General features: G+C 54.9%; 113 protein-coding genes (2 of these 113 cut by a window edge). 67 read left to right on the top strand and 46 right to left on the bottom strand.

Annotated features, from left to right (window positions below; genetic code table 11):
- The 3 genes from LA756_RS17855 to LA756_RS17845 all read left to right on the top strand — a co-directional run.
- On the top strand, nt 1–935 hold the 3' portion of the coding sequence (locus LA756_RS17855) for a hypothetical protein (RefSeq protein ID WP_224436083.1). It extends 748 nt beyond the left edge of the window; the window shows 935 of its 1,683 coding nt (coding positions 749–1,683); its start codon lies beyond the left edge, outside the window; it ends in the stop codon at nt 933–935.
- Between the two features lie 149 nt (nt 936–1,084).
- Nucleotides 1,085–2,347 carry a diaminopimelate decarboxylase gene (lysA, locus tag LA756_RS17850; protein WP_224436082.1) on the top strand — a complete coding sequence of 421 codons (1,263 nt, stop codon included), beginning with the start codon at nt 1,085–1,087 and terminating at the stop codon, nt 2,345–2,347.
- A 17-nt stretch (nt 2,348–2,364) separates the two neighbouring features.
- Nucleotides 2,365–2,874: a class IV adenylate cyclase gene (locus tag LA756_RS17845; protein ID WP_224436081.1), complete on the top strand. Its 510-nt coding sequence runs from the start codon at nt 2,365–2,367 to the stop codon at nt 2,872–2,874.
- Here the strand turns inward: LA756_RS17845 and LA756_RS17840 are convergent.
- The 6 genes from LA756_RS17840 to LA756_RS17815 all read right to left on the bottom strand — a co-directional run bounded on the left by LA756_RS17840 (nt 2,867) and on the right by LA756_RS17815 (nt 7,848).
- Nucleotides 2,867–4,168, bottom strand: coding sequence for a PP2C family protein-serine/threonine phosphatase (locus LA756_RS17840; RefSeq protein WP_224436080.1), 1,302 nt, complete (start codon nt 4,166–4,168; stop codon nt 2,867–2,869). The genes LA756_RS17845 and LA756_RS17840 overlap by 8 nt on opposite strands.
- The gene (locus LA756_RS17835; protein ID WP_224436079.1) at nt 4,165–4,755 is read right to left on the bottom strand and encodes a SpoIIE family protein phosphatase; all 591 of its coding nucleotides are present in this window, start codon (nt 4,753–4,755) and stop codon (nt 4,165–4,167) included. The genes LA756_RS17840 and LA756_RS17835 overlap by 4 nt, the downstream gene beginning before the upstream one ends.
- On the bottom strand, nt 4,755–5,096 hold the full coding sequence (locus LA756_RS17830) for an ATP-binding protein (RefSeq protein ID WP_261362045.1): 342 nt from the start codon (nt 5,094–5,096) through the stop codon (nt 4,755–4,757). Before LA756_RS17830 ends, LA756_RS17835 begins: the two co-directional genes overlap by 1 nt.
- A 56-nt stretch (nt 5,097–5,152) precedes the next feature.
- Nucleotides 5,153–5,560, bottom strand: coding sequence for an STAS domain-containing protein (locus tag LA756_RS17825; RefSeq protein WP_224436077.1), 408 nt, complete (start codon nt 5,558–5,560; stop codon nt 5,153–5,155).
- On the bottom strand, nt 5,557–6,468 hold the full coding sequence (locus LA756_RS17820; protein WP_224436076.1) for a protoglobin domain-containing protein: 912 nt from the start codon (nt 6,466–6,468) through the stop codon (nt 5,557–5,559). The genes LA756_RS17825 and LA756_RS17820 overlap by 4 nt, the downstream gene beginning before the upstream one ends.
- 156 nt (nt 6,469–6,624) lie before the next feature.
- Complete coding sequence (locus LA756_RS17815) at nt 6,625–7,848, bottom strand: DUF1444 family protein (RefSeq protein WP_224436075.1); 1,224 nt, start codon at nt 7,846–7,848, stop codon at nt 6,625–6,627.
- 246 nt (nt 7,849–8,094) lie between these two features.
- Here LA756_RS17815 and LA756_RS17810 point away from each other — a divergent pair, with 246 nt between their 5' ends.
- From LA756_RS17810 to LA756_RS17765, 10 genes are all read left to right on the top strand, one after another.
- On the top strand, nt 8,095–10,137 hold the full coding sequence (locus tag LA756_RS17810; protein WP_224436074.1) for an adenylate/guanylate cyclase domain-containing protein: 2,043 nt from the start codon (nt 8,095–8,097) through the stop codon (nt 10,135–10,137).
- Nucleotides 10,138–10,327: 190 nt separating this feature from the next.
- Nucleotides 10,328–11,218 (top strand): LysR family transcriptional regulator, encoded by an 891-nt coding sequence (locus LA756_RS17805; RefSeq protein ID WP_224436073.1) that lies wholly within the window; start codon nt 10,328–10,330, stop codon nt 11,216–11,218.
- Between the two features lie 131 nt (nt 11,219–11,349).
- Nucleotides 11,350–13,650 carry a hypothetical protein gene (locus tag LA756_RS17800; protein ID WP_224436072.1) on the top strand — a complete coding sequence of 767 codons (2,301 nt, stop codon included), beginning with the start codon at nt 11,350–11,352 and terminating at the stop codon, nt 13,648–13,650.
- 113 nt (nt 13,651–13,763) lie between these two features.
- The gene (locus LA756_RS17795) at nt 13,764–14,681 is read left to right on the top strand and encodes a hypothetical protein (RefSeq protein WP_224436071.1); all 918 of its coding nucleotides are present in this window, start codon (nt 13,764–13,766) and stop codon (nt 14,679–14,681) included.
- Nucleotides 14,682–14,801: 120 nt separating this feature from the next.
- Complete coding sequence (locus LA756_RS17790; RefSeq protein ID WP_224436070.1) at nt 14,802–15,401, top strand: aminodeoxychorismate/anthranilate synthase component II; 600 nt, start codon at nt 14,802–14,804, stop codon at nt 15,399–15,401.
- A 13-nt stretch (nt 15,402–15,414) separates the two neighbouring features.
- Nucleotides 15,415–16,626 carry a gephyrin-like molybdotransferase Glp gene (gene glp / locus LA756_RS17785; RefSeq protein ID WP_224436069.1) on the top strand — a complete coding sequence of 404 codons (1,212 nt, stop codon included), beginning with the start codon at nt 15,415–15,417 and terminating at the stop codon, nt 16,624–16,626.
- Between the two features lie 119 nt (nt 16,627–16,745).
- On the top strand, nt 16,746–17,189 hold the full coding sequence (locus LA756_RS17780; RefSeq protein ID WP_224436068.1) for an ester cyclase: 444 nt from the start codon (nt 16,746–16,748) through the stop codon (nt 17,187–17,189).
- 158 nt (nt 17,190–17,347) lie between these two features.
- Nucleotides 17,348–19,057, top strand: a complete 1,710-nt coding sequence (lnt, locus tag LA756_RS17775; RefSeq protein WP_224436067.1) for an apolipoprotein N-acyltransferase — start codon at nt 17,348–17,350, stop codon at nt 19,055–19,057.
- Nucleotides 19,058–19,500: 443 nt separating this feature from the next.
- Nucleotides 19,501–20,343 carry a hypothetical protein gene (locus LA756_RS17770; RefSeq protein WP_224436066.1) on the top strand — a complete coding sequence of 281 codons (843 nt, stop codon included), beginning with the start codon at nt 19,501–19,503 and terminating at the stop codon, nt 20,341–20,343.
- Nucleotides 20,321–20,476: a hypothetical protein gene (locus tag LA756_RS17765; protein WP_224436065.1), complete on the top strand. Its 156-nt coding sequence runs from the start codon at nt 20,321–20,323 to the stop codon at nt 20,474–20,476. Before LA756_RS17770 ends, LA756_RS17765 begins: the two co-directional genes overlap by 23 nt.
- Nucleotides 20,477–20,555: 79 nt before the next feature.
- On the opposite strand, the gene LA756_RS17760 is transcribed toward LA756_RS17765, so the two are convergent.
- The 3 genes from LA756_RS17760 to LA756_RS17750 all read right to left on the bottom strand — a co-directional run bounded on the left by LA756_RS17760 (nt 20,556) and on the right by LA756_RS17750 (nt 24,761).
- Complete coding sequence (locus LA756_RS17760; protein ID WP_224436064.1) at nt 20,556–20,996, bottom strand: hypothetical protein; 441 nt, start codon at nt 20,994–20,996, stop codon at nt 20,556–20,558.
- Nucleotides 20,997–21,067: 71 nt separating this feature from the next.
- A complete protein-coding gene (locus LA756_RS17755) occupies nt 21,068–21,727 on the bottom strand; it encodes a response regulator transcription factor (protein ID WP_224436063.1) in 660 nt (219 codons plus the stop codon).
- Nucleotides 21,728–22,493: 766 nt separating this feature from the next.
- Entirely contained in the window at nt 22,494–24,761 is a 2,268-nt protein-coding gene (locus tag LA756_RS17750) for a hypothetical protein (RefSeq protein ID WP_224436062.1), read from the bottom strand.
- A gap of 526 nt (nt 24,762–25,287) precedes the next feature.
- On the opposite strand from LA756_RS17750, the gene LA756_RS17745 reads away from it, so the two are divergent.
- The 3 genes from LA756_RS17745 to LA756_RS17735 all read left to right on the top strand — a co-directional run bounded on the left by LA756_RS17745 (nt 25,288) and on the right by LA756_RS17735 (nt 27,700).
- Complete coding sequence (locus LA756_RS17745; protein WP_224436061.1) at nt 25,288–25,746, top strand: hypothetical protein; 459 nt, start codon at nt 25,288–25,290, stop codon at nt 25,744–25,746.
- Between the two features lie 201 nt (nt 25,747–25,947).
- Nucleotides 25,948–26,778 carry a DUF1080 domain-containing protein gene (locus LA756_RS17740; protein WP_224436060.1) on the top strand — a complete coding sequence of 277 codons (831 nt, stop codon included), beginning with the start codon at nt 25,948–25,950 and terminating at the stop codon, nt 26,776–26,778.
- 22 nt (nt 26,779–26,800) lie between these two features.
- A complete protein-coding gene (locus LA756_RS17735; protein ID WP_224436059.1) occupies nt 26,801–27,700 on the top strand; it encodes a diacylglycerol kinase family protein in 900 nt (299 codons plus the stop codon).
- An 82-nt stretch (nt 27,701–27,782) separates the two neighbouring features.
- On the opposite strand, the gene LA756_RS17730 is transcribed toward LA756_RS17735, so the two are convergent.
- Nucleotides 27,783–28,529 (bottom strand): dienelactone hydrolase family protein, encoded by a 747-nt coding sequence (locus LA756_RS17730; RefSeq protein ID WP_224436058.1) that lies wholly within the window; start codon nt 28,527–28,529, stop codon nt 27,783–27,785.
- A gap of 147 nt (nt 28,530–28,676) precedes the next feature.
- Between LA756_RS17730 and LA756_RS17725 the strand changes: the two genes are divergently transcribed.
- Together LA756_RS17725 and LA756_RS17720 are read left to right on the top strand one after the other, a co-directional pair.
- Entirely contained in the window at nt 28,677–29,408 is a 732-nt protein-coding gene (locus LA756_RS17725; protein WP_224436057.1) for a hypothetical protein, read from the top strand.
- A 68-nt stretch (nt 29,409–29,476) separates the two neighbouring features.
- Entirely contained in the window at nt 29,477–30,592 is a 1,116-nt protein-coding gene (locus LA756_RS17720; protein ID WP_224436056.1) for a hypothetical protein, read from the top strand.
- 112 nt (nt 30,593–30,704) lie between these two features.
- Here the strand turns inward: LA756_RS17720 and LA756_RS17715 are convergent, their stop codons facing one another.
- The 13 genes from LA756_RS17715 to LA756_RS17655 all read right to left on the bottom strand — a co-directional run bounded on the left by LA756_RS17715 (nt 30,705) and on the right by LA756_RS17655 (nt 43,475).
- Nucleotides 30,705–31,037: an RNA-binding protein gene (locus LA756_RS17715; protein ID WP_224436055.1), complete on the bottom strand. Its 333-nt coding sequence runs from the start codon at nt 31,035–31,037 to the stop codon at nt 30,705–30,707.
- 435 nt (nt 31,038–31,472) lie between these two features.
- On the bottom strand, nt 31,473–34,379 hold the full coding sequence (locus LA756_RS17710; protein ID WP_224436054.1) for a hypothetical protein: 2,907 nt from the start codon (nt 34,377–34,379) through the stop codon (nt 31,473–31,475).
- 139 nt (nt 34,380–34,518) lie between these two features.
- Nucleotides 34,519–35,625, bottom strand: a complete 1,107-nt coding sequence (locus tag LA756_RS17705) for a hypothetical protein (protein ID WP_224436053.1) — start codon at nt 35,623–35,625, stop codon at nt 34,519–34,521.
- Nucleotides 35,626–35,755: 130 nt separating this feature from the next.
- Nucleotides 35,756–37,381 carry a hypothetical protein gene (locus LA756_RS17700; protein ID WP_224436052.1) on the bottom strand — a complete coding sequence of 542 codons (1,626 nt, stop codon included), beginning with the start codon at nt 37,379–37,381 and terminating at the stop codon, nt 35,756–35,758.
- Nucleotides 37,362–37,544 carry a hypothetical protein gene (locus LA756_RS17695; RefSeq protein ID WP_224436051.1) on the bottom strand — a complete coding sequence of 61 codons (183 nt, stop codon included), beginning with the start codon at nt 37,542–37,544 and terminating at the stop codon, nt 37,362–37,364. Before LA756_RS17695 ends, LA756_RS17700 begins: the two co-directional genes overlap by 20 nt.
- A gap of 17 nt (nt 37,545–37,561) precedes the next feature.
- The gene (locus LA756_RS17690; RefSeq protein ID WP_224436050.1) at nt 37,562–38,092 is read right to left on the bottom strand and encodes a hypothetical protein; all 531 of its coding nucleotides are present in this window, start codon (nt 38,090–38,092) and stop codon (nt 37,562–37,564) included.
- An 11-nt stretch (nt 38,093–38,103) separates the two neighbouring features.
- The gene (locus tag LA756_RS17685) at nt 38,104–38,619 is read right to left on the bottom strand and encodes a hypothetical protein (RefSeq protein ID WP_224436049.1); all 516 of its coding nucleotides are present in this window, start codon (nt 38,617–38,619) and stop codon (nt 38,104–38,106) included.
- Nucleotides 38,620–38,707: 88 nt separating this feature from the next.
- The gene (locus tag LA756_RS17680) at nt 38,708–39,148 is read right to left on the bottom strand and encodes a phage protein Gp36 family protein (RefSeq protein WP_224436048.1); all 441 of its coding nucleotides are present in this window, start codon (nt 39,146–39,148) and stop codon (nt 38,708–38,710) included.
- A gap of 196 nt (nt 39,149–39,344) precedes the next feature.
- Entirely contained in the window at nt 39,345–40,466 is a 1,122-nt protein-coding gene (locus LA756_RS17675) for a major capsid protein (protein ID WP_224436047.1), read from the bottom strand.
- Between the two features lie 177 nt (nt 40,467–40,643).
- Nucleotides 40,644–41,411, bottom strand: coding sequence for a head decoration protein (locus LA756_RS17670; RefSeq protein WP_224436046.1), 768 nt, complete (start codon nt 41,409–41,411; stop codon nt 40,644–40,646).
- A 155-nt stretch (nt 41,412–41,566) separates the two neighbouring features.
- Nucleotides 41,567–42,367: a hypothetical protein gene (locus LA756_RS17665; RefSeq protein ID WP_224436045.1), complete on the bottom strand. Its 801-nt coding sequence runs from the start codon at nt 42,365–42,367 to the stop codon at nt 41,567–41,569.
- Nucleotides 42,368–42,555: 188 nt separating this feature from the next.
- On the bottom strand, nt 42,556–42,981 hold the full coding sequence (locus tag LA756_RS17660) for a flagellar basal body-associated FliL family protein (RefSeq protein ID WP_224436044.1): 426 nt from the start codon (nt 42,979–42,981) through the stop codon (nt 42,556–42,558).
- Nucleotides 42,981–43,475 carry a hypothetical protein gene (locus tag LA756_RS17655; protein ID WP_224436043.1) on the bottom strand — a complete coding sequence of 165 codons (495 nt, stop codon included), beginning with the start codon at nt 43,473–43,475 and terminating at the stop codon, nt 42,981–42,983. Before LA756_RS17655 ends, LA756_RS17660 begins: the two co-directional genes overlap by 1 nt.
- Before the next feature lie 242 nt (nt 43,476–43,717).
- Between LA756_RS17655 and LA756_RS17650 the strand changes: the two genes are divergently transcribed.
- Nucleotides 43,718–44,197, top strand: a complete 480-nt coding sequence (locus LA756_RS17650) for a hypothetical protein (RefSeq protein WP_224436042.1) — start codon at nt 43,718–43,720, stop codon at nt 44,195–44,197.
- Nucleotides 44,198–44,284: 87 nt separating this feature from the next.
- Here the strand turns inward: LA756_RS17650 and scpB are convergent, their stop codons facing one another.
- Entirely contained in the window at nt 44,285–45,250 is a 966-nt protein-coding gene (gene scpB / locus LA756_RS17645; protein WP_224436041.1) for an SMC-Scp complex subunit ScpB, read from the bottom strand.
- A gap of 341 nt (nt 45,251–45,591) precedes the next feature.
- Here scpB and LA756_RS17640 point away from each other — a divergent pair, with 341 nt between their 5' ends.
- The gene (locus tag LA756_RS17640) at nt 45,592–46,827 is read left to right on the top strand and encodes a hypothetical protein (RefSeq protein WP_224436040.1); all 1,236 of its coding nucleotides are present in this window, start codon (nt 45,592–45,594) and stop codon (nt 46,825–46,827) included.
- Nucleotides 46,828–47,312: 485 nt separating this feature from the next.
- On the top strand, nt 47,313–47,912 hold the full coding sequence (locus LA756_RS17635) for a hypothetical protein (RefSeq protein ID WP_224436039.1): 600 nt from the start codon (nt 47,313–47,315) through the stop codon (nt 47,910–47,912).
- An 85-nt stretch (nt 47,913–47,997) separates the two neighbouring features.
- On the opposite strand, the gene LA756_RS17630 is transcribed toward LA756_RS17635, so the two are convergent.
- From LA756_RS17630 to LA756_RS17615, 4 genes are all read right to left on the bottom strand, one after another.
- A complete protein-coding gene (locus LA756_RS17630; RefSeq protein WP_224436038.1) occupies nt 47,998–48,462 on the bottom strand; it encodes a hypothetical protein in 465 nt (154 codons plus the stop codon).
- Nucleotides 48,463–48,721: 259 nt separating this feature from the next.
- Nucleotides 48,722–50,137 (bottom strand): hemolysin family protein, encoded by a 1,416-nt coding sequence (locus tag LA756_RS17625; protein WP_224436037.1) that lies wholly within the window; start codon nt 50,135–50,137, stop codon nt 48,722–48,724.
- Between the two features lie 52 nt (nt 50,138–50,189).
- Nucleotides 50,190–50,609, bottom strand: a complete 420-nt coding sequence (locus LA756_RS17620) for a carboxypeptidase-like regulatory domain-containing protein (RefSeq protein WP_224436036.1) — start codon at nt 50,607–50,609, stop codon at nt 50,190–50,192.
- Between the two features lie 113 nt (nt 50,610–50,722).
- A complete protein-coding gene (locus LA756_RS17615; protein ID WP_224436035.1) occupies nt 50,723–51,655 on the bottom strand; it encodes a DUF1559 domain-containing protein in 933 nt (310 codons plus the stop codon).
- Between the two features lie 306 nt (nt 51,656–51,961).
- On the opposite strand from LA756_RS17615, the gene LA756_RS17610 reads away from it, so the two are divergent.
- From LA756_RS17610 to LA756_RS17595, 4 genes are all read left to right on the top strand, one after another.
- Complete coding sequence (locus LA756_RS17610; protein ID WP_224436034.1) at nt 51,962–52,909, top strand: ABC transporter ATP-binding protein; 948 nt, start codon at nt 51,962–51,964, stop codon at nt 52,907–52,909.
- Between the two features lies 1 nt (nt 52,910).
- Nucleotides 52,911–53,951: an ABC transporter permease gene (locus LA756_RS17605; RefSeq protein WP_224436033.1), complete on the top strand. Its 1,041-nt coding sequence runs from the start codon at nt 52,911–52,913 to the stop codon at nt 53,949–53,951.
- A 218-nt stretch (nt 53,952–54,169) separates the two neighbouring features.
- Entirely contained in the window at nt 54,170–54,406 is a 237-nt protein-coding gene (locus tag LA756_RS27355; RefSeq protein ID WP_369123632.1) for a transposase, read from the top strand.
- A gap of 63 nt (nt 54,407–54,469) precedes the next feature.
- Nucleotides 54,470–54,727, top strand: coding sequence for a hypothetical protein (locus tag LA756_RS17595; RefSeq protein ID WP_224436032.1), 258 nt, complete (start codon nt 54,470–54,472; stop codon nt 54,725–54,727).
- Between the two features lie 148 nt (nt 54,728–54,875).
- Here the strand turns inward: LA756_RS17595 and LA756_RS17590 are convergent, their stop codons facing one another.
- Nucleotides 54,876–55,745 (bottom strand): late promoter transcription accessory protein, encoded by an 870-nt coding sequence (locus tag LA756_RS17590; protein ID WP_224436031.1) that lies wholly within the window; start codon nt 55,743–55,745, stop codon nt 54,876–54,878.
- A 226-nt stretch (nt 55,746–55,971) separates the two neighbouring features.
- On the opposite strand from LA756_RS17590, the gene LA756_RS17585 reads away from it, so the two are divergent.
- From LA756_RS17585 to LA756_RS17555, 7 genes are all read left to right on the top strand, one after another.
- Entirely contained in the window at nt 55,972–57,060 is a 1,089-nt protein-coding gene (locus LA756_RS17585; protein ID WP_224436030.1) for a hypothetical protein, read from the top strand.
- A 167-nt stretch (nt 57,061–57,227) separates the two neighbouring features.
- On the top strand, nt 57,228–58,631 hold the full coding sequence (locus tag LA756_RS17580) for a leucine-rich repeat domain-containing protein (protein WP_224436029.1): 1,404 nt from the start codon (nt 57,228–57,230) through the stop codon (nt 58,629–58,631).
- Nucleotides 58,628–59,908 (top strand): hypothetical protein, encoded by a 1,281-nt coding sequence (locus tag LA756_RS17575; RefSeq protein WP_224436028.1) that lies wholly within the window; start codon nt 58,628–58,630, stop codon nt 59,906–59,908. Before LA756_RS17580 ends, LA756_RS17575 begins: the two co-directional genes overlap by 4 nt.
- Entirely contained in the window at nt 59,901–60,950 is a 1,050-nt protein-coding gene (locus tag LA756_RS17570; RefSeq protein ID WP_224436027.1) for a hypothetical protein, read from the top strand. Before LA756_RS17575 ends, LA756_RS17570 begins: the two co-directional genes overlap by 8 nt.
- A 209-nt stretch (nt 60,951–61,159) precedes the next feature.
- The gene (locus tag LA756_RS17565) at nt 61,160–62,170 is read left to right on the top strand and encodes an SPFH domain-containing protein (protein ID WP_224436026.1); all 1,011 of its coding nucleotides are present in this window, start codon (nt 61,160–61,162) and stop codon (nt 62,168–62,170) included.
- Nucleotides 62,171–62,286: 116 nt separating this feature from the next.
- Complete coding sequence (locus LA756_RS17560; RefSeq protein ID WP_224436025.1) at nt 62,287–63,195, top strand: SPFH domain-containing protein; 909 nt, start codon at nt 62,287–62,289, stop codon at nt 63,193–63,195.
- A gap of 12 nt (nt 63,196–63,207) precedes the next feature.
- The gene (locus LA756_RS17555; protein ID WP_224436024.1) at nt 63,208–63,627 is read left to right on the top strand and encodes a hypothetical protein; all 420 of its coding nucleotides are present in this window, start codon (nt 63,208–63,210) and stop codon (nt 63,625–63,627) included.
- Nucleotides 63,628–63,635: 8 nt separating this feature from the next.
- Here LA756_RS17555 and LA756_RS17550 read toward each other — a convergent pair whose 3' ends face one another.
- The gene (locus LA756_RS17550; RefSeq protein ID WP_224436023.1) at nt 63,636–64,316 is read right to left on the bottom strand and encodes a hypothetical protein; all 681 of its coding nucleotides are present in this window, start codon (nt 64,314–64,316) and stop codon (nt 63,636–63,638) included.
- Between the two features lie 185 nt (nt 64,317–64,501).
- Here LA756_RS17550 and LA756_RS17545 point away from each other — a divergent pair, with 185 nt between their 5' ends.
- Nucleotides 64,502–66,073: a glycosyltransferase family 39 protein gene (locus tag LA756_RS17545; RefSeq protein ID WP_224436022.1), complete on the top strand. Its 1,572-nt coding sequence runs from the start codon at nt 64,502–64,504 to the stop codon at nt 66,071–66,073.
- Here LA756_RS17545 and LA756_RS17540 read toward each other — a convergent pair.
- Nucleotides 66,070–67,371 carry an enolase C-terminal domain-like protein gene (locus LA756_RS17540; protein WP_224436021.1) on the bottom strand — a complete coding sequence of 434 codons (1,302 nt, stop codon included), beginning with the start codon at nt 67,369–67,371 and terminating at the stop codon, nt 66,070–66,072. The two genes, LA756_RS17545 and LA756_RS17540, sit on opposite strands and share 4 nt — an antisense overlap.
- A gap of 495 nt (nt 67,372–67,866) precedes the next feature.
- On the opposite strand from LA756_RS17540, the gene LA756_RS17535 reads away from it, so the two are divergent.
- The 5 genes from LA756_RS17535 (at nt 67,867) to LA756_RS17515 (ending at nt 71,921) form a co-directional block, all read left to right on the top strand.
- Nucleotides 67,867–68,874, top strand: coding sequence for a DUF1559 domain-containing protein (locus tag LA756_RS17535; RefSeq protein WP_224436020.1), 1,008 nt, complete (start codon nt 67,867–67,869; stop codon nt 68,872–68,874).
- A complete protein-coding gene (locus LA756_RS17530) occupies nt 68,871–69,317 on the top strand; it encodes a hypothetical protein (RefSeq protein WP_224436019.1) in 447 nt (148 codons plus the stop codon). The genes LA756_RS17535 and LA756_RS17530 overlap by 4 nt, the downstream gene beginning before the upstream one ends.
- A gap of 212 nt (nt 69,318–69,529) precedes the next feature.
- On the top strand, nt 69,530–70,060 hold the full coding sequence (locus LA756_RS17525) for a DUF2569 domain-containing protein (protein WP_224436018.1): 531 nt from the start codon (nt 69,530–69,532) through the stop codon (nt 70,058–70,060).
- A gap of 422 nt (nt 70,061–70,482) precedes the next feature.
- Complete coding sequence (locus LA756_RS17520; protein ID WP_224436017.1) at nt 70,483–71,445, top strand: DUF1559 domain-containing protein; 963 nt, start codon at nt 70,483–70,485, stop codon at nt 71,443–71,445.
- 86 nt (nt 71,446–71,531) lie between these two features.
- A complete protein-coding gene (locus LA756_RS17515) occupies nt 71,532–71,921 on the top strand; it encodes a hypothetical protein (RefSeq protein ID WP_224436016.1) in 390 nt (129 codons plus the stop codon).
- A 56-nt stretch (nt 71,922–71,977) separates the two neighbouring features.
- Here the strand turns inward: LA756_RS17515 and LA756_RS17510 are convergent, their stop codons facing one another.
- The 6 genes from LA756_RS17510 to LA756_RS17485 all read right to left on the bottom strand — a co-directional run bounded on the left by LA756_RS17510 (nt 71,978) and on the right by LA756_RS17485 (nt 76,814).
- On the bottom strand, nt 71,978–72,679 hold the full coding sequence (locus LA756_RS17510) for a hypothetical protein (RefSeq protein ID WP_224436015.1): 702 nt from the start codon (nt 72,677–72,679) through the stop codon (nt 71,978–71,980).
- A gap of 203 nt (nt 72,680–72,882) precedes the next feature.
- Nucleotides 72,883–73,755, bottom strand: a complete 873-nt coding sequence (locus LA756_RS17505) for an EF-hand domain-containing protein (RefSeq protein ID WP_224436014.1) — start codon at nt 73,753–73,755, stop codon at nt 72,883–72,885.
- 84 nt (nt 73,756–73,839) lie between these two features.
- Complete coding sequence (locus LA756_RS17500; RefSeq protein WP_224440402.1) at nt 73,840–74,550, bottom strand: protocatechuate 3,4-dioxygenase; 711 nt, start codon at nt 74,548–74,550, stop codon at nt 73,840–73,842.
- A 235-nt stretch (nt 74,551–74,785) separates the two neighbouring features.
- Nucleotides 74,786–75,679 (bottom strand): hypothetical protein, encoded by an 894-nt coding sequence (locus LA756_RS17495; protein ID WP_224436013.1) that lies wholly within the window; start codon nt 75,677–75,679, stop codon nt 74,786–74,788.
- A gap of 198 nt (nt 75,680–75,877) precedes the next feature.
- Nucleotides 75,878–76,309: a DoxX family protein gene (locus LA756_RS17490; protein WP_224436012.1), complete on the bottom strand. Its 432-nt coding sequence runs from the start codon at nt 76,307–76,309 to the stop codon at nt 75,878–75,880.
- 76 nt (nt 76,310–76,385) lie between these two features.
- On the bottom strand, nt 76,386–76,814 hold the full coding sequence (locus tag LA756_RS17485) for a cupin domain-containing protein (protein WP_224436011.1): 429 nt from the start codon (nt 76,812–76,814) through the stop codon (nt 76,386–76,388).
- A gap of 202 nt (nt 76,815–77,016) precedes the next feature.
- Between LA756_RS17485 and LA756_RS17480 the strand changes: the two genes are divergently transcribed.
- From LA756_RS17480 to LA756_RS17465, 4 genes are read left to right on the top strand one after another with little or no spacing between them, the layout of a single operon-like run.
- On the top strand, nt 77,017–77,676 hold the full coding sequence (locus tag LA756_RS17480) for a hypothetical protein (RefSeq protein ID WP_224436010.1): 660 nt from the start codon (nt 77,017–77,019) through the stop codon (nt 77,674–77,676).
- Complete coding sequence (locus tag LA756_RS17475) at nt 77,664–78,341, top strand: hypothetical protein (protein WP_224436009.1); 678 nt, start codon at nt 77,664–77,666, stop codon at nt 78,339–78,341. The genes LA756_RS17480 and LA756_RS17475 overlap by 13 nt, the downstream gene beginning before the upstream one ends.
- A gap of 22 nt (nt 78,342–78,363) precedes the next feature.
- Nucleotides 78,364–79,446 (top strand): Gfo/Idh/MocA family protein, encoded by a 1,083-nt coding sequence (locus tag LA756_RS17470; RefSeq protein WP_224436008.1) that lies wholly within the window; start codon nt 78,364–78,366, stop codon nt 79,444–79,446.
- A 6-nt stretch (nt 79,447–79,452) separates the two neighbouring features.
- Nucleotides 79,453–80,274 carry a hypothetical protein gene (locus LA756_RS17465; protein ID WP_224436007.1) on the top strand — a complete coding sequence of 274 codons (822 nt, stop codon included), beginning with the start codon at nt 79,453–79,455 and terminating at the stop codon, nt 80,272–80,274.
- Between the two features lie 9 nt (nt 80,275–80,283).
- On the opposite strand, the gene LA756_RS17460 is transcribed toward LA756_RS17465, so the two are convergent.
- The 5 genes from LA756_RS17460 to LA756_RS17440 form a co-directional block, all read right to left on the bottom strand.
- A complete protein-coding gene (locus tag LA756_RS17460; RefSeq protein ID WP_224436006.1) occupies nt 80,284–80,712 on the bottom strand; it encodes a hypothetical protein in 429 nt (142 codons plus the stop codon).
- A gap of 60 nt (nt 80,713–80,772) precedes the next feature.
- Nucleotides 80,773–81,654: a DUF1559 domain-containing protein gene (locus tag LA756_RS17455; protein WP_224436005.1), complete on the bottom strand. Its 882-nt coding sequence runs from the start codon at nt 81,652–81,654 to the stop codon at nt 80,773–80,775.
- Between the two features lie 206 nt (nt 81,655–81,860).
- The gene (locus LA756_RS17450) at nt 81,861–83,390 is read right to left on the bottom strand and encodes a TolC family protein (RefSeq protein ID WP_224436004.1); all 1,530 of its coding nucleotides are present in this window, start codon (nt 83,388–83,390) and stop codon (nt 81,861–81,863) included.
- Between the two features lie 171 nt (nt 83,391–83,561).
- The gene (locus tag LA756_RS17445; RefSeq protein WP_224436003.1) at nt 83,562–84,080 is read right to left on the bottom strand and encodes a dihydrofolate reductase family protein; all 519 of its coding nucleotides are present in this window, start codon (nt 84,078–84,080) and stop codon (nt 83,562–83,564) included.
- 116 nt (nt 84,081–84,196) lie between these two features.
- The gene (locus LA756_RS17440) at nt 84,197–85,972 is read right to left on the bottom strand and encodes a hypothetical protein (RefSeq protein WP_224436002.1); all 1,776 of its coding nucleotides are present in this window, start codon (nt 85,970–85,972) and stop codon (nt 84,197–84,199) included.
- Between the two features lie 236 nt (nt 85,973–86,208).
- Here LA756_RS17440 and LA756_RS17435 point away from each other — a divergent pair, with 236 nt between their 5' ends.
- The 21 genes from LA756_RS17435 to LA756_RS17335 all read left to right on the top strand — a co-directional run bounded on the left by LA756_RS17435 (nt 86,209) and on the right by LA756_RS17335 (nt 105,142).
- Nucleotides 86,209–86,409, top strand: a complete 201-nt coding sequence (locus LA756_RS17435; protein ID WP_224436001.1) for a hypothetical protein — start codon at nt 86,209–86,211, stop codon at nt 86,407–86,409.
- Between the two features lie 533 nt (nt 86,410–86,942).
- Nucleotides 86,943–87,467 (top strand): DUF3592 domain-containing protein, encoded by a 525-nt coding sequence (locus LA756_RS17430; RefSeq protein WP_224436000.1) that lies wholly within the window; start codon nt 86,943–86,945, stop codon nt 87,465–87,467.
- A gap of 17 nt (nt 87,468–87,484) precedes the next feature.
- Nucleotides 87,485–87,997, top strand: a complete 513-nt coding sequence (locus LA756_RS17425) for a DUF3592 domain-containing protein (protein ID WP_224435999.1) — start codon at nt 87,485–87,487, stop codon at nt 87,995–87,997.
- A 173-nt stretch (nt 87,998–88,170) separates the two neighbouring features.
- Nucleotides 88,171–89,034, top strand: a complete 864-nt coding sequence (locus LA756_RS17420) for a universal stress protein (protein WP_224435998.1) — start codon at nt 88,171–88,173, stop codon at nt 89,032–89,034.
- A 107-nt stretch (nt 89,035–89,141) separates the two neighbouring features.
- Nucleotides 89,142–90,101 carry a serine protease gene (locus tag LA756_RS17415; protein ID WP_224435997.1) on the top strand — a complete coding sequence of 320 codons (960 nt, stop codon included), beginning with the start codon at nt 89,142–89,144 and terminating at the stop codon, nt 90,099–90,101.
- Nucleotides 90,102–90,302: 201 nt separating this feature from the next.
- On the top strand, nt 90,303–90,530 hold the full coding sequence (locus LA756_RS17410; protein ID WP_224435996.1) for a hypothetical protein: 228 nt from the start codon (nt 90,303–90,305) through the stop codon (nt 90,528–90,530).
- 152 nt (nt 90,531–90,682) lie between these two features.
- Entirely contained in the window at nt 90,683–91,033 is a 351-nt protein-coding gene (locus tag LA756_RS17405) for a hypothetical protein (RefSeq protein ID WP_224435995.1), read from the top strand.
- Nucleotides 90,996–91,325 (top strand): hypothetical protein, encoded by a 330-nt coding sequence (locus tag LA756_RS17400; protein WP_224435994.1) that lies wholly within the window; start codon nt 90,996–90,998, stop codon nt 91,323–91,325. Before LA756_RS17405 ends, LA756_RS17400 begins: the two co-directional genes overlap by 38 nt.
- Entirely contained in the window at nt 91,325–91,540 is a 216-nt protein-coding gene (locus LA756_RS17395; RefSeq protein ID WP_224435993.1) for a hypothetical protein, read from the top strand. Before LA756_RS17400 ends, LA756_RS17395 begins: the two co-directional genes overlap by 1 nt.
- Entirely contained in the window at nt 91,537–91,740 is a 204-nt protein-coding gene (locus LA756_RS17390; RefSeq protein ID WP_224435992.1) for a hypothetical protein, read from the top strand. Before LA756_RS17395 ends, LA756_RS17390 begins: the two co-directional genes overlap by 4 nt.
- A gap of 116 nt (nt 91,741–91,856) precedes the next feature.
- Nucleotides 91,857–92,066: a hypothetical protein gene (locus LA756_RS17385; protein ID WP_224435991.1), complete on the top strand. Its 210-nt coding sequence runs from the start codon at nt 91,857–91,859 to the stop codon at nt 92,064–92,066.
- A gap of 277 nt (nt 92,067–92,343) precedes the next feature.
- Nucleotides 92,344–93,381 (top strand): GNAT family N-acetyltransferase, encoded by a 1,038-nt coding sequence (locus tag LA756_RS17380; protein ID WP_224435990.1) that lies wholly within the window; start codon nt 92,344–92,346, stop codon nt 93,379–93,381.
- Between the two features lie 123 nt (nt 93,382–93,504).
- Nucleotides 93,505–94,029 (top strand): hypothetical protein, encoded by a 525-nt coding sequence (locus tag LA756_RS17375; protein ID WP_224435989.1) that lies wholly within the window; start codon nt 93,505–93,507, stop codon nt 94,027–94,029.
- A 109-nt stretch (nt 94,030–94,138) separates the two neighbouring features.
- A complete protein-coding gene (locus LA756_RS17370) occupies nt 94,139–95,377 on the top strand; it encodes a terminase family protein (RefSeq protein ID WP_261362118.1) in 1,239 nt (412 codons plus the stop codon).
- Between the two features lie 260 nt (nt 95,378–95,637).
- Nucleotides 95,638–96,483, top strand: coding sequence for a hypothetical protein (locus LA756_RS17365; protein ID WP_224435988.1), 846 nt, complete (start codon nt 95,638–95,640; stop codon nt 96,481–96,483).
- Complete coding sequence (locus LA756_RS17360) at nt 96,480–97,628, top strand: cysteine desulfurase family protein (RefSeq protein WP_224435987.1); 1,149 nt, start codon at nt 96,480–96,482, stop codon at nt 97,626–97,628. The genes LA756_RS17365 and LA756_RS17360 overlap by 4 nt, the downstream gene beginning before the upstream one ends.
- Nucleotides 97,629–98,174: 546 nt before the next feature.
- Nucleotides 98,175–99,134: a DnaA/Hda family protein gene (locus LA756_RS17355; protein ID WP_261362044.1), complete on the top strand. Its 960-nt coding sequence runs from the start codon at nt 98,175–98,177 to the stop codon at nt 99,132–99,134.
- Nucleotides 99,135–99,616: 482 nt separating this feature from the next.
- The gene (gene dnaN, locus LA756_RS17350; protein WP_224435985.1) at nt 99,617–100,732 is read left to right on the top strand and encodes a DNA polymerase III subunit beta; all 1,116 of its coding nucleotides are present in this window, start codon (nt 99,617–99,619) and stop codon (nt 100,730–100,732) included.
- Between the two features lie 140 nt (nt 100,733–100,872).
- Nucleotides 100,873–101,187, top strand: coding sequence for a DUF721 domain-containing protein (locus tag LA756_RS17345; protein ID WP_224435984.1), 315 nt, complete (start codon nt 100,873–100,875; stop codon nt 101,185–101,187).
- A gap of 218 nt (nt 101,188–101,405) precedes the next feature.
- Nucleotides 101,406–103,979, top strand: coding sequence for a DNA gyrase subunit B (locus LA756_RS17340; protein WP_224435983.1), 2,574 nt, complete (start codon nt 101,406–101,408; stop codon nt 103,977–103,979).
- A 167-nt stretch (nt 103,980–104,146) separates the two neighbouring features.
- Nucleotides 104,147–105,142, top strand: coding sequence for a nucleoside hydrolase (locus LA756_RS17335; protein WP_224435982.1), 996 nt, complete (start codon nt 104,147–104,149; stop codon nt 105,140–105,142).
- A gap of 34 nt (nt 105,143–105,176) precedes the next feature.
- On the opposite strand, the gene LA756_RS17330 is transcribed toward LA756_RS17335, so the two are convergent.
- The 3 genes from LA756_RS17330 to LA756_RS17320 all read right to left on the bottom strand — a co-directional run bounded on the left by LA756_RS17330 (nt 105,177) and on the right by LA756_RS17320 (nt 110,643).
- Nucleotides 105,177–107,570, bottom strand: a complete 2,394-nt coding sequence (locus tag LA756_RS17330; RefSeq protein WP_224435981.1) for an ATP-binding protein — start codon at nt 107,568–107,570, stop codon at nt 105,177–105,179.
- A gap of 240 nt (nt 107,571–107,810) precedes the next feature.
- A complete protein-coding gene (locus LA756_RS17325) occupies nt 107,811–109,232 on the bottom strand; it encodes a hypothetical protein (protein WP_224435980.1) in 1,422 nt (473 codons plus the stop codon).
- A gap of 481 nt (nt 109,233–109,713) precedes the next feature.
- On the bottom strand, nt 109,714–110,643 hold the full coding sequence (locus tag LA756_RS17320; RefSeq protein WP_224435979.1) for an NAD(P)H-binding protein: 930 nt from the start codon (nt 110,641–110,643) through the stop codon (nt 109,714–109,716).
- 102 nt (nt 110,644–110,745) lie between these two features.
- Between LA756_RS17320 and LA756_RS17315 the strand changes: the two genes are divergently transcribed.
- Together LA756_RS17315 and LA756_RS17310 are read left to right on the top strand one after the other, a co-directional pair.
- Nucleotides 110,746–111,336 carry a DUF1990 family protein gene (locus tag LA756_RS17315; RefSeq protein ID WP_224435978.1) on the top strand — a complete coding sequence of 197 codons (591 nt, stop codon included), beginning with the start codon at nt 110,746–110,748 and terminating at the stop codon, nt 111,334–111,336.
- 198 nt (nt 111,337–111,534) lie between these two features.
- Nucleotides 111,535–112,107, top strand: a complete 573-nt coding sequence (locus LA756_RS17310) for a superoxide dismutase family protein (protein ID WP_224435977.1) — start codon at nt 111,535–111,537, stop codon at nt 112,105–112,107.
- A 241-nt stretch (nt 112,108–112,348) separates the two neighbouring features.
- Here LA756_RS17310 and aroE read toward each other — a convergent pair whose 3' ends face one another.
- The gene (gene aroE / locus LA756_RS17305; protein WP_224435976.1) at nt 112,349–113,302 is read right to left on the bottom strand and encodes a shikimate dehydrogenase; all 954 of its coding nucleotides are present in this window, start codon (nt 113,300–113,302) and stop codon (nt 112,349–112,351) included.
- A gap of 19 nt (nt 113,303–113,321) precedes the next feature.
- On the opposite strand from aroE, the gene LA756_RS17300 reads away from it, so the two are divergent.
- Together LA756_RS17300 and LA756_RS17295 are read left to right on the top strand one after the other, a co-directional pair.
- Nucleotides 113,322–114,113 (top strand): hypothetical protein, encoded by a 792-nt coding sequence (locus LA756_RS17300; protein WP_224435975.1) that lies wholly within the window; start codon nt 113,322–113,324, stop codon nt 114,111–114,113.
- A gap of 103 nt (nt 114,114–114,216) precedes the next feature.
- A protein-coding gene (locus LA756_RS17295; protein ID WP_224435974.1) for a hypothetical protein crosses the window boundary here: on the top strand, nt 114,217–114,804 show its 5' portion. 159 nt of this gene lie beyond the right edge of the window; 588 of the gene's 747 nt are visible here — the first part of the coding sequence; its start codon is at nt 114,217–114,219; its stop codon lies beyond the right edge, outside the window.

Raw genomic sequence — 114,804 nt, 5'->3', positions numbered from 1 at the left:
GCACCTACCTCGACTTGGCCTATACTGCAACCGAAGGCAGCGAAATTGCCAAGACGATCGCTTTGAACTCTGACCTGTCGACCGAGTTCGCAGGCTTCAGCAGTAAAGATGCTGCCGTTAATCTTCAGATCACCGAAAAGCTTTCCGAAGTCGACGTCGCTCGAATGGAAAAGCAAATGAACGACCTTCGCGACCAAGGCATTCGCCAGTTGGAATCGGAAGGCGAACTAGAAGGTGAAGACCTTGAGTCGGCCAAGAAGGTCATCGACCTGGCCATCGATACACTGATCGAAACGGCTCGAACTGGCTCACTGGATGGTGCCATGATGGTTGACCTGGCCGACAACAAAGCAACCTTCCTGGCTGCCGCTCACGTTGCCGACGGTCGACGAGTGGAAGATGGCTTCAAGGAAATGGTCAAGCTGGCCGCCGACGAAGGCGTGCCTCCTGTGAAGTGGGACGCCGACACCTATCAAGCCATCCGTCTGCACGTGATGCAGATCCCAATGGATGACGCACCTCCAGAAGCGAAGGAAATCCTCGGCGATTCGCCTGAGTTCATCCTGGGCATCGGTGAAAAGAGCGTCTACATGGCTGGTGGTAACGATGCGATGGCCCGCCTGAAGAAGGCTATCGACGCATCGATCGCTGGTACCGACGCCAAAGTCGAACTGATGGAAATGCACATTGCCGCATTGCCAATCTTGCAGATGATTCAGAAGAACAGCCCGCAGCCGGTCCCTGGCGTTGACGCTGCAGCCGATGCCCTTACCGGCGGAAGCGACAAGTTCCTGATGACTGTTAACATTCAGGAACGTTACCTGCGTGTTCGCCTGATGCTGCAGGAAGGTGTCATCAAAGCCATCGGTGCTGGGGTTGCCGCTCAGAATGCCGCCGGTGCCAATGCCGAATTTGAAGAAGCTCCGGCCTTCTAATTCCCGGCAAACGCAACATTTGCTGAATTCACGAAAAGAGGCCTTTCCCTGCGAGAGGCCTCTTTTTTTTGCGCCCGGTGGGCGAATTCGCGTGTCTCACTACAATAAAGATTACGGTTTCAGCCCTTTTTTACGGTTTGGTGCAAGACATGCCACAAGTCCCCACGTTCTCTACTTCCCGTCAGGAAATTGCCGGAGTTCCCGTTAAGCAGATCGCTACTGAATTTGGCACGCCAACCTATGTTTACGACGCCGCCAAAATTGTGGAACGGATCCAAGATCTCGCCGCTTTCGATGTCGTCCGCTATGCCCAAAAGGCTTGCTCGAATTTGGCGATCTTGAAACTGGCTCGAGAGAACAACGTCGTTGTCGACGCCGTGAGTGCCTGGGAAATTCGCCGAGCCCTGGCCGCCGGATACGACGTGCATGGCGATCCGCCTCCGATCGTCTATACGGCGGATATCTTCGACCGTGAAGCATTGGAACTGTGCGTCGAACATGGCCTGCATGTGAACTGTGGTTCGCCAGACATGATTCGCCAACTAGGCGAATTGGCTCCTGGTCGCGAAATCACCCTGCGAATCAATCCTGGATTCGGACATGGGCACAGCCAGAAAACCAACACCGGCGGACAACAGTCGAAGCATGGCATCTGGCATGAACAACTGAACGACTGTTTGCTGCTGGCCGATGCCAATGGCCTGCAAATCACCGGTTTGCACATGCACATTGGAAGTGGAACCGACTTGCACCATCTTTCACAGGTTTGCGATTCGATGGAGAAAGCGGCACTGGAAGTGGGCCGCAGCATCAAGACCATCAGCGCCGGCGGCGGACTGCCGATTCCTTACAACAGCGAGCAAACCTACGTCGATCTCGACAAGTACTTCGAGCTGTGGGATGCAACGCGTAAGAACTTGGAGAAGGCCTTCGATCACAGCATCTCGCTAGAGATCGAACCTGGTCGCTACCTCTCCGCGGAGGCAGGTTACCTGGTTACCGAAATTCGTGCGGTCAAGCAGATGGGAGACAATCTCTTCTACGTGGCCGATGCTGGTTTCAATAATCTGGCTCGACCGATCATGTATGGTGCCTATCATCCGATCTCGGTCGCTCGGCTCGATGGGCAAACCGTTGGTGAAGAACATGACGTGATTGTGGGTGGCCCGCTTTGTGAATCTGGCGACATCTTCACGCAGGAAGAAGGAGGCTTTGTCAGCGCTCGAAAGTTACCACCGGCAACGGTGGGCGACCTTCTGATCATCGAATGTGCCGGAGCTTACGGCTATTGCATGAGCTCCAACTACAATTCGAAGCCGATGGCAGCGGAGGTGATGATCGAAGACGGCAACGCTCGTGTCATCCGACGTCGACAAACGTTTGAAGGCTTCATCGCAGACGAAATGGTCTAAACGACGAGGAGCGACGATTGCCTCGGAATATCGAAATCAAAGCCCGAATTTCTCAGCGAAGCGAGATCGAAGACCGCATCGTCTCGCTCGCTGATTCCGGGCCAATCGTTCTCCAGCAAACCGATCACTTCTATCGCGTCCCTGCTGGACGTCTCAAGTTACGAGAGATCAACGGCGAACATGCCGAGCTGATTTTCTATCAACGTGGCGACACGGCCGGCCCCAAGACTTCCAACTATTCACGCGTGCCCGTTTCTCACCCAACCGAATTAGGCAGCTTACTGACCGACGCATTGGAAGTCGTGGGAACCGTCAAGAAGACTCGCACGCTCTATTTGATTGGCCAAACGAGGATTCACTTGGACGAAGTCGAAGACCTCGGCACGTATCTTGAACTCGAAGTGGTTCTCGAAGACTCTCAGTCAGAAGCCGAGGGCGAAGCGGTTGCTCATCATTTGATGCAACAGTTGGCGATCTCTGATGACGACTTAGTTGAAGGAGCCTATCTCGATCATCTCCTCAAATAGCTGCTCCGGCATCCCCGATAACAACGCCATGTTCGTGCGGCAAATTGAATCGGATTTCGAGGATCGAGAAGTCGTCGGCCAGTTGTTCACATCCGCACAACTCACGGACGTAGCGGAATAAGTCGTCCATCTTCGTATCGCCCTTAGGAATCGGTGCGTTCATGAACTGGACGAATTCCTCGAATGTCCATTCCATGCCATCCTCTTTGTGGATCTCGAAGACACCGTCGCTGTACAGATACAGACTGGACGGAGACTGAATGACCATCGACTGAGTTTCGAAATGAGGCCAATCGATCATTCCCATCAAAGGACCGCCTGACGAAAGACGAATCGGCTCGCTCGATCCCTTTTCATAAAGCAGCGCATCAGGATGCCCACCACCGCCCCAAGTGAGCGTCCTCGACGGACGATGAAAGACTCCGTACCACATGGTGTAAAGCTTGTTGTCATGTCGCTCCATGGTGAACGACTGGTTCAATCGCTTGAGAACTTCGCTCGGATTGCGAAAGTCGGCCCCAGGCAGCGACGCTCCGCGAATCACATTGATGATGCTGACAGCAAGCAGCGCCGAATCAATTCCATGCCCTGTCACGTCCAGCAAGTAGATGGCCATGTGATCAGGATCGATCCAGTGATAACCCATCGCGTCACCACCCAGCTCTTCGGAAGGAACGTAGCGCCAATCGATGGAAATCGGTCCGGTAATCGGTTCGGGAATCAAGCGAGCGACGTAGGCAGCGCCGGCGTCCAAGTCACGTTGCATTCGCTGATTGGTCAGTTCCAGTTCGTTGGTCCGCTCACGAACCAACTCTTCCAGATGAGCGTTGTACTTCTCTAGTTGCTGGTTCTTCTCACGAAGCTCTTCCAATAACGCGGCACGCGACTTAAGACAAATACGATTGCGTTGCCGATCAAGAAACTCTGGGGTAAGCGAGCCTGGCAGGTTACGAATCGTTTTTCGCAACTTGATCTCTTTCACCGCACTTCCGTTGGTGGACTGCCAGACGTCGTCGAAAACTTCGCGTATGCCACTGGAAAGCAAGACACCTTCCGAGGTCAAAAAGCGTAGATCCAAAACGAGATGTCCTTGAGCGTCTTCCAAGTCGACATAGAGCGCGCCAGGATCTTGGTTGTCGAGCAGCTGTCGCACTAAATCGGAGAGCGTCGAAGCCATTCGCGTTGCCATGGACGAGCCGAAACCAAAAGCCGATGCGAGTCCGTAAACCTTCGTACGTACTTCGACGACCGCCGATTGATCAAATATCCGAACGTCTCCAAGGTGCGTTTTCATGCGAACCTCACCGCAATGCACGAAGCGTCGTCATGGCTTCGACCAAACGCTTCGACGACATACCTGGCCACTCGGTCAATCGGTTCAAAGAAAAGCTGAAAACGATCTTCCACATCAAAATGACTGGTGACTCCGTCGCTGTACAACAACAGCACGTCATGAGGCGTCAGCTTATGGATCTCCAGCGAGGGCGTTCGCAATGTTTGCCCCACGACACCTTCTCGCGTCAGCATGTGATGAGGGGCTTCGCCCAGCGTACGGCAAGTCGCATTGCCAATTCCGACGTATCGTACCTGACCTGATCGCGGTTCGACGGTTGCCAAGCCGATGGCCGCGCCTCGACCATTTTGCTGATGACGATGCAGTGACTTCATGAGCGAAAGCAGGTCGAACTTGTCGGCCCAGTTTTCAATCTCTTCTTCCAACTGCAGTGCCGTTGAATAGGCCTGAGGTCCATGTCCCAAAACATCGACCAGAGCAATAAAACAAAACTCGGAGTGAGACTGAACGATGGCCAGGTCGCCCCCGACAAAATGTCCGGCCGCGGAACGAACAAAGCGACCAGCTTCCAGCTTGCGAGGTGTCATTACTTCCATTTCCTCACCGTAATCCTGGTTCCTTTGTCGACTTCCGACTCGATTTCAAAGTCATCCATGAGGCGTTTAACACCGGGCAATCCAAGTCCCAGCGTTCCTCCCGTGCTGTGATGATCGCACATGGCGGAATCGATGCATTCAATCCCCGGCCCATGATCCCAAGCGACCACCTCGACTCCTTGCTTTGTTCCTCGAACAACCGTGCGAAGTATGACTTCGCCATGGTTGGCATACTTCATTATGTTGCGAGCCAACTCGGAAACAGCGGTTGCGACCAGTGCCACTTGGTTCCCTTGTAGTCCAGACGACTCGGCCATCTTGCGAGATGCCATGATCACTCTGGCTACGCTGGCCTCGGTATTGATCCAGATCCTGATCTCCGGAAGGTTCATCGGTTCGACGCGTTGTGGCCTCCACTTTTGGCTCCTCGATTTTCCAATCGCTGAAACGCTTGATCGAGCGTCAGCGTCGATTCAAGTCCGCGTAAGTCGAGATCAAAATCCATCAACGAGCATGCGATCTCGGCTTTCATGCCAACCAAAATGGCATGAGCTCCCATCAGTCGCGCCATCTGCATGATTTGTCGCACCGACTCGAACTCGACGCGATCTAAGATGTCGACTCCCGAAACATCCAACAGAACGGCTCGGGTTTGTGTCTGGCGAATCTTTTCCAGAAGGTCCCTTTTGAAACGAAACAATACTTCATCGTTCAAGTCGACCTGAATCGAAGCGACCAGGCAGCCTGCGGTTAGCTGCATTGGAATTCTCGGCACTTCTGTTCGGTCGTAATTCATGAAGGAGTTCCGTTGTTGTGCATGACCGTTTTCATATCACCAAAGGCATCTCGAAGCGCGTCTTTTAGCGTTGCCGTGGTGCGAATGTCTCCGACATTGATTCCCAGTTCGACAATCGTCTGAGCGATTGCCGGAGAGACACCTGAAATGGTGCACGTGCATCCCATCAGTCGCGTCGCTTTAGTAATTTTGATTAAGTGATTCGCGACCGCCGTATCAACAACCGCGACGCCACTAATGTCGAGAATCAACGAGCGCGAGTGCGTATCGGCGATCTTATGCAGCACCGCGGTCATGATGTCTTGGGCACGTTTCGAGTCGATGATTCCCACAATGGGCAGCATCAGAATATCGTCCCAGACTTCCGTCACCGGCGTCGACATTTGCATTAAGGAATCGTGCTGCTCCGCAATAATGCAATTGGTTTGCCGCATGTAAGTATCAACGACAATCGCCGTGTCGAGCATGATCTGCTTTGTCACCGCTTTGAGCGATCGTGCATAGCGTTCGTGCGTCAACGTTTGGTCGTACAGCACGTCGGTCCAGATTCGGAGCGAGCGATACATCGAGGAAACGTATGTCGGCAGCGGCAAGCCGATCCGCGCATGATTCGCACCAACCGACTTGCGTTTGTGAACGTAAGACTCGTCGATCTGCGCGGAGAAAAAATCTTGCCAGTAGCGTCGCTGCTGACCTTGCACTCGGTGCATCGTCGCGCTGTCGGAGAAGTAAAGTTCAAATTCTGGCTGGGTACGAAGCCACTCGTAGAACTCTTCGATAAAAGCTTCGAGCTGCGGTAAGACAATCTGGCCGTATTCCAGAATCAGTTCGAGGTCCTCTTCCGTCACGTGGTAGAGTTCTCGAAGTTCGTTCGCCGATAAATTCCCGAGATCACGATGTGAATTCATGGGTCTGGCTATTGGGGTTGGGTGGCTTTACGGTTGGGAATCCAGATGCGTCAAAATCAACGAAGCCATGCGAGAAGAGGTGAACTCATCGTAGTTCGCCCCTTTCGCAAAGTCGAGCATTCTGGCCGTTATCCTCTTCCTGCGATCCTCCTTAATTCATAGTCGGAAACGTGGAATTGAACCGATTTGCCTCAACTCTTCAGCCGTCGGAAAACCGAGTACGCGATAGCGTGGCGGGAAGGTATTCAAGTCCTCCATCTTCGAGCCCAATTGCGCTTCGACCGCATCCCATGAACCACTTGCCAATGGTTTCATATGCGTTGAATCCATGAACACCACAACGTCTGCTTTCGGCAGAAGCGCATGCGGACAATCTGGCCAAACACAATAGGAATGAAGCTCGCGTGTCTTGAGATCTCGGTACAAGTAATAGTTCGCGATGAACCCTTCTTGTCCTGACTGAGCAAAACCCGCTTCGATCGCTTCATGCTGTTCGCGATACTCGTTCGACACGCCATGCAAATGCAATTCAGTCAGCGATGCATGCTGGGAATGATGACGGGGTGGTAACCAAGTCTCCCATTCGTCTTCGACCAATCGACAAGGAGTCAAACTGATCGGTCTTGGATCTTGAAGCGAACGACGCGCCAGCTCGCCTAGCAATTCCAGGCCAATCGCATCTTCATCGCCGGTTACAATTAGGCAGTCGCGCGTTGGAATTAATGCGACGGGAAGTCCCCGGACATCCAGCTGGCGAATTCGTTCGGTCAACAAAATGCGCGAAGCGTCGTAATGATCGCCGTTTTGAAATACGCAAACACGATCGTCTATTGTCGTGAACGAAGCATTCAAGTCGCGGAGGTTGTTGAGGGCCAGCTCCATCAACTCGTAGGTCGTTCGTCCCCACTGTTCCATACGTGCCGAATCGATCGTTCGCATGGCTTCTGGAAGGTCGAAGATCGGCATCGCCAAGAGGTGATCTCCCACGGCGATCGAGCTTACTTCCCAGGAGTCCTCCCCTCGTAGTCGCTGCTCTAAGCTACCGATTTCCAAGTAGGCTCGATTGCGGACAATCGGCAATATGTCGGGGGCTGCGTCAGGGAATTCATCAGGAATCGACTTGTGATGAGCAAGAATGGCTCGGGTAATCTGGCCGAGATAAGCTTCGCGTTTATCCTGCGGAAGTTGGTCGTATTCGCTAAAAATATTTCCCAAATTCGCTACGCCGGCCAATTCCCCCTGATCAAAGAAAGTGAATTGATAGGCATCACGCTCGTAGCGGATTTCGCGACTCTCGCCCGCATCCTTCACCCGACGCATCAGCTGCTGGGCAAACTGATCCCGTTTTGAGTTGCCGAAAAGGTAGCCGAGTAAATCCATGGCACATGCGGTAAAAATTTAGGAGGTAAATCGGTGCGATGGCCACTAGGTGTCATTCTATCGGTTTGCAAGTTAAGAACCAACGAAAATCACCTTTTGGAGGTAGCAACACTTTGATTCCCCCCTCGGTAAACACGTGCCGGGGCGTTGGTACGCTAGGTAACTTTGAGTTATTCTTGAGGAACTCAGGTGTTCTTGGCGTACGACCTAGATTCACTACGATGATAAGTTCACCTGACGATTGAAATGGCCAGGGGCGGATCCATCGATCGACACTTTGAGAAGCTTCGTCTGCCGGTAATGCAAGATCCTCAATCCAAACCAAACGATTCTCAAACGCCACCAGGTGTTTTGCTGAGTATCTTCGTCGGCGGTAAGCAGCAGCCGATCTTCGACGATCAATTGGGACAAGAGGTATTTGAGCTGCCCATCAAAGATCGGCTGATCATTGGGCGGCAAGATGTCACCAAGGGCGATCCCACCCCGTTCCGCATGGTTTCGTACACCGACCATCGGAAGCTGATTGTCACGCGTTACCAACAGCGCGAAGTGTCGCGTCGTTCTCTCGATTTGATGCCTGACACAAGCGGACACTATCTGCGTGTGGCGAACATTGGTACGCATGAAGTTCAACTTTCTCCATCCGCCGAAGGGGGCATAGCCCATCAGCAAGTTCGCACACTTGTTACCGACCAACTAACCCAGCAGCCGATTCGATTGTTGATTGGGCATAACGTTGCCGTACAGCTCAGCGGAGTTGGTGGACCCTCTCAACACGAATTTCCAGAAGAGAACCCCAACAAGATCTCCCAAAGCGTGGCTGATGTCGCGCTGATGATGCGACAAAGTCGCATGGCAGACGGTTACGCAACGCCGATCGGACCGTCGAGTGCGGATGTCGAACGCATTCTCAGCGCCGTAAGTACCGTGTTGGAAAAAGCAGCCAGCTCGCCTGACTTCTTTTCGTCGGCTGCCGAGAATGTTTGCAAACTGGGAAACTTCGATTCTTGTTCTTACTTGGGCCTCGACGCAATGGCCAACCAATGGCAATGCGAAGCGACATGGCCTTCAGCTGAAGTGAAAGAGCCTCAAACACCCAACTTCAATAGCCAGGCATTGGAATACATCTGGACCAATCGCAAAACCTGGTCGACACCGCCGACCGTTGGCGAATCGAAACTTCCCGAACGTGTCGTCGTTACTCCGGTCGTCTCCCATGACAGCGTTGTGGGTGCGTTGTATGCCTCGAAACGACCGGGGCGTTTGGGTGATGACGCCATGGCGGAATGCGAAGTCAAGTTTGTCGAGGTCATCCGCGACTGCTTAACGGTCGGACTAGAACGACTCAAAAAAGAACAAGAGGCGGCGAAGCATCAAGTTTGCCTGGCTCAGTTCTTTCCACCAGGCATTGCCGAGCGGATCATTTATGATGAAACGCTATTGGAAACGCGTGAAGAGAACATCACGGTCTTGTTCTGCGACATTCGCGGTTTTAGCACGATTAGTTCCGCACTTGGTTCGGTGCAAACATTGAAATGGCTCCGCGAAGTCCTTGGCGAACTGTCGGAAAGTGTTATTCGTCATCATGGTGTTCTGCTGGAGTATGTCGGCGACGAGTTGGTCGCCATGTGGGGCGCACCCGACGAGCAGCCAGACCATGCCGATCTGGCCTGCCTGGCGGCGATTGATATGGTGGGCAAGCTCGACCGTCTCAATCAAGCCTGGTCCGATCGCATCCCCGACCATCTTATGCCGTTCGGTGTGACCATCGGCATCAACACCGGCGATTGTGTCGTGGGCAAAAAAGGAACCGAGTACAAATACATGTGGGGGCCACTCGGTCCCACGGTCAACGTGGCCAGCCGCGTTCAAGGAGCGACCAAACAATTTTGTCCGAAAGGGGATGACCGCGAATCGGATGGTGTCTTCTATCCGCCAGAAATTTTGATCACGGAAGAAACCCGATTGGCACTCGGCACAAGCATGGCCATGCGTTTCCTTGGATCGATCAAAGTCGTCAACATTCTGGAACCGATCAAAGTCCACGAACTCGCAGCCCGGCGGTCGAATACATGGAACCAACTACGGCAGAACTACGAGAAGGCCTATCAACAGTTCGAGCAGCGAAACTTCTTAGATGCTCTTAACACGCTGGATGTTATTGCCAAAGTCGAAGACTGCCACACCGATGGACCGTCGAAATGCCTTCGCGATCGGGCATTGCGTCTACTGCAGAACCCAAGCCTGGTCGGAACCGAGCATCCTGTCTGGCTACTCGATCAGAAGTAGGTTATCTCCGGCCTCTAAGAAACGAAGCGAAGAACGCGTCGACCGAACTTTAGTCACCGTTCCCACACATCGACAATGCCGGGCGACGCGTCCTTCCAGGGCAAAAACCCTGCTTTCGTTGCTTCCAGAATAACGCCCCTCTAGGTATAACGGAAATTCGCTCTTCCTATTCCGTTGATAAGTGCTACCTATGGAAATCCACCAGCTGCGATACTTCGTTGCCGTTGCCGAATTAGAGAACTTTACTCGCGCCGCCGAGCAGTGCCACGTTACGCAACCATCGCTCAGTCAACAGATCGCGAAGCTGGAACGCGAACTAGGTACCCGTTTGCTCGATCGCCTAGGTCGCACCGTGGTACTGACAGATTCTGGCAAAGAACTTCTGCCGCGTGCTCGACGAATTCTGAAGGAAGTCGATTCCGCCGAAGGTTGGTTCAAGAAACCGGAAGGACCGGAAGCGGTCAGCTTACGCGTGGGCGCACTGCCGACAATTGCTCCCTTTCAGCTGCCGCACATCATCCAGCATTTCCGCCAAGAGATGCCCCAAGTCACTCTGACACTGGTCGAAGACTACACCGACCATTTGCTGGACCGGCTTTTTAAAGGAACGCTTGATGTCGCGATATTGGCGTTGCCGATCGAAGACACTCGCCTGCAAGTCGAACCATTGTTTCGCGAAGCGTTGATGGTTGCATTGCCACCAGATCATCCGCTGGCCGATAAGCCATCGCTCTCCTTCAACCAGGTTCGCCAGGAACCATTTGTCCTGCTGCATGAAGTCCATTGTCTGGGTGAACAGATCATTGGTTTTTGCCGGCAGCAAGAGTTTCAGCCGCACGTGGTTTGCGAAAGTGCTCAGATCTCGACGATTCAGGAGTTGATCCGACTGGGAGTCGGTATTTCGCTGATTCCAGAAATGGCGATCGACCCTAACGACGACCAGTGTGTCTATCTGCCGATTCGAAAGATTCAGCCCTATCGGACAATCGCAGCCGCTTGGAATCGCCACCGCACGATTACCCCACCACAGAATCTATTGATGGACATTCTTCGCCGCGAAGATGCATCTAATACGGCTTAATTCTAAAATCACGCCTCGTGCTAGCATAAATTGATCTTGGATCGATTCGGTGCATCGCTATACTCTCGCCCGCCTGAAACTGTCACAAACGGCAAGGAAGCACGGGACAGAGTGGCCTGGCCGAGGGAATCATGCGTATTTCAACGATCCAAAATCTGATACTTTTCACGATCTGTGTCGTCGCCACTAGCCGCGAGACAACAGCCGAGCCGATTCGTTTGATGTTGGACGAGTCGGATCAGCCGGTCGCTGAAAGACAAGTTCAACCGGCTCAGTACGTATTGCCGGCCGAGCGATCGCTCCAGCGTCCCTTGACGCTATCGCTTACCGCCGATGGCGAGCCGCTGGAAAATCCAGCCATCCGCCAAGTCTCGGCCGAAGAACCGCCAGCTCCCAACAAAGAAACAAGCGTTTCTGTCCGCGCTCCGGAAGGGGCCCGAGTCGCTCCGCCGACCGCCAATGGTCCTCTTCGTATTTATCGCATCCACGAGCAAAAGATCGACAATCCCGCGGCAGAGCAAGGGACGTCGAAGTTCAGCGAGTCAGTCCCACCGACGATGGCGACGCAGCCGTTACAAGTCGAACCGGAGGCTCCTGCCCAGCAGCCTCGTTCGCGATTCTCGATCACACCTCAAGTACAAATCGCGGAACCACCTCCAACTCAGACGCCCAGCCAGACTCCCGTCGAAACGCCGGCGGCGCCAGTTCAACCATCGCCTCAGCCGAAGATTGAACTGGAAGCTGCACCATTCACGGCCTGGCAGATAACCCCCGGCAAGACGCCTCTTGGGCAGGTCGAAGCTGAGTGGGGCGAACCGATCAAGCGTCGTCGGGTCGATCAGGACAAGCATGTTCGCCTATATCGAAACCAAGGTGAGTTCGCTCAGCTGGAAATCGCGGTCGACAACGATCAAATCATTTCCGTTTTTCTCATTCCACAAACACCTATTTCGCGCGATGTGGTTGAGGCAAAATTCGAGCTGACCCAAATCGCACCGGCAACGGTTCGTGATACGACTGGTCGTCACTTGGGCGTCATCTATCCCGAGCGTGGCATCATGTTGCCTCAGTCCGAAGATGGCAACCCTCAGCAGGTAGATCGCATCATTGTTCAGGCCCCTTCGGCCGAAGCATTCATGATTCGCGCCGCTAGCCGACCGGCCTTGGAGTTCCGCGATCGTCTGAACGATTATCAAATGGCCCTCGAGCATGAACCGCATCATGCCGTGGCGTGGCACGAGATGTCCTTAGTCCTCCATCGCCTAGGCCGAGATACCGAAGCGTTTGAGGCCGCACGCAAGGCGACCGCTGGTGTTGGTTCTTCTGCCGAACATCGTTTGCACCGAACGCTGCTTAATGTCGTGCAAGGCAATTTGGCCACAGGTATTCGTAGCACTCAAGAGATTGCGGAAGATACCAATGTCGCCGATCATGTTCGTGCGAAGGCTCATTGCCAGTGGGGTGATCTACTGCAAATGGCAGGACCGCAAAAGAATCGTGACGCGGTGAACCATCACGTGAAAGCGATCGAACTTGCTTCGCCTTTGGTGAACGACACCAACCAACAAGTTCGTCGAGCCGCCAAGCGAGTCCTTGTCGATGCTCATCTGGCGTTGGCGATCGATATTGCGACCGGCGACTGGGAGAAAAAAGAAGAGACCGTCACCCAGTGGCTTCAGCGCGGCAAGATCTACATTGACGACATGGTGACCAACGAAGAAGCAACCGGCGAACTGCGGATGGCCTGGCTCACGAAATCGTTGATGGCCCACAGCTTCTATAATGCTCCGTTCGATCCTGGCGATTCGGTCGACCAAATCCTGGGACAGTATCGAGAGCTTGTCAGCCAAACGGACGATGCATTCTTTCATCGGGCATTGGAATGGGAAACGGGCCAAGCGTTATCGCAGGCCGTTTTCATCCAGCACTCTCGCGACAAACATGATGCAGCGCTAAAGCTTGCCGATCAGGCACATACGTTCCTGAAAGGGGGCGTTGTCGGCCGAGAGGTCAGTATTGCCGATCATCTGTTGCTGGGGAATCTTTACTTTCGGGCAGGAGCAATCTGTGCGGTTCAAAAGCAGGATCATACGGCAGCCGTGCGTTGGTATGAACTTGCCAACACGCATTTGACTGAGCCTTCGCTGCAAAGCGTGATGCTCGACCGCCGTGGCGAATCGCTCGTCAGCATGGGCGTTTCCTACTGGTCCACCGGCCAGCGAGAAAAAGGAATCCAACTGACCGAAACAGGGAAGTCACTCATCGAGTCGGCGGTCGCACAGAATCAGGCCATCAAGCCGAAGCTGATCGTTCCGCTGGACAACCTGGCCGAGATGTATCGCGAATTGGGAGACGCTCAAAAGAGTGCCCAGTTCACCGCTTCCGCCCAAAAATTACGTCAAACACTGGGTGACGGATCGGTTTCTCGATAACCGAAAACGGGGCAACGGTTCACTTTCCGCGGCAGATGGCTTTCCGTATGATGGACAGAGCAGTAATTCTGCCAGCCTATGTCTATTGAATAAAGCCGCAGCCTGAGCCGCGTATGGTCTTCGAACACATCGAGAAGCTCAAACGAGAGTATACCGACAAGTACGTCGCCATTGCGCACATGGTTCCGGAACTGAAGCGTTTTGCAGGACGCACGGGTATCGTTCGGACAGTGAACATGAGTGGTCGTGCCCTGGTCGAATTCCTGGGGACATCGGACATCTCGTGGTACGACATCGATATCGACTATCTCAAAATCGTTGAGAAGCCGCCGGAACCCGTCGCTGAAAAGCAATCCGCTAAAAAAGCTCCCCCTGGCAACGATGCCCCCAAAAAGCCAGCCACCGCTAAGAAGCCTCAACCCAAGACCGGCAGCAGCACCGCAGACATTCTAGCGATGGCGCGGGGTAAGAAGCCGGCCGAGTCAAAGCCCAAAAAGCAAAGCACGTCTGATATCCTCGCGGCGGCACGTGGTGAAAAGAAGTCGGACAAGCCAAAGTCTGATTCCAAAAAACCAAGTACTTCCGATATCTTGGCCATGGCGCGGGGCAAGTCAGAAGCCAAGGAAGAGAAAAAGGACGAGAAGTCGCTTTCAACCGCCGACAAATTGGCCATGCTTCGTGGCGAAAAGAAAGCCGATACTCCGGCTAATCCACCAGCCCAGCCGACGGAGAAGAAGAAGCCCAGTACGGCCGATATTTTGGCGATGGCTCGCGGAAAGAAGACGACCGAAACAAAAAAGGAAGAGTCTTCTTCGGCGAAAGATAAAGAGTTGACCACGGCTGAGAAGCTGGCCCTCCTGCGTGGGGAAAAGAAGACAGAAGCGGCAGCAGTCGATAAGTCCAGCGACGAACCAACCCCTAAAAAGCCAAGTACGGCGGACATTCTGGCGATGGCACGTGGCCAGAAGAAGAAGTCAGTCGACGATTCCAGCAGCGGGAATGCTTCTACAGAAGACAAATCGGAGCCGTAGCGGCATTCCGTTCTTAAGGGAAGTGCGAACTCTTTCCCGACCGATGTTGTCCCCCAGGGCGGATTGAGGGAAGATAGCAATAACCCCTTCGCATCACGACTAGCCCCGCTGAATTGCCGCATGATTCTGCTGATCGACAACTACGACTCGTTCACGTACAACCTGGTTCAGCGACTCGGCGAGATCGATCCGACCCTTGATCTCCAAGTTTATCGCAACGACCAGATCGACTGTGCGACGATCGAAAAGCTGGCGCCGACGCATCTGATCGTGTCGCCTGGCCCTTGTACGCCCAACGAGGCCGGCATCTCGGTCGAAGCGATCAGTCACTTTGCTGAGAAGCTGCCGATTCTGGGGGTTTGCCTTGGCCATCAATCGATGGGTCAGGCCTTCGGAGGAACAATCGTTCGTGCCGAACGACTCATGCATGGCAAAACGGACGAAATCCATCACGACGGCAAAGGGCTGTTCGAAGGGATGCCGAATCCTTTCATCGCAACGCGATACCACAGCCTGGTGATTAAGCCTGATACTTTGCCGGATGGTTTTGAAGTCGCTGCGTGGAGTGTGATGCCCAATGGGGAAAAAGAGATCATGTCGATCCGGCACAAATCGTTGCCGCTTCTGGGACTGCAGTTCCATCCCGAAAGTTTTCTCAGCGAAACGGGAACCGACATGCTCCGCCGCTTTCTGGAGATTCAACCCGCTACGAGTTCGTAAAGGAATCTGAACGATGCTTTCCGTCACTGAGGCACTCGCAGAAGTCGCTCGCCACGCGTTTCAACTTCCCACCCACGAATGCCCCGCGATGGAAGCCCTTGGTGCGGCCCTCGCCGAGGATTTGATCAGCCCCGTCGAATCTCCCGCCTTCGATAAAGCCATGATGGATGGCTTTGCCCTAATCGCCGCTGATACAGCAGGGGGCAACACAAATCTCGAGATTGTCGAAGAAATCACCGCCGGCAACACTTCGAAGGAAGCCATTCAATCGGGAATGGCGGCCCGCATTATGACTGGCGCCCCCATGCCGGACGGTGCCGATAGCGTGGTGATGGTCGAAGAGACGCAGATCGACTCGGAAAATGTCGACCGCGTACATGTGCTTCAATCGGTCAAGCAAGGAAGTCATGTTCTCAAGCGAGGCGGACTTCTTTCCAAAGGGCAAGTCGTCATCCCGGCCGGATCGATTATTCGCCCGATTGAAGTGGGTATCTTGGCGGATCTTGCTGGCGGAAAAGCCAAAGTTCGTCGTCGACCGACCGTAGCGATCATCTCGACTGGAGATGAGCTTGTCGAAGCGCACGAAGAACCTGGCCCTGGCCAAATCCGCAACACAAATGGTCCCATGCTGGCTGCCATGGTTGAAGAAGCAGGCGGCAAAGCAATTCGACTTGGCATCGTCCGCGACAACCGAGAAGCGCTGACCGAAGCCATCACCGAAGGTCTGAAAGCAGACATCCTGCTAATCTCCGGCGGAATGTCGGTCGGCGTGAAGGACTTTGGCCCTACGTTGCTGGCAGAGCAGGGGGTCGAGAAGGTCTTTCATAAAGTCCAATTGAAGCCTGGAAAGCCGCTTTGGTTCGGCAAGCAGGCAAGTGGCGAGAGCCCGACACTCGTGTTTGGTCTTCCAGGCAATCCGGTCAGTAGTCTGGTCTGTTTTCACTTGTTTGTCCGCAGTGCGATGAGCGCGTTGGTTGGCCGAACGAGCGACTCTCCATTTGTTCCTGGATTCCTGCTGACGCGGGATTTCGTAAATCCAGGCAACCGACCGGTCTTCTTTCCGGCGTTCGCTTGCCGAAAAGAAGGCGCCGGAGCAACAATTGCTCCACTCGATTGGAAGGGCTCCGCCGACTTGGCGACGTTAGCTAAAGCCAATGCACTGGCCTGTTTCGATGCCAATAGCCAGTACGAAGCTGGACAATTCATCTCGGCTGTGATGGTGTAATTAGCCCTTTTAGGGCGTTGGGAAACGTCCGCTGTTGGGTTACACTCCTGCGAACCGGACGAGGTACCAAAAGGGGGTTCCTCGATCGGATCAAAGGGCATTCACAGTCGGAACACAACGTGAGTCAACTGACCGAATTGGCTGCGACCTGGTTCGAAGAGGTATGGAACCAGCGAAACGATGCCGCCATTTACGATCTCTCAGGCAAGAACGCGCGAGGCTATGCTGAGTCGGACGTCCGCTATTTCAGCATGGATGCATTCAAGCAGTTTCGCGACAACGTCCTCGCCGCGATGCCCGACCTTCAAATCGAAGTTGAAGGGATCATCGAGCAGCATCCCGATGTTGCCGTGCGGTGGTTTCTAACCGGTACGCATACCGGCGATGGCTTTGGCTTTCCGCCGACACGCTCTCGCGTTTCCATTCGTGGCATGACTTGGCTGCGTGTCGACGAGAACAACAAGTTTGTCGAAGGCTGGGACTGCTGGAACCAAGGGCGAATGATGCAGATCTTCGTTGGTGCTGCCCAAGGGGCTCCTGGTCCTGACGAAGAGGATGCCTAGCGAGAAGTCGACCTAGGACGTAGATACAAAACCACGTAAATTATGGGCTCACTATCGCCCAACGATTGACGTGAGTTTTCGACGTGCACGCTTCCCAGTCCTCGCCAGAGACGCCCGCAGCTGAAACATCCCAGCAACCCACAATTACTCGGCGAGCCGTGCTGGGATATTCTGTTACCAGTGCCCTGTTACTCGCGCTGGCGTTTCCCCCGTTCAATCTTTCGCTGCTCGGCTGGATCGCCCCCATTGGCTGGCTGTTGCTTGTACGGACTCCGTTGCTTCCGCAACGATCGTATAGGATTATCTACCTGTCTGGGTTCATGTTCTGGCTGACCGTCCTTTTCGGCGTCGGCAATGCTCACTGGGCGACGCGCTTATTCGGTTGGCCGGTGCTGTGCGGATACCTGGCTTGTTATACGCCGCTGTTCGTGGCGATCAGTCGAACAATCGTCCATCGTGCCAACGTGCCCCTGCCGATTGTCGCGCCGATTGTCTGGACGGCACTCGAATATGTTCGCGCTTACTTCGCCACCGGCTTTTCAATGGCCATGCTGGGTCATACCCAAGTGGAGCTCATCGGGTTTATTCAGATCTCCGAAATCGTCGGTGCGTACGGGGTATCCTTCGTGGTGATGGTTTCGGCATCGTGCGGCGCCATGTTGGTCGCAGAAAAGAATTGGCACACCACCGCATCAAGTCAGACAAGTCGAAAAGTCCGGTTAACTTGGCTTCTCGTTGGTCTTGCGGTCGTAACGGCAGCGAATTTCTACGGCGTTTACTTGTATGGCAATACAAACATCGCTGAGAAACTAGAACGAGAAGATTCCGCAGAGGGTGGAAAAGTCGCTCGCATTGGTCTCGTCCAAGGTTCCATCGACACCGTCTTCGGCGATCCGACTCAGTCGTCGCGAACCTTCGAGCAATACTCGGCCATTACCGATCAACTAGTGAAAGATCATCCCAATCTCGATTTGATCATTTGGCCCGAAACCACCATGGGCGATCACATGGTCTTCGAGCTTGGGAGCGACTACGCACCGCCGGCCGACTTGCCGATCGATGCGAACGAGCATCGTAAGCGAATCACCGATCGTTCCAGCGGCTTCCAACGATTCTTGAAAGACCTGGCCGTGAATCGATGGCAGGCCCCATTGCTGTTGGGTACCTCGACGCTGCGTTTCGGCAACCAGCGATTGGATCACTTCAACACAGCCATCTACGTCGGACCAGAAGGAACGATCGAGACCAAGTACGACAAAATGCACCCGGTGATGTTCGGCGAATACGTCCCGCTGGGCGACTATTTTCCATTCGTCTACGATTGGCTGCCGATCGGTGGTGGATTGACGCCAGGTCAGGGGCCAATTGCTGTCGATGTCAAAGGAGTCTCGCTGGTTCCCTGCATCTGTTTTGAGAACACCGTTCCGCAGTTGGTCGCCGCCCAAGTACGCGAACTTCACGAACAAGGTCAGAAAGTCGATGCCCTTGTCACGTTGACCAACGATGGCTGGTTCTGGGGTTCGAGCATCTTAGATTTGCACTTAACATGTGCCCGCTTTCGCGCGGTGGAAAACCGCCGGCCGATGTTAGTCGCAGCCAACACCGGCATTACGGCCCAGATTGATTCCACAGGTCAGCTCGTCCAATTCGCGCCGGTTCGACAGACAAGCTTCGTCGTGACGGATATGTTTCCTACCAAGCGATCTTTGTCACTGTACACGCGATACGGCGATTGGTTCGCCGCCGCGTGTCTGGTTTTAACGATTATCGGGGCGTCAATTGGCGTCGCGATTCGTTACACCAGACGCCGACCCCCTCTGCAAGGAGGCAATCAATCTCAAAGCAAGGGGGACGTAAGCGATGTTTGATGCACCGGGTATCCGCAGAAACGGAACTTAGCTCCCCCGCTGGACGTATAGGCCGAAGAACCCTGGCAAAAATCTTCGTGTGAATCCGTCGTAAAGCGTTATTGTCGTTTATATTAGATCAGGGGCTGGGCAAGCTGCGGAGCAAGTTCCGGTTATGCAGCCACATTTCCCAGAACCCCCAAACTAATTTGTCCGTTTTGTTGACACTGTCGAAAGCCCAGAATTATACTGGCCGTAAATACTCACACATCTTGTCCCTTAACTAGCACCCGGTTTGCTTCGAGCGTGGTCTGAGGCGAACCCCTTTTCGGTTGTTGGATCCGTCAATCTGCATGGACGCGGCTTGCCATCAATGCGTGATCGTTCTGTCACGTTAGTCGCAAGCGACGAGAAACCGACCCCCAGGCAAGGCCTTGGCGAAAGCCATTGAAGGAGTCACATCCATGACATTGATCGGAAAGATCTTTACCGTCCTCATTCTCATCATGAGCTTGGTCTTTATGACCGTGGCGATGATGGTTTATGCCACGCACAAAAATTGGCGTGATGTCGTGAAAGGGGATGGCAGCAACCAAGGCATGGAAGCAACCATCCAAGAGCAAAAACAAACCGCCTCGTCGCTGGAAGACGACATCAGCAATCTGAAGATGAAGCTCGAGCAGGAACGTGCGGCTCGCGTTTACGCTTTGGCCGCTCTGCAAGCTCGCACCAAGTTGCAAGAAGCAGAACTGACGCGTTTGGATCAAGAGAACGAACGCTTGGTCAAGTCCGAAGCCGACATGAAGGTTCTGCTGGAACTTGCCGAAACGAACTCGAAAAACCTGAAGCAAGAAGTCTCGCAGCTGCGGACCGATATCAAGACGGCTCAGTCCGATCGTGATACCAACTTCCAGGAAGTGGTTCAGCTGACCGACAAGCTACAACAGTTGAAAGTCGAGAAAGATCGCCTGAGTGAACGCGAACAGCAATTGGCGACACAGATCGCTCGCCAGAAGCGCGTTCTGACGGCACACGGAATGGATGAGTTCACCCCTGTCGATGGCATCCCGCCAGCTTTGGAAGCGGTTGTCACCGCGGTCAACGACAACAACATGGTGGAAATCTCGGTCGGTGCTGACGACGGCATCAGTCGAGGGAACACGCTAGATGTGTTCCGCGGCGACACTTACCTCGGCCGCATCATCATCAAAGAAACCGCTCCAGATCGTGCGGTTGGGGAAATCATTCGGGAATATCGCCGCGGCCTGATTAAGAAGGGTGACTATGTCTCCACAAAGCTCGGATAAATCGGGACGTAAGTCCAACCTCAACGTTTATACCATGATGCTGATTCTGTCGTTCATCGCCCTGACGACTGGCGCAATCTTGCTGTTCATGGAACTACAACGCTTCGGTAGCTGGCCTCAGTGGAACACCTAACGGCTGCTACCTGCCAACCAGATCAACGCAAAGGCGAAGCCCACACGGCTTCGCCTTTTTTTATGAGGTCAATCTATTTTCACGAGTTCTCTTTGGCCGCATCGGCGAGAACGTCGGGATGTACGGCGCCGAGATCGGTCGCCAATTGAGTCGCTTCCCGTTGGCTGCTGTAGTAAACCCTCGTCGGTAAGATCATGTTGATCTGATACTCAATGTTTACCCGCCGCTGCGGGACATCCATTCGCACAACAATTCGTTGTCGGGCACGTCGCTCCGGTCCCAGCAGTGTCGACCACCAATTGCCCCGCCAGAACGTAAGCGGGTCTCGAGAGACAACACGCGCATTACGTGTTTCATAAAACGCGATCGCCTGCGGCATGACTTCCGCGATCTCGGGAACGAAGAATTCGTACCGATCGACAAACCATGAGAGCGTTGTGCCGCGGAAGATTTCGCTGCGAAGGTAAACCGCTGCCGGCGATTGAGATACCGGCGAGCGATAAGGGTTAAGCGTGTCCATGACGTTCTCGTGCACAGGTATCAGCCCCTCTTATTATAGAAGGGCTGAGAATTTAATGCACGAAACGTGACTTACTCGCTCTGCCGTCCTGCTTCTTGAGGACGAGGAATTTCCGATTTGGGACTCCAGCCGGCATCGAATAGCATGTCGAACAATCGGGCCTTCGAGTTGACGTTCGTCTTGCGGAAAATGCTGGAGCGTCGGAACTGCACCGTTCGGAGGCTCAATTGCAAGCGATCGGCAATCTCTTGATTGGTACGACCGAGGAACATCAGTTCCAACACCTTCGTCTCTTCCGCCGAAAGCTCGCTGAGAAGTTGATCCGCTTCTTGTCGCTTGACGTGCTTGCGGAACGTCTGCTGGTTCTTTTCGATCGCCTGACGAATGGCGTCGATCAAACGGCTTGTGTTGCACGGCTTCTGGAATAGTTCGAACGCACCCAGCTTCATCGCTTGAACCGTTGTTGGTACATCGGCATGCGCTGATAGATAGATGGTGATCAGCGGCAAGTTCGCCTGATTCACGCGACGATGTACTTCCAGCCCAGAAATACCTGGCAAACGGATATCGAGCACAGCACAGCCAGGCTGATCCGGTGGTACTTGGTCGAGGAACTCTTCGCCGGAGGCATAGGCGTAGGCAGTCAGCCCGACCGACCTTGCCAGTTGCAGGAGCGATTCGCGCGCGGCGGGATCATCGTCGACAAAATAAACAATCGATTCTGAGGTCATGGGATGCAAACTGTCTACCCAGGAAAACGGTCATGCCTGTTTTACCCCTAGTCATGTTGCTGCCCTTGATCCAGTTCGTTGCCAAGATGGTGGGTCTCGCTGCCCCATGAAGTGCCACCTTCGCGACAACTTCCAGCGAGATCTTGGTCAGAACTTCTTACGGCACGTTAATGCTGTGAACCGGGAAGAACCAAACGAGCGATTTTAGAACGGTCGTTAGTTTTTGCCAGTGTCACTAAAACCTTAACGATTGTTGAGCCAGATCGTACTTCCAGAACTGTCATCGGTCACGAGCGAAATCGCCTCAAATAAAAGCAATCTCATTCCTGTTTTGACAGGAAAAGCTGCACAAAACAGGCAAACTAAGCCTCGTTCTGCGCTTGGCCCGCAACCATTAAAGTCTTCCCACTGGAGATTTCCGGCCCATCGTAAATATAGGTTCCATTTCTACTTCGTCTTGGACGTAATCCTTTCCAGGTCCAATTTTTTCCAGAATGGCTTGCTGAATCAGCATGTTGCGCTTACGCAACTTATCGCGGACTAAGATGAGAATCGAGTAGGCGAGTTGCTGTATTCAATCTTAATTTTTGAGGAATATTGCTGACGAACCCAAGCAAAAAATGCGGGAGTCCGCTGCTTTTCTGCAAACTTTCTTTCTCGAAACCGACGAAACAATGTCTCGTTTTTACGCGAAACGCGCATAAAAAAACTCCTGGGTCAAAGACCCAGGAGCTCGTTTGCTACGATTCGTAACCTTATCGTTAGGTTACAAATTGCCAGTTTCGGTTACTTCGTCTTCGGGAAGACGAACCAGCATCCACGTCTCGTCGCGATCGGTACCGTAGTGCACCAGCACCGAGGCAGCTTCCTGCGACAAGTTATAGATACCCGTTTCCATGACCGTGGCCGAACGTTCGCCGATGAGCCAAGCCGCACGTTGCGACTGCGGATCGACTTTACCCCAAACCGGCAGCGACGTTTCGGTCGTAGCGTTGAAGTACGTTCCTGCGATCAAGCCTTCCTTATCGACAGCCAGCTGCAGATAGATATCTCCTTCGCCTGACTCGGTATCGGTCAGCACGAAGACACCCATTGGCAACCAATCCTCTGGGTTACCGTTGCCTTCCACAGGTGGACGACTCTGCAAGATCTTGCGACCTTCATTGGCTAGTGCAATCGCTTCGAGTGCGTATTGCTCACGCGTCGCGATCGGTTCTTCCTCGACATACACGTACTGGGTGTCGTACACGATCGTCGAACCGTAGTCGTAATAGACAGGGTACGTCGGATAGGTTCCCCAGAAGCTCCAAGTGCTTAGGCGATACGGGGTCGCCCACGACCACCAATAACCAGGGCGTGGTCGATAGCGATGGAAGTACCAGTTACCTAAGTACTGATGTCGTGGATACCAACGATCGTTCCACCCATATCGGAAATGGTTGTGTCCATGGCGGCGAACGTCGTGTGCATGGCGATACCAGTTATCCGGCACGTGGCGACGATGGCGGTCGTCCCAACGTCCGTCCCAGTCACGGTCACGATCCCAATCACCTCGGCGTCGATCGCCATCACGATCTCGGTCTCGGTTTCCGTCACGGTCGCGATCTCCATCAGGGCCTCGATCACCACGATTCGGTCCACGATCACGATCGCCGTCGCCATCGCGGAAACGGTTCTCAACGTTCGCAAGTCGATCTCGGATCGAGTCACGATCTAACGAACCTCGTTGACGTACGTCTTCCAGGCGTTCACGGAACTGAGGATCACGGTTCACGCGGTCTCGCCAGTCGAAGTCTGGTCGGACTTCTGGGCGATTCACAACACGGTCACGATCTCCTCGGTTTTGATCTCCACGATCTCGGTCACCACGATCAGGACGGTTTCGATCGGCATCGTTAGGCGTTCCGGGACGTGGCCCTGGTCGGTCGGCACCTGGGCGGTCTCGATCGGGACGATTCATGTCAGGGCGATTTCCGTTGGGGCGTTCCCCGTCAGGACGATCGCGTCCTGGTCGATCGATCTCCGGTCGGGCAATTTCTGGACGGTTCACGTCAGGGCGACTAGCACCTGGATTTAATCGGTCTCGAATCGAATCTCGGTCGATACCAGGACGACGGTCGCGCTGACTCGGATCAGGACGGTCTTGGTCGCCACGGCCAGGAATCGATGGACGAGCATCGGTGTTTCCGCGATTCATGTCTCGCAATCGATCACGAATGTCGCTTGCATCGCCGGGACGGAATCGGTCTCGGATCGACGAGCCAGGCGTACGATCTGGAGTTGCTCCTGGGCCACGTTCGGTCGAAGGCGTCCCTGGTCGCGCGTTTGGATTGGTATCAGGTCGATTCATGCGATTGAACATGTCGCGGAAGTCACGACTCGGTTGGGCACCATCAGGTCGACGCGAACCAGGATTGGCATCGGGTCGTGTCGACGGTCGGTTCTCTCGATTCAAGTCAGGTCGATTGACTTCCGTTCGGTTGGCCGGCGAACGACCGTTGATCAGATCACGAATCGAACTCGACGAGCCACGATTGCCATCTCGGTTGGCCGGAGGCGTGCGGTCGTTAGAACGCTGAGCCGTGTCGGCTGGTCGAGACTGCTGTAAGCGATTACGCAGCGATTCGAGCGAGGAAGGAGTACGACCGCGATCAATCGACGGAGTGCGATTTGACGACGGCGAGCTGGGTCGCGCACTATCGATTCGACCTGGTCGAGTCATTTCTGGTGTTTTTCGATCGGGAATGATCGATGGCGTGCTTCGCGACGACGAAGGGGTCGGGGCAGACCGCGTCGGTCGCTGTAGGTTTCGGCTACTGGACGATGGCGTACGGCTTGGCGACGGCCGTGCTTCAGGCGAACGTCCTCGACTGCGATTCACACTTGGTGTGGGTCGAGAACGTTCTGATCGAGCACTGCTGCGGCCTTCGGACCCTTTCGACTTGCCGTTGCCCTTGTCTTGGGCTTGGCCGAGTTCGGGGAGTCCGATCAGGCAGATCATCAGACCTGCGAGCCAGACTGAGCGGGTGTACATATCAAAACTCCTTGGGTGTCTTGCAACCATGATCGGAGAATGGCAGGGGGGGATCACCGCACTGGATCTCGCTGCGGTGCATGGCGTCAGTGCCATTATCGATGGCACCTTCCGATCGTTGCGTACGTTTAATGGACGAAGCGCAAATACTGAATGAGCACCCGACATGCCAACCAACAGCAAACTGCCTGAATCGCCCAAAGATCAAAGCCCAAGGGAAGTTATAGCGATTACAACGATTCAGCCTGTGACGGCTCATGAAGTTTGGAGATCAAATTGATAACAATTGTTTCATTTTGACGTCCCAGCCCAGAAAATTAGGGACGTTGGCTCAAAAGGACTGCATTCGTGCGATCAATCTGACGGGTTTGCGACCAACCGTGTCCTAAACTGGTGAAGAATCATTCCACGTTCAGGCATTGGCATCCGTTTTGCCTTGTCTGTAACACGAGCCGCGGAACAATACGTTTGTGTTGTTCCCTGATGCAATCACCGACACAACTTTCCATACCCTAAGGGGATCGTCATGTTTCGCACACTTCTATTTGCGGGGGCCGTCGCCCTTGCTCCGCTGTTTGCAGTAAGCGCTGTAGAAGCGCAGACGTACACCACGGTTTCGCCACCAACTGCGGTGGGTTACATCCCCGTACGTCGCGGCCTGTTTGGACTTCGGTCGGAACTACAGCCGGTTGTCGTTCCGGGAGCGGCCACAACGGTAGTGAATCGTCCTGTGGTGACGACTAACTACGCGCCGACGACCACCTACTACGCTCCTCCGACGACGACTTATTACACGCCGGAAGTGACCACGTCGTACTACGCTCCTCCAGCGACTACGACCTATTACGCACCGACTTCCAATGTGGTTCCCGCTACGGTAACAACTCCTGTTCCCACGACGGTGAATTACTATCCCAAGACGTACTGGTACAGCACCCCCGCGCCTGTTCCACGATCGGTCGGGATGCCTATCATCGGCTACTAGTCCTCGTGCAAGCACAAAAAACTTCGAACTGCCCTCCATTTTTTGGTGGGCAGTTTTTCGTGGTTGGAAAAGCGATAGCCGACTTTAGATGCGTTTTGCCGTCGACTACACTGGAAGGACTCCATTCAACGCCCCACGTCGGGCATCCATCGCCGCGAGTGCCGTTCCGAGTCGGCTCCGAGATTTCCAAGAGGTTCCCCCATGAAATTGCATCGCTTGTTTGGTCTGTCGTTGTTGCTCTTGCTGACGTGCGTGGTCGCATTGCCTGCTGAGGAAAAAGAAGCAACTGAGAAGAAGGGGGAATGGATTCAGCTGTTCAACGGCAAAGACCTGACCGGATGGATTCCTAAAATCCGCTATCAGGAAGCTGGTGAAGATCCGGCCAAGACGTTCCGCGTGGAAGATGGTCTGCTGACCGTCTCCTACGCCGATGGCTATGAAGATGGTTTCAACGAAACGTTCGGCCACTTGTTCTACGAAAAGCCGTTCAGCAACTACCGCCTGCGTCTCGAATACCGCTTCATTGGCGATCAATGCAAAGATGGCCCCGGCTGGGCATTCCGTAACAGCGGCGTAATGATCCATGGCGAGTCGGCCGAAGACATGGGCAAAGACCAGAACTTCCCCGCTTCCATCGAAGTGCAACTGCTCGGCGGCCGCGAACAAGGATCGCGTCCTACGGCAAACCTCTGCACGCCAGGCACGCACGTCGTGATGAACGACAAGCTGTTCAAGCCTCACTGCATCAACAGCTCGTCGGAAACCTACCGTGGCGATCAATGGGTGACCTGCGAGATCGAAGTTCACGGCAACGGTACGATTAAGCACATCATGGATGGCAAGACCGTTTTAGAATACGAGAAAGCTCAGCTCGACCCGGGCAACGGTTCGATCTCGGAAGAAGCTCACACCAAGGCGCTGATCGAAAAGAATGGCGGCGACGTGATGCTCTCCGGCGGGACGATCTCGCTGCAATCGGAAAGCCATCCGGTTCAATTCCGTAAAGTGGAAATCATGCTGCTGGACGAATAGTCTCCGGGAGTGAATGGAATCGATGAAAATTTGCACGCTCTTCAACGGCCGATCTGGCGGAGCCCAAGCGATCGGCCCTCAAGTAAAGCAACTTGCCGAACGGGATGCGGCGTGCTGGATTCCCATCGACCAACTCCCCAGCGATCAGGGGTTGGTCGATATCGTTCAGGCCGAAAAGCCTGATCGTGTTATTCTTGTCGGTGGCGACGGAACCGTTTCGCGTTCTCTCGCCACGCTCGACTCGCCGAGCGATCTTCAGTTTGGCATCGTTCCGACAGGCACCGGAAACGATTTGGCCCGTTCCCTGGACATACCGCTAGGCGACGTGGAAGCCGCATGGAATCTGGCCATCGATGGCGAAGCCAAACCGATGGACTTAGTCCAAACGTCTGTCGACGAACCGAAGCTGTTGATGAACGCCGTAACAGCAGGAATCGGGGGAGTCGTCGCCGAAGAGATTCAATCGGAAACCAAGCAAACGTACGGGGCACTCGCCTACTGGATGTCGGCATTGTCGGTGCTTTCCGACCCTCCTGTCTTTCGCGTGCAGTTGAAGCTGGACGAGCAGGAGATCATTGAAAAAGAAGTCTACGCATTCTGTGTCGCCAATGGCCGATGCGCCGGCGGTGGATTTGTGATCGCTCCGGAAGCAAAGCTCGACGATGGCAAGATCCACGTCACCTTGTTGCCGGCCATTTCAACCATCGAGATGTTCGAGTCGGGACTCAACTTCGTCTTGACCAACGAAGACGCCGAACGCCGTATTGTGACTTACAATGCCAAAGAAGTCGCGTTCGAGTCGTCGCCAGAAATTCCCTGCAGTCTCGATGGCGAGAAAGCCACGTTCGATTCAATGAAGTTCAAGATCTTGCCAGCGGCTCGCTGGGTCGTTGGCGGGCCGAACGCCGCGTTCAGCACGTAACTCTTGCAGCAAATCGCCTGACCAGGGTGGTCACTTCAGAACTTGGACCACCCTTTGTCGTTCAGAAAACTGTTGATAGCGATTACTCGCTCGACTTCTTCAGTTCATGCGAGAGGAGCCATTCGTACAGCTCTTCGTTGTCGTAAGTTTCGGTCCAGCTGTCATGCTTTGCTTCGGGATAGATGGTGAACTTGGCTTCGTTCCCCTTATCCTTCAACAGCTTGACCATCTCTTCGGAGTGCGAGATCTTCACGACAGGATCCTTCGCACCATGAAAAACCCAGATCGGCAGCAACGCAATCTTCTCGAGGCCTTCCTTATGCGACGGTCCACAAACCGGGGCGATTGCTGCCAGTTCGTCTCCCATCGCACCAGCGACTTGCCAGGTACCTCGGCCTCCCATGCTTAGTCCGGTGACGTAAACGCGGTTCTTGTCGACATTGTGGATTTGCATAATGTGTCGCATCAATGCCACGACATCTTCCGTGATCCACCAGGTATCCTTCGGACACTGCGGCGAAACGACGATGAAGGGAAACTCTTTTCCATTCTCGATCAGCTTCGGTGGACCATGCTTCTTGACCAAGGAAAGATCGTCACCTCGTTCGCCGGCACCATGCATGAACAACACCAGCGGCCATTTCTCTTGCTTTTCGTAACCTTTGGGCAAGTACAGCAGGAAGTCCATTTCTTTGCCGTTAGGCAGGTCAAACGTCTCTTCCGATTGAGCGGCAGGCTTCTCTTCGGTTTCTTTCTCGGCGGCCGGCAAAGTGGCTCCCAGCATCAACATCATCAGTAAAGCAGAACAAGACAGTTGCAGAAGTTTCATCGGAAGGGATCCTCGTAAGCGGAAAGGAATGTCGCTTTCATTCTAGTTCGATCTCCGCCTCGTTCGCCACATGGTGCAGAAAGCTTTGCCCAATTCGCCGAACGCTGGTACAACGAACCAGTCCAGTCTCTGCGTCCAGGAACCTTCATGCCCGATACTTACGCCATTCTTCGCGAAGCTGACTGCCGACTCGATCTCGACCGAGCCTCCGCAATCATGGGGGCTTCGCTGGGAATCGTGAAAGCGGAAATGCTGCAAACGCTGCACGACCGGCCAGGCCTGTTGGCTGAGAACGTCTCTTACGATGCTGCCCGGGAAACGGCTAAAGCCCTCATATCCGCCGGCATGCCATGTCGCGTCGTGCATGAAGATCACCTGGTCGTCGTGCCAGACATGCCACGCTCGACGATTCGCTCGATGGCGTTCGAGCAGACGCAACTTGTCTTTCGCAGCACCGAGTGGGAAGGGTATGTCCCTTGGGAAAACATTCGCCTGTTGGACATCGTGCAAGACGTTCAAGAGAAAGTCGAGATCATCGCCGTGACAGAAAGCGACGGCGAGTCACACCGTAAGAAGACCGAACGCAAAGCCCACTTCGACGTCAGCGTCTTTCTGGAAATCGTCTGTTCCAATCCGGTCTTGCGGATGCGAATCGATCGCAACCTTTTTCGCTATAAATCGACCGGACTGAAGATGCACACCAACCGCGAGATGAACTTCCGTGCCCTTTGCATCGCACTGCACATGCGGAGCCCCAACGCCCTGATCGGCCCCGGCTTCGCATGGCTCTCTAAAGGCAACAACACCCACCACCAAAACGGCCACACACTCAAAAAGTTCGAGAACTTCGCCACGTGGCTATTAACGGTCGAGGCGTAAGCACCATGTCCAACCGGCTCGGCCCTGTGTCTCTCTTCAAACGTCTGCACAAGGCAACCTGGTGCGCGATGCTGCTGATGGCGGTACCGTTGGTGCTGATCATCGTCCCGGGGGAATGGTTTTTTGACAGTCCCCGAGAAGATTCGGCAAATTGGATCAATACTTGTTTCGCGCTAGAAAGCGAAACCGATCAGCGGCTCGGCATCATGAGGCAGGCTTTCCTTTTGCCTCCCAATAAGAGACAACATGTTCGGACATACGAGCATGGCTGGCCCCATGTTTATCTTGCGCGCGTTCAAGTGGAAAAACTGACGCCGCCGGCTTCAAACTGGCCAGAGACACTCAATTATATCTCGTGGTGTCACTACAATAGCTGGCCGCTTGGTGCCGAGCGATGGCTCTTCTACCCCTGGGCGCTGATGTTCGATCTATGCGTGGCGGCGACACTGATCGGTGGTGCCGGCGGACTTGTCGAGTGGCGAATCTATCGTCGCGGAAAACTATGGAAGTTCAACCTGGCCGATCTTTTGGTTGGGCTGACAATCGTTGGTGTTGTTCTCGGCTATGTGACGTACCATTGGCGCGTTTCGCAACGCGAAGATCAGTTGATGTACCAAGAATTCTTCTTACCGCCTAATCATTCCGTGATTGGCTCCTACCTCCCAAGTGAACCTCGCCCGTTGCAACGTTACTGTGGTCCGGTTTGGCTGCGATGCTTGCTAGGTGGCGATACCTATCTAGAGATCTTCCGACATAACACGCAAGCCACCGTAAGGCTGAATGATAACTGGCGAGCCATGTATGGTTTATTGCCAACGTTTCCTTATCTTCAAACGCTCGATATACGTGATGGCCTTCCACTTGAAGCGCTTGAGCAAATTAGGAACTGCCCCCGTTTGAAAACGGTTTTATTACCAAGATTGCGGCTCATTGACCCGGCCATAATTGCTGGTACGGACGATCCTTTATTTCGGGTCGAACACTTGTCAAAGCTGCGAGATCTAGCTTTAAAGAGAATCGGCCTTCGTGGTGAGGCCATTGAAGCAAAGGATGTTGAGATCGTCGCAACGTTTCCCGGCATAGAGCAAGTTACTATCTTCGATTCGTCGGTATCCTACGAGCAACAGCAAGAGCTGAACCAGCGTTACCCAGATGTGGTGATTATGTTCGTTGAGTCATACTAGAAAGCGGTAAGAGACCGTAGACAAAAAAAGCGGCCCGAGAGAAAACTCTCTCGGGCCGCTTCGTTGTTTTGGTTGCTCGTTTGGGGTGGCCCCCAATCGAAGCCGCTATGGTTTAGCGACCGCCGCGGTATCCACCGCCGCCGCCACCGCCACGGTGACCACCGCCGCCGCCACCACGTGGGCCGCCGGGACGTTGTTCACGTTCGCGAGCTTCGTTGACGACCAGCTTACGACCGTCGACGTCGAAACCGTTCAGGGCGTCGATGGCAGCCGAAGCGTCTTGGTCGTTGTCCATTTCAACGAAACCAAAACCGCGCGAACGGCCGGTTTCGCGATCGGAGATAACGCTCACGTAAGCGACTGGGCCATACTCACCGAAGAGGTTTTCCAAATCGGTACCGGTGTAGCTGTAAGGGAGATTCCCTACGTACAATTTCTTCTTCACAGATCTTAACCTACTAGCAAGAGAGACAGAAAATCGGAAATGATCGATTCGCTCGATCGGGCGTCACACCGTCACCCTGAGGCTTGGTGCGCCATTCACATCATCTATGCAGTGGCGTCTGGGCCCACCGCGTCTTTCCGTTGCCAAAATCGTCAACTAGTAGGTGGCTCGAGCGATGCTAATACAGCATCCGAACAAACGGACGAACCAGGGCGAGAAGGCCCCATCCGCCATTACGTCTCTCAAAAAACACATCTAACAGGTCGAACTTTGCAGGCAGGCTGACGGCCGTGCTTAGATTCAATTGTGAATGTATCGACCCCCGAGAAGTGGCGTCAATGGGAAAACGTTCGGTTTGGCCCTGTTTGTTCGAAACAGTTAAAAATTCACTCTCGCATAACCTTTGCAGACGACTTTCAGCGATCATTCGCTGATCTATTCCGAGCACAAGTACCCACGCGAGGCCATTCCCAGGTCGGCTTCTACCTCGCCTTCCGCTTCTGGAGGGTTCAGCTTGTCGGTCCCGCCGGCCGTTTCCCACTTCACGCAAATGCCAGCCTCGAATTCCAGCGTATCGCCGACGGAAACCGATTCGCTTCCGCTGATCCCTGACTTGGAAAAGCGGAGTTTCCCAACACCGACCGTCCCGCCCAGCTCGTCGCAGGTCCCGCCGCTTGAATTCCAATCGGTGATATACATGACCCGGCCGGCCGCATCCGGAAGTTCATCTGGTAGAAGCAGTAGATACTTGCCGGCCGGGCTATCAGGTCCTGCCAGGCCAGCGTTTCCATCGAAAGCGATTGCCCCTGGCTGTTCTGTCGCACCTAAGGCAAGCAGCCGAGCCAGCTTTACCGTATCGGTCCATTGAGGTGATTTCGCGGTCGTTTCCGCTTGCCAAAGTCGATCGTTCGCGCCGCCAATGATCGATACAGCGACACTTTGCGCACCAGCTAAGCCTGGGCCGACGCGAAACCCGACACGCTGATCGAACTGCACACGTTCCGGGCCATTGATACCGCCGCCACTCGGTTCCGTCGTCAGGCATGCGTCTTCGACCCGTGGCCCAGCTGAATAGTCGGCTTGGATCACATAGCTTCCGTCGGCCGCTTCTTCAAACGCGACGACCTGACCGGCCTTCAGCGAATGGCCGAACAGTTCCCGCCGCGGCAGATAGACCGTCACCGGAAGCGAGTTCGGATCGGCCACCGCACCCGATCGATCGAGCGTCGGCTGCACCACGACCTCGTCCGTTGCCGCGCCGCCTTCTTGCGAATCACTAACGCAGACGCCCCAGCGTGGTCCACTCTCGCCGAAACTGATCGTATAGTCGCTGACGATGACATGCTCCGGTGCCCCCAGCTCCTCTGCCGGGGCAGGGATGAATGCAATCACGTCTCCCGGCACCAGGTAAGGAACCCGGCCAGGCACCTTGGGCAGAAGTACTTCGTAGCTGATCGGTCCGCCAGGCAGCGCGGTACCGGCACAGTCGGCCACACGAATCACCTCCACTGAAGTGCAGCCGGCGCCGTTCCAATCGCCGATTCCTTCTACGACTTTACCCCATAGTGCCGCGAACGACTCGCTGCCGGGGCTTTTGGTATAGTCGCTCACGCAAACGTAGCCGGCCGGCTGACCTTCGGTATCTTTCGCTTCGCTAAACGCGATCACATCGCCGGCGTGCAAATTCGGTAAAACATCGGCAATCCTTGGCAGCACCACTTCTACGACGCCTCCTTCCAGCGTCGCCACAGCATGACACCCGTCGACAGGCTCGACGTTGACCTTCGTGCAGTCGCTGGGGTCCCACACGGTTTTGTCGGCCAGACAGGCACCCCACAAGACTTCCCCTGCCGGTCGTGGCTGATCCGACTGCACCAGGTAAAGCGGCTTCGTTTCGCCGGTCGAAGTTTCAATCCCAGACAGCCGCGCGATGAACCGGTCGGCGTTTCGTAGCGAAAGAATCTGTTCCGGGTCGTCCGAGGTCGTCGGCAACGAGAAGGGCCGCAGCCAGCATGCTTCCAGCGTTACTAATTGCCCCGCCACCCAGCGAACGACGCGGCCTGGGATCAGCCCGTCGTCGTTTGGCGAAATCGATTCGCCTGGCGGGACACCCTCGACCCATACCTGGACGCCGTTGATCAAACTCGGAAATCCTGGCGTCGATCGTCGAGCCACGTCGGGCGACCGAAAGTTCTCATCCTTCGAAGCATCGTTCCCGTCCCCCATGTCATCCATCACGCGGCGCTGGAACACAAGCTCGGTCGTCGTTCCTTCGCGGCCAGGTCCCGAGGCACTCCACGTGACCGAGGCGACTTCGCTACCTGGCATAACCGATAAAATGCCAGGATAGATTCGCCGGCGCGTCGTGCCGCTGGAATGTTCCGCCAACCATCGAGCCGCTCTCGCCGCGGCCTTGGAGGTCAGCGCGGCATCGTTCACCAGAAGGTTGTCTTCGTCGAGCACCTGAGGCAAGTCGTCCCACAAGCTCAACACCGTACCCGGCACCGCGTCCGCAACATTCGTGGGCACTTCGCGATAAGCGGAATGAGCCCCTTCCACAAAGTTGGCGTTCAGCTGCGTATCACGCTGCTGCCCATGGCTTTTGTAATGCGTATGAAAGTAAACGCGGATCGTTTCGGGTACCATCTCCGGCGACTGCGGTTCGTCGTCGAACAGTACGTTGGTAGCGGTCGGCAGGCCTGTTTGCGCCGCGGACAGGTTCACAATTTGAACGGCATCGTTGATCGGATCGTAGACCGTATCGCAACCGATCTGCTGCAACAGCGTATGCAGCGCATCCCAGGCACTCGTTCCCAGAAAGTGCAAGTTCTCCGGGGCCGACGCTGGCGCGACGCCGGCAGGCAGTCCTGGAAAACTACCCAGCAGCGAACCCATACTTTGCCAAACCGTTCCGATCGCGGAAGACCAACTATGTCCGGCCGTTTCCGGCAGAAAGTCCTCTTCCTGGGCGAAACTGCGGAGGTTGAATCGCAGCTTCCCGGTATCGCTGAAGCGAGAAAGCAAATGCCGCCGATCGGTCAAACGCACAACGTAAGCCGCTTCCGCGTCGTTCGGCTTCCCCGGATGTAGCCGCTTCGCTGAAAGCCAGATCAGCCCCGGCAGCGTGACCGAGTTGGTAACGTCTCCGGTTGTGCTCAAGCTGAGGGAATGAAACGTTTCCCCTTCACTCAAAATCGCATCGACATCCGCGCGACTGAGCAGGACCGTCGCCATCCCTGGCCGCTTCCCGCGCGGGCAAACGACCCGACTCGTCACCCCACCAGTCGGCAGTAAAGCAGGGCGACCATCCAAGGTGATCTGCGTCGTAAAGTTCGTAACCATGAAGCTAATTCCTGTCGATAACGGCTTACGGACCAATGCGGATGAAATACGTTGAGCTAGAAAAGGTTCCCGGTTCCGCCGTCCCCAACCGGGTAGCCCAGGTTGCTTGCAACCTTGGGGAGGCGAAGCCAAACCGAGGTCAGTTCATCTCGGAAAACAGTTCCACGAACGACGCCGGCTGTACGTCGTATTTCACGTTGCCGAAGTTCCACTGAGCGATTGGGCGAAGGATGTCTCGATCAACACAGGCCAGCAGTTCATTGAACTCCGCTTGCACCGCACCCAGCGCGATCGTCAACGGAATCCATCGTCCGGAATAACCGCTGCCGCTCGTCGACGCTTCAATCACTTCCGGCGGCATCTCCAGGGCTTTCCAAATTTCGTGATCGACATCTTGCTTCCATGCGAAGATCTGCGTGCCTCCTTTCACTTCTTGCGGCGGCGTGTAGTCGACCAGCTTTCGCCCTTGATCGTCGAACATCATCGGCAGTGTCATCGCGCTGCCGGTCATGCGATGATCGAGAATCTCTTTGGCCACTTGGCGCCAACTCACCTCGCGACCGTCGGCGTAATGAATCGTTCGCCCGGCCGGATACCACAAGATGTCGCCGATGTAGGCATCTTTCATCATGCGCAGTCGCAGCGCCTTCTTCGCTCCACCGTCGGTCCATTTCTCGAACCAGGCCGGGTAGGCCCGTTCCAAAAGCGAACAGCCATACGGATTGCCAAACTCCGCATCAAACGTGCACACTAAAGCCTTCGGGGCAAGCACTTTCACCGGTTTGTCTTTGGCGGCCGTTTTCGTCTCGAAACCAACAACACGTCCGTCCGCCGTCAGCAGATTGACGCTCCGAGGATGTTGATCGCGGAGGCTCGCCACTTCGATCGTCCCCTTGGCATCCGTTTCCTCGTACATCACTTCCAACGGAAGATAGCCGTACAGCTTCGCTTTGATCAGCTGATGTCCATGCTGCGACCACAAGCGTTGCCATTGACGCTGCAGCCAAACTTGTACCTCGGGTCGCTCGGCGGTGAAGTTGACTTTGCCTTGCAACAGCATCCCGTTGCGTGCCCCGAGACCAATCCGCACCTGAGGATCAAACCGCATCAAGTCGGCCGTAGGCAGCGAGAACGGTGGAATCTCATCAACGCGAGCCGCCACGCTGCTAGAATGAGGCGGCGTGTTCTCCGCCGTCAAAGGGGTCTTGCCCAGCAGCATCTCGCGAAGCTTATCAAGCATTTTCATTTCAAATTCCTTGCGTTGGAAATGGCGATCGAAGTTTGAGTGCGTTGATAAAAATTTCGCCTGCCTTGGTCGTTAAAAAGCAGGCAGCGTAACCCACGGGGGCGAGGGGACCGGAGAAGGTCGCCCAGGCCTATTCAATCTCGGTCAACTCCGCGGGAATCGGAGGCGGGTCGTGTTGTTCGATGTACCCGGCCGCGTCGTAGGTGATTGTCCACTCGGTGCGGTAGAGTGGCTGGCCGCAAAGGGTACTGAGTTGTTGCCGCGACTCTTTCCGCTCGCGTTCCAGCAGCGGTTGATTGCCGACGCTTACCAAGCTCGGCACGCTGGGGACGAATCCGATCCGCTCCGCGTGTCCGCTGAACTTGACGACATGCTTTGGTTCGCCATGTCGTTCTCGTAAAGCGGGATGCGCCACCGTGTAAGAAGTGCCAACGCCGCTGGTCACTTCGCCATCGGTCACCGCTTGGGCCGGGTAATGCATCGTGGTCTGTTCTTCGCGAACCACTTCCAGTTTCGCCGCATAGTCTCGCCAGCTGGTCGTCTCGGTCACCGTGGGGATTAACGCCGGCAGCTCCCACGTTTCGACCGGCGAACTGATCGAACCACCACTGGAACCAATTTCCAGCGCGCTGTGCGGATGCTCGACCAGATCGACAATCACTCCGTCGGCCAATCGGCTGGCCAGGTTCGCCGTGCCCCGATTGCCCCACAACGCTTCGACCGAAGGCTTCCATGTCGCGTAGCTGGTTCCTTCCAGCGGATCCCATACGCCACTGGTCGCAAGCACGTCCCACAAACAACCCAGCCGTTCCCACTGGCAGATGACAAACGCCTTCCGCTTGAACATTGGCTGTCGGACTTCGATGCGTGTCGGCCACACCAAACCACTCGCGGCGGCGTTGAGCTTCGCGGCGCGATCGGCGGCGATCAACAGCAATCGCTCGGCGGCGTGATGATGCGGATACTCGGGCGACGCTTCGAGCCAACCTTCGAGCCGCGCCACCGCTTTTGTTTGGGGAATGGTCTGCTGCTGGGTCGTGACGTCGACTTCGCCATCGACAATGCCAACAGGGAAGGGGAGGTGGTCCAGTTCGCGGTCGACCATTTCAAACTCGAGCCGCGTTTTGCTTTCGTCTTCGGTCCACGTGCTTCGTTCGCGGCGGAAGCCAGTCGGCAGGGCCATGGTGATCGCATCGCGAACCGAATCGGCGGTCGTTTCGATTCCACCGAGCCCGTCCCGCTTGCTGACAATCTGCACATGTCCACGAATGGTTCGTGTGGTGAAACCGCGCTGGTCGATCGTGTATTGGCTGCGAAAGTTGATCGCCAGCCAATCGCCGGATGCCGTTTCTGCCCCTTCAATCACCGTGAAAGCGACCTTCCACCGCAGCTGCCAACTGGTGGTCCCTGCGATCGGGACGAGCTGTACGCTTTGTGGTTTCGGGCCAAATTGCGTGTCGCCATCGATCTGCAAATCGCCGAACCCCAGCCCAGTGATCTGTAGCGATTGCCCTGGGCGTTGAAGTTGCTGCCGAAGCGTTTCCAGGCGGTCGGCCGTGGCGGTTTCGGTTATGTCGACGATGATCGCTTCGACCTCTAACAGATACTCAATGCCGATCACAACTCTGGCCGCTTCGTCGTAGCGAACCGTTGACGAAACACTAAGCTGCGGAGGCGTTGTGCCGTCGGGGCCGAAGGTAAAGTCGCCGTAGCTCAACGTGCCAGGCAGGGGAGTGTTAACCAGCAGATCGTTCACGCTTCATTCCTTCCAGCTTGCGGCGGAGTTTGGCTTGCAGACGGGCTTCCATCGCTTCGACGCGGCTTTCGATGTCGCTCAGCCACTGGCTGATGGAACGACCTTGCCGCGAGGGCGTTGCCTCTTCGACCGGTGGTCCGGTTTGAATCACTTCGTTACGCATCGCAGCGGTTCCTTATGCTAAGTGGTCTCGAACCAGCGCCACGCGTCGCTGGTATCTTGATAGGGAAGGCATTGCAGCGTGACTTCGATATCGCGCGGCGAAGGCCCCAGCGGAATGTCGATCGGCATGTCCGGGGCAACGCAAACTTTGCCGAAGCGGATCGTCGTTGGGCCGTTGTCGGCGGCGAGGGTTCCTTCTTTCGCGGTTAATAGCAGTTCGCCGGCATAGCGGCCCATCCGTTGCCCCAGCGGTCCGACAAGTCCCAAGTCTTCCGACCAGGGAAACAGCATCGCTTTGACCGCGGGGCTCCATTCCTTGAGCGTGAAGCGGCAATAGAACTCAGCCCCGCTCAGCACGCCATCGAGCGTCGCGCTGCCATACAGCGAGCTGACAACTTTGTCCGCTTTCAGCGTGCGTCGCCAATGAATGACATCTTCGACGACGCCCAAGCTGCGCGGTCCGAGGCCTTTACCGACGGCGGCGGCTTCGGCTCCGTCGGCGTTGTAACTGGCCAGGTAGATTCCCGTGGCGAAAGTTGCGTGCGGCATCGATCGGTTCCTTATCGCATCACGTCGAGTGGTTGAACCCGCGTCAGGCCGGTGAAGTGCAATCGCCGGCCGAGCCAAGGGCGGGAAAGCTCCGTTCCTTTGCGGCCGGTATAAAAGAGCGGTAGTTGAAAGCGATCCCCCGCCGAGCCGCTACCCAGCCCCAGCGATTGGTTTAGTGCCTGAGAAATGGCGATGTCGTTGCCATGCAGCGCCGCAATCGTCAGGCGTTCCAGCTGGTCAATCGTCGCCACGTCTGGCAGGACGGCGTCGTCACCGTACAACGCGTCGGCGGAAACATCGTCCGGCAGGTCGGTCGCACGCCGCCAAAGGCTGATCTCCAGTTGGTGTTCTTCTCGCAAAAACGAGCGGCCATCGCTCTTCACGCCGAGCTCGCGAATCGCCACGTAAGGCGAAGCGGCCGTCGCTGGCGGTAGCCCGGCGTAACGAATGTCGACCTGGTCGTCCGGCAGGTCCAACGCTTGCCGCAAATGATCCCGCACACGCGTAAGAATGGCTCCGACAATCATCGGTAAGGCTCCTTGGGAAAGCTGGAAAATCTCTTACATCGGGGCGGTCCGGATTTACAAACCGGGACCACCCCCTTGAAACCACCATTCAACGGCGGACGATCTTGGGGGGCTTACTGGTCAGGTCGGTGTCGAAGCTGGTGACTTCGGGTATGGCTGGGTCGCGTTGGCCCGCTTGCGGAACTTTCAGACGACCATGGCGAATCTCGCTCAAGTCATTCATTAAGTCCTCGTACTGTTCCTGAATCTGATCAGGCGCCGGATTGCCGCGGCGCGTCGCCAACAGATACACCGCGATCATCGCGTTGCCGTCGCGGCACCAACCGTTGTGGGCCAGGTCGCTCAGCGTGTACTGCATCTCGAGCGAAGCGTTCAGCTTGTTCGCGGCTCGCTCGATGGCATGTAGCACGATCGCTTCTTCCGCCGGGCCCAGCGACCCGCTCCCCGTATCGTCCACCGCCCGAAGAACGGCAGGAGCCGACCAAATTGCCTCGAGGTCCGCACGGTCGCAATAAGTTTGGATAGACATAAAGATTCTATGCGAGTTTTCAGTGTTCAGTTTTCAGTAAGAGGGATTGAAGTGGCATGGTCCGTCCCGAGGGTCGTGCCTCGGGACAAGGGCCACGCCTAGTGCTCAGTCTCGGTGTTCAGAAAGCAGATCGAAGCACCATCCCGGCTCTTCGTTCTTACTGAAAACCGAACACTGAAAACTGAACACTCTCTCCTTACGCGTACATTCCGCCGCTGATCTGCCCGTAGGCCACGGCTTCTGGAATCGTCAAAGCGGGAATGCCGTTCATCACCGCCATCAGGTTCCATCCGCTTGGGTCGTGCGTGGCGTAGCTGGTCGCGTAGAATCCGTACTGCTCGGCGCGATTGCCGCCGGGACCATCGGTAACGATTTCGCTTCCTTCCAGATAATGTGTCCAGCGAGGCGAGATCTCTGGCAGGAACGCCGCGTGGTCGTCTTCCACCAGCTTGGTGAAGACTTCCTCGCTGCCGTCGAACACTTCCAGGCCGTAGTCGACCACATGGAAAGTGACCCATGGCAAAGCTCGCAGCGTCGCACGGAACTCGCCTGCCGAGGCCCGCTCGAGCGAAGCGTAGACCTGGTTGGTCGAGCCTCCCATGTCTTGCACCACTTCGTTGTTGACGACATGCTGCCAACCGATGCCGGTCAGCACGACATGCGAAAGCCCCATGCCGCATCGCTGCACCAGCGCCGCGTTGATGTCTTGCAGATGGCCAGGAATGTCGGTCTGCGGATCGGCCCAATCGGCATCCAGCAGATTGCCTTCACCCAGCATGTCGAGCTGGCCGCGATGCGAATCAGGAATTTGGAAATCAACGGTAACATCACCGTTGCCAAAACCATGAATCAGATCATCACCCAGCGCCGTATAGCCATACTTGCCCCGCAACATGGCCGCCGTTTGCAGTTCGACCAGGTTCACAAACCGCTGGGCCAAATAGGCTTCCTGACGCGTGACGTAGCTTTGCCCCATCGCGTCGAGCGTATTGCCACTTTCGCCCAACGCACGACGGTTGAGCAGGTCTTCATCCAGCAGCGAGATCGTTTCCGCCGCACGTGGAAACGCGCCGGTGATCTTGCCGATCGATTGCGGCGATGTGCGGGCCGAGGCCTGACCAGGTCCGCGAGCGGTGGCAACTTTCCGTGTGTGATTGAAAATATCGTAGGCGAATTCGCGACCGCGATGCTTCTGTTTGTTCGTGCCGGAAAGTCCCCAGCCGAACAATTTCTGCAGCGAGCTGCCCGGCAGATCCAATTGCGAAATCGCTGCGACGACCGTCGAAGGAGCCAGCAAATCTTGAATCGTCGTTTCCATATTTGAGTAACCTCGAAAGGGAAGAGATGAAAGATTGAAAACGGTATCGATCGGCCAATTACGCCAGGTCTTGTTGCTTTCGGCCCCCTCTCCCTTCCTAAGGGGCGAGGGGACCGGATAGACGAAAGGAGACTGGAGCGGAGGGAGTTATCCTTGGCCGTTATCCGATTGCTTCGCTTAGGCTGTCGAGTAGTTCGTGCCGCCCAAGTTGCTGACCAGCCAGACCATCGATCCGCCGTCACGGATGATGCATTCGACCATCACGTTGGTGCCGAGCTGCTGACCGGCCGTCGAGAATTCGATCATGTTGGCACTGATCGAACCTTTGCTCAGCATGGGCGTCGCGCTGGTGATTGAAAGCACCGCGTCGGCCGTTTGCACCAAGCGAAACATCAAACCCGGCTCGGCCGCCGGCAACGTCACCGCACCGGTGCCAGTGGCGACAAACGTACCGCCGTGGTCTTCTTTGGCGAGTGTCAGGCTGCCGGTGAATCGTTTGAATTTGCTGCTGGCCGCCGAACGATCGTTCGGTGCGAAGGGAACTTCATCCCAATGAAACGAACCACCCAACGCGTCGCGACTGCGGACGTCGAGATTCGGCACGTAGCGTTGCCGTACGGCTCCACCGATCAGCATTCGTGCGACACGATCGGTGGCGGCTCCGGACGCGAGCATGTCGATCGTTTCGGCCAAGATACCGATCGCGTTCTGCGTTCCGTCGTTGGCAGTGGCGTTGTAAGGATGGTACTTGCCGGTCGCATCGTTCCGCGCCATCACTAACCCGGCCCTTAGCAAAGTGCTGGGTGAGTGGTCGGCATCTTCGCTGGCCGCGTCGATGGTGATCATGCGAGTTCGTTGACCTTCGCCGCTCCAAATCAACGGCGTCAGCGAAGCAGAAGTCGAAGCCTGAAACCCAGGCGGGCTACCAGATCCAAGGGAACTCATAGTCGGTTTCCTTAAGAGAACAGTGAAAGTAATCGAAGTACGTTGCGAGTTCGTTTTGATCCCGCGCATCAAGTCCGGTCCCCTCTCTCTTCCCAAGGGAGAGGGCAAGGGCAAGGGGACCGGACGAGGAAGAATGTGGCTGCGTAACGAGCGTGTTACGCCTTCAAGAACCCAGCATGCGAGAGTTGCTGCCGAGCCAAGTCGCGCGAGCGTTGGCCACTCTCTTCGCCGTAGAATGCATCGCCAGAAGGATGCGACGCCACCGTCGCTGGGGCCGTGACCGCCGCCGGCAACGTTTCTTCCAGCATTTGCAGTAGTCCGCCGAGCGAAAGAACCGGCTCCGCTTCTTGCGAAAGCTGAACCGTGCCCACGGCATCGTGAAGACGCTCGCGCAATGCCAGCGGAAGATACCGCGCGGTGTCGATTCGTTCGCGGAGATTGTCGCGAACGCGGACCTCTTGATCGACCAGCGTTTCGACGAGGTTCGTCATCGAAAACTGCACCGCATCAGGAATCGCTTCCAGCGGCTGCTGATCGGTGTTGGTCGGAGCATCTGTCAACGCGACGTGCGCGATCACCGGACCGACTTCCGAACCATCCGGCAGCACAAACCGTCGGCGGATCTCAGGCGATGTGAACTCCGGCAGCTCGGCTTCGTCGTCGTACACGTTCAAACGGAACTCGAGCCCGCCATCTTCGTTCTGCCAGACGTCTTCCAAACGGCCGAGGATGGGGTAAGCGTCCGACGCATCTGGAAGCGGGAATTCAAGCTTCGGCGAGCCAGCGTCACTGCCAGGCTCGGGATGCCCTAAGAGCACCGGAATCTGATAGCCACGAGCTTGAATGTCGAGCGTATTGCTGACAATCTTTCGCAGCTCTTGAGCGGTAAAAACGTGGCGACGACCGGAAGCGAGTTCGTAGGTTCCAGGGGCAAGAAAGACCTGCTGCTTTTCCATCGCGTGCTCCTCAACATTGGTGATGAATTGTTGAGGACTAATTTATGCAAATAGTGTACATGCGCCCACTATTTTATCGCGCGAAATAAGTCGCCTGGCGATGGTGCAACAAGGCGATTCTAACATGATGGAATCATGCAGGTTTATTGACGAAGTCTACATGAAGTGTGTACAAGAATCGGGTCAAATCAGCGCGTTTTAACCCTGAAATGACTGACATAAATGTCGTCGAGTTGCCCATCTTCGATCAGTCGATTGACTTCCTTCAAAAGTCGCCGTCGAAACATGACTAAATCAGGATCTTCGAGCTCTTCGATCGTCGATTCGCGAGAGACGATCATGACGCGATCGCGGATGCGAATCTTCTTTTTGGCCAGCTCTTTCTCGAGCCCGGACAACTGGTTAGGGTCGACGAGTCCGGCCAGCGAAAAGTCGAATCGCGTCTGCGTATTGCCAGCCGGATCGTAGGCCCGGAACGCGTAGTCGCCGATGGCGATTTCTTGCGGCGGAAGCTCTTGTGCGGCTTCACCTTGCGCGGAAGCGTCCGTTGGCTCCGCCGCGCATCCGCAGAGCAGCAATGCACACAATGTGGCGAGAATCGTAAGTCGTAACATTAGAACCGCTCCAGGGTTACGTTCGAGAAGACAAACCGCTTAATAACCCCGCGGCCGATCGATTCCTCGGTATAGTCACGCAATTGCGAGCGAATCAGCTGCAGTTCCGGATCGGCCAAATCGATGAGATTGGCGTGCCGGCAAGTGCGGATGATTTCGTCCGATAGTTCACCCTTACGCTCATCTAGGTAGTCTCTAACGCGCTGTTCATTTTCCTTAGCAACAAGGCAATGCAGCTGATAATGCAGCGCCACGCTCTCTTGATAAGTCGTCAAATCAGGCAGCCGGGTCGGATCGTCGGCGATCAAAACACTGATGGTGAACTGCCCCAAGTCGATCTCGACCCAGTCCCGTTTTTCCAGGGAAAACAGCAGTTCTTCGTCGGCGGAAGCAGACTTTTCGCAGCCGAAAATGGCCACACTGCCCAGCAAAATCAGCAGAGCAATCCAAGCCTTTTCGTCGATCGCTTTCGTCCAATTCAGAGCGGTGTGCATGGAAGCGTAACTCGTTACCAGGAAATAAGTTTCGTGCACCTTCGTAAACATAGGTCACACAGCGTGGTCGTCGAGCCGATTTCGATCGTTTCGCACGGAACCGCAGAGGATGAGTTACGGGTTCTATCAACACACGCGTAACCCTTTATCCAGAAGGGACTTAGAAAAGACGCACACCAGCCGCAATCGCGTCCTAAACTTGCTTGGTAAAGAACCAAGAAACCGACCTGACCAATCTACCTATGGCCCACGAAACGCCCGCAATACGACGAACGCTAACCCGATGGTACACAACCATTTGGGTACGCATCGCTGCGCTGTCAGTGGTCACGCTAACCATCGGCTGCGGCACACCTTACGCTCAGCCCGAGCGGGCGGCGAAAGACATGCCGGATGCGTTAATTCCCGTAGAAGTCGATCTGGGGAAGTTTGAATGCACGGTTCCGAATGACAAGACAAACAGCACCATTCAGATAGATTTTCACGCGTTTGCGAAGATGCCTCGGTACAAATCGCAAGAGCTCGAACCGCTTCTCGAGTCGCATCATAACCGCTTTCGCCACAACGTGTTACTGCACGTCCGAAAGTTCGACCGGCCCACGCTCAACGACCCCGATCTGACCCAACTTCGCGAGGCTTTATCGGGTGCAATTCGCGAGGTTTTACCTGAAAATAAGGTCGAAATGATCGGTTTTTACCATTTTCAGTTCCTCGAAGAGTGATGTACTCGTGCGCAACGAAAAAGGGACTCGCTATGGAGTCCCTTTGCGTTTCGATTAACTCGAACGATCGTATGACAGAGTGAGGGTTTATTCCTCTTCGTCGTCGCCCCAATCGTCGTCGTCGTCTTCTTCATCATCGTCGTCGAAGTCGTCGTCTTCTTCGTCGTCCCAGTCGTCCTCGACTTCTTCCCACTCGCTCTCTTCTTCGTCGTCCTCGTCGAGCTCTTCTTCGTCTTCGAACTCGTCGTCTTCGTAGTCCTCGTCCCAGTCTTCGTCGTAATCATCATCATCGTCGTCGTCTTCGTCGGCATCCTCGTCTGGGATCTCGTCGTCGTAGCCGTCGTCGTCTTCGTACAGTTCGTCCTCTTCGTCTTCGATCGGCGGAGCTTGTGCCAGCGGTTGGTCCGCGCTCCAGGCAGTTGCAGCAGCACTTTCGGCGACCACGTCGTCGTTATCGATGGCAGGGCTATGTGGGGCAAGTGTGATCGTCACCGATGTCTCCTTTGGATCGTCAACCTGACTGGCCGCAGACGCGTCGGTCTCGGCTTCGAATCGTCGAAACTCGTCTTTACGGGGCAAATCTTCCAGCGATCGAAACCCGAACATTCGCAGGAAGGAGGGCGATGTCGCATACAGGAACGGTCGCCCCAGCTCTTCGCTTCTTCCCTTGATCTGAACCAGATCCCGATCCATCAATTGGCGAATGATCTCGCCGCAATTCACGCCGCGAATCGCCTCGACATCGGCCCGCAGGACCGGTTGCCGATACGCGATGATTGCTAGCGTTTCCATGGCTGGCGTCGATAACCGTGTCGGATCGTCGCCCCCAACCACGCGCCGAACCCAATCGGCGAACTTTCCCCGAGTCACCAGCTGATAGCCGCCGGCAAGCTCTTCCACACGGAAAGCTCGGCTCGCCGCGTCGTAAAGCTTATTCAGGGAACGCACTAGTGTACGGGCTTCGGTTCCGTCCGCCAAGTTGGCAAGTTGGGCCAATTTGCGAGAAGTTAACGGTTGCTTGGCGAGAAACAAAATCGCCTCCAACCGCTGCATTCGACGGTTCCGTACAACCGGACCTTTGGCCTTTTTCGGCTGTCGTCGCCGTTTTCTTCGGTAAACTAAGGTAAGAAACTTGCGAGCATTTCCAGAACTGCTTGCGCAAGTTGCGATCTGCCCCCAACGTCGGGCGGTAAGTCGGTTCACAAAATGGGAATTCAGACGCCGCAAGTGGGGATGCCCCGCCAAGAAAGAAAGTGCCAAGTCCTACTTTCTAGCGGAACGCCAAGAAACGTCAAATGGTGATAGCATCTCCGCGCCAGCCCTAACGTCAGATCGTTCCAAGAAGCCGTGTCACGCCGTCGGTTCCCTGTTTCGATAACCTTCAAGAGTTTTCCATGTATCGAATGCGTCGAATCCATGTTCCGGTAATCGCCCTTCTTGCCGCCGTCTCTCTGCTGCTGCTTGGGCCTGTGTCCGCGGCCATGGCGGATGACGATCGCGACATCGCGCTATGGCGGCAGGAACAGCCGATCGTCGAGAAGCTGGAAGCGAATGGCGTTCGACCGGTCTACGACTTTCAACTGGTCGAAGGGTGGGGTATTGGCTACATGGAACCACCAGGCGATTCCGAAGCACAACGGGAGTTCAGCCCTTACGTGCATTCGCGGGTCATCGGTGCCCAGTTTGACCAGTGGAATCCGCTTGGCCCACTCTTTCGGGAAATCGCCACGCTGCCGGCGTTTTACTATCTTCATTTGGAAGGTGTCACACTCACCGAAGAAGACATACAAATGCTGGTCAAAATTCCCAACTTGCGATGGCTGCGACTGGTCAATGTTTCAATCTCTCCTGAAGGTGTGCAGCAACTCGCCGAATCGAAAACGCTCGATACTTTGGGCCTGATCGATATCGAGGGAGGTCTCACCGACGAACACCTTCGGTCGCTCGACGAAATCGAGAGCCTTCGAACGCTGTATCTTACCGATGCACACTTCACTTCCGATTTTAAGTTGAAGCCGAGCCGTGTCACCAACCAAGGGCTCGCCGTATTGGGCGAGATGCCTAAGCTCACGCATCTCATGCTCGGGCTGCCTGACATCACGGACGAAGGGTTTCAGGTCGTCGAAAAATTGCAGCAGCTGAAAACCCTTAAAGTCGTCGGCGTCGACATCACCGATCGATCGCTCGCCGTCATCGGCAAGCTCCGGAATCTGCGTCACTTGACCCTTAGTCGCAATCAAAACCTCGATTCGTTCAGCGATCGTGGTTTCCAGTCCCTGGAAAACCTGACCGACTTGGAAGAGGTTTTATTGCTGAACGTAAACGCTGGCGACCAGACCATGAAGGTCTTAGGTCAGCTAACGAAGCTGAAACTGATTCGTCTCCACGATCACCACGCGACCAACGAAGGACTCAGCCACCTCGCCAATCTGCACGCGCTCGAGTTCCTCTATCTTTCAAGCTATGAACCGAAATATGACCGGGAAGGGCTCGATTTCCTGGGTGGTTTGAAATCGCTGCAAACCGTTCACGTCGATCTCTTCGACGAACAGCTGCCCCAAAAAATGGCTTCGCTCGGCTACCAGCAAGATCCTGAAATCCGAAGTGAATTTCATCGAAAGCGGAAGTGAGAAAGACGGGTCCGTGCTGCTCTGGCTTCTGGAGATTGTTTACGAGTTTCCAGGTACCGAAAGGACTTTTTGGTTGACGATTTGCGCACTGATTTACGTCATTTTCTTGCGAGACTTGGTCCTGTTCCTGCGTACCCCACGCGTATACGTACGACGAACTTGCTAAATACTTCTCGCAGACTGTACGCATATTTGTTTATAATTCAATTCTCACGGACGACTTCCCACTTCTTTCAGACATATTCATCAACACCCGCTGAGTTTCTTTCCAGTAGGGTCCGCTGTGCGGACGCCGAAAACAGGTCGAACCTGAACACCAGCGCCGCGTTGATGCGTTCAGGCCGAATCCTTGACCAACGCTTTCTTTCGATGATAGCACTTTGCCGCGTCCGGACAGCGGGCCGTACCGTTGGCGTTTCGTGATCGGCGGTGGTAGAACATCGGTTGTGGTACTTCTGTTGGTTTCTTTGGGCGGAGTTCTCGGTATGCGGAATTCAATTTCAACTAAGCTGTTTTGGTCGTTCGTCGTCGGGCTGTTGGTCACGCTGGGGATGTCGAAAGGGGCGATGGCTCAGTATATTCCGCGATCGACTGCGACGATCGAGCGCGAGAAGCAAGAGCGGGAAGAACGCGAGCGTGCCAGGGCCGAGGAAATGGAAAAGATCCGTGCTGACGCGGCCGAGTTGCGCGAAGGAATGGAACGGATGCGGAACGAACTGCGCGTGAAGGAAGAGATTATTCAAAACCAACGACGCGAGTTGGAGGCGATGCTCGGTCAATTACGCGAACATCGACAGGTAGCAGAAACGCATCGCGAGACAGAGATGAATGGAAGTCGTTTGGCGAGAATTCATACGATGGGCAAGATGGCGGACGATACCAATCTATCGGCTGCGTTCGCGTTGGATCAATTGATTCGGATTGTGCCTGACGTGGAAGCAAGGCGAGAAGTTCTCGGCGATTTGCTGGACGGTTCCCGAAACTTGGGCGTACAACGACTGATTCGAATGCACCTGATCTCTCTTCCATTGCCAGATGATGGCCAGGAAGAAGCGGTCGAAATTCTGCAAGGCTTATTGCCGTAGTATTCGCCCGGAAATGGTACCGCGCAAAAAACTGGCCGGCGCGTCGTTGGAATCGCGTCGGCCAGTGACTTATCCAGATTAGGGATTAGTCAATGTCTAAATCCATGTCGACCGGCGGGTGCAATGGATAGGGTGCCGGAGGACTGTAGATGGGTGGATCGTACAGCGGCGTCGGGTAGACGTAATTGGTGTGAACGCGAATCGTCGAACGTTCGCGTAGCGGAAAACGATACCGCGTGACAGGTTCGGCGAAGTCGGCCGTCTTCCAATAGTTGCCGGTGCGGTAAGCTCCACCGACAGTCCAATCGGAATCGGTCGGCGACTCGCCAAACCATGGCGCGTTCAATTGATTATGTCGCGGGGTATAGCCGCTGTAGCGTGTATTGGCGGTTTGCTGACGGTTGTCGTCGTAGACGTTCGCGTCGTAGGGTTCGTCAGCGAACGACTCGTTAGGAGTCGAAAAGTTGCTCCAGTTCTGCGCTTCGGCCGAACTGCCGGCGGCAATCCAAAATGGCACGACCAATAAGGCCGCTGCGAGTCCGTATTTCATCGGACGATCCTTTCCTGTGCGAGGAATCTTGCGTCATCCAGTGCCGAAAGGAGTCCGGTGTGCAAACGATGTCGCACGTCGGAAAAGTGTGGTGTGGCTGTTCGCTCACGGCACCAACTTGCCGAAGCTAAGTTGCAACCGTCATGCCGAGATGGTGAATGCCGGACGGTCGATTTCTCGAAACTGCCTGCGGTTTAAGCGTTTATCGTCAATCGATCAAAATCTGCTGTGGCACGAAGTTGTCCGCGCTGGTCGCATGTCATTCAGCGGCGTCGCTCTCTGCTTCGCTTGGTTCTTGCGTGGGGATCGCGGCCAGGTAGGCTTCGCGAACCAGCGCGTCTTTCGTCTTCCAAACGGTGACGCGCACGCCATCCGCTTCGACCGTTTGACCGACACGCGGCGGGTCTTCAAAGTGCTGCAGAATCCAGTCGTTGACGTTCAGCACCGGCTTCTCGCTGGGAGGGGGCAACACAATTCCGGTCGCATCGCGGACGTGGCTCAGCGAGGCAAAACCGCCGGCGACCCAGCCTTCGCCGGAGCGGCGGAGAAAGGATGGCAACTTGTCGAACTCGTCGTGGATCTCGCCGATGATTTCTTCGACGATATCTTCCAGCGTGACCATCCCGATGATGCGGTTGTCGTCGCGAACGACGGCGATATGCTGCCGCTCTCGCATCAGGCGTTCCAAGCATTCCGAAACAGAAGACTTGGCTCCGAACGAAATGATCGGACGAATCAGCGTGCTTACTTTTGCGGTTGTGTTGCCGTTGGTTTCTTCGGCGACGATGTCCTTTAGGTTGACGTATCCGTTGATGCTTTGCGGATCGCCATTTCGCTGCGTGATGGGGTACCGCGTGTGCATCGTGCGATAGGCCAGCTTCAGGGCATTCTCGATCGTTTCGTCGGCGGGTAGCGTGCCCATGTATTCGGACGGCAACATGATCTCGGTCAGGGGTGTCGCCGACAGCCGCGAGGCACTGACGATGATGCCTTCTTCCCGCTTGCCGATCAGTTTGCTGATACGTGCCAGCGACGCGGCCCCGCGCAGTTCGCGAATGGCTGCTTCCGAAACGTTGTCTTTGTCGCCGTTGCTTCCGCCGAAAAGGGAAACGATTCCGGTCACCGACTTTTCAAAGAACCACACCGCCGGCCAGACGACGTACGAAAACCATTCCATCGGTGGCGATAGTTTCAGGCAAATCCATTCCTTGTTCTTCAGCGCGAACACCTTGGGAACGAGTTCGCCGAACAAGATGGTCACCATCGTCAGCGGCGCGACGACTAAGACAATGGCCAAAAGCGCGGCGACCGTTTCGGAGAAGCCTGACTCGATCAGCATCGGCTCGACTTTCTCGGCGGCTCCGGCACCTCCCGTCGCTGCGGCCACGGCGGCAACCAATGTGATGCCTAGCTGCACCACCGCGAGGCTGGCCTCCATCTTCTGTTTCATCCGCAGCGCCGCCCCGGACCCGACCCGTTTGGCATCGACCAGCGCATGCAAGCGGCCCAAACCAATCGAGGCCAAAGCGATCTCGTAGGCGGCAAAGACACTGTTGAAGGCAATCATCAAGACGATGATCAGCAGTTCGAACGTTCCCATGGCGGCGCGAATTGGGTGAGAGGGAAGATAGTCCGACCGATGCGGCACAGCCGGAGGACTCACCCACTTTCGCATTCCTGACGCCGTGAGAAAACCGTGGCGGCAGGAAAAAGTTTCCAGAACGGGCTTACTTCTTCGTGCTAAGGTCGAAGTCAAACTGGTTCGAGCCTTCGGCAACGTTGGCCGAAAGCTCGGTCTTTTCGTGGTAACGTGCTGCCAATGTCTCTGGTTTGCCACTTCCTTTCACCGAATCGTCGGCGGGCTCAAACGTGGTGATAAAAACCTTGTTTTCGCCCAAGATGGCTCCCTTGGTGTCGTTCAACAAGTAAAGCGTGTAATTGCCAGACGGATCAGTTTTGCCGGAAGCCATGCGTCCCATCTCCACCGATTGGAACGTTACCGTAGCCCCGGACAAAGGAGCACCATCGAGGGTAACTTTACCCGTGACGGAACCCAAAGGGGGCAAATCTTTCGCGCCAGACTCGAAGCAGCCAAGCGTCGAAACGACAATGATCAGTGTCAACAGAAGGGTAACCGCGCGAACCATCAGCTTGGTTCCTTTATATGGCAAGTGACAGGGTAGGGAAGTAGCACCAGGCAAGAAGCCGGAAGCCAACAGTGACGCTTCCGGCTCGGAGAGGAATGGACGCCGACAGAGTGTTACGGAATGCTGATCGGGTTTCCATCGTCGATGGCGATCATGTATTCATACAGACTGTCGCAAGCGCTATCATTGTTGGCCGTTGCCGGGGTCGAGCGGATGAACTGAATGTTTTCCGATAAGAAGCTCACACTTCCGTCAAACTTCAGCGTCATTGCGCCGCCTGGGTGAAGACTGCTTAACGCTTCCCCTTTTTGATCGACCGTCCCCGTGCTGTCGTTGATTGGCCAACGTCCTGAGATCGCGATTTCGTCAACACAGTTACCACCCAAGCTTTGCTGACAGCCGGCCCACGACTTGAGGCTCATCGTTTGCCCGTTGAGCTTGGAACAGCTTTCTCCCACAGCAAGCGTGTTGCTCAATCCGTCCGTCACGTCGCGAAACCTACGGCCGCTGTTGCGATAGAAAGCACCATCGCCTCCATCAAGTCGAGCCGTACGCGAATGGTTGTAAACGGCGTAGTTCATGCCGCCCCCTTTCAGGAACCGCTGAGCCGCATCGCCAACCGACTTGCCGGTATCGGAAGGGCAACGATAGCCGTCGACGACTACCAGCATGGCATTGTTCAATTCGTTTTCGAGGTGGTTCCCAGTACCGATGCCAGCCGTTTCGTGCAGCGCGCTCTGTTCGATGTAAGGAAGCAGGAACGCGGCCCAGCCCCAACCTTCGACTTCGTCGGCACCGCCACCGTTATCGTCGGCATCGCCGATCGGTCGAATGACCATGGGGGGCAAAGCGAGGTAGGTATCGTGATAATTGTGCAAAGCCAAGCCGACTTGCTTCAAATTGTTACTGCATTGCATCCGACGTGCGGCTTCGCGGGCCTGTTGCACGGCTGGCAATAGGAGGGCAATCAGAACGCCGATAATGGCAATCACGACAAGCAGTTCGACGAGCGTAAACCCCGTCTTTTTTAGAGGTGTAACCGACATGACAGGCACCTTCATCGAGAAAGTAGAGCAGTGGTAAGAAAGAGGCATAAGAGACCCCTAATATAGGCAGGCGTTAATGCATCGTCAATATTCTAATTCTTTATGAGAATTTTTATTACTTGACACCCTGATGGGACCAGATTATGTCGCGTTTCGACAATATTCACGGGCAATATGCGAACCTTTGCGGCAATTTGGTGTCCTCGTAGCGATCTTCATGGCGGTGGTTTTCATTCTCTGGAAGCCAACGTAGAACAGTGACTGCGTCAGCCATTCGCCCAACCCCGCCGCAATCAAGGTTCGTCGATGCCCCCTACGATTCGTTGTCATAACCTTGTCAAAACCTATCCCGGCAAGCCGCCGGTCGAGGCGGTGCGAGGGTTGGATTTAGAAGTTCATGCTGGCGAATGCTTTGGGCTGCTGGGTCCCAATGGTGCTGGGAAGACGACCACGATCGAGATTCTGGAAGGGTTGCTGAAACCGACCAGCGGTGAAGTCGAAGTGCTCGGCAAGCAGTGGGGCAGCCGCGAAGAGGAAGAGATTCGGCAACGGATCGGCATCTCGCTGCAAGAGACTCGGTTAAGCGAGAAGCTGACGGTGAAAGAGACGATCGTGCTCTTTCGCAGCTTCTATCATCAAGGGATCACAGCGGACGAAGCGCTCGATCTGGTTTCGCTGAACGAAAAAGCGGACGCACGTATCAAGAACCTTTCTGGCGGTCAGAAGCAACGGCTCGCGGTGGCTTCGGCATTGGTGGGCGATCCTCACTTGGTGTTTCTCGACGAACCAACAACCGGGCTCGATCCGCAATCGCGACGGCAGCTGTGGGATATCGTACGAGATTTGCGCGATGGCGGCCGTACGATCATGCTGACAACTCATTACATGGACGAGGCGGAACGGCTGTGCGATCGCGTCGCGGTGGTCGATCAAGGGAAAGTGATTGCCCTGGGAACGCCGCGTGATTTGATTACTCGGCTGGGCGGAGATCAGGTCATCGAGTTCCGCGTGAATGAAGAGAGCCCCGTTCCTGCGCACGAGTCGTTTGCCCAATTGCCAGGCGTGCAGTCGACCCATGACGACGCCGGAACAATCGTGCTGCATGTGCAAGAGTTGCATGCCGCGCTGCCGGCGGTGATGGATAAGCTGCGTAGCGAACAAGCCCAGTTAGCTCAATTGACAACGCGCCAGGCAAGCCTGGAAGATGTGTTCGTCACGCTAACTGGTCGTCACCTGCGAGATGGAGGAGAGTAACATGGCCTGGTCGATCCGTCCTCTGACGCAGCTGGTGATTGCTCGGCTGAAAGAGTTTTACCGCGAACCGGAAGCGGTGTTCTGGGTGTATGGCTTTCCGATCATGATGACGGTGGCGCTGGGGATCGCGTTTCGCGAGCAGCCTGAGCAGACGTTTCGTGTCGAAGTGATCGGACCGCAAGCGGACGTGGCCCGCACGGCGCTCGGGGAAGACGCTCGTTTTCAGTTGGGCGACAGCGACGAAGCGGCGGCAAAGGAGCGACTTCGCACCGGGCGAACCGACTTGGTCGTAACCGCTACAGAAACAGAAACGTATGACTACTTATATGTGCCCACACGACCGGAAAGCCAACTGGCACGGAATGAAGTCGACTTGATGCTGCAAACGGCGGCCGGACGCGTCGATGCCGCCGAGGTGACAACGACCGTGCTCGACATGCCGGGGGGACGTTACATCGACTTCTTAGTTCCAGGCCTGTTGGGTATGGGGCTGATGGGTGGCGGACTGTGGGGTGTCGGCTTCGTGACGGTCGACATGCGGATTCGTAAATTGCTGAAGCGGTTCCTAGCCACACCGATGCGCAAGAGCGACTTTCTTGGGTCGCTGATGATCAGCCGGCTGTTGTTTATGGTGCCGGAAGTGTTGCTGCTGCTGATCTTTTCGTGGCTGGTCTTCGGCGTGCAGATAGCCGGCAATCCGTTGACGCTGTTGCTGTTCATTTTGCTGGGTGCGGTCAGCTTCGCCGGGCTGGGTCTGTTGATTGCCTGCCGCGCGAAAACGGTCGAGACGGTTTCGGGACTGATGAACCTGGTGATGCTGCCGATGTGGGTGTTGTCGGGCATCTTCTTCAGCCGCGAACGCTTCCCCGAATTCCTTCAGCCGGCGATCCGCTTGTTGCCGCTAACCGCCCTGAACGATGCCCTGCGCGGCGTCATGCTGGAAGGCATGGGGCTGTTCTCGCTGATGCACGAAACAACCGTCCTCGTCCTGTGGGGAGCCATTTCGTTTGTCGTCGCGTTGAAGTTCTTCCGCTGGCAATAACGTACCGTTCGCCTTAAACAAACTCAGGGTGCGAATCGTGCATCATGCGGCAGGTCGTGCTGGGGTCGGTACCGAGTTAGCGTAGGGTCCGCTGTGCGGACGCAGTTAGACGTTGTCAAAATCAATAATTGCTCGCTACTATTTCGCGCTGCTAAGCTTAACTCGACACTGCTATCTGTTTTCAACTTTATTCCACGTTCGCACAGCGGGCTCTATGGATGTCGAATTATCGTCGTGCCAAGATTGCGGGTGGAATGTACTTCTTCACGGTAGTGACAGAGAATCGTGCCCCTATTTTTCATCGCGAACCCATCGCTCGAATGTTAGGTCGGATCATTCGCGAGGCCCAGCGTCGTTGGCCATTTCGGGTACCTGCGGTTGTTCTTCTGCCCGATCACTTGCACGCGATCTGGAGTCTGCCCCGAGGCGATTTTGCGTATTCAATGCGTTGGTGATGGATCAAAAAAGAATTTACGCAGGCCTATTTGAAAATAGGAGGAAGCACGCAGCCCGTATCGATGTCCCAGCAAAAGCATCGGCGTGCTGGCGTTTGGCAAAGAAAGTTCTGGGAACGCTCGATTCGTGATGAGGAAGAGTTCGCGGCTTATCTGGACTACATCCATTGGAACCCCGTCAAACATGGCCATGTTCAATCACCCAGCCAATGGCCTTTCTCAACTTTCCATCGCTGGGTTGCCAAAGGACAATATCATCCAGATTGGGGCACCATTCCGCCTGACATACAACGTTTCAAAGAACTTTCTACTGGCGAATGAGGTTTGAATTACGGACGCGATATTATTAGTGAAGCGACTGAAGTTGGCTGACGTCATTCACCTACCGAATCGGCTGCTTGACGTTGCTCTGTTGGCTTACTTTTGCCACGGCGTCCGCACAGCGGACCCTACAAGTCTACCGTTCGCCCTAAACAAACTCAGGGTGCGAATCGTGCATCATGCGGCAGATCGTGCTGGGGTCGGTACCGAAGTGGTAGAGGGTTTGGTTTGGGTAGTCGATCACGACAATCTGCGACAGCGGCGGCATCAGTTCCTGGAAGACATCTTCCGGCAAGTCCATGCAGTAGCTTAACGCCGCCTCGCGAAGGTTGATTCCTTTCTCCTTCACGTTCAGTTCAATCCATGTGGTCAGCATGAACTGGAAGTGAACGAGAAAGTCGGTCGCGGGGTTGTTGGGATGCATTGCCAGGAACACCCCTTCGGTCAGACCCATCTCTTGGGAATAGCTCGGCAGGGCGTCGGACAAGTTCCAACGGGCATACAGCTTGTACTGCAGCGACGCGGTGTCATGTTCGTAGCAAGGCTGCATATGTTGGGCGTAAAGCCGATCGGCCACCGTTGGATTGGCCATGTCGGCATTGGTCAGCAAGTGGGCCCACGTGAGGAACTTGCCGCCGACACTCGCTTCGTAAGTGAACCGATCCCACTGAATGTTTCGCACACGCGTCAACGGAACTTCGCAGTGAGTTGGCAGCGTATCGACGATCAGCTGATTGTGCTGCGGGATCGGAGCGTTCTCGTACAAGTCGAGAAAACGCTCGGTCAGAATATCGATCGGCATCGGCAAGTAGCGGCGATTCAAACAATGCCGCAGGACGGTTCGATCGCGCATTTCCGGTTCAGGCATAATGCGCTGGGCCTGGGTCAAGTCGCCCAGTTGATTGACTTCCTCGAAGCACATCGCGCGGATCTCTTCGTCGAGACCTTCCAGCGGTTCTTCCAAACCACGGTAAAGCAGCGCGAGGGCATCCAGCATTTGGCTTTCGATGTCGATCATGAAGAGAACTCTTTTCGGCCAGTTCGCGGCAGACTTCCTCGACGGCCGCGGTTCAATCAGCAGTGTTCGTTGATGCGAAACGCTGGGAAACCTTAGGTCACACGAATAGTCCGGGGGAGAAGCAAACCACAAAATCTTCGCGGACAATCATCACATCCGGTACGATCAGGACTATCTCGATGTCCCCCGCTGCTGTGGTTTTCCCGGTCCTTCGTCTACCAAGCCAATGCCCCACACGTCAGAGCCCTCTGCGAAACCACGCCGCCGTTGGCTGAGCTTCAGCTTTCGCGGGCTTTTGATTGGGATGACGTTGGTCTGTTTGTTGCTCGGTTGGCTGGGGCGGCACTATGTGCAGATGATCGAAGAGAACGCGATTGTCGACGAAGTGATGCAAAGTGGCGGGCAAGTTTATTACGACTACCACAAGCGTTCGCAGCAGCTCGGCGAGCCCCAAGATCCGGCAGGGCCGAAGTGGCTGCGCGACTTGTTGGGCGAGCATCTCTTTTCCAGGGTAGAAGCGGTCGAGATCTTCGCCCAAACGAAAAACGCCGAAGAAGCCGCCGCGGACGTCGTCCGACTGAAAGGATTGACCCATCTGAAACGGGTCGCCCTGGGAAATGTTCCGCTGGGCGATCCGCAAATCGAAGTTCTCCGGCGGATGCGAGAAGTGCGGCTGATGCAGGGACAAATATCAGCCGAACAGTTCGCAAAGCTGGCCCAATCGCCGTCGCTGCAAGCGGTGTGGTTAAGAGTCGAAGCGATGGACGACCGGCTGCTCGCTTCGCTCCCGACGTTTGCCAACTTGCAGGAACTGCATCTTTCATTTCTCAACGGTCGCTACGACGAACACTCGATCACGCGGCAAGGGATGCAGGCAATCGGAGCAATGCCGCATCTTCGTCGGCTGCGGCTGGAAGCATTGCCGGACGAGGGCCTGAGACATTTCGATCAGCTAAAGACGCTTACGCAGCTCGAAGCGCTGGCGATCGAATATGTCCCGATCAAAGACGATCATTTTACAACGATCTCTCAATTTACTTGCCTGAAGCATTTATCGATTCGACCTGACTTCCAATCGAAGTTTCGCGACCAAGGTTTCACCAAGCTGCAAGCACTTAAGCAGCTGGAAACGCTGGAACTTCCCCAAGCCAGGATCGGCGACCGCTCAATGCGAACCATCGCTCGATTGCCGAAGCTAAGGGAGTTGTCGATCCGCGGCACATGGATCACCGACACCGGTTTGGCCGAGCTGAAAGATCACCCATCCCTCGAAGCGCTCGACTTACGCGAGACCCGAGTGACCGACCGCGGGTAGCTGCCGCTGAATAACGTGGCAACATTTCGACACCTCTGGATTCGACCTGACTGGGGCGATGCGGTGACGATGGATTGCTTAGTCGAAATGAGATTCCTAACCCCCACCCAAGCCAAAACCGATCATTCGATGTACTTCGTGCGGAACCGTCCCAAGGAGAATTCGCCATGAACGACACGATCGAACAAAAGCCCCGTGCGAAACGCCGCTGGCTGAGCTTTAGTATTCGAGGGTTGTTGATATTCACGCTGCTGATTGCCGTTGGCGTTGTGTTACCGATCAAGTGGCGCGAACATGATTTGGCTCAATATCGCGTCGAGGAAGATGTTGACTCGAAGATTGATTTAGCAAATGGATGGACCTTTCGACCGCGACTTCGCAAAGCAGATCCGATTACTTGGAAAGAGTACCCGAGCCATCTTTGGAAAAGGACGATGAATTGGGGCCATGACGAGGATTTGTACCAAGACATCGAGAGTGTCCATATGCCATTGGAAGAGTTGGTTCGGCTTGGTCCCGAGTTGCAAAAATTGCGTTCGCTAAAGAGTATTCATCTGTTCATGGAAAACTCGGATGACCATGGGGCACCGATTTTGGAGGAAGAACTTGAACTGTTAGCGAGTCTGAAAACGTTAGAAATGATTGATCTGAGTGGCGTCGCGATTTCCCCAGCCCAATTGCGAAAGCTAACCGTACTACCTAACGTGACGTGCATTAACTTTCCAATGTCACGGTCGAGCTTGCCCTATTTGAAAGTGCTTTCTGACTTTCGAAAGCTGGAAACGATCTCCCTACATGATGTGCCGATAACGAGGCAAGCGATTGAAACTTTGGCAGGCTTTGAGCAACTTCGTAGTCTTTCGTTTCATTATTGGAAACAGAAGGAGACGACCGAGGAAGTCGAGGCGATTGGAGAGCTGAAGCAGTTGACTAGCTTGTATGTTTGTAATTATTCATACAACGATCAATGGTTTCAGACCGCTGGGAACTTAACATCGCTCCGCAGTCTGCACCTCTCCTTTCATTCAGAGACAGATCGCGCCCCAGGAGAGAATTTCCATCAGCTTTCGAACTTGACTCAACTCGAGAATTTGACGATCGATGGAGTTCAAATCGATGATGATGCTCTGGCGACGATCGGCAAGTTGTCTGGCTTGAAGGTACTGGCCTGTGATGCAAGCCGGACTACCGATGCCGGCATGAAACACCTGGCCAATTTACCCCAACTGACGAAGGCGAACCTGAGCGGCACGCGAATCTCGATTCATGGCCTACACAAGTTGTCGCAGTCTTCGACGCTCGACGAGGTCTACCTCGGCGGAAGATTTCAGGTCTTTCTTCGCAACCATCGCCAAGTCTTTTGTGGAACGTGTGCCCTCCCATTCGACTTCGCCGACAATTCACAGTTTGATAAGGACAACGCTACATTTTCAGCAATCTTAGCCACACATACAATCGACTCTGAAGACCCCTTCGTCTCGCCTGAAGCTTTGACCGATTTGCCAGACAACTTCGCCGATACAATCAACGATCCCTTCCAGCCATTCAGTGAAGCATCAGACAAGCCATGACCAGTTGTGAAACCAAACCGAAACGGTCACGCCGCTGGCTGAGCTTTAGCATTCGTGGGCTGTTGGTAGTCGTTACGTTGCTGTGTATCGCGCTCGGTTGGATTGGGAAAGATATCGTTCGGATGCGGGTGGAGCAGTCGGTGGTGGACGAACTGACGAAAGCTGGCGGCGTCATTATTTCGTACGACTACGAACGAAAAGAAGGAAGCCTTGCACCAGGGTTTGGCCGTAGGGGAACACCTCCGGGCAATGCGACGCTGCGGCGTTGGTTTGGCGATCATCTGTATGCCAGAGTCGATTCAGTTGGTTTTGGCAATCCGCAGCAAGACTACAACGAACAAGTTCGATTGCTGCCGCATCTGGGGGACTTGCGTTATGTCCATCTCGGCTGGTTCCATTTAGAAGACGAGTCGGCCGCGGAGCTGGCGAAAGTACCGCGACTACGGCATATCTGGTTTCATCAAACGGCTGTTACGCCCCAGCAGTTCGAGATCCTCGGCCAATCGGAATCGCTCCGCGAGATCAGTCTTTCCGGCACCACGGCAACCGACTTCAAACTGCACCAAATCGCCAAGATGCCACGCATCACTAGTATCCGCACGAATATCGGTTCCGTCACAGACGAGGGACTATCGGCACTGGCGCAGATGTCCCAACTCGAAAAGCTCTCGCTCGATCACGCCACGTGGGTCACCGATGAAGGGATTGCCCAACTGGCCGAGCTGAAACAGTTGAAAGTCTTTCACACAAATAGTGTGCAGCTCACCGACCAGGTCCTTAAAACCATCGGAGGTTGGCCGCAGTTGGAAGAGCTTTCGATTGGTCTAACGCCGGAGTCTTCGGAGTCGTTGGATACGAACCTGAGGCATCTTGCGAAACTGAAGCAGTTGAAGAAACTGACACTCTTTCGCGCGCAACTTACCGATCATTCGCTGGAAACGATTGTAAAACTGCAAGAGCTTGAATCGCTGACGCTTTCTGACAACGAACTTACCGACGCCGGCCTGGCCACGCTCAAGCAGCTTCCTAAACTGAAGACTCTCGGCTTGTGCGGTAACTTCGTGACTACCGAAGGACTCCAACAGTTGGAAACCTTCCCGGCACTCGAAACCGTGGTCATCAGCGAAGATGTTAAGCCGCCGAAAGATATCTCCAAAACGCTTCAGTTCGTCAGCGGACCTCCTCGCCTAGTGCCGACACAGCCAACAGGCGATAAAGATAGAAGTCCCAAACGTTGGATAGCTTCTCCGAAAAAGAGAGACTCAAGCGATGAGTAGCGATGTGCAACCCAGTGCGAAATTACGTCGCCGTTGGCTTACGTTAAGCCTGCGCGGGCTAATGATCTTGGTGCTGTTGCTTTCGTTGCCGATGGGCTGGATTGCCCGAGATGTGGTCCGGGCTCAGCGCGAAGCGAATGTAATTTCGGCCATAGAAAACGCCGGCGGGTTTGCCTCGTTTCAGTATCAAAGTGTGATCAATTTGAGCGAGACCCCGGAACCGCCGGGACCTTGGATTTTGCGAAGGTTGTTTGGGGATCATCTGCATGCGCACATCGATTACGTCTCGCTGTACGAACCGGAAGGTGTCGACTCCATCGTTCCGCAGCTCGTTCATTTTCATCGGCTTGAGTTTCTCTCGTTGCCGGAGGCACCGCTTAACGATCGATCGGTCGAAGTCATTTCTCAGCTACCGACGCTGCGCGAGCTGGATCTTTCGAAGGTAGAACTGACGATCGAGCAAATGAGGGTCGTTTTGAAGGCACCTCAGCTGAAGTCGATTTGGCTAAGCAACGATCTGGCATCGGACGAGGTTTTGGAACTGCTACCAACTTTCGCTCCGCAGTTGGAAGAAATAAATCTGGCTGAAACGACGATCACCGACGTAGGAATGCATTCGCTCGGTCGACTACCGCATCTGACGTACGTAGATATTGAAGGAGCTCCTGAGGTCACCAACCGAGGTCTCGCCTCGCTGGCCGATTGCCAAAAGCTGGTATCGTTCAACGCTTCGGCGACATCGATCGATGAAGGCTGCCTCGATACGCTGCAAAAGCTCCCACACTTGGATGATGTTTCGATCGACCCGGATGAGTTGGACGTTGCGATCTATGAATGGGGAATGATGCGGCTGGATACTCTTAAGCCGGTGCGCGTGCCGGAATTTCTCTTTCCCATTTGCGGAACATGTGGCGGGTTTCAACCGAAGAGGAACGGCCCCAGGGTCGTAAACGTGCGTCAAGGATATATTACCGTGCGTCGCTACGACGAAGACCAAGTCACTGATATCGAACCGTCGCCGCAAAAAGTTTTTCTTCCCTAAGATTCCCCAACTGCCAGCGAATAACTGGCCTCAGCTGCGTTAACTTTCCGCGCCAAGCGACGGCCACGCCTCCGTAAACAGGCCCTACAGAGGGGACAACCGTTGCAAGTGGAACGAGACGCAGTACGATTCAATGCGCATCGTGCTGACGCGGTGCTATTGTTGGGGGGACACCTGATTTTGACCATGACATCGAAGGGGGAAACTGCATGGGCTGGTTGACTATGTTCTTCATGGGGCTCGCGTTCGGGCTCATGATTTATGTCTTTTTCCGCGTCATTTTGACTGCGTTCTATATCATTCCGCCTGATCAGCGTGCAGTGATCACCACGTTTGGCCGTGCCGAGCGATTGAGCGAAGACTTCGTTCAGCCGCTGGACGATCCGAACTTGAGCGAAGACGAAAAGAAACGCTACACCTATCCCAAGGTTCGCGTCGTTGGCCCCGGCGGTCCTTACTTCAAAATGCCGTGGCAAAAAGTGCACAAGATTAGTGTCGCCACACGAAGCGTTGACTTGGTGTGGGACCCGACGAAGAAGCAAGAAACCATCGAAGCGGTCACGAAAGATAATCTGACGACCGGCGTGAACGGCCAGATCCGATACCGCGTGTGCGAGAACAACTTGTACGCGTTTCTATTTGGTGTCGAGAGCCCGCTGGAACACATCATGGGTTATTTCGTGAGTGTACTGCGTGAACGAATCGCTACGTTCAGCGATCCCAAAGGGGCCAGCTTGCTCGCCAAGCCAGGGGTCGATGACGACGATAACCCTTCGAGCGTCGACTTGTCGGAAGGTGTTTCGATTAACGACCTGCGAAAGAACTTACCGCTGCTGAACTCTTACATGGAAGAGCAATGCCGCTGCACGCCGGGACGTTACGGAGTGGAACTCGACGCGGCTCTGATTACCAGCATCGATCCCCCGCCGGAAGTCGACCGGGCTTTGTCGGCCATTAACAGTACGCGAAACCAGGTGGCTGCCGATCTAAGCACAGCCCAGGCCGACGCCGAGCAGCAAATCACGATGAGCAAGCGAGCGGTCGACATCGCCTCGAATAATGCTCAAGCCGAAGTCGCGCCACTTCGCGAACTGGCTCGGACACTCAGCCAAATCAAACAAGAAGGAGGCTCGACCGCACTTCAGGCTTACATTCGAGATCTGAAAGTGCCCTTGCTGTCCCGAGCCGTCAGTGTGGTGCAAACGCGAGAAGAAAAGTAAGCGGACGTTTTCAGCGAGAGAGAGGAACAGATTCGCCGCTCCGCGAACTCATCCTTCTCCGCAACTGAAAGCGGAACACTGAAAACTTAAAACGAACTCATTCAAGAGATAAACCCATGTTCTTCTTCGGCATCTTCGTCGGTCTGGTTACCATACCGATTCTTTTAAAACTGGCCACGATGTTTGGCTTGTATGTCGTCGTCAACGAATGCGAAGCCCACGTCTACACGCTCTTCGGGAAAGTGATCGGCACGATCGACGAGCCTGGTTTACACTTGCCGATCTCGAAGTTCGGGCTGGGCGCACTATTGGTTCCATTCTTTGGCAAACGGCACGTCGTCAGCACGGCGTTGCGTCAGCATTACCTTCGCGGTCAGATGGTGAACTCGGAAGAAGGGACCCCAATGGGTGTCGGCCTTTGGTACGAGATGGAAGTCAACGATCCTGTCGCTTACTTGTTCATCAACACGAACCCGGAAGGCTCGCTGCAAGCCAACGTCGCTTCCAGCGCGATCAGCACACTGAGCAACTTGGAAATGGACAAGATGCTGGAAGACCGTCACAGTCTGAGCCGTACGGTTCGCGCGACGGTGTCGCCTCTTTCGGAAAAGTGGGGCTATCGGCTGGGCTCGGTTTACATCCGTAAGGTGTTCTTCACCGACATGCAAATGGTGCACAACATTACCGATAAAGTCGTCAAGCGTCTGATTCAGGTCACCAGTGCGATGAAGCAGGATGGTGAGAACCGCGTTGGTTTGATCAAAAGCGAAACGGCTAAAGAAGTCTCGCAGAAAATGGCCGAGGCCGGAGCGATGCGACCTGACATCGTGGGTAAAATGCTTAACGAGATCAGCAAAGGCGACCCCGAAATCCTGGAGTCGGTGCTTGAGGTGATGGAAACCGAGAAGCTGCTGAACTCGAAAGCGGAAGTCAGCATCATTCCGCGCGGATCGAACGTGATGTTCAACTTGAACAGCGGCAATGGAAAGTCAGGTGCCGCGCAGTACGTGCAAGCGGACACCTAAGCGGAGCAAGCGATGAGCAACGATCCCTTTCGACACGAAGCGGTCCGTTCGTCCGATGGTTTGAGTGCAGTCACGATCTTCAAACTGTTGGCCGGATCGCTGTTGGTGATCCTTGGCGTGGCGCTGGGCATTTACGTGGCGAATATCGCGATCGAGTTGATCTACAGCAAAGAACCGGCCCCGCTGATCGAGCAGATTACCGATATGGCCGCCGAAAAAGTCGCCGCCGAGGCAGCCAATCAAAACGTACAAGAGATCAAGCTGGCTCCTGATCTCCTGAAGACCGTCCTGTTAGTGTTGACGTTCTTCCTATTGATCATTCCGACAACGGTGGCTTCCATGCTTTTGAGCGCCGGCGTCAAGCTGATGCAGGGGGAAGCGAACGAAGCGATCGCGATGCTGGCCGAACGACTGAAAAAGCCGGACGTCTAATACCTCGCTTAATCGTTCGCACTCGTCGGTATCGTTGGCCATTCCGCAAAGCCACTTTGGTTCAACACCACGCAGTTGGGAAGACGTTCTTTCAGCTCTTGAACCCCTTCGTCGCTGATCTGCGAGCCTTCAACAACCAGCCAAGCCAGGTTCGGTAGCGAACAAATGTCATCGATTGCGGCGTCGGTGATCTGCGTGTTACGGATATCGAGAATCGCGAGGCTTTGAATCTTGGCGATCTCGCGCATCCCAGCATCGTCGACAGGACTCAGCAGCAATCCGAGCCATTGCAGGTTTGGAAACGACTGCAGCGATTGGCAACATGTTGAATCGACAGGGCAATCCAGCAATCGAATTCGGCGCGTTTGTTGAAGCGAGTTCGCCATTTGCAGGACACGCTGCGGATCGTCGTGGCCATCCAAATCGAACGTCGCCACGCTGTACAGATAATCCCTACCGAGTCGATTTTCTATCCAGGGGGAATACGGTCGCTGTTGGACCGGCGCAAAGTTGTCCGCATATTGCCATTCCCACATCAGCCCGAAGCATCCCTCGTCGATCAGTTCTCGCGTGACATTCACTTGATGCTGGGCCCGATAGACACGGTTGAGATGCATCGCCGGCAAGATCGACGCCACGGCGACCACGCTAAACAGCGTTATCAGTCGGAATCGAAACAGTCGCCGCATTGTTTTGACCATGACGTCGCAGGAAGAAGTGCTAGCACCACCCAACCATTTGGCGGTGAACTTTCCCACTTAACGTAACGAATCGGCCGATGGTTCGCGATCAATCTTTCCCTGGCAGCATGCACGTGGTACCTTTTCGTCCGAATTTGGACAGCACTCCACTAATCACGGATAAGACTCCACGGATGGACATAGACGCTTCGCATTCGGTATGGACCCGATGGTTCTGGCTGTTTGCGCTGACGCATGTCATCGTTTGGTCATTAATGCCCATTCTGACTGCTGCGAATGCTCCACTCGATACGATCGAGATGATCTATTGGGGCAACCAGTGGCAGTGGGGATACTACAAACATCCGCCGCTGCCGGCATGGTTGGCCGCGGGAACAAGTCAATGGTTCAGCGACCCTGCCTGGTCAACTTATCTCGTTGCGCAGTGCTGCATTCTGGCTTGCTTATGGGCCGTGTGGGAAATCGTTCGCGACCGCAACAAACCATGGATCGCGTTGGCTTCGGCAGCACTGCTGGAAGCGTGCGCGTTCTATAACTTCACGACGATTGAACTGAACAACAATATGGTCCGCCGCGGGATGACCGCGCTGACGGTGCTGTTTTTGTACTGGGCTATTACGCGGGGACGAACCGCTTATTGGGCCGCGGCAGGACTGTTTGTCGCGCTGGGGATGTTATCGAAGTACGACCATGGAATGCTTGTGCTCAGCCTGGTCGCCTTCGCGGCGATTCATCCACAAGTTCGTAAGTTGTGGAAAACGCCTGGTCCTTATGTCTTGATCGGCGTCGCACTGGTACTGTTCGCGCCGCATGCGTGGTGGATGGTCGAAAATGATTTCATCACGCTGAAGTACATTCAGGATCGAACCCAAACCGAGCCAAACGCGTGGAACCACTTGTTGATGCCGGCCAAGTTTCTAGGGGAACAACTCGGGGCGATCGCTGGAATCTTACTAGGCTCGATGGCGCTGCTAGGTAGCTTTTGGAAATGGCGAACCGATCTGAGCGATGAAGATCGTTTGACGCGCGATTACCTGGCAACCGTTGTGCTGGGGCCGCTCGCCATTGCGGTGACCGCTTCGCTGTTGACCGGCGGAATGATTCGCAGCATGCTCGGCGCTCCGATCTGGATCTTCCTGCCGGCACTGTTGGTGATGTGCTTCGAGCGTCGTCGCGAAGATGCGGTGATATGTGGACGCATCGCGATGACATGTGCAGTGCTAAGCATTGTTTTCGCGACGGCGGTTGGCGTGCGCAACACGTTTGGCACCGCAATGCGGGAAAGACACCTTCGCGTCGACTACCCCGGCGATGCGTTGGCCGCGGAAGTTCAACGACGCTGGGAAAGTGTTGCCGATGGCCAGCCACCGACGATTGCCGGAGCCTGGTGGCCCGCTGGAAATGCTTCGATTTATGCCGATCGCCCGATCGATGTTTACCCTGAATGCAACGCCCGTTTCGCTCCTTGGATTGATGAAGAAGCGATCCACCGGCAGGGTGGGGTCATCGTGTGGGAGGCTCCTGACATGCAACAAGACGACGTCGACGCATGGCTCGAACGATTCCCAGATGCCAGGGTTCAGCAGCCGATCGAGATCGTGCATCAAAAGGCGCCGCATCTTGCACCGCTGAAGGTCGGCATAGCGATCATCCCGCCGAACCCTTCGCCATTGTCGTCATCGAATCCAGCCATGGCCACCGCGCCGAACGCGTCTCGTGACGGCAATACGACCCAGCGACGCTAAACGCTGGCTTCGTGGATGACATTCGCCGAATCGAGCGTCTTTGGGTTCAATTCAATTCCGAGACCTGGGGCCGAGAAATTGCGGCAACGTCCCTCGGCGATGTCGTAGGTGCTTTGGTTCACGAGCAATTCGCCAGCCAGTTTCCCGGGATCTTGCTCGGCGCGATAGAAATTTGGAATCGCACATGCAACGTGAATCTGCATCAGGAAACCAAACTCGTTGCCCCAATTGTGAGGAGCAATGCGGCTTCCGTGGCCTGCTTCCAACGCCATGTTCGACTCGCGGCGAATCCCCTCGAAGTGGAATGCTCGCATGTCGCCTTGCAGAATATCGACCGTGCCAGACTCGATAATCTCTGCTGCGAGAGGATCGTAGGAATTACGCCAACCTTCGCCGTCGGCGACGAGTGTGTTCAACTTTCGCTCTTGGATGACGTTTTGGATCTTGCGGTAGTTGTCGACGTTGTCTGGAATCATTTCTTCGATGAACGCCAAGTCTAAGTCGCCATGTTCTTGCAGCAACCAGACGACATCTTCCATGCGATAACCGTTGTTCGCATCGACACCAATGCCAAAGTCGGCACCCGCGTGTTCTCGGATTAATTCCAAGACCGCGACGTCCTGATAGTTGCCTGCCAGCCGACTGAGATGCAGTGCGCCGCGACCGATCTTCACTTTCGCGAACGTATGGCCCAGTCGTAGCGTATTGTCCATCGCTTCTTTGATGGCGTCTTGCCAGCCAGCTCGATCGGCATAGGCGGCTTTCGGATGGCGATAAGGCGTGCCGCGGTCGCGAGGTAGAAGCTCTTCGTGATAGATAGAACCATCGTAGACAGGTACGCCTTCTTCGATCAGCGTACCACCGAGTAGCTCGTAGACCGGCTTGTCGAGCGTCTTTCCGGCTAAGTCCCAGAACGATGACGTGCAGATCTTACCATTGACGGCCCCATGATCTCGAAGCAACTGCGAGACCGTCTTACCAACGGCATACTCAACGTCCTGTTGACCGGCTCCCCAGTTGCACGCACCGACGCCGATCTTGCCGTTGTCGCCAAAGACAACCAGGATCGGTTCCCGCCGGACATCCCCTGCGACGCGATACTGAGAGTTCCCTGCGACGAACCGCGGTCGGTTGTACTGCACTTCAATCTTCATTGCCCGGGTCACTTTGACATCGACATCTGGAATCGGCCAAAGATCGGCCGCATGACTTGTTCGCGGAAGCGAACTTCCCAGGCCAATCGCCGAGGCGGCCAAAGCGGATGTCTTCAGGAAATCACGGCGCGAGTGCAGCGGCATGAGTGGGGCTCCAACAGAGATAAATCAGTAAGCAGGTTCGCTTGTGATGATCACCTACCTACAAGCCGCTGGCTATCGAAATCCGGATGCGCTCAGCCCGATTGAGACGCGTTACTCAAAAAAGTGGTCGATCCGCCCGTTTGAATCATCACTGTTGGTTGATGATTCGTGACTTGAGACCATGATTGGCCTGATACAAGAGCAGACAAGGGGCTCTAAGGTCTTGACCGTGAAGATGGACCGATGCCAGCAGAATAGCCAATTATCTACACGTAAACCCTTTACAATAACGCTTAATTCCCCATTAGTGTTCATCTCTGACGAGAAAGATACCTTTTCCAGGGATTTCTGTTGACCCGAATTGTCTAAACGCCGACACTGACAAAAGAACTTTTCCATATTTCTATTCTTTTTCACTGTCGCCTTGTTTGGGCCAATCATCCCCTTGGCATTCCTGCCGGTCCCAATTGACCGAGGCGACTAGGAGTATCCGCCATGTTCTCTAAGAGGTTGGTTGCGGTACCGCGACAATCCCGTGCGAAAGGCTTTACACTTGTCGAATTACTTGTGGTGATCGCCATCATTGGTGTGCTGATCGCGCTGCTCCTTCCGGCCGTGCAGCAAGCACGAGAAGCTGCTCGACGAATGAGCTGCTCGAACAAGATGAAACAGATCGGATTGGCTATCCACAACTATCACGACACCCATCGTCAGTTTCCCGCCGGGGCAATCAGTGGGCATGTTACCTGTGTGAATGGCACGACTCCGTTAGGCGGAGGAGGAGGGGAATGCAATCAAACGTTCGCCCCTTGGACGGTTTTGATTCTTCCTTTCATCGAAGAGAACAATCTGCACGACAACTTCAATTTCACTCGAATCTTCTCGCCATTCAGTTCCAGTTGTAGCTCGCCGAATAAAGCATTTCAGTTTGAACCACTGGAAGCGTACAAGTGCCCATCCGATCCAAACTCTGGTGGTGATGCCCCAACGCTGAATTACCTGGCCTGTCAGGGTGGCGGTGATCCGGCCATCGTCGATGCAGACCTGCATGTGGCCTGTGCGGGAACGAGTAGCCCAACGCGATACTTCTTCACCAACGGGATGTTCTACAACAATTCGACCACTGGTTTTCGTGACGTGACCGATGGGACGACGAACACGTTCATGGTGGGTGAATCGATGTATCACTTCCTGCTCGGCTCGCATCCCGGGATTGCAAATCGCGAGACAAGCTGGGCTTCTGGGCAGTTGGTCAATTCGGTTTATGCGACCCCGATCACTCTTTGCGCGGCGGCGAATCCAATTAACAGTGCAGAGCCTATTTCGACGTCGCATCAACTTTCCGAGATGACGTCGACCTATGGGAGTCGTCATCCTGGCGGTTGTATGTTTACGCTGGGAGATGCCTCGACGCGGTTCTTCAGCGAGAACATGGACCTGGCCGTTTATCGTTCGATGGGACGCCGCAGCGATGGCGGTCCGATCGGAGGTACCACCCCGTGAGCCACCCCACTACGCAAGTTCACTTTAGGCAGGGGCTGCTGTGGCCAATCGTAGCGACAAGCGTTGTCTTGCTCGCTACGATTGGCTGCAGTTCTGCAGATGATGGTCCGAAACGGTATCAGGTTTCCGGCGACGTTATCTACGATGGCAAGCCGTTGCCGGCCGGGAAAATCTTCTTCGCCCCCGATACAGAAGCCGGCAATAGCGGCCCCGGCGGCTATGCCGATATCTTCGACGGCCACTACGACACCAACGTCGGTAGCGCGAAAGGGGTCGTCCCAGGACCGCACACAGTTCGTGTCGAAGGCTTCGACGGGCAGTCCTCCGCCAAGAACGATTTTCATCCCAAGGGAAACATGTTGTTCCCTGTCTACAGCGATGAAATCGATGTGCCGGAAGAATCTTCGCAGCACGACTTCGACATTCCTCGCAAGCCGAAATAGCTTTTGGCTCTGCTAACGGAAATGCGTCCGCGATGTAGGTTCGCAGACGATTCAGGTCGACCTCTAACGATTCGATTCGCTCACAGGCGTTGGTAGTGAGCCACTTTTGAGCAATTTGGCAAATACCGCTTCGAGATGGCCTTGCCGAGGGGTACAATGCGACCCGACTTTGCTCTTCTCTTACCAACAGGAATACACCGTAGGCAAGCTCCATGGATCCTTACAAATCGCCAGCAGAACAAAATGTTGACAGTTACCAGTCAGACAAAACCGAACGGAAAGATCTAGACGGTCTCGGGGGTTGGCTGATCTTAGTTGGGATTGGTGTCGTTCTTTCGCCCATTCGTTTGGCCATCTTGATGCTGATGACGTATCCCGGGATTTTCCTCAGCGATACGTGGGCCAGTCTGACAACGCCTGGCAGCGAATTCTACAGCCCTTACTGGGCTCCGATTTTGATTGGCGAGATTGTCGTTAACGGCTTGCAGTTCGTAGCGTGCTTGTACTTGATGTATCTCTACTTCGGTAAGAAGAAGGCATTTCCGGCCGTGTACATTGGCCTGACTCTGTTTGTGCTTGCGTTTATCGTGGTCGACGCGAATGTCGTGAAGTTGGTTCTGCCGGACGAACCCATCTTCGACGAAGACACTATCAAAGAATTGACCCGAAGCGCCGTATCCGCGTTGATCTGGATCCCCTACATGCTGGTTTCCGAACGCGTGAAAGCGACATTTACTCGTTAGAGTTTGATATATCTCTGATATAACGTCATTGACACGCCTGCGATATACGCAGGCGTGTTTTTGTTTCTTGGCAGTCGAGTTACCCATCGGACTTTGGCGATCCAAAACCGACGATTCAAAATTCGCAATTTGGGCGCGGCCCATTATGCATTTCGGTTATCTTGGGTGTCATCGGTCAACTCCTATAGACTCATAGGCTTTTATCAGGCAAATTTTGTGCGATATCTAACCTAACAAGTCTGCAAAGCAATTTTTGATAATTTTTATTGACCCGATTCGCAAATAAGCGCACACTGTGACTTAACAAGCTCATCATCGGGTCTTTCGCCCAATTTCAACCTCTTCGCAGGCGTTTCGTGCGGCACCGTCGTGTCCGCATAGGTATACACTCTTCTTATATCTATTCTTATCGGAATATCATTATGTCTATGAACCGAACAATCTCGGTCCCCAAGATCCGCGAGCGAGGATTTACGCTGGTGGAACTCTTAGTGGTCATCGCAATTATTGGCGTGCTGATCGCTCTGCTTTTGCCGGCCGTTCAACAAGCGCGAGAAGCCGCTCGACGGATGTCATGCACCAACAACATGAAGCAGTTGGCTCTTTCGTTCCATAACTATCACGACACGTTTCAGAAGTTCCCCATGGCGACGAACTGCAACATCAACGCCGCCGATCCTGGGCATTCGTCGAATCGACGTGTTTCATTCTTTCACTTGATCATGCCGTTTATCGAGCAAACCGCGTACTACGATCAGATCATGCCGCGCGTGGAGAACAACGAGTTTCCCGGCGGCTGGCCGACAAATCTTCGAAACGTGGTCTTCGATGCGTTTGTCTGCCCTTCGGAACCACTGGGGGACAAAGTCGATCAGCAAGGGTTCCACGGAACGTACTTGGTATGCAACGGATCAAGCCATACCGGTAGTGGAGCTCATGTGAGCGATGGGATGTTCTATCCGCGGAACAACACGAGCTTCGCGGATGTTACCGACGGGACTTCCAACACGGCCATGCTTGGCGAAATTCGACTTCAAGTCGATCACGCATCCGCTTCGGGTACAGGCAACGTTGTTTGTGGAGGAACACACGACTTACGTGGTCGATATCACAACCCCTACCACGGCAACATTTACTTCACCACGCTCCGTGCACCCAACACCGATGTCGGCGACCGCCTGCAGTATTGCAACGGAACACCCACCGCTCCGTGCCGAGAATGTACGAGCTCGAACATGGAAACGCATATTCGCAGCTATCACCCCGTCGGCGGACACATTGCACTAGCGGACGGTTCGATTCGATTCATTCCTGAAACAGTCAATCAAACCGTGTTTCAAGCCATTGGTTCGCGGAACGGCGGGGAAGTGGTGGAACTTCCATAACGTTGCCGTTTCTTCACTTTGGCAAGCCGGCTTGTCTTGGGCCGGCTTGCTTTTTTGTTTCAGGCGATTCAAGGGGATTCTTTGTCATGCGTTCGTTGATTTTTGGTTTGTTGGTCTGCTTCACCATCATGGCCACGCTTGGCTGCAATGCGTCCGACGGTCCACGTAAGTATCCTGTTACAGGCACAGTTACCTACGCGGGAGAACCGATTGAGTCAGGGTCGGTCGTCTTCGATCCTGTTGACGGCGAAGGCCCATCCGCGATGGGTGGGATTGAAAACGGCGTTCTTTCGGCCGAAGTAACCGCAGGCGAGAAAGTGCTACGGATCAGTGCCGTTCGTACACTCGACAAGAAAGATCAGTATGGCGAAGCGATCACCGAGTCGTACATTCCTGCCAAGTACAACGGGGACTCGCAGATCCGAGAAACCATCAGCGCAGATGGCGAAAACAAACTGGCGATCGATTTGAAATAGTCACGCCGTATCAAGCAACCCATGAAGTACGGTCGTGAACGTCGATGAGGAACGTCTCAGTGAGATTCGTTCGAGAGAGATAGACTCGAAAAGCGTTCGTGCCAGGTCTGGACTTCGGTGTGGACTTTCTGCATGGCCACTTCGGGGCTTTCGGCCGTGGCCTCGAAACGCTGCGAGTACTCGGACTGACCTATTTTGATAGCCACCGTGCAGTGAAAGCGATAAACCCTAGGCGAGTTCCCCCACGATTCGAGCCGGTAATAGTTCGCTCCGAGACGATCAAGCTCGGCTTGCAGGCTTTGCGTTCCGCTGGTGACAAGCCCCAGTTCTCCGCTTGTCGGTGCCGTTAAACGATCGCTTGGCATCGGCAGGTCACGAATTCGATCTTCTGCAGGAGCTGAGAACGCAGGCTGAGAACCTGGCTGTTGGACGACTTCCGATGGAACTTCATACTGAGCGAGTTGGAATTCTGGCTCGCGAGCCATGGTCGGCTGTTGGAAGTCGGCGACGCGAGTGACAGGAGCCATCGCCGATGGCTCGGTCATTTCTGTTGTAGCAGGGGGAACGACCGGGAAGTTCCCCAAATCACCCCGGGGGGCAATCACGGGAAGCGATGGGGTATCAGCGACCGCTTGCTCTTCTGGCCAGAATCCTTTGAGTGCCCCTTGAACGCCGTCCGGCATGATCGCCAGAACCGGCAGCCCAATCAGAAACAGGAGCACGATCAGGGAACGAATCGTCGTATATTCCGAATTCACAAGCACTTCTCTCGCGTAGGTCCATCTACTCAAGTTCTCTATGGTAAACCACGTGCGCATTCCAGCAAATAGGGATTTAACGTGGCGAAGATAGGGTGCTAGCGCAAAAAAAACCGGCCGTCTGAAATCAAACGGCCGGTCTCCGGAACAGTGTCCTGCGAATCGATCTTTAGTTCGGCACCACGATTCGCAGTCACAGGAGTTTACGCATCGTCATTGTCTTTTTCGCCACGTTCACGATCGCCGCCACGTGGACCACGTTCTCCACCGCGAGGGCCGCGAGGACCTTCTGGGCGATCTCCGTCACGAGGACCGCGGAACTGTGGTCGGCCTTCAGGACGATCGCCACCGGGGCGTCGTTCTCGCATTTCTTTCATCGTTTCGCGTTGTTCTTCGGTCAGAATCGACATGAACTTCTTCTGCATCTCTTCTTGCAAAGCGCGAACTTCGCGGCGTTGCTCTTCTGAGAGTTCAAGACGTTCCATCACGAAGCCTGGCATCATACCAGGGCCCATCATGGCACCAAATTCAGGACGACCTTCAGGACGTGGACCAGGGCGATCGCCATCACGCGGACCACGGTCACCTTCGCGACGTTCCCCATCACGAGGACCGCGGGGGCCACGTTCGCCATCGCGTGGAGGGCCTGGTCGGTCGCCTTCACCACGACGCATTTCCGGACGATCACCATCGCGTGGGCCTCGATTGCCACGTTCGCCGTCTCGCTGTGGACCAGGGCGATCCCCGCCACGACGGCTGAAAGCTTTCGTCAATTCTTCCTTGGTGACAACGCCATCTTTGTCGGCATCGGCACGTTCGATCATTGCCGCACCGCGACCTTCGCCGGCTTCTTCTTTGGTGATCTTGCCGTCGTCGTCTTTATCCATCGCGTTCATCAAACGCTCGATCATTTGCTCTGGATTGAACTCGCGAGGACCACGATCGCCTTCGCGTCGTTCCCCGTCACGAGGTCCGCGCGGGCCACGTTCGCGATCTTGGGCATTCGCTGAAGTCATCGCTACGCCGACAAACATCAGCGAAAGCATAACCAGGGATGTTTTCCAAACATTCTTCATAATTCTGTTCACTCTTTACAGTAAATGGGGAGAAAAGGTTTGTGGGTAAAGTTTGGTAACGTACCCGCGCAGTGAGTTGTCGCTTTACGAATTTCGCGACGGTGGTCCCGGAGGTCGTCCGCCAGGGCCGCGTCCTCCCGGTGGCGGTCCAGGCCGACGCATATCGCGTTCGTCAGGAGTCGCACCGAGGACAATATCGAACGATGCCGCGAACTCGTTCATCTTCGAGTCAGGAATTGGCTTGAAGTCGGTGACCAGCAGCTCACGCTGTTTCGGGTCACGAACATGGGAGAAAACTCCGTCACGCTTGTTGCCTTCAAAACCCCGAATCATCAACTGAGTTGTCAGTAGTTCCTTTTCCCCATGCTTCACTTTGATGTGAATGTGCGGGGCAGGGCGACCAGGGTAAGGGACCGGCTTGATCGTGCGGAAGCGGTATTCTCCTTTGCTCCCGGTGGTAAACCGACCGAAGCCTTGAAAGTTTCGATCTTGTTGATCTTGTTTTTTGCTGCTGTCTCGGGTGTGCAAATAAACCGCGTTAGCATCGCACTGCCAGATCTCGATGGTGGCGTCTTTCATCGGACTGCCACTATTGTCGAGGATACGACCCGTCAAATGGGTAATCTGACCGACCGCTGGCGTCGTGCTGTCTTTGATGATGATCAGGTCGTTATCTTGATCCAGGGGCAATTTATCGGGGTAGAACGGCCCTTCAGTGAGAAACGGAGTTGGATTTAACAGTTCCTCGGCGAACAGCCCCGGCGTGGTAAAAAACGCCGTTCCCATCAGCCCCATAAATGCTCGACGACCGCGACCAAACTTCGAGCGATGATCCATGGATATTCCCTTTTTCAGACAAGACTTGTACCGCGGAGAACGAGCATCCCTCGTTCCCTACAACATTGAACCACGGTAACGAGTCAAAGTTCCGCAAACTACTAAAAAAGCCGTTGTCACGATTCATTAGCAATGCCAGCAAACCAATTAACTCGGGGCGCTGCTCGTCGATCTAGAAACGAAACAAAGCAAGCTACTCGCTGTCGGTTTTCTCGCCACCAAAGAACGGGCGCACGTTAAGAAGTCTCGCCACCGCGAAGGCGCCCCATAGTGTGAAAGTTCGCCCGCCCACGTAAAGCCATCGGCTGGAATGAGAGTCGCCAAGGATACCTCCCTTAGATTCACCCGTGGTTTGCTCAATGATGAACGCAATCAACTGGGTTCCCAGTGCATCCACACAGATAGCAAGTCCCAGTACAAGCGGCGCCACCCACCACCGTTTCGTCAGTCCCCACAGCACAAGCACGGCTGCGGCCAGGGGTGGTAACTTGTACGGTAGGTTCGTCGTCAACCAGTTCCAAAGAACGCTGGAAGGGGATCCGTAGCTGTAGGCGGTTTCCGGGGCATACTCGGTTGCCAGAAACTGGATCATGCCCATGCCAACGGCGACCGTCGTAACAAAGCCGATCAGTCCGAACATGGTGAACCGCCGTTCTCGTGGAGCAAGTTCCTCTGGCGAAGCGAGTTGAATTCGTAGAAAGACGACAACAGGAATGACAAGCCACGTCAGCATCACGATCGAGACTAAATCAATCGCCGGTCGAGCATAGTCTTGGTAGTCGAGCCCTGGCCAACGAAAGCCAGCATTTTGATCGACCCACCAATCTTGCGTCGCACTAAAGAGCATTCGACCGTACGTGTACGCAGCAACATAAATGGCAACACGAAGCCATCCTTGCCAGGTCTTCCAAACAGCGGTCCGAGCGACTAACCACAGCGCGAGTACGACCCCGATTGAGTCCATTCCCCAGGTAAATATCCACAGCGGTCCCATCGTGTCGGACGTCGAACGAGAAAGACACTGCTGAGCCGGACCGATCGCCAAGAGGCAAGTGACAAACAACAAACGGCGGACAATCGTGATCATCGGTCTACCTGAAAAAAGTCAGTCCGACGAAAACGGAAACAACGAAGCCATAGAACCAAGCATCGTTGGATGATTCGATAAGCCGCGGCATGGAAAAGAAACATAGGGAGCCCAGGAACGCCTGTTGGAGATCAGATGCCGAGAATCTAACAAGCGTAGGCAATCGGTTCCAGCGTTTTCTTTTTCATTTGCAGGTTGTCATTCCGTTGCGTCTCGCGAAGGAAGGGACGCCAGCAGAAACGACGCAGCAGCCGCAGTGAACACCGAGTAATCGAGCGGAGACTTGATACCAGTCGCAATCGACATGGTGATCGCGAAGACGAGCAACAAACCGCCTGACGCATTGGCAAACCAGCGAAGCTTCCAACCGATCAACAGGCCGATTGCAATGATCACTTCCGCAATCGTTGCGATCCAGCCCAGCGGTCCATGCAGTGCCGCCGGGGCGAACCAGTTGAGTAATGCCACATACTCGATAAACGGGCCCCACGCTCCCCAAGCGACGCCAGGTTCGCCGGGCGATCCCCACATTCCAAAGCGATCGGCCACCGCTGACAGATAGGAAGCAGCGAGCGCCACTCGAAGAAACCATTGAGCAAGAAACAGACTTCGCGTTGGGGAATTCATCATTGGGGGCGTCAATCTAATCGCAGAGGGAGAGAGTGCGCCGATGAGACTTGGCTCGCCGACGCCATGGACATTTATCTTAAGGCTTGTCCATCGGTTCCGGAATCGCCAGTTGCTTGGCATCGCGCGGATGCAACACCACCGCGATCACACGTGTCTTGGCGTTCGACTGCGGATTCTTTGAAACGCGGTGCAGACAGCCGGTCGGCTCGTAGAACGTTTCGCCTTGCTCGAAGATCTTGGTCGGTTGATCGTCGATTCCAAGTTCGTATTTGCCTTCCAGTACGTAACCGAAAACAGGCCCCGGATGGCGATGGGGCATCCCTTCGCCAAGTGGATCAAGCTGGACTTCGACGACTGAAACCTTCGCGTCGTGCCCATCCAACTTCTCGACAATGTCACGACTCGAAATCGGCACGACAGTCGACTTCGCTTGATGCTGGGCCACCAACAGTCCGGCCGTGCCCAAGAGAATTCCCATAGCCAAAGTTAAAGCAGTTCGCAGCATGTTGGGGTTTTCCTAATGAATTGAGGGGAAAAAGGGGACTCATCCAACAGACGAATTGGCAGGAAGACGTGTGACAGGATTGGACGAGAAATTCGCCAGGATATGGATTATACTTCTAATCACGTTCCAATCCCTCCTTTCGCGTGGGCTTCCTGCCCCACCCAGAACCATGCCAGGTTTTCCGAAAATCAGGAGTTCCTCTATGCGATGGCCCCTAGTCGCATTGGTCGTCCTCGTCGTCTTTCATGCGGTTTCTTCACACTGCGAAGCACAACAGCCGGCTCAACCGCCGAAGTCGCGCGCAGACATTGTCAAAGACTTCGCCGAGAAGCAGCGAAAGCTGGACGATACGCTCGACGCGATGAAAAAGAAGCATTCCAAAGCGGTTAAAGAAGCGGAAGCGGAAGCCGTCAAAAAATTGAAAACGATCGCTCAGTCGGAAGCGGGCAAAGGCGAGATCGCCGAGGCAACGCAAACTTGGACCAGTGTCCTGGAAATCGACGCCTCCGATATCGAAGCGAAAAAGTTCTTCCGTTCAATTGGGCGATTGGACATTGTGCAGCAGCAATTGGAAAAAGCGTCGCAACGCGAGGTCGTTTTTCCTAAGCGTCGCACGGAATGGCAAGGAGAAAACGGAATCAATTTTCGCCTGCTTCCGGACGGGACATGGTTTGAATCGTGGGCAACGAAAGAGCGTCAGAGGGTACACCGGGAAGTGTCGCGTTCACCGTATCACGTCGAACTGTTTAATCGCAATGGCAGTTCTCGCGTCCAACATATCCTTTATCCCGACCATTTTTATTGGAAAGCTTATCTCGATAAGGAATGGAATCTAGGAGAAGATGGGGCATGGATCGAATGAACCGTTTACGACGGCCAACTATTGTTGTAGTTACGGTGATTATGCTCTCCGGGCAATGGCCCGTGTCATCGGCCATCGCGCAAGATCCTTCTCCGCGAGACGAAGTTCGCCGAGAGTTGGAAGAGCAAAAGGAGAAGTTCAACAAGATTCTCCAAGACATGCGTGATAAACATCTCAAAGCTACACGAGAGTTAGAGCAAAAAGTAATTGAAGAGCTCAAAGCCCTCGCGCGTTCCGAAGCCGGCAATGGCAAGATCAAAGAAGCGACCGAAACTTGGACCGAAGTCGTCCGAATCGATGCAACCGACGCCGACGCGAACAAATTTTTCAAAGCGATCGGACGCGAAGATATTATCCGGCAGCAAATTTTGAAAGCGGTTGAACGCCAAAGCCCGGAACCTACTCAGCGCGTCGAATGGCATGGCGAAAAAGGCTTGGTCTTTCGACGACAATCTGATGGACGTTGGTTAGAAACCTGGGAAGACAAAGGGGAGTTGAAACGCAGGGTTCATGTTGAACTTGGTCGGACTCCCTACTTCATCGAGACCTTCCACGACGGTGGCCATTTCAAGCTGTACCAACGAATTTACGGCGACCGCTTGTTCTGGCGCTATGCAAATCACCAGAAGTGGAGGGAAGCTACCAAAGGACTTTGGATCGACTAACTAGTTATCAATGGCGAACATCATGAAGAAAATTACCCGACGCCAATTTTCTACGGCTACGACAGCCGCGGTTGCAGCTTTGGCCACGCGTGTCCATGCGGCTGAGAGTTCTTCGAGCGGCAAGATTAAAGTGGGTCAGATTGGGGCTTCGCATGCGCATGCTTCGGGGAAGATGGATGCGATGCGGTCGTTGTCTGGCACCTACGAAGTGGTTGGCCTGGCCGAGGCAGATCTTGCGGCGGCGAAACGAGCCGTGCAGCGGAAGCCTTATCAAGGGCTCGAGCCGATGACGATCGAACAACTCCTCAGTACGCCAGGTCTTCAGGCAGTGGCGGTCGAGACCGACGTGCGGAATTTGGTTCCGACAGCCAAGCAGTGTATCGATGCCGGGATGCATATTCATATGGACAAGCCGGCCGGCGAATCGCTTTCCGCGTTTCAGCAACTGTGCACGACTGCCGATACGAAGAAGCGAACGATTCAGATGGGATACATGCTGCGGTACAACCCGGCATTTGAACTGCTGTTTCAAGCTGCCAGGGAAGGGTGGTTGGGCGAGATCTACGAAATCGACGCGATGATGGGCAAGCTGGCTTCCCCCGCTCTGCGACGCGATCTAGCCCAGTACGATGGCGGCGGCATGTTCGAGTTGGCATGTCACTTAATCGATGCAGTCGTCACCCTGTTAGGCAAGCCGGAAGAAGTTGTTACGTTCATTAAGCGAACCCAAGCTCCGAAAGATACCTTCGCCGACAATCAACTGGCGGTGCTCAATTATCCGCAAGCAACGGCGACGGTACGCTGCAATCATCTCGATCCGTTTGGCTTCCCTCGTCGGCGATTTCAAGTCGCTGGTTCCGGTGGTGCGATCGAAATCAAACCCCTCGAATCCGGCGAAGTCGATCTCTCGTTAACCGAGGCACACGGCGAATTTAAAAAAGGAACGCAGCACCTCAGTTTGAAGCGTCAGGGTGGTCGCTACGATGGCGAGTTCATCGACTTGGCCAAAGTGATTCGTGGCGAGAAAGAACTTGCCTGGGATCGCCAGCATGACTTGGCCGTGCACGAAACCGTACTTCGAGCCTCTGGCGTAATGCAGGACTAAGTGACCATGAAAAACAATTTGTCCCGCCGGTCGCTTCTGCGGAACACGCTTGTCACGTCGGCGCTGCTCGGACTCGCACCGAACGTGTTTGCCGATTCCCCGGATACCAAGCGGTTGCCATTTCAAAAGATCGACTGCCCAGGGCACTACGCTGGCCATCTGCAAGGAGTTTGCGCCGATAACAACGCGCAGCTTTATTGGTCGTTTACCACGAAGTTGGTAAAGACCGATGCCGAAGGAAACCTCCTTCACGCCATCGATGTCCCGAATCATCATGGCGATCTATGCCATCATGCAGGCCAGATTTTTGTCGCTACAAATCTGGGCAAATTCAATCAACCGGCTGGTCAGGCTGACTCTTGGGTTTATGTCTACGACGCCAACACGCTCGAACTGGTCGACAAGCATCCCGTTCAAGAGGTCGTCCATGGCGCCGGCGGCATGGAGTATCAAGACGGTAGCTTCTTTGTCGTCGGAGGTTTGCCTGGCAATATCGAGGTGAACTACGTTTACGAATACGATCCCCGCTTCAAGTTTCGCAAGCGTCACGTCATCGAAAGCGGCCAGACATTTCTCGGCATTCAAACGGCCGCATTTCATGACGACCAATGGTGGTTCGGATGCTATGGCGAGCCGAATGAACTACTGCGAACTACGGCCGACTTTCAACAGCCGCAACGGTTTCCTTACTTTGCTTCGTATGGCATCGTTCCACTAGAACCAGGCAAGTTTCTTATCGGCCGTGGAAAGAACGAAGCAAATGGGCAACGCGGCTGGCTGGTTCCGGCCGTTTCGGACGACAAGCTTGGCTTGAAAGACGAAGCTTAGCTGCTGACCCTATTCCAGATCGAAGTCGATCACCGCTTCCTGTTTGTCGATGGTTCGCACGAGCGGAGTCGAATCGATACTGGAATACTTGGGCGGAATCAGTGGCTTCGGAATCGTATAGCCGGCATCACCAGGCTCAAGGGTTGGATCAACTTCCGAATACCAGTTGATGATCACCTTGTTTTCGCCGGCAATCGCGGTGATCTCGTACGACCCATCCTCTTGAATGGCCGTATGAGCTGAGGGCTGCGTTTCGTCGAGCGGATTAAACAAGATCGTCCCGCCGGTCAGGTTCTTCCCTTGATAGGTCACCTTACCGCGGACGATCGATTCATTTTCGTTGCCACAGCCGAATGCGGCCAGCAAAGGAATCAGACACGCAATCGACCAAGCCATGGGCGTCAAATTGACTTGACGCCTCGAAGAAAAAGTAAACACGACAGCCTCCCGTTCGCTGCAGATAGATAGGATGAAAAGCTAACAATCAGTCGGCTTACGTTAAGGAATTGTCACGGGATTGCCGTCGGCTCGGTTAGCAAGATTCTGCATCACCGTCCAGTTGACCGTTTGCGGAATGTAATGAACCGAGCCATCTCCGAAAAGAAAGTTCACACCCTTGCCAGCGTGGGAGCTACCAAAGTTCGCATCAAGATCGTTCAACGAGGTCAGCAGGGGAGAGCTCAACGGAGACTTGAAGTTACGTGTCGAGTGAAAGCCCCAACGATACGCAGGGCCATCCATGTTGCGAAGTGTGGCATCGGTTTCCACATCGTCACGGCGTTCGATCCGTTTTTCTCCGATGGCAATCGTGTTCGAGAGGCCGTCGGTGACTTGCGAGAACTGCATCTTGCCGAAACGGCTGAACATTCCATCAAACAATTCGGGATTGTCGGTATTACAGTGACTCCCTTCGCCCCCAGCTGAAAAGGCATAATCCCCCCGAGAACAAGTTTGCATGTAATGGCTGGAGGATGGACCATCGGTTGGGCTGCGCCGGGACGGGCAGAACAGCATGTCGACCAGCGTCACAATGGCGGTCGCGTTGGTTGCGTGATCAACTGACTCTTCAATGTTGAATAACTCGTACGCAGCGTTCTGTTCGTAGAACGGCATCAACGTCACGAAACCACTCATTCGATCATGTTTCAGCGGCGTATCTGGCGTATAGCTTCCTGCCGGCAAACTGCCAAAGGTATCGTGAAAGTTGTGCAGCCCGAGACCGAACTGCTTGAGATTATTCGTGCATTGCATTCGCCGAGCCGCTTCACGAGCCTGTTGCACGGCAGGCAAAAGCAGCGCGATCAATACACCAATGATGGCGATCACCACCAACAATTCGACCAAAGTAAACGCGCGGCGCATGGACAAAGGGGTTTTCATAGGAAGGCCTTGAAGAGAGATGGGGGATGAAGGAAGAAGCGTTGAGCGACACTCGCATGTCAGGCTCGGTGGCTTCTATTATTCAGCTCCCCCACAAATGGCGGCAATCCGAAAACGCGTAGTTGTGCTCCGCTATTTTGTCATGCAGAAGATAGAACTTTGCCATGCCGAACCAGACGTCGGCATGGCTTCGCCAGCAATTAAAGTTACTGTTGACCGAATGTCTGGCCACGCAGTGCGTCGCCATCGGTGAACTCGCCAGGCTGATCCAAACCGCCGGTCAAAAGCAGGCCATCGATCTGAGCGTGGGCTTTGGCCAAGTCCCCCAGTGCGGCGATGTACCGAAGGTTTGTGTCGAAGTAAGTTCGACGAACGATCAACACTTGAATGAACGAGAACTCACCGGCCGAATAGGCTCGTTCGGCCAGATCAAGCGTTTGCTTCGCCTTCGGCAGAATCTGTTGCTCGTAACGTTCGACAGCGATGCGTGCCGAATCGTATTCTTTCGAGACTTCGGCAAGTCGAGCCTTCAAAGACATCTCGACACGCTTCACGTCGTGCGTCGCTCGGCAGTATTCGCGATAGGCAGCCGAGATGTTCCCGCTGTTGTTGTTAAAGACCGGAATCGGAGCTCCAACAAACAAATTGATCATCCCGCTGCCGGTACTGTTGTCGTGGCCGGCTTGCAGTTCTGCGATGACGTTTGGAATGTTCTGCACTTCTTGCCGAGACATGTTCGATCGAGCTTTATGTACTCGACTGTAGCTCGCGCGAAGCTCTGGACTGCTACCTAAGAGACTGCCGTAGATTTCATCCCAATTGAGTGTTCCGACTTGCGGATGCAGCTTTCCGGAAAGCGAACTTCGCTGCATGTCTGGAACGCCTGCGGTGGCGGCCATCTCTTGCCAGGCCGCATCCCAGGCGAACTCGGCTTGTTGACGAAGTACTTCCACTTCGTTCAAAGCAATCTCGGCTTGCAGTTGATCTGACTGGGCCGCTTCGCCTGCTTTGAACTGCTGCTCGGCAACAGTGACCCCTTGGGCGACGACCGGGTGGAAATCGTCAATCACTTCAATACGCCGCTGAGCGACCAGGGCATCAATAAACGCTAAACGAACATCCGTCAGCACGCGATATCGCTGCGATTCGACATCCCAGCGCTGGGCTTCGACGGCATGTCCCAGTACGTTGCGATTGAGGTCTAACTTGCCCCCGGTGACAAATTCTCGTTCCACCGAAACAACGTGCTGGTCGGTTCCTTGATCGGCCAACTGCGCGGCAGAGTAACCAACGATCGGATTCGCAGAAAGTCCTACCTGGTGTCGATAATCGGAAGCGGCTTGCGCCGAAGCCGAGCTCTGCAGAATCGTGGGATTGTTCGCGAGTGCGATGTCTTGCAACTGCTCGAGCGACAAACCTTCGTCAGCCAGCGTTGGCAAACTCGGCGGCAGCGAAACTTTGGCTACGCTGAACACAGGTTCTTCCACCACATCATTTTGAGGCGGAAGAATGGCTGTCGGGATCAGGTCCAACGGAGGCGCATCGTTCGCGACCGTTTGGTGATCGACCAATTGAACTTCGGAGGCCGTTTCCTTTTGCGACACCACAGGCGGAGCATAGGGAACGACTTCTTCGGTGTATGTCACCGGTTCGGAGTAAGGCAGCACGCAGCCGGTGCAGCATGTTGTTCCGAGAACTAGCCACCAGCCCCATCGATTTTGCTTCGTTACCGCCATCCGATGTCCCTCTCTAATAGCAGTGCCTGCATTCCGTTTAACGGGAACAATCCGCCCAAGCACTGTAATAGAACGTTCGGCAGCAAAAGGATAACGGAAACAGCGAATGTTATTCGTTGGAGGGATTAAGGCAGGTCAACGCGTTAAGTTGTAACGGTAGCGTTGGCAGGTTTAGCGCAGCACTTCGTAGTCAATTTGCACCAATCCTTGACGGAACGTATGCGAGTTCTTCACTTTCAAACGTGTATCTCGGCCAATATGCGTTACCAAGGGAAGGCCTTCGCCGAGAAGGATCGGTTGTATGAATACTTTCAACTCGTCGATCGCACCGACGTGAAGAAACGATGCGGCAAGCTGCCCGCCGCCGACTAGCCACACATCTTTGCCTGGCTGAGTATGAATCCACCGTACGAAATCAGCGACCGGTTGCCGGACCACTTCGGCATGCTGGCATTGCAGCATCTTGCGGGAAAAAACAAAGTTCTTCTGCTCGGCGTAGGGATAAGGGCCCAACTCCAGCACATGTTCGTATGTCTTGCGGCCTTGGACGACGGTGTCGATCGAACGGACGAACTCAGAGAACCCGAAGTCTTCATCTCCTTCAGCTTGTATCAGCCAGTCGATGGCTCCGTTGGGCCGAGCGATGTATCCATCCAAGCTGGCCGTGACAAAATAGACGATCTTTCTCACAGAATCTCTTCTCCTTCACGCTGTTTCTTACAGACGTTATGGAAACGGTGCAGCGAATCCTTGAACGCTCCATACGTGTGAAGAATCAAACAGTTCGAGAGAGTTCGATGCGATTTTTAATCCATCGATTGGCCCGGATCGGTCGTGCTAGCTTTCGGGTGCGGAATGTACAGTCGGAGCGGGTTGTTCTTCACGTGCTTTAGTTCCCAGGCAGTCATCGATGACTGGGGTCGAACGCGATACGTTGGTGCCGTCGACTGGATGATCGGCAAGATCGATTTGCCGAGATAAAAGCCAAGTCCATCCGACACCAAGTGATGTTTTTTCCCGTACACGACGGCACCTTCGGCTTGTCCCGATTCCATGTCGTGAAGCGTCACGTAAAGGATCGATGCCGCCGGATTGAAGTCTTGGGATGTCGTCGCTGAAAGAAACTCTTGTTGCGTAAGAAAGCGTCCTTTCTCGTCACGCTGCTGTTCAAGAACACGAACCGCTTTGATCAGTTCTTCCCGGGTGTAATAGCGGGCTCGGTAGTCAAACGCCGAATAAGCATACGATGAAAAACCTGAGCGGATCATCCACGCTTCATTCAAATCCCACATCGATGGAAAGCTTGCTTGCAGGTTCGCACGAATTGGATCCGCACTCGGCAGAAACGCCTGGTTGATTTGGTTTTCAATCCGGGGCAGCGAACGGGGAATATGCTCTTGATAAATGATTCGCTCGGCCGCTTGTTGAAACCACGATTGAAATCGAAACTCGGCTTGGCTCCCTTCGTTCAGAAGTCGATCAATCATCTCGACGGTCTTCTTACTGAGTTGCCGCTTCAACCCACGACGAAAACTGGGACCAAAGTCACCGATGTCTTTCAGAATCTCTTCGTAGAATGCCGGCGGCACAGGACTCTGTGTTGCCAGAACGGCTTGAAAAACGAGTTTGCGATAGTCCTCCATCTCGACGAAGACAAATGAATCTTCAATTCGCTTGTCGATCGACTGCATGGCCATGATGCGTAACAGTTTCAAGTCTTGCAGCGCCGAATCGAGATCGTTCTGTTCAACTTGCACGATCGCATGTAGCGCAGCGAAGCGCGCCACTTGAACATCCCAGTGGCGATACTCAAGACCATCGTCGAGCACACTCCGCCGCAGCTTCAAAAATGGCTCTTCATGACGCGTCACAAAGTCTCGCCCAGTCTGAGCTTCTCGGTAGTTAGCGGCCAATAAGTTGAGCAGTTCGTAGTCGTAGAACGAAACGGCAACATGTTGTTTTCTCTCGGCGGCGCGTTGTCGATAGCCGGCAAGTACCCAGTCTGGCTGTTGATCTTCCATGATTGCCAACATCAATGCGTCATGCACCATCGCGGCGTCGTTTTGAAGTCTGGGAGCGACATCTTCTTGAACGTCAAGAATCGCTTGGTGCTTCGTACGAATTTCAGCCAAGCGAGACTTCGCGCGAACATCTGCCAGAAAGAACAATGTCCATGCCATAAGCAGTGCCACAGGACCAGCGACGACCAACTTCCATGGCGTCCACTGCAGCGCTCCTCGGCAGCGGTTTCCCTCGTTGTCGCGTGTTGGCCACAGACCTGCGGTGGTTCCCACGAGAGCCCCTAGCAAAAATCCTGCGCACGAAGCCAAGAGCATTACTTCGTACGAAAACTCGATCATGCCAATAACCCAAATCGCGTCCAAGAGTCGCATGCGGGCATGGTTGCCACTAAGAGCTAACGCGATTTGCCCAACCGCCATGGGAAGACAATAACCCAGAGAAATCAGGAGGACGCCGCCCACCAAATTCCAACGCAGTCGAAGGCAAAACGTCGCGACCCCAAAGCCAACGATTCCCCAGGCAATTGCTTGCAGGGAAAGCAAGATCAGAAAGGCACTCATGGGGCGAGTTCCATCAGGACAAGATGGGGGTCGATAAGAATTGCGGGGAAGCGTGGGTGTTGCGCCTGAATGTAAAGGAAATCTGCAATTCGGGCGAGTAATTTTCCGGTAACTTTCTACCTTTTGCTCGCGATATCGAGCAATCCGGAAGAAGGGGCTTTGCGGAAAACGAAGTCATGGATTAAACCAGAATATAGAGCTCTTATTCGTCCTATTTCTGAATAAGGAGACACGTCATGAACGGTCTTCCCGAACTCGGTCGAAATCCTGCGATAGCCGCCGCGAACGAGGCATTTGAACTTGAAATGCAGCGTTTAAAAGAAGCTCTCGCGCACGCTCGTTCTGCCGAGGAAGAAGCAGCAATCGACCAGCAGATGCGCGAGTGCGAATCACGACATCGAGAACAGCTCGCGACACTACAGCGGTCGATGTACTAGCAGGCCGACAGTCTCGACAGAAAACCAACAACGAGGGCGACAAAAGCGGTCGCCCTTTATCATTTCTTGACCTCTATGCTCGGTCGAATCAGGGTCGTCATTTTCCCCAGACCCGCCATGCCCAATAGGCCGTCATTCCAATGGACGTTAACGCGTAAAAAAGACAAGCTCCGGCAGAAAGGGTAGTTACGATCATCATCAAAACCTCACGTGCATGAATGGGGGAAGCGCGGTCGCTGACAACTTTGGGGAAATTGCCCGACGCCCCTTGGAGACACGATGCGATGGGGTAGGTGACATGAATTTCGTGTCGGAGAGCCCTGTATCCCTTCTTTCTTGCTGAACTGAGACCACGACCTCCTCACACGAGGGGATCGGCCATGTTTCCCCTACAATCGGAATCATCTGATAGCACTCGTCTGGGGAATGTCGGCTGAACTTCGAAATTTAGGCAACATTTGCGCATCGTGATCGAACTTTAGGAAGTGAGGCGCCGCAATGCTTTGTTCGATACGTGTTCTTTTGAGAGACCCATGTCCAAACTGTTTCCCATTCTGTTCGTGCTGATCTTCATTGGCTTTGGGGTCGGGTTTCTGGGATACGGCATCTTGCAATTGGTTCAAGCAAGTCAGACAACCGAATGGCCTGCGGTGCAGGGGAACGTCGTCGAATGCAAGCTCAACTCGCACACCAGCGACCATAAAACGACTTGGAAGTGCGACGTTCGCTACGCGTACAACGTCGACGGACAAACTTTCGAGGGCAATCGAATTGCCTACGGCTACAACGGCACCAACAACAAAAGCATGCACTCCTGGTTGCATAAAAAGCTGAACAAGTCTGAATACGTTCGCGTGTACTACAACCCGTCCGATCCTCGCGAAAGTACGCTTGCGGTTGGCATTTATCGCAGTGCCTATTTGCCGATTGTGTTCGGTGGTGCCTGGCTCGGATTTTGTGGCGGGCTGTTCTCATTGATCTTTCTGCAAAGCCCGGTGAAAGAACTTCCCAGCCGCCTGGCTCGACTCAATCACCATTCATTTAGCGCTGTCCGATAGCTGGAAAGGAAACGACGATGAAAGAGATAATTGCAGCGCTGATGATGGGCGGATTCAATCTGATTGGCCTGGTCATTGTTGGCTTTGGATTGCGAGATTTATACGTCGGTTGGCGTAGTCGATCTTGGGAGAAAACGTCCGGTCGACTTACCGACGCCATCGTGGAAGAAAGCGTGCAAAAGAGCAGCAAATCGCGACGAACCGTCTACGAAGTGATAGCAACATACGAGTACGATGCCGGCGGCCGGCCGCAGCAGGGCAACACGATTGCTTTTAGTTATGGGCCGACCAGCGAACGAGAAGAGCATCGCCTGTTGCAGGAATCGCTGAAACAAATGCCTCATTTGACGGTGTTTTACGACCCGCTGCGTCCCGAAAAAAGTACGTTGCTTCCCGGCATCGACAGTGGCATGTTCACGCTCGTCGCCCTCGGAGCGATGTGGCTTTCCGTGACCGTTGGCATTACGGTGATGTTCTTCTTAATCCAAGGGGGCGACCCGGAATTGGTCCGTGGCATCGCCGCCGGCTAAGCCATCGGGATGGGAAACGATCTGTCGAAATCGGCCCCGCAGCCATCCCGGAACGGTCACTGGAATGCTACAATAAATATAGGCGGCGGAGGTCTTTTGGTTGGTAGGAAACAACGACTCCTTTCGCGGCTTTATATCGGTCCGAATTGGCCTTTGAGGAAGGAAACAGAATCATGATCCGCAGCGCACTAATCGCCCTCGACAATTCTCCCTCTAGTCAAACCGCGTTGGAAATGGCGATCTCCTTCTGCCAACGGTACGCGGCACGCAACGAAGGCCGAATCGACGCCATCCATTTGTCCGGTGTTGCAGTGGTGGATATCCCTGGAATTAAAGCTCCGACAAGCTTGCCGATCGGCGCCGGCGCGTACAAGAAACAACGCGATGAAACGCTGATCAAAGAAGCCCAGGAACGCACCGACGAGATCCTTCAGTACTTCGAAGCACGCTGTAATGAAGTCGGCATTCCGCACACGGCCATTCGCAGCGAAGGCTTGCCGTACGAGCAGATCGAACGGCAAGCGTTAAGTCACGATGTCATCCTGATCGGGCGGGACACAAACTTCCATTACGAGACCAGCGAAGACGTCGGTGCGACGGTACGTAAGTTGTTGGTAGATAACGCTCGACCCGTCGTCGTCTATCCTCAGCAGATGCCGGATAATCATCGCGTTGTGATCGCTTACGACGGTAGCAATCCGGCTGCACATGCGCTGCAAATGTGGACGCTTTTGGAAATCCGCGGGCCGCAAACCGAGATCCATGTCGTCAGCATTTCCGGTGAAGAAGCGAAGGCTCAAGCACGTTTGACGGAAGCTGCTAAGTTTCTCGAATTCCACGGTTTAAGCGCCCAGCTGCACTACGTTCCGAAAGAACGTCGCGTCGTGGAAATGCTTGCCGAGAAAGTCAAAGAACTCAGCCCGCGAATGGTCGTTCTGGGGGCCTACGGACGTGGCGGATTCAAGGAAACACTGTTCGGTTCGTCGACCAACCAAATGCTGGAAACGGCCAATTGCCCGTTATTCCTTTATAAGTAAGACGTGCAATAGTCTTAAATACTTCTTGACGAATACCTGTACATTCGTATAGAATACAGACATCAAACTCGCATCGGTTCTTCCTTCTTGCGAACGAGGTGTCTGTCATGCTTGCTTTACGTCTTTTTTCCGCGCTCGCCACCTTGCTCATCTTCGCAAAGGTGGCAGCCGCTCAAAGTCCCATCCCTCCGGCGGCCGGTTCGGCAATTGTCCAGATCGACAATCGAGGTTATGGCGGCGGCAGCGGCACTTACCTCGGCGATGGCTACGTGCTGACTTGCGATCATCTCTTTCGCGACAGTCATAATGGTCAGATCGAAATCGGGCGGGTCGTCGTTTCGTTCCCCAGCGGAGCCGCTTCCACCGCGACCGTTTTGAAGCAGCATCGCGTTTGGGATCTGGCTTTGCTGAAGCTCGATGCGCCGCCGAATGATGTCGCTGGAATCTCGTTGGCCGAAAGTTATCCATCCCCTGGAACGACCGTCATATCGGTCGGCTATGGTCGCTCCGGAGAACTACTCGGCAACGTCGGTCAAGTCACCGGCTACGGCCGCGACAAGTATCTCGCCACGCAGCTTTCCGACACGATGCTGCTGACCGGATCGGCTCGCGGCGGCGATTCAGGAGGGCCGATTCTCAGCGAAAATGGTCAGCTTGTCGGCGTGCTTTGGGGCACCGATGGCAGTTCAGTCGTTGGTACGCAGGTGGGTCAATGCCGGCAAATTCTGACGCAATGGCAGTGCCCGGCCGGCGGTTGTTCGCCACCTCGATATGTGGCCCCGAGTCGACCTGTTACGCGAAGACCACCGACCATTTCTGGCCCCAGTTCCTCGGGAATTGCCACTCCTTCACAGCCAGCGGTACCTTCGTCGGAACTCGAAAAACTGCGGCAGGAACTGGCCCAATTGAAGCAGCAGCTCGCGGCAATCCAATGCCAACCAGGCCCACGCGGCCCGCAAGGACCGCCAGGTAATCCTGCCGACGTCGATCTCACGCGGCTGACCCAACTCGTCCGCCAACAAATCGCCGGAAGTATCCGCGTGAAAGTGGAACCGGTGCGGAAGTAACCGGACCGTCAGAGCCTGAACGAATGGATGTCATATTCCCATCTTCGTGGGCATGGCACCCAAGAGGTAACGCTCGATCCGATTCCGAAAGAAGACCCCTAACTCTCTCCCCTGAGGGTAGAGGGGATCGGATCTTTCTGAACATTGAAAATTGACAACTAAACCCAAACTTCCCTTCCTTTTTCTCAGGAGTTTTTCACCATGACCATCGATTTGCAGACGTTGTTGATGGGGGAACAGGCCTCCAATTTGGCTGCCATGGCGCGTGCCCACACCAATGTCATGGACTTGCAGCAGCGAGTCAGTTTGGACAAGTGGGCGGCCACCGATTTGCTGGATGCGGCCGCGGCGAAGGAAGTCGCCAAGAGTGGTGTCGCGACCGACCTGGCCGGTTTCCGAGCCGGCGTTCAAACGCCACCGACCGCGTAAACTTCGCAGCGAAACCGGCGGGATGCCGCTTCATCCCGTCGGGTCTGCTGCATCGCTCTCGGGATTTCCTCGAGATGATTTTGCAATGCATAACATCTTCTATTGACCACTTCGTTTCTGTCCGCATGTCGGACCTTACTGAGGCGAAACGTATGACGACCACCGACACCGATTGGGCCGAGACGCTTGCTTGGCGGATTGTTCAGGGGGGCGAAAAAGATCGGCGGCAACTCATGGATCGTTGGACCGAATCGGCCGACCTGATCGCGCGGAAAACGGCAGCCAAAGTCGACGAAGATTCGAGCGAAGAAGAAGAATCTGAGCCGGACGAAGTCGAGTTGCCTGAGACCGACGAGCTTCCCGAAGTTACACCATCTTCCGAGGAAACTGCCGATGAGCATCGACAAACAACAACTGTACGGGGCATTCACGAAGAGTCACCAGCGGCAACAACGACTCAGCGAAATGGCAACGCGGAAAGCCCTCGACCTGCCGCTGGATGATGACGTGAACATCACGCAAACCACGACCAACCATGGGCCCAACCTCGTTTCGCTGTTGGTCCTCGCAGGCGGTTTGCTGGCAGGTGGAACAGGGATCGGACTTGGTCTGCCGGCTCTTTGGAACGAACCAGCAACCGCGGCAATTGACCCACCCAAAGCGTCAGAGCCACCGCCAAAAACGGTCGCCCTCGATCCCGAAAGCACCGAGTTTCGCGTCACGTTTTATGCCGAAGATGGCCGACCGATCGACGTGAATCAAGTCGAACCCATTCCTCCGAAGGAGACCAACTGATGAGTGCGGAACTGGCCTTTGGTGCGTTAACTCTACTTGTCGGAACCGGCGTCAGCATCCTGACCGCCGCCATTCCGTGGGCCTTCAGCGTGCAAGGACGATTGTCGCGCATCGAAACGTCGCTCACCCAAAATCTGGACGCGGCAAAACGGATCGAACAAATTGAATTGCGGCTGTTATGGATCGAAGCGATTCGCGAAGGAAATTCGGAATGACGACCAAGAAACGAACGAAGAAAACGAATAACCGCTGCATCACCAAGGAAACTCGAGCGGCGCTGGTTCGATCAGGGGAACCAACTTCCCCAACGGTGCGATACCACTTGCTGATCGATTGCGAAAGCGAGTCGGAACAACAAAAATTGTACGAACGTTTAACCCAACAGAACTTCAAATGCCGCGTGCTCACGTTGTAAAACGTTTAAGACGGGAAGAGTGATAGCGGAGTGGTGATAACAATTCGGCTATCCGATCCGAAATTTGCAATCACACATTTGACAACATTTACAAAAAACCTTTTGAGGAACACAACATGAAACGGCAGCTTGGTTTTGGGAAACGTCGCGGTCAGGTCCCGATGGGGACGATTTTGATGATGGCCGGCGTGATGGATATTATGATGGCCCTCGGCTTGTGGTTCTTCATGGGGCAAGGGGACATGATGATGACAATCTTCTTCAGCGTGCTTGGCTTTTCCGGCCTCGGTTTGATCGCATTCGGCTTCATGCGGAATATGAAGTAAGCGAAACGCCGCTGAGCACTTCTGGGTAGCCCAATTTGCTTGCAACCTGGGGAGGCGCAGCCGAATCGAGGTTTTCTGATTCGGCTGCTTCGACCTTCACGCTGATAACCTCGATTCGCTTCGCTCCCCGGGTTGCAAGCAACCACGGGCTACCCAATCAAAGCGCGGCGTGTCGAATCACGTCCCATTCTGCACTGAAACGTTCTAGGCATTCTGCGTCCGCTTGACGCCAGAGGAGTTGGTGATGACTTGTGTAATGACGGAGAAAATATGCGCCGTGCCAAGGTCGTTTCGCGTCGCCCAGGTCGAAGGAATGTTTGACCTTTCGGCCGAACAAGCGACCACGATTCAGCTGCATGCGGACGTTCCTTCCCTCGACGAATCTTGGACGATCGGCGCGATCGTGGGGAACTCGGGCAGCGGCAAAACGTCGATCGCCGAAGCCGCATTCCCGGACGCCATCGGCAAGCGAAAACGTTGGCCGCCAGCGCTGGCGATGATCGATGGTTTGCCCAAGCGTTCGATCCATGAATTGACCGCCGCGCTAACGGCCGTTGGCCTCGGCAGCACGCCAACATGGCTGCGGCCGTTTGGTGTGTTGAGCGGAGGAGAGCAGTTTCGTGCGGAGATGGCCCACGCACTGTTGCGGCGAAACAAGCTGGTTGTTGTCGATGAATTTACCAGCGTACTCGATCGAACGACGGCCAAGTTCGGAGCGCTGGCGATCGGCAACGCGCTGCGAAAAGAACGCTTCGCGAAACGGCTTGTTGCCGTCGGTTGCCACCGCGATGTGCTTCCTTGGTTGGCGCCTGATTGGGTGGTCGACTTGGATGAAGCGAACTGCACGTGGAATGCGTTTTCGCCAAAGTCAATCGATTTGCAGATCGATGTTTGTTCGCGTTCGTTGTGGGCGTCGTTCGCGCCGCATCATTACTTGTGCGGCGGCGACTTGCCGGCAGCGCAGTTCTTTGCGGCCAGCTTCGAAGGACGTCCAGTGGCGATCATTGGCCTGATCGGTTTGTGGGGACATCGCGGACATAAGCGAGTCGCTCGGATTGTCACGCTGCCGGAGTTTCAAGGCGTTGGGATCGGTTCGCGGCTGTTGGATGAAGTGGCCCAGCGGCAACGCGGCGAAGGGTTCGTTCTGAACATCACCGCCGGGCACCCTAGCATTTTGCGGCATTGCCAGCGCAGCGAGCGTTGGCATTTGACCAAGCGAAGTCCGATTGGCCGGCGAGGGCAGGGGATGAAGAACGGCAAGCCGGTGAAAAGCTCGTTCGGTCGCCCGGTGATGTCGTTTCGATACGCCGGGTAATTCCGCAGGGTCCGTCATGCATGCGCACCCTACCCATCGATTTGGAATCGACAGGGACCGATTGTGACAACCATTTAACGCGTCCGCACAGCGGACCCTACAAGGTTGAAAGGAGGAAGCAGGATGGCGAAACGGAAGAACACGCCGAGCATCAAGTCGTTGTCGATGTACGAAGACATTGAGCTGAACGGCATGTCGTATCGCGAGGCGGCGACCAAGTATCACGTGGTCGAGTCGACGGTTCGTGCCAACGTGAAAAGCGTTCGCGCGTACCGCTTACAGGTCTTTCAAGAGGAATCGGAAGAGCCGGAATTGACGGCCGTTTCCGACTTGTTGCGACTGGAAATGCAATACAGCGAAGCGATGCAGGCCTGGCGTCGTAGTCAGCAGGAAGCGGCGCGAGACGGCACACGAGCCGACGTTCGCTTCTTGCAATTGGCTCAGCGGCTATTGGCCGATATTCGGAAACTTCGCGAAGAGACCCGATCGGGAATCACTCAGCTAAAGGAGAATGTCGATGAGTGTCAGCTTACGCCTGAGCAGCGACGAGAAGCGATTCTTAGCATCGTGGGTTACCCAAGCGACGCCGCAGCAGCTGGCCCAAGTCGAACGACTTCTGACGGGAAGCCAACCGCCGAAGTGGAATAAGTATTGCCCTCATCAGCCATGGCCGCGGCAACAACATTTTCTTTCGCTGCCGCAAACCGAAGCGCTTTACGGCGGAGCGGCGGCCGGCGGCAAGAGCGAAGCGTTGTTGATGGCGGCACTGCAGTACGTACACGTGCCAGGCTACAGCGCGTTGATCTTACGAAAGACGCTCGCCCGATTGCGGCTTTCTGGCGGGCTGCTCGATCGCGCCGCGGAATGGTTCGGCGGAACCGATGCGAAGTGGAACGCGACGTCGCAGCGGTGGATCTTCCCGACCAAGGGAGCGGCCGCATCGATCAGCTTTGGTTACCTGGCCGGCAGCCGCGACCGATTTCGTTACGGGAGCAGCGAGTATCAACTGATTGCGTTTGACGAACTGACCGAGTTCGACGAGAACGACTACCGCTTTCTCTTCAGTCGGCTGAGAAGATCGAGCGATATCGACGTACCGCTGCGAATGCGCGGAGCCACTAACCCCGGCGGTCCTGGCCATGGGTGGGTCAAGCGGCGATTCATTACTGGAGCAACGCCACGCGACGGCGGACGACGCTTCACGAAAAAGAATCGGGCGTTCGTTCCTGCGAAGATCTGCGATAACCCGGCCGTGTTGGAAGAAGAATACGCCGCCAGTCTCGCGATGCTACATCCGATCGAGCGTGCACGGCTTCTTTCCGGCGACTGGGAAGTGCGCGAGGAAGGGCTGATTAAACCGTCGTGGCTGCGTCGGTTCGATCTTTCCGAGAATGGCCAGCAGCTGTTGCTCTATCGTAAGAACGACTTGTTTCTCACGGAAGTGAACCTGGCCGATTGCGTTCGCGTAGCGACCATCGATCCGGCGGGAACGAGCCGCGACAAAGCGAAGCAGCGCACCAGCGGCATGCCTAGCTACAGCGTGATTCAAGTGTGGGATTTGTTCTATCGCCCCTGGGCTGGCATGGCCCTGCGATCTTGCTGGCGCGAGCAAGTCGGCTTCGAGCAGCTTTGCCAGGCCATCGCTGATACGCATCAACAGTGGAAACCATCGGGCATGTGGATCGAAAACGAAAAGCTCGGTCAGGCCACTGTCGACGTGCTGGGCGGGAAACTGCCGCTAAGCACCATCGCAACCGGCGGCCAAGACAAAGTGACCCGATCGGTGAAGTTGATCCATATGCTGGACCATGGCCGCGTCTTTCTGCCGACGGTCAACAACGACTGGCTCGACACGCTGGAAAACGAATGGCTCGCATGGACCGGGCACCCCAGCGAACCGGCCGACCAAATCGACCCCGCCGCCTACGCCGCCCAGTTGTTCTCGCGGCACGATTACGGGGAAGAGCAGGGGATCATGGGATTCTTCGAACTGTAAGTAGATTCTCGTCAACGCCGCCGCGAGATACTAAACTAGAGAGATGGAAACTGCCCGTTTCCGTTGGTCGCCCAGGTTATCGCTCGGGCGTCTCAGTATCTTTCACGACTGAAACCTGAACACCGAAAACTAACTTCCGGCACATGTCGTCGCAAACGCGAGCATGACACGCGCTATTAGTCCTATAAAAAACAGGCCCCAATCACTTGAGTTCTGCTGCCCGAAGTTCGACGCCTGGTGCTTCTTCTCAGAATCAGACGATGATTCGTGTGTTTGTCGTCGTTCTGATTGGGTTGGTCGTGCTTGTCATTGGGGGAACGATCACGCTTAGTACGTCGGCGCATACTGGTGTGCAGTTTTCGCCGGACGGGTTTCAGCGACGGCAATTTACCTACTACGAGGCGTTTGGCATGCGGATGTCGGCGACCGACTATTTCAATAAGACCGGAAATCTCGAGCTCGATCTGATCAGCAATAAGTGGATCACTTCATCCGGGAAGAAACCGAAAAACCGGGAATGGGTCACCGTCACGCACATGACCGGCGGCGAGTACTTTGAAAGTGATGCCAAGATCCTGGTCGATTATCTCGAGATGTCCAACGGCTTTGGGGCGATCGACTTAGACCGTTGGAACCAGGTCAATCCTGGCTATGCGGCGGTGATGTGGCCAGAAATTCAAAAGGCGGCCGAAGGGAACATGTACATCCTGGTGCCAGATATCCTGCACCACATGCTCGACTTGAGTCGGCAGAAGGATAACCCGATCTCGCAGGCATGGCTCGAAAAGACCGACACCACCGACGTTGCACTGGCCAACCTGACGAAGAATCAGCGAGACCGTCGCACCAACGAGCAGAAACAAATCGGCAAAGGCAGCCTCAACGCGTTCCTCGAAGATCTCTATCTGAAGGCCGGCAAAGCAGCTCAAGACGCCGAGGACGCCAAGCGGGCTCGTTTCTGCTTCGAGCAAGTTTTGCGGCTCAGCCCGACATCGACAGAAGCCCAGGAACTTCTCGATAAACTGCCGGCGGCGGCAAAGGAAGAAACGGCGGAAGACGAAACTTCCGATGCAGAAGAATCCTCGGAAGATGAATCTGAAAAGTGATTTACGTCGATAACAATGCGACCACATCGATGGCCGTGGAAGTCGCCCAAGCTATTAGCCAGGCCTATGAGTCGGCTTTCTTTAATCCCTCAAGCCAACATCAAGCCGGGCAGAAGTCGCGGCGTCGGCTGGATGACTGCCGTGAAACCATTCTCAATTTAGTTGGCGGCGAAATCACGCGATTTGCCAGCGATCGATTGGTTTTCACCAGCGGAGGGACGGAAGCTAATAACTTAGCGTTGTTTGGACTCGGCAAAGAAACGAGCGGCCAGGTCATCGTTTCGGCAATCGAGCACCCTTCGGTCAGTGAAGCGGCCGATCAACTGGCATCGCGGGGTGTTTCCGTTCGCCGGCTCCCTGTCGATGGGAACGGAGTGGTACAGTTCGATGCACTAGAGCAATGGCTGGACGAACCGACTCGGATGGTCAGCGTGATGCTGGGGAACAACGAGACCGGAGTGCTTCAGCCGATACGCGAAATTGCCGCAATTTGCCGAGCGAAACAGGTCCCGCTGCATGTTGACGCAGTTCAGGGAATCGGCAAAACGCCCCTGAATTTCCGCGATCTGGGAGCCTCGGCGATGACGCTGACGCCCCATAAGTTTCATGGCCCGCGGGGGATCGGGGCCCTGGTGCTCGACGATCATGTGAAACTGAACGCCAGCATGTTTGGGGGTTCGCAGCAATTGGCCATGCGGCCGGGGACCGAAAGCGTGGAGTTGGCGATCGGCTTCGAGCGAGCGTTGCAGTTGGCGATTGAGTCGCTGCCTGACGCTGCGGCGGAAATGGAACGGCTGCGCGATCGACTGGAGCTGCTTTTGGTCGATTTGATCGGCGAAGACGAGGTTTTCATCGTCGGTAAGGATGCCCCACGGCTACCGCATACCTCGAACGTGGCATTTCCAGGGCTTGATCGGCAAGCATTGGTGATGGCATTGGACATGGCTGGGGTGGCCTGCAGCACGGGATCGGCATGTGCTAGCGGGTCTTCGGAGCCTTCGCCGACACTGATTGCGATGGGGCTTCCGGAAGAGGTAATTTCTGGCTCAATTCGCTTAAGTTTGAGCCGCTTCACGACCGAGCCCGAGGTGGACGAAGTGGCAAGTCGTATCTTCAATTGTGTCAAACGTTTACGTCGATCGTAAAACCGACTCGAAAAGGCTTCCCAGACTAGTTTTCCCTGTGGAAAACCTCTATAATCGGAGCTTCGTTCGCGAGGGTTCCTCGGAGGGACGAATGGCTCGATCGTTTCAGGGTGGTCGCGATTCAAAAATCGGTACCGCCCATTGATTTGAGTCTGCGTCGATCCTACTTCTCGCGAAAGCCCTGAAAGGGCGACCGAAGGCATCCATTGGAATTTCGGTCGCCCTTTCAGGGCTCAAACAGATTGGTGGATCGATACCAAGGGGCTGACGCACTTGGCTATTATCTGCCACCCCTTCGGGGTTTGAGAGGTTTGTGTTGTTATCTATCCTTGCGCGGCCACGTGCAAAACGAGATAGGCAAGGACACGAACTTCACCGAATGAGCTTTTCCACGTTGTCTGACTAGACACAGACGGAGTTTCGGTGGTTACGGAGATCATCACCATTGCCTTGCCTTGGGTTCGCCAGGAGGACCCAGCCTTTAACGGATCCGTCAAGCGATCCATTGAAGGTTTGCGCCCATTCGTGGCGGGGCCAGAGAACCGCATGATTCAATCAGCGGTCGAGGCATTGAAGCAGGATGCTTCGCAGTTCTCTCCCTTGGTTCTGTATGGCCCTAGCGGCTGTGGCAAATCGCACTTGTTGCAAGGATTGACCGGCGTTCTGGTCGAAAAAGACGCCGATCTGAAAATCCTGGCAATCACCGGAAGCGACTTTGCCCGAGAATATGGAGCTGCCCTGCGGCAAGAGACCGCCAACGAGACACGGACCGAGTTCTTCGGGACCGACGTGTTGGTGCTGGAAGACTTGCACGAACTGTTGCACTTCCCCTCGATGCAGCAAGTGCTGCTGCATTTGCTGGACGAACTGGAACGTCGCGGATGCACGGTGTTGGTTTCGTGCCGCGAAAACCCGATTGCGATGGAAGGCTTTTCGGCCGAACTTCGCAGCCGTTTATCTTCCGGGCTGTTGGTTCCTGTTGTGTTGCCAGAGCAGGGAACGCGGGAAGTCCTGATTCAAGGAATCGCGACGCGACATAATCGACAGATCACCAAGATGGCCGCCCAGAAGCTGGCCACCGCGTTTCCACACGGGCTGCTTCAGTTGAGCGGAATTGTGAATCGGCTGATCGCGAATACGTCGGCCGGCCAGGTGATCGATACGGCCGTCGTTGATTCCCTTTTGCAAAGCGAACATAACACAGCCAAGATCAGCCTTCGCAGCATCGCCAACATGACGGCCAAGTACTTCCGCGTGAAGGTTGCCGACATGAAGGGAAGTTCGCGGCGGCAAAGTATCGTTCAGGCACGCAGCGTGGCCATGCTGCTGGCTCGGCAACTGACCGAGGAAAGCCTGAAGGGGGTCGGAAAACATTTCGGCGGACGCGACCACACCACCGTGATGCATGCGGTCAGTAGTGTGGAAGCGAAACTGAAGAAAGATGTCGCCCTGCGAGAAGCGGTCGCCGAGCTGCGAGAAAGCATCTTGCAGCGTAGCGCCGAGTGAACATGGCGACATGAATTTCGAAGCGGGTAACGCCCCGTACCGTCCGTTATGCGGACCGAGATTCAGTGTGGTGGATCCACCATGCTGCCTCCTTCGAACCGTTTGCATAAGCTGCATTCGAGTCGAAGGAAAACGGAAGATGAGAGCATTACATCAAACGTAATAACACGTCCGCACAGCGGACCCTACACACGGAGTAGTGGAAAAGGTGTTGGTATTGTGTGCGTGGATGTCGACAGCGAATGGGTTATCGACGCCGCGAGAAACGACCGACACCGCTAGCGAACTTGTCGACGCCGAAGTGACAGGAAGCCAACGGGATATTGCCAGGTTTTTCACACCCACTCAGGTATCGTTTGATTCGAACGTTTTCGAGCGAAACATGACTGAGATGACACTTATCGACAGCTCGAGGCGTCGCCTTACTACTACTACTCTTTCGAAAAACTACTAAGAAGACATTTGTTGGATTCACGAGCTCCATGAAAATCACGTTCGATCGCGAGAAGTTTCAGACGGCATTCCAGACGGCAGCCATGGTGGCACCTAGCCGCAGTCCCAAGCCGATCCTGCAAAACGTCAAACTCGACGCCACCGAAAAGGCCGCCATCCTGATGGCCACCGACATGGAAATCGGGGTTCGCATCGAGGTCGAAGGCATTGAAGTTGAACAAGCCGGCAGCATGGTGTTGCCTGTCGCACGGTTTGGTTCCATCCTGAAGGAGGTTCGCGATGAGCGACTCAGCATGCAACGCGAAGAATCGCGGACAGTCGTGCAAGCACAGCACAGCAAGTTCACATTGTCGAGCGAAGACCCCGACGAGTTTCCCACCGTGCAAACGTTCGCCGAGGGTAAGTACCATGAAGTATCGGCTCGGGTTCTCAAAGAACTGATTCGCCGCACGCTCTTCGCCACTGATACTGAAAGTGGTCGATACGCACTCGGCGGCGTGCTGTTGGAACTGGGCGAAAGCAGCATCACCGCGGTTGCAACCGACGGACGCCGATTGGCCAAGATGGAAGGGCCGGCCACGCAAGTCGAAGGGCACGGCAACAGCGACGCGATGACGATCATTCCATCGCGAGCCATGCAGCTAATCGAACGCAGCTTGACCGACTTGGATGCGACTGTGCAGATTGCATCGCGCACCAATGACGTACTCGTTAAAGTTGGCCCAGCTACGATCTATGCCCGCTTGGTCGAAGGGCGATTTCCGAAGTGGCGTGATGTGCTTCCCGAGAAGCGCGAAGCGGCCCACATCGAATTGTCAGTTGGTCCTGCATTCGCCGCGCTTCGCCAGGCCGCCATTGTGACGTCCGACGAGAGCCGTGGGATCGACTTCACCTTCGGTCACGGCTCGATGGTCCTTTCCAGCGCTACGGCCGAGGTGGGCGATTCTCGCGTCGAGATTCCGATCCCTTACGACGGCGAGAATGTCGAGATCACGATGGACCACCGCTTCGTGCAAGACTTCTACAAAGTGTTGGGCAGCGAAAGCAACTTCACGCTCAACATCCAAAACGCCGAAAGCGCCGCTTTGTTCAGCACAGACGACAACTACGACTACGTCGTCATGCCGCTGGCCCGGGACCGGTAAGAAGAAACGATTAGGCATGCTGTGAGATTAGCTGCCAGATAGGGTGCGTCTTGACGCACCAATTAGTCCTGAGAGGTTTTTGGCAAAACATGGTGCGTCGAGATGCACCCTACAGAAGAACGAAACGGAATGGAAACAACATGAGCCAGCGTCAGCCGGGCAAAGTGCAGTCGATTAAAGGGACGTTGGCCCAGTTGATGGTCCAAAAGGGTTATGCCCAAGTTCAAACGGCCGACGCAACTCAAAAGGCCTGGGACGTGGCCGCCGGAGATCGCCTGGCCCAGCACAGTGTTGCCGGCAACGTACAGCGGGGAACGCTACTGGTTTTGGTCGCCAACTCGACGATCAGCCAAATGATCAGTTTTCAGAAACCGAAGATCCTCAAGTCGCTGCAAGAGCAACTCCCGGATCATGGTATTACCGATTTGAAAATTAAAGTGGGCCGGATCGACTAGTCTTCCTCTTGTCCCCTCGCCCCTTTGGGGAGAGGGCCAGGGTGAGGGGCTCTTCGAACGAAGAGACAGCCTCGCCGATGATCGCCGAACCAATCAAAACCAACAACCGAATTCACCACGTTAACCGAAATCGTTAACCCCTCACCCTTACCCTCTCCCCTCGGTGGAGAGGGGACAAGAGAGGTGAGGAAAACGATGCGACGAAACGAAAAGCGAATATGACCGAACCGAACGAACCTCAAGATCAACCGACTGGGGATGTCGAAAACAAGGAAGCCGCACAACAGGCCGAACAGGCGAAAGCCAAGTCGGAATATGGTGCGAGCGACTTGGAACATCTTTCTGACTTGGAACACGTCCGCGAACGTCCGAGTATGTACATCGGCGACCGCTCGACGCGTGGTTTCCATCACCTGGTTTATGAAGTGGTCGACAACTCGATCGACGAAGCAATGGCGGAATTCGCCAGCAGCGTCATCGTTACGGTTCATAACGACAACTCAGTAACCGTCGAAGATGACGGTCGCGGTATTCCTGTCGATCAGCACCCGCAGCTTTCCGAACAAGTCGGCCGCGAAGTCTCGACCCTGGAAGGGGTGATGACCGTGCTGAAGTTCGGCGGCAAGTTTTCCAAAGGTGCCTATCAAACGTCCGGCGGTTTGCACGGCGTCGGTGTGACGGTGGTGAACTTCCTGTCGGAATGGTGCGAAGTGGAAGTCTATCGCGAAGGCTTCGTCTGGCAGCAGGAATACGAACGAGGCGTGCCGCAAGGGCCTGTGCAGAAGGGTCAGCCGACCAAGAAGCGTGGCACCAAAACGACCTTCAAGCCCGACAGCCAGATCTTTAACGTCAGCAAGTTCAATCACGACACGCTGGCCAAACGTCTGCAGGAACTCGCCTTCCTGAACAAGGGCGTGAAGATCATCTTCATCGACGAACGAACCGACGAAAAAGACGAGTTCGTCTACGAAAAAGGGATCATCGAATACGTCGAGCATCTCAATCGTTCGACCAACGCGCTGCATGCCGATGTCATCTTCCTGAATGGCGTCACGGAAGGGGTCGGTTACGAAATCGCGCTGCAGTACAGCGAAGAGTACACCGAAAACCTTCATTCGTACGTGAACAACATCAACACGCACGAAGGGGGTACGCACGTCTCCGGTTTCAAGACCGCACTGACGCGTACGCTGAACAACTACGCCAAGAAGGAAAACATGATCAAGGATGTCGCGCTTTCCGGCGACGACTTCCGCGAAGGTTTGACTGCCATTATCAGCACGCGTGTTCCTGAACCGCAGTTTGAAGGGCAGACGAAAACGAAGCTGGGTAATAGCGAAGTAGAAAGCTATATCAACTCGGCTTTCGGCGAGTTCATGACGAAGTACCTGGAAGAAAATCCAAAGGTCGCCAAAGTCATCATTCGCAAGGCGCTTCTTGCCGGACAAGCGCGTGAAGCGGCTCGCAAAGCACGTGACCTGCTGCGAAATCGTAAAGACGCCCTCAGTGGCGGTGGTTTGCCAGGCAAGCTGCGTGACTGCATCAGCAAACAGATGGAACGCTGCGAACTGTACCTGGTCGAAGGTGATTCGGCCGGTGGTTCGGCCGAAGGGGGACGCCTGCGAGATTTCCAGGCCATCTTGCCGCTGCGAGGTAAGATCATCAACACCTATAAGGCCCGCGAAGATAAAGTGCTGGCCAACGAAGAAGTCCGCAGCATGATCCAGGCCATCGGCGTGGGCATCGGGCAAGACCAGGACATCAACAAGCGTCGGTACAACAAAGTCGTGATCATGACCGATGCCGACGTCGACGGTTCGCACATTCGAACGCTGTTGTTGTCGTTCTTCTATCGCCAGATGAACGAACTTGTCGCCGGCGGACATGTCTATGTCGCTCAGCCGCCGCTGTTCCGCGTGGTGCAGAAGAAGAACGTCTGGTACGTCCAGTCGGAAGAAGAAATGAAGAACCAATTGTTGGACAACGGTTTGTCCGACTGTGCGTTCGTCGACGACAACGGCGACGTGATCGATGGCGAAAAGATGGAAAAGCTGTGCCGTGCTTTGGCACCGTTGGAAGAAGCAATCGTCGCACTCGAACGTCGCGGTATCGGTTTGAAGATTCATGCCGTTCGCCAAGACCCTGTCACTCAGAAGCTGCCGGTCTTCCACCTGGTGATGGGCCGCGAAGAGCATTGGTTCCCCACGAAGAAGGAACTCGACGCGTTCCTGAACGAACGTGGATTGAACGCCGAGCCAGACACCAAGATCCCGGACGAAGGGGAAGTGGTCGATGGCAGCGTGATCGATTCGGACGCTTCCGAAAACGGGCAAGCGAAAGAAGAAGATACTCCGGAAATCGAAGCACCCCACATCGCCGAACTACATGAAGTTCGGACGATCAACATCAAGCTGGCCGAAATCGCCGAGCTTGGTTTCGATATCCAGTCGCTCATTCCGCAAGAGCGAACCGGCAGCACCGAGGCTCGCTACAAGCTTCGCCGCGGCGAAAACGAAACTGGCTTGGAAGACCTGCGTGGTCTGCTGACCGCCGTTCGTTCGGCTGGGGAACGTGGCCTGCAAGTGACTCGCTTTAAAGGTCTTGGTGAAATGAACGCGGAAGAGCTTCGCGAAACGACGCTCGATCCGCAAAACCGAACGTTGATGCAAGTCACGATGAGCGACGCTTCCGCCGCCGACGACATGTTCCGCATCTTGATGGGGGACAAAGTCGAACCTCGCCGCGAGTTCATCGAAAAGCACGCGTTGGAAGTCCGCAACTTGGACGTCTAATTTCGACAGCTTGCTTCATCAGCAGGTTTGAAAGTATCGAAAGATGGCTATCCACCGAAACGGTCGATAGCCATCTTTTTTTGCGCTATGATCAAAATGACCCTCATGCGAAATTGGATTATAGTGAACGCCAGGTTCCCGATTTTTTCTTCTTAGTGAATCGTGTCATGTTGCGTTGTTTGTTGCTGTCGTGTCTGACGCTCACCTGCCTCGCGAATCCTTTGCGTGCCGATGCGCCCGTGAAGATTCTTTTCGATACCGATATGGAAAGTGACTGCGACGATGCCGCTTGTTTGGCGATGCTGCACGCGCTGGCTGATCGGGGCGAAATTGAATTGCTCGGCACGATGATCTCGGCGAAGCATCCTTGGTCTGGTCCTTGTACCGACGCGATCAACACCTATTACGGCCGGCCTGACTTGCCGATCGGCGTGCCGAAGGGGAAAGCAGGTTTCCAGCAGAAATCGAAGTATGCCGAGCAGATCGCCAAAGAGTTTCCGCATGACTGTCCTCCTTATGAAGAAGCACCCGACGCGACGAAACTGTATCGCGAAATCTTGGCCGAGCAGCCTGACCAAAGCGTTACGATCTTGACGGTGGGGGACCTGACGAATCTTCGGTACTTGATCGAGTCGGATGCGGACGAGATCAGTTCATTGAATGGCCGAGACTTAGTGCGGCAGAAAGTCGCTCATTGGGTTTGCATGGGGGGACGATACCCGAAGGATACCGATCCCGGCAAGTTCGGGAATTTTAAACCAGATGCAGAGTCGACGGTGAAAGCGATCGCGGCGTGGCCGACCCCTATCACGTTTACCGGCGGCGGAAAGTTTGCCGGCATTGTCTCAACAGGAAAGCGGCTGACCGAACTACCTGAGGACAATCCGGTTCGACGCGTCTACGAGATTTATTTTGGAGGTCAGGCAAAAGACCGCCACAGCGCCGATCAAATCGCGGTGATGGTTGCTGCTCGTGGAACCGGTAATCCATGGAAGTTGGTCACCCAAGGACATAACCATATCTTTCCCAATGGCACGCACGAGTGGCGCGAAGAACCGAACGACCCGAATCAACAATACATTTCCGCATTGGCGGAAAACGTTGAATCGCAAGAGGTGATCGAGTCGTTCAACGAGTTGATACTGCATCGACCATCACGTTAAAAACGTTCCGCTTGATCGTTCAGCAGACCAAGGCTTACGTCGACTTGTGCTGGCTGATAATCCGCTGTAGCTCGGAAGGCTCGGCCGGTTTAACGAGATGGTGATCGAAGCCGGCATCTTTGGTACGGTCACGATCCTCTTGTTGGCCCCAGCCGGTAAGCGCGATCAGTAGGATCTCTTTGCCCCAATCTTGCTGGCGAATATGTCGCGCCGCTTCGTAGCCGTTCATCTTCGGCATGCCGAGATCCATCAGGATGATCTCAGGCTGGAACTTCTCAGCGACTTCAATCGCTTGTTGGCCATCTTCCGCGGTAGCGACCGTGTTGCCGAGCATCTTGACCACTTTGCTCAGCATCTCGGCGGCTGCTTTGTTGTCGTCGACGACCAGGACGCGATGCTTGCCTCGTTTGAGTGCCAGACCTTCGGTGGGCAGTCCCGCGATTGGCTGCGGCTGGTCTTCCGCTTTCGTCGGAAGTATGACAGTGAATGTGCTTCCCTTGTCTTGTCCTTCGCTGCGGACCGATACGGTTCCGCCATGCATTTCGACGAGCGAACGCACCAATGTCAAACCGATGCCCAGTCCTGAATAACTTCGTTCCATCGAACGATCGATCTGCGTGAACATCGCGAAGATGCTATCGATCATATCGGCAGGAATACCGATCCCCGTATCTTGAACTTGAATGGCAACGTGGTTCGCGTCGGTCTTCTCGACACTCAGCGAAATCTTGCCTCCGTCCGGCGTGTACTTGGCGGCGTTGTTCAGCAGATTGGAGACGACCTGAGCGAGACGATGGGGATCGGCATGAATGGTGATGTCGGGATCGCTAATGTTGACATCCAGGGCATGTTCCGAGTCGTCGATCAATGGCGTCGAAGTCTCGACAGCACTTTCGATCACATCGGAAATCTTGACGTCCGCTTTTCGTAAGTTCAGCTTGCCGCGCGTTACGCGAGAAACATCCAGCAAGTCGTCAACCAAGGTGATCAACTGTTGCGTTTGACGTTCCATCGTTTCCCGCGTCTCGTCGATTAACTCCGGATCGTTTCCGGCCATCTTCATCAATTCCAAACCCATGCGGATTGGGGCGAGTGGATTGCGAAGTTCGTGGGCGAGTGTCGCTAGAAATTCATCCTTCTTGCGGTCGGCATCCGAAAGCTGCGCGGCCACCGTTCGGAGTTCTTCCTGAATCTCTTGCTGTTCACTGATGTCGGTGTTGGTACCGAACCAACGGACGATCTCGCCTTCGTCATTCTTCAGCGGCAAAGCACGTGTCAGGAATGGGCGGACAGTGCCGTCGGCCGCACGAATCGGAGCGACGATATCGACCCGTTCTCCGGTGGCGATACTTTTATCCCACGCTGCTTTCACGCGATTAAGTTCGTTTGGATCGATGCACTTGGTCCACGACCAGCCGAGGCAATCTTCCTGCGTGGTGCCGGTATATTCGTACCAGCGTTGATTGAACCAATCGACGTAACCATCGGCACGCGTCATCCACGCCATCTGCGGAATGGCATCGGCCAGTTGGAAGAATTCGGCCTGACTCTGCTTCAGAGCCATTTCGGTTTCCTTCAGTCGCGACTGGTCGAGCACGAAACAGATGTACTCGCCAGGTCGATCTTCGACGGGGGTATAGCCAAGCGTGATAGGAACCCGGGCACCATCTTTGGTGATGTATTCCTTTTCGTAGGCGGCGCACGCACCTTCTTTGTCGGCCGTCTCGATGCCTTCGATGTCACGCGGAAGGTATTCTGGCGGCGTCATGTCGTACCAGCGAAGTCCGTCTCGGTTGAACTCTTCTTCGGTGCAGTGAAGCATCCGTAAGAGCTCGCCGTTGACTTCCAACCAACTTCCATCGGCGTCGGCGACACCCACGCCGATAATGTTGGAACTGACGAACTTTCGCCAACGGGCTTCGCGTTCCTTTAAGTCTGCGTTGGCTTTATTGAGCTGATCGACACGTTCCTGAACGCGCAGTTCCAGCGCTTCGTTTGCTTCTCGCAGGGCATGTTCGGCCGATTTGCGAGCCTCGATTTCTCGTTCCAATTCCTGGGGACTACGCAGACTGAGGACTTCGCGAATGTTATAGACCAACGCGATTACCGTTGCCCACGAGACAATCGCCGTCGTCAACTTCAACAAGCCGGCCAATCGATAGGCTGGCCACCAGAAGATGATCGCATCCATCAGGTGAGTCATGCCGCACAACAGAATGAATGCGACAAACAGGATGAAGACTCGGCGGAAGGGAAGGTCTTTTCTTTGCGACAGGAAATAAGCCAACAAAGCTGGTATCGCGAAGTAGGCTCCCCAGATTCCCACATCTGAGCAGATATGCAGCCAGCCATGACCGGCCGACCACTCGCCACAGTACCACCGCTGAGGAAAGTCAGACGTATCGAACAGATTCGAGAAAAAGTTCATGCCAGGCCATCAAAGAACTAAGCTACAGCGCGCAGCCACGGGAAAGACGTTTGCCCCCTGCTCATGTTTCCCCGAGATTGATGAGGCAGGTATGAAGCACCCATTCTACGCACGTTAGGCATGTTGAAATAGCCACTTCCTGGCAAAATGGACCTCAAAGTCGGAATTCCCACCTCGGCGCATGAAAAAAGGCCCAGCTTTTGGCTGGACCTTTTCTCGAAACCAACTTGTGCGTGGGTTTTACAGCATGGGTTGACCCGTAGGATCATCATCGCTGGGGGAAGATGTGTCGTCTTCCTTGGTCGCTTTGTTACCAGCGGCATCTTCCTCTTCCTGCGACGGAGCCGGTGGTGGCTCGGAAGGAGTGATGATCCGGCGTTCGATGATCGTCGAAGGCTTTTCGACAACGCTTTCACGAACGGCTGGCGTTGGATTCGCCGGAGGCAAAATCACACGGCTGGCCGACGTTGCCGGGGCAGGGGCCGTGTAAATTGGGTTGCCGTAGGCATCCAAAGGAACTCGCATGGTAACCGTACGAGGAACGCGACGCGTGTAGGTGTACTGAACCTGCTTCGGCACCAACTTGGTTTCCGTCACTGTGCTGGTTTCGGCAACCCACTTTTGAACCTTCACTTCATAAGGTTCGGTGCGTTCTTCGTAGACCATTTTGGTGGTCGTGATAGGAACCTTGCGAACGACTTCTTCTTGAACCCAGTCACAGTACTTCACGGTGACCATGTTCTCGACACGTTCGGTGACCGGCTTTTGCACGGAAACCGGAATCTGCTGAACCTGTTCGACTTGTTCGTAGCGAGTCACATTGACTGGCACCTGACGGACTTGAACTTCGTCTTCGTAACGAACCCGCTGAACAGGAACTTGCTGTTGAACCTGGGTCGGCACGTATTGGGTGACAGGAACCTGTTGGGCAACAACATTCGGAACGTACTGCGTCACGTTGCTCACGTTGCCGGGGCGTTGTTCCGGAATCCAGTGCAGACCGCCGCGGTCGTATTGATACTGACCGGTAGCAGGGTCGAAGTAAGTCTGGCCTTGCGTCCAACGCAAACGATTCCGCGTTGGGCCAGGCGTGTAAACTTGAGTCGTTTGATAGCCACCTTGATCGACGTACTGCGTTTTGCAGACAGTCTGCGGCTGGTACATCGTCACGGTCTGATTCTGAATGACCGTTTCCGTAACTGGGCGACGCACAACGCGTTGTTCTTCGCGATATTGCGTTTCGGTCACGGGACGAAGAACCGTGTTGCGTTGCTCACGCATTTCGGTTTCGGTGACGTAGCGCGTTTGATTGTAGCTGCGATCTTCGACACGTTCCTTCCACACCGGTTTCATCACGGTGTAGCGTTCTTCGCGTTCCGAAGTTTCAGTGACTGGCTTCGCGACAGTCACCGTGCGCTCGCGACGCTGGGTTTCCCAGACGGGGCGATAGGTGGTGACCTGTTTCGGAACTTCGACCCGTTCGTATTCCGTGCGCATCGCGGTAACGGGCTGTTCTTCGTAAACGGTCTGAGTGACGATCTTGTACGACGGACCACAGCCACCGCAACTCTGCGCGAGTACGGGAGCCGGGGCGATGCTCATACCGACGACGCTAAGCAGCGCCGGCGCAACGAGCACCTTCTTAAGATGAGCGAGTTTCATGGTTCAAGTTTCCTGACCAAGTTGGTTATCGAATACGACCACCGAGGCCTATCCGCCGACGAAATCCATCTCGCTCCAGATCGGTTCTACTCCCTTAAACGGGGCGCCTCTTCCACGCAGGTGAGTCTTACAGACTCGCAAAAATCGTGCTGCCTGGCAAACATAAAAGTTTACCACCATGATCGTTTTCCGCTGGAAAAGCATACCTCGTCTAGTTTTACAGCAAACCAAATTCTTTCAAGATTTCATGGTGAATTGCCGACGAACTAATCCGCTTTTCTGGCAAACTGAATGCATTAGGAAAGGTTGCTACCAGCTAGCTTAACCAGAAGGAAAAGTTTACGAAATCCAACGTCCCAACTGGTTGGTTGATGAACAATCGAAACGGACGTTGCCAAAACGCAACATGAGGATCGGTTTTCAGTTATCGGAGGTCACTTTTCAGCCAGAAAGAGACTCGCAGCTGAAATGTCCATGCCAGCTATGCTTCTTGTTGGACAGCCTGGTGGATGGCTTCTTTTGTGGTCATTGGCTGGTGTGAAAAGATTTTTCGGGCCTGATCGTCGCGCACGACAGTTGGGTTTCGGAGGCCTTCAATCAGGTGTCGGCCCACTTCCGCGCTGGTCGGCGTGACGAGCCCGAGCCACAAGCTGGACAGGTATGGAGTAAGCAGGGGAACGCTTACCAGGATCCGCGTCAGGTTCCGCTCCTTTGCGTACATCTTGATCAAGTCGCCATAGGTGACGACGTCCTGGCAACCGATCTCGTAGACTTCGCTTTTCTCCATGGGCAAGTCGAGCGCTTCTTCCAAGTAAGCCAACACATCTTCTGTGGCGATCGGTTGTGTAGGAGTCGCGAGCCACCGGGGACAAATCATCATCGGCAGTCGTTGCGTCAGCGAACGGATTAGCTCGTAGGAAAGACTGCCAGGCCCCAGGACAACCGACGCACGCAGTTCGATTGCGGGGACATCACTGTTGCGGAAGATCTCGCCTACTTCATGCCGACTTTTCAGATGCGGAGAGAGCCCAGGGTCGTTGTCGTCGCCGAGCCCTCCCAGATAGATGATCCGCTCAACGCCGCATGATTTGGCCGCTTGCACGAAACCTTCGGCCGCGAGTCGGTCCTTCTTTTGGAAGTCGTCTCCGTAGCCCATCCCGTGGATCAGGTAATAAGCGACATCGACCCCTTCCAGACATTGCCGCAAGCTGTGCGAGTGCTGGACGTCCCCCTGAGTGATCTCGACTCGATCGCGGACGGCAGGATCGAGCTTGTCCGGATTTCGAACCAGGCATCGAACGTCGTGATGAGGTAGAATTCGGGGGATGAGACGGCTACCCACATATCCGGTCGCTCCCGTTACGAGAACTTTTTTTCGTCGGTTGGTAGGTTGATGATCGGCGGAAGTCATGTCATCTAGTTATATCAGGCAGCTTATCCAAGTTGTACTTCGTAAGATTTTACGGTTTGACCAATTTGATCGGAAGTGTTTTCCCAGACTCCCATTACATCTATGTTCCGATTCCACTTGCCGGAAGCCGAATGTGTCGAGCGATTCTTAAGTAGCCAGCGGCCACTTAAGTTTTCGTATTGTCATCAGGGCAAGACCGCGACGACCCCACCGGACGGTTTTCAGGTCGATCATACCCGGGTAAAGCTGGGGCATGGAATCGAAATCTTCGAGGCCGCCAAAGCGGCGCTGGGGAATTGGCGCCAATTCGAGCTCGGCTGGGTTGCGGCACGACCAAGCAATACGACCATCCGAGAAGGGGAAGTCGTTTGCGTGATCGGTAAAGCGGCAGGCTTGTATTGGCTGAATGCCGCGAGGATCGTGTACGTGATTGACGATCCCATGAATACGCCCCGGTTCGGCTTCGCTTATGGGACACTTCCCGGGCACATGGAAGCAGGCGAAGAGCGTTTTCTGATTGAAATGGATGACCACGGGGACGTGTGGTACGACATTCTGGCTTTCTCGAAGCCGAAACGATGGATCGTTCGTTTGGTCCATCCCTACATGAGGAAACTGCAAAAGCAGTTTGCCCATGACTCTGCTGCCCATATGAAGGCAATTGTGCAGGAAAAAGTGCAGCAAGCTGCATGATGTTTCACGGCGCAAAGTGTCGCGTATAGCGAATCTCGATCGACTGGGACCGGTTGGCCAAACTTTACTGCCTCGGTGGAATGCGGTCTGCGGATGCGTAACAATAGGGGCAGACTCTCGCGCGAGTCCCTAGGTCGGTAGAAAGGTTCTCACCGGCCGAAAGAATGAATTCAACGCCCTGCAGGAGTAGACAGCAACATGAAATCGACCATCCTGACTCTAAGCATTCTGCTTTTGGCCATCCCCGGATTGGTAATGGCTCAGGAAGAAGGCGGCAAGGAAAAAGAAGAACATGGGCATAGCCACGACGCCGAAATGGTGGACATGCCAACCAACGCAGTCGCCGTATTGGCTTCGACCAGCGGTAGCGACGTGAAGGGTGTCATCATGCTGAAGCAGGAAGATGGCTACGTTCAGCTGACCGGCAAGATCATCAACTTGGAACCAGGCGAACATGGTTTCCACATCCACGAGTTCGGTGACTTGACCAAAGCGGACGGTACCGCTGCAGGTGGCCACTTCAATCCTGATGGTCACGAACATGGCGCGCCTGGAAAGGAAAGCCACGTGGGTGACCTCGGCAACATCACCGCCGACGAAAGCGGCGTCGCGAAGATCGACGTCAAAGCTGAAGGCCTGAAGTTGCACATCGTGCTCGGCCGTTCGATCGTCGTTCACGCGAAAGCAGACGACTTGAAGAGCCAGCCATCCGGCGACGCAGGTCCTCGCGTTGGTGTCGGCGTCATCGGTATCGCCAAGCCAAGCGAGTAATCGTTAACAGGCAAACCGAACGTTCATGAATGTTCGGAATGATTCGAGCAAGGCCGTTGCCCAAAAGCAGCGGCCTTGTTTCGTTCTTGCGGGGTGAAACCACGTAGGGTCCGCTATGCGGACGCGGTAAATCGGTTCAGACATAGAAAGAATCGTCGGGTAGTAATTGAACTACGAAGCGTTCTTAGCTGCGACAGAGTATTGCTGCGTCCGCACAGCGGACCCTACTTTCCTGAGCGAGCTAAATCCCCAGATACTCTTCCAGCGCTTCTCGCATCACCGTCGGATCGGGGTCGACGCCGGTCCAGATCTTGAAACCGATCACTCCTTGGTTGACCAGCATGCCAAGTCCGTCGATTGTCTTACATCCGGCGTCTTGAGCCGCTTGCAGAAAAGCGGTCTGCGGTGGGTTGAACATGACGTCCGCGACGATCATCGAGTCGCGGAACGTTTCCGGATTGACAGGTACCATCGCCGTAGCATCGCTTAGCCCGATGCTCGTTCCGTTGATCACCAAATCGACATCTTCCGGAAGCTCGTGGGTGCCGTTCCAAGGAATCCATTTCGATTCGATCCCGATGCGCTCTGATAGAAGGTTCGATAGATCACGGCCTCGCGCGGCATCGCGGTTGACGATGTCGATGCTGGCCACTTTGTTCAAACCGAGTTCTACGGCAATTGCTCTGGCCGCGCCGCCGGCTCCAAACAGGACGACCTTTTTCCCTTCCGGTTCGATTACTTCCTTGAGTGCCGAGACAAACCCTTTGCCGTCGGTATTCTCGCCAACGAATCCATCTTCCTCCGCGAAGATACAGTTGACGGCACCCATCAACTCGGCTGCTTCGGTCAGTCGTTTCAGATGGGGAATGACTGCCACTTTATGTGGAATGGTAAAGTTCCCGCCACGAAAGCCCATCGCTTTCATTCCGGCCACCGCCGCGGGAAGATCTTCCGGAGTTACTTCCAACGTCAAATATCGCCAATCGAGCCCCGCCGCCGCAAAGGCACGCTCCATCATGAACTGCGAAGGGTTTCCGGCCACCGGCAGGCCCATGCAACAAACAATTTCCTGAAGTGATTCGTGCGTCATAATTCGAGCGAGATTGGGATGGATTGGGTGGGTGTTGTCACGCTCAATTTTGCCGCGAGTCTCCGCATTTTGCAATGTTGCCAAGTTCGTGCAGTTTTTGCACATCTGTGGCATCCTCATAAGCATGATTCGGTGGACGCCAGGAAACTTGTTGCTTGCGATACTTGCCGCGGCGACGCTCTGCGCCGACGTATGGATATTTCGTCACCTTTTCCATCTGCTCACGGACGGAGCACGATTTGGTGGCGAAACTGAATATGGCGTGATCGGATTTGTGGTCGGGCAGGGCAGCTTTTGGTTGATCGTGCTTTCGATTCGCCGTCGGTCGTGGATGCTATGGCTGCCGATGGCTGTGGTCGTGATGGCCTTCGGAATGTATGTCTTCGCGAATATCCGAGAACTAAGCACCAATCTGAAAACGGCCGTCTTTATTGCGGCTTGTCTGCCGGCGGTGCTTCCTAATCTTTTTCAAAAAGCGGCCGAGAAAATCACAACTCCGTCAATGAAGTTGTCCGTTGTTCTCGGTGGGTTGCTGTTCACGGCGATTCTTTTTTTGGTACTGATCTACGGCAATATGCCCAGCGGAAGAGGACTCATTGAGCCAGAGATCATCTTGTTCGGTGCGTTCATTAGCCTGTTTTCGGGAACGGTCCTTATGTCACCGCGATACCAACGATCGGGACTCTACCCCATCGTTCTCGGAGCGACATGCATGCTCAGTTATGCCTACATGTTTAACACTTCCCGGTATCAGCCGCACACGGAATATTTGCTCTTCTTCACGTTTCAAACGTTGTATCTGTGGTTCGCCGGTTTTCTGCTGAATCAAGCCGAGCGACTCGATGAATCAGACCAAGCAACTGATTCGGTGGAGGTCAACGATCAACCATCGACGATTCGTTCGACACGTAACTGACTCGCGATTAATCGTTATAACCGGAACGCCGCTGCTTGTTTCTTCGGAAAGAACTTGCCTGCCAAGGCGTGCAAACGGTGGCCGCTCGAATCACGATAGAGGGATGATCACCCCCGGAAAATTTCTGCTCTCGTTATTGGCGGCCGCCAGCGTTTGTGTCGATGTGGCACTCGCGGCGAACCTGGCTGGTTCCGAGCCGTCGGAAGGCCTGTTCGGCTGCATGCTCGGACTGCTGCTAGGGCAGATCGGATTGATCGCGGCCGGCTGGATTCGTCGACCGGACGCTTGGCCATGGTGGTCGCTCGCCATGCTCGGCAGCCTCGGCTTGGGGAGTGTCCTGCTCGCGACGATGGATAAGATTCCGCTGCTCCACTGGACGGTGGTGCTGGGGGTGTTCGCCGTATTAAGCGTGGCGCTGCCGATGGCCTATCGCATTAGCCGTAAAGAAGCGACGTCGCAGTTTTCTCTCGCCGCAATCTTCGCACTGACAACCGCAGCGACGCTGGTCTGCATGCTGGTGCTGCAAAGCGACTTTCCCTGGCAGGAACTGCCGGTGGCGTTGCCTGGGCTGATGGTTTGGGCATGTCCCGCGATGGTCGTTGCGTTGACGCTTTCCGAAACGAAAGAAGATCGCCAACGGCAACTGGTGATCGGACTCGGCGCAATCTTGGCACTCTCGCTCACTGCCGCA

This window comes from Bremerella sp. TYQ1, from assembly GCF_020150455.1.
Taxonomy (GTDB): Bacteria; Planctomycetota; Planctomycetia; order Pirellulales; family Pirellulaceae; genus Bremerella; species Bremerella volcania_A.
This window is presented reverse-complemented; position numbering and strand designations above follow the sequence as displayed.

Excerpts from the sequence above, each read along its gene's own strand:
- LA756_RS17300 (WP_224435975.1), top strand. The coding sequence starts at position 113,322 with ATGATTCGGTGGACGCCAGGAAACTTGTTGCTTGCGATACTTGCCGCG.
- LA756_RS17330 (WP_224435981.1), bottom strand. The coding sequence starts at position 107,570 with ATGAACTTTTTCTCGAATCTGTTCGATACGTCTGACTTTCCTCAGCGG.
- LA756_RS17595 (WP_224436032.1), top strand. The coding sequence starts at position 54,470 with ATGTCCCAGCAAAAGCATCGGCGTGCTGGCGTTTGGCAAAGAAAGTTC.
- LA756_RS17505 (WP_224436014.1), bottom strand. The coding sequence starts at position 73,755 with ATGAAGAATGTTTGGAAAACATCCCTGGTTATGCTTTCGCTGATGTTT.
- LA756_RS17720 (WP_224436056.1), top strand. The coding sequence starts at position 29,477 with ATGCTGCTGATGGCGGTACCGTTGGTGCTGATCATCGTCCCGGGGGAA.
- LA756_RS17610 (WP_224436034.1), top strand. The coding sequence starts at position 51,962 with ATGCCCCCTACGATTCGTTGTCATAACCTTGTCAAAACCTATCCCGGC.
- LA756_RS17340 (WP_224435983.1), top strand. The coding sequence starts at position 101,406 with ATGACCGAACCGAACGAACCTCAAGATCAACCGACTGGGGATGTCGAA.
- LA756_RS17390 (WP_224435992.1), top strand. The coding sequence starts at position 91,537 with ATGACGACCAAGAAACGAACGAAGAAAACGAATAACCGCTGCATCACC.
- LA756_RS17665 (WP_224436045.1), bottom strand. The coding sequence starts at position 42,367 with ATGGAAAAGCAGCAGGTCTTTCTTGCCCCTGGAACCTACGAACTCGCT.
- LA756_RS17835 (WP_224436079.1), bottom strand. The coding sequence starts at position 4,755 with ATGACACCTCGCAAGCTGGAAGCTGGTCGCTTTGTTCGTTCCGCGGCC.
- LA756_RS17335 (WP_224435982.1), top strand. The coding sequence starts at position 104,147 with ATGTTGCGTTGTTTGTTGCTGTCGTGTCTGACGCTCACCTGCCTCGCG.
- LA756_RS17735 (WP_224436059.1), top strand. The coding sequence starts at position 26,801 with ATGAAAATTTGCACGCTCTTCAACGGCCGATCTGGCGGAGCCCAAGCG.
- LA756_RS17405 (WP_224435995.1), top strand. The coding sequence starts at position 90,683 with ATGACGACCACCGACACCGATTGGGCCGAGACGCTTGCTTGGCGGATT.
- LA756_RS17430 (WP_224436000.1), top strand. The coding sequence starts at position 86,943 with ATGTCCAAACTGTTTCCCATTCTGTTCGTGCTGATCTTCATTGGCTTT.
- LA756_RS17635 (WP_224436039.1), top strand. The coding sequence starts at position 47,313 with ATGCGGAATTCAATTTCAACTAAGCTGTTTTGGTCGTTCGTCGTCGGG.
- LA756_RS17375 (WP_224435989.1), top strand. The coding sequence starts at position 93,505 with ATGGCGAAACGGAAGAACACGCCGAGCATCAAGTCGTTGTCGATGTAC.
- LA756_RS17760 (WP_224436064.1), bottom strand. The coding sequence starts at position 20,996 with ATGGACACGCTTAACCCTTATCGCTCGCCGGTATCTCAATCGCCGGCA.
- LA756_RS17585 (WP_224436030.1), top strand. The coding sequence starts at position 55,972 with ATGCCCCACACGTCAGAGCCCTCTGCGAAACCACGCCGCCGTTGGCTG.
- LA756_RS17565 (WP_224436026.1), top strand. The coding sequence starts at position 61,160 with ATGGGCTGGTTGACTATGTTCTTCATGGGGCTCGCGTTCGGGCTCATG.
- LA756_RS17545 (WP_224436022.1), top strand. The coding sequence starts at position 64,502 with ATGGACATAGACGCTTCGCATTCGGTATGGACCCGATGGTTCTGGCTG.
- LA756_RS17810 (WP_224436074.1), top strand. The coding sequence starts at position 8,095 with ATGGCCAGGGGCGGATCCATCGATCGACACTTTGAGAAGCTTCGTCTG.
- LA756_RS17840 (WP_224436080.1), bottom strand. The coding sequence starts at position 4,168 with ATGAAAACGCACCTTGGAGACGTTCGGATATTTGATCAATCGGCGGTC.
- LA756_RS17480 (WP_224436010.1), top strand. The coding sequence starts at position 77,017 with ATGCGATGGCCCCTAGTCGCATTGGTCGTCCTCGTCGTCTTTCATGCG.
- LA756_RS17570 (WP_224436027.1), top strand. The coding sequence starts at position 59,901 with ATGAGTAGCGATGTGCAACCCAGTGCGAAATTACGTCGCCGTTGGCTT.
- LA756_RS17540 (WP_224436021.1), bottom strand. The coding sequence starts at position 67,371 with ATGCCGCTGCACTCGCGCCGTGATTTCCTGAAGACATCCGCTTTGGCC.
- LA756_RS17725 (WP_224436057.1), top strand. The coding sequence starts at position 28,677 with ATGCCCGATACTTACGCCATTCTTCGCGAAGCTGACTGCCGACTCGAT.
- LA756_RS17320 (WP_224435979.1), bottom strand. The coding sequence starts at position 110,643 with ATGACTTCCGCCGATCATCAACCTACCAACCGACGAAAAAAAGTTCTC.
- LA756_RS17755 (WP_224436063.1), bottom strand. The coding sequence starts at position 21,727 with ATGACCTCAGAATCGATTGTTTATTTTGTCGACGATGATCCCGCCGCG.
- LA756_RS17830 (WP_261362045.1), bottom strand. The coding sequence starts at position 5,096 with ATGGCATCTCGCAAGATGGCCGAGTCGTCTGGACTACAAGGGAACCAA.
- LA756_RS17580 (WP_224436029.1), top strand. The coding sequence starts at position 57,228 with ATGAACGACACGATCGAACAAAAGCCCCGTGCGAAACGCCGCTGGCTG.
- LA756_RS17615 (WP_224436035.1), bottom strand. The coding sequence starts at position 51,655 with ATGTCGGTTACACCTCTAAAAAAGACGGGGTTTACGCTCGTCGAACTG.
- LA756_RS17370 (WP_261362118.1), top strand. The coding sequence starts at position 94,139 with ATGGCGGCACTGCAGTACGTACACGTGCCAGGCTACAGCGCGTTGATC.
- LA756_RS17745 (WP_224436061.1), top strand. The coding sequence starts at position 25,288 with ATGTTTCGCACACTTCTATTTGCGGGGGCCGTCGCCCTTGCTCCGCTG.
- LA756_RS17815 (WP_224436075.1), bottom strand. The coding sequence starts at position 7,848 with ATGGATTTACTCGGCTACCTTTTCGGCAACTCAAAACGGGATCAGTTT.
- LA756_RS17435 (WP_224436001.1), top strand. The coding sequence starts at position 86,209 with ATGAACGGTCTTCCCGAACTCGGTCGAAATCCTGCGATAGCCGCCGCG.
- dnaN (WP_224435985.1), top strand. The coding sequence starts at position 99,617 with ATGAAAATCACGTTCGATCGCGAGAAGTTTCAGACGGCATTCCAGACG.
- LA756_RS17535 (WP_224436020.1), top strand. The coding sequence starts at position 67,867 with ATGTTCTCTAAGAGGTTGGTTGCGGTACCGCGACAATCCCGTGCGAAA.
- LA756_RS17555 (WP_224436024.1), top strand. The coding sequence starts at position 63,208 with ATGAGCAACGATCCCTTTCGACACGAAGCGGTCCGTTCGTCCGATGGT.
- LA756_RS17425 (WP_224435999.1), top strand. The coding sequence starts at position 87,485 with ATGAAAGAGATAATTGCAGCGCTGATGATGGGCGGATTCAATCTGATT.
- LA756_RS17355 (WP_261362044.1), top strand. The coding sequence starts at position 98,175 with ATGATTCAATCAGCGGTCGAGGCATTGAAGCAGGATGCTTCGCAGTTC.
- LA756_RS17410 (WP_224435996.1), top strand. The coding sequence starts at position 90,303 with ATGACCATCGATTTGCAGACGTTGTTGATGGGGGAACAGGCCTCCAAT.
- LA756_RS17310 (WP_224435977.1), top strand. The coding sequence starts at position 111,535 with ATGAAATCGACCATCCTGACTCTAAGCATTCTGCTTTTGGCCATCCCC.
- LA756_RS17550 (WP_224436023.1), bottom strand. The coding sequence starts at position 64,316 with ATGCGGCGACTGTTTCGATTCCGACTGATAACGCTGTTTAGCGTGGTC.
- LA756_RS17490 (WP_224436012.1), bottom strand. The coding sequence starts at position 76,309 with ATGATGAATTCCCCAACGCGAAGTCTGTTTCTTGCTCAATGGTTTCTT.
- LA756_RS17345 (WP_224435984.1), top strand. The coding sequence starts at position 100,873 with ATGAGCCAGCGTCAGCCGGGCAAAGTGCAGTCGATTAAAGGGACGTTG.
- LA756_RS17420 (WP_224435998.1), top strand. The coding sequence starts at position 88,171 with ATGATCCGCAGCGCACTAATCGCCCTCGACAATTCTCCCTCTAGTCAA.
- LA756_RS17660 (WP_224436044.1), bottom strand. The coding sequence starts at position 42,981 with ATGTTACGACTTACGATTCTCGCCACATTGTGTGCATTGCTGCTCTGC.
- LA756_RS17475 (WP_224436009.1), top strand. The coding sequence starts at position 77,664 with ATGGATCGAATGAACCGTTTACGACGGCCAACTATTGTTGTAGTTACG.
- LA756_RS17705 (WP_224436053.1), bottom strand. The coding sequence starts at position 35,625 with ATGAAAATGCTTGATAAGCTTCGCGAGATGCTGCTGGGCAAGACCCCT.
- LA756_RS17710 (WP_224436054.1), bottom strand. The coding sequence starts at position 34,379 with ATGGTTACGAACTTTACGACGCAGATCACCTTGGATGGTCGCCCTGCT.
- LA756_RS17770 (WP_224436066.1), top strand. The coding sequence starts at position 19,501 with ATGACATTGATCGGAAAGATCTTTACCGTCCTCATTCTCATCATGAGC.
- LA756_RS17440 (WP_224436002.1), bottom strand. The coding sequence starts at position 85,972 with ATGAGTGCCTTTCTGATCTTGCTTTCCCTGCAAGCAATTGCCTGGGGA.
- glp (WP_224436069.1), top strand. The coding sequence starts at position 15,415 with ATGCTTTCCGTCACTGAGGCACTCGCAGAAGTCGCTCGCCACGCGTTT.
- LA756_RS17415 (WP_224435997.1), top strand. The coding sequence starts at position 89,142 with ATGCTTGCTTTACGTCTTTTTTCCGCGCTCGCCACCTTGCTCATCTTC.
- LA756_RS17520 (WP_224436017.1), top strand. The coding sequence starts at position 70,483 with ATGTCTATGAACCGAACAATCTCGGTCCCCAAGATCCGCGAGCGAGGA.
- lysA (WP_224436082.1), top strand. The coding sequence starts at position 1,085 with ATGCCACAAGTCCCCACGTTCTCTACTTCCCGTCAGGAAATTGCCGGA.
- LA756_RS17465 (WP_224436007.1), top strand. The coding sequence starts at position 79,453 with ATGAAAAACAATTTGTCCCGCCGGTCGCTTCTGCGGAACACGCTTGTC.
- scpB (WP_224436041.1), bottom strand. The coding sequence starts at position 45,250 with ATGCAGCGGTTGGAGGCGATTTTGTTTCTCGCCAAGCAACCGTTAACT.
- LA756_RS17400 (WP_224435994.1), top strand. The coding sequence starts at position 90,996 with ATGGCAACGCGGAAAGCCCTCGACCTGCCGCTGGATGATGACGTGAAC.
- LA756_RS17485 (WP_224436011.1), bottom strand. The coding sequence starts at position 76,814 with ATGCTGCGAACTGCTTTAACTTTGGCTATGGGAATTCTCTTGGGCACG.
- LA756_RS17740 (WP_224436060.1), top strand. The coding sequence starts at position 25,948 with ATGAAATTGCATCGCTTGTTTGGTCTGTCGTTGTTGCTCTTGCTGACG.
- LA756_RS17590 (WP_224436031.1), bottom strand. The coding sequence starts at position 55,745 with ATGATCGACATCGAAAGCCAAATGCTGGATGCCCTCGCGCTGCTTTAC.
- aroE (WP_224435976.1), bottom strand. The coding sequence starts at position 113,302 with ATGTGCAAAAACTGCACGAACTTGGCAACATTGCAAAATGCGGAGACT.
- LA756_RS17450 (WP_224436004.1), bottom strand. The coding sequence starts at position 83,390 with ATGGCGGTAACGAAGCAAAATCGATGGGGCTGGTGGCTAGTTCTCGGA.
- LA756_RS17395 (WP_224435993.1), top strand. The coding sequence starts at position 91,325 with ATGAGTGCGGAACTGGCCTTTGGTGCGTTAACTCTACTTGTCGGAACC.
- LA756_RS17625 (WP_224436037.1), bottom strand. The coding sequence starts at position 50,137 with ATGCGAAAGTGGGTGAGTCCTCCGGCTGTGCCGCATCGGTCGGACTAT.
- LA756_RS17515 (WP_224436016.1), top strand. The coding sequence starts at position 71,532 with ATGCGTTCGTTGATTTTTGGTTTGTTGGTCTGCTTCACCATCATGGCC.
- LA756_RS17655 (WP_224436043.1), bottom strand. The coding sequence starts at position 43,475 with ATGCACACCGCTCTGAATTGGACGAAAGCGATCGACGAAAAGGCTTGG.
- LA756_RS17825 (WP_224436077.1), bottom strand. The coding sequence starts at position 5,560 with ATGAATTACGACCGAACAGAAGTGCCGAGAATTCCAATGCAGCTAACC.
- LA756_RS17685 (WP_224436049.1), bottom strand. The coding sequence starts at position 38,619 with ATGATTGTCGGAGCCATTCTTACGCGTGTGCGGGATCATTTGCGGCAA.
- LA756_RS17690 (WP_224436050.1), bottom strand. The coding sequence starts at position 38,092 with ATGCCGCACGCAACTTTCGCCACGGGAATCTACCTGGCCAGTTACAAC.
- LA756_RS17575 (WP_224436028.1), top strand. The coding sequence starts at position 58,628 with ATGACCAGTTGTGAAACCAAACCGAAACGGTCACGCCGCTGGCTGAGC.
- LA756_RS17500 (WP_224440402.1), bottom strand. The coding sequence starts at position 74,550 with ATGGGGCTGATGGGAACGGCGTTTTTTACCACGCCGGGGCTGTTCGCC.
- LA756_RS17470 (WP_224436008.1), top strand. The coding sequence starts at position 78,364 with ATGAAGAAAATTACCCGACGCCAATTTTCTACGGCTACGACAGCCGCG.
- LA756_RS17675 (WP_224436047.1), bottom strand. The coding sequence starts at position 40,466 with ATGGAAACGACGATTCAAGATTTGCTGGCTCCTTCGACGGTCGTCGCA.
- LA756_RS17365 (WP_224435988.1), top strand. The coding sequence starts at position 95,638 with ATGATTCGTGTGTTTGTCGTCGTTCTGATTGGGTTGGTCGTGCTTGTC.
- LA756_RS17795 (WP_224436071.1), top strand. The coding sequence starts at position 13,764 with ATGGTCTTCGAACACATCGAGAAGCTCAAACGAGAGTATACCGACAAG.
- LA756_RS17605 (WP_224436033.1), top strand. The coding sequence starts at position 52,911 with ATGGCCTGGTCGATCCGTCCTCTGACGCAGCTGGTGATTGCTCGGCTG.
- LA756_RS17730 (WP_224436058.1), bottom strand. The coding sequence starts at position 28,529 with ATGAAACTTCTGCAACTGTCTTGTTCTGCTTTACTGATGATGTTGATG.
- LA756_RS17495 (WP_224436013.1), bottom strand. The coding sequence starts at position 75,679 with ATGATCACGATTGTCCGCCGTTTGTTGTTTGTCACTTGCCTCTTGGCG.
- LA756_RS17560 (WP_224436025.1), top strand. The coding sequence starts at position 62,287 with ATGTTCTTCTTCGGCATCTTCGTCGGTCTGGTTACCATACCGATTCTT.
- LA756_RS17680 (WP_224436048.1), bottom strand. The coding sequence starts at position 39,148 with ATGTCTATCCAAACTTATTGCGACCGTGCGGACCTCGAGGCAATTTGG.
- LA756_RS27355 (WP_369123632.1), top strand. The coding sequence starts at position 54,170 with ATGTCGAATTATCGTCGTGCCAAGATTGCGGGTGGAATGTACTTCTTC.
- LA756_RS17620 (WP_224436036.1), bottom strand. The coding sequence starts at position 50,609 with ATGGTTCGCGCGGTTACCCTTCTGTTGACACTGATCATTGTCGTTTCG.
- LA756_RS17800 (WP_224436072.1), top strand. The coding sequence starts at position 11,350 with ATGCGTATTTCAACGATCCAAAATCTGATACTTTTCACGATCTGTGTC.
- LA756_RS17455 (WP_224436005.1), bottom strand. The coding sequence starts at position 81,654 with ATGAAAACCCCTTTGTCCATGCGCCGCGCGTTTACTTTGGTCGAATTG.
- LA756_RS17650 (WP_224436042.1), top strand. The coding sequence starts at position 43,718 with ATGGCCCACGAAACGCCCGCAATACGACGAACGCTAACCCGATGGTAC.
- LA756_RS17525 (WP_224436018.1), top strand. The coding sequence starts at position 69,530 with ATGGATCCTTACAAATCGCCAGCAGAACAAAATGTTGACAGTTACCAG.
- LA756_RS17630 (WP_224436038.1), bottom strand. The coding sequence starts at position 48,462 with ATGAAATACGGACTCGCAGCGGCCTTATTGGTCGTGCCATTTTGGATT.
- LA756_RS17315 (WP_224435978.1), top strand. The coding sequence starts at position 110,746 with ATGTTCCGATTCCACTTGCCGGAAGCCGAATGTGTCGAGCGATTCTTA.
- LA756_RS17820 (WP_224436076.1), bottom strand. The coding sequence starts at position 6,468 with ATGAATTCACATCGTGATCTCGGGAATTTATCGGCGAACGAACTTCGA.
- LA756_RS17325 (WP_224435980.1), bottom strand. The coding sequence starts at position 109,232 with ATGAAACTCGCTCATCTTAAGAAGGTGCTCGTTGCGCCGGCGCTGCTT.
- LA756_RS17670 (WP_224436046.1), bottom strand. The coding sequence starts at position 41,411 with ATGAGTTCCCTTGGATCTGGTAGCCCGCCTGGGTTTCAGGCTTCGACT.
- LA756_RS17640 (WP_224436040.1), top strand. The coding sequence starts at position 45,592 with ATGTATCGAATGCGTCGAATCCATGTTCCGGTAATCGCCCTTCTTGCC.
- LA756_RS17695 (WP_224436051.1), bottom strand. The coding sequence starts at position 37,544 with ATGCGTAACGAAGTGATTCAAACCGGACCACCGGTCGAAGAGGCAACG.
- LA756_RS17790 (WP_224436070.1), top strand. The coding sequence starts at position 14,802 with ATGATTCTGCTGATCGACAACTACGACTCGTTCACGTACAACCTGGTT.
- LA756_RS17385 (WP_224435991.1), top strand. The coding sequence starts at position 91,857 with ATGAAACGGCAGCTTGGTTTTGGGAAACGTCGCGGTCAGGTCCCGATG.
- LA756_RS17765 (WP_224436065.1), top strand. The coding sequence starts at position 20,321 with ATGTCTCCACAAAGCTCGGATAAATCGGGACGTAAGTCCAACCTCAAC.
- LA756_RS17750 (WP_224436062.1), bottom strand. The coding sequence starts at position 24,761 with ATGTACACCCGCTCAGTCTGGCTCGCAGGTCTGATGATCTGCCTGATC.
- LA756_RS17805 (WP_224436073.1), top strand. The coding sequence starts at position 10,328 with ATGGAAATCCACCAGCTGCGATACTTCGTTGCCGTTGCCGAATTAGAG.